Source organism: Gordonia sihwensis (assembly GCF_029632925.1).
GTDB classification, from domain to species: domain Bacteria; phylum Actinomycetota; class Actinomycetes; order Mycobacteriales; family Mycobacteriaceae; genus Gordonia; species Gordonia sihwensis.
The window spans coordinates 2,397,584-2,508,193 of the sequence record NZ_CP121248.1 but is presented as its reverse complement, the minus strand read 5'-3'; the positions used below and the strand labels follow the sequence as shown (position 1 = coordinate 2,508,193).

General features: G+C 67.3%; 124 protein-coding genes, 1 tRNA gene, 1 other RNA gene and 1 pseudogene (2 of these 127 only partly in view). 86 read left to right on the top strand and 41 right to left on the bottom strand.

Going from position 1 to position 110,610, the window contains the following annotated elements; translation table 11 throughout:
• The 4 genes in view from P5P27_RS12100 to P5P27_RS12085 are tightly spaced (at most 1 nt apart) and all read left to right on the top strand, a layout consistent with a single transcriptional unit that may run on beyond the window.
• Positions 1–64, top strand: the final stretch of a protein-coding gene (locus P5P27_RS12100) for a hypothetical protein (protein WP_278124110.1). The gene continues 140 nt to the left of window position 1, outside the view; the window shows 64 of its 204 coding nt (coding positions 141–204); its start codon lies beyond the left edge, outside the window; the stop codon is at positions 62–64.
• Positions 61–1,098, top strand: coding sequence for a glycine-rich domain-containing protein (locus P5P27_RS12095; protein ID WP_278124108.1), 1,038 nt, complete (start codon positions 61–63; stop codon positions 1,096–1,098). Before P5P27_RS12100 ends, P5P27_RS12095 begins: the two co-directional genes overlap by 4 nt.
• Positions 1,098–1,367: a DUF7233 domain-containing protein gene (locus P5P27_RS12090; RefSeq protein WP_278124107.1), complete on the top strand. Its 270-nt coding sequence runs from the start codon at positions 1,098–1,100 to the stop codon at positions 1,365–1,367. Before P5P27_RS12095 ends, P5P27_RS12090 begins: the two co-directional genes overlap by 1 nt.
• Position 1,368: 1 nt before the next feature.
• Positions 1,369–1,716 (top strand): hypothetical protein, encoded by a 348-nt coding sequence (locus P5P27_RS12085; protein WP_278124105.1) that lies wholly within the window; start codon positions 1,369–1,371, stop codon positions 1,714–1,716.
• A gap of 242 nt (positions 1,717–1,958) precedes the next feature.
• On the opposite strand, the gene P5P27_RS12080 is transcribed toward P5P27_RS12085, so the two are convergent.
• Both P5P27_RS12080 and P5P27_RS12075 read right to left on the bottom strand, forming a co-directional pair.
• Positions 1,959–2,600, bottom strand: coding sequence for a helix-turn-helix domain-containing protein (locus P5P27_RS12080; RefSeq protein WP_278124103.1), 642 nt, complete (start codon positions 2,598–2,600; stop codon positions 1,959–1,961).
• Positions 2,601–2,630: 30 nt separating this feature from the next.
• Positions 2,631–3,005 carry a hypothetical protein gene (locus P5P27_RS12075; protein ID WP_278124102.1) on the bottom strand — a complete coding sequence of 125 codons (375 nt, stop codon included), beginning with the start codon at positions 3,003–3,005 and terminating at the stop codon, positions 2,631–2,633.
• A gap of 131 nt (positions 3,006–3,136) precedes the next feature.
• On the opposite strand from P5P27_RS12075, the gene P5P27_RS12070 reads away from it, so the two are divergent.
• Positions 3,137–3,328: a hypothetical protein gene (locus P5P27_RS12070; protein ID WP_278124101.1), complete on the top strand. Its 192-nt coding sequence runs from the start codon at positions 3,137–3,139 to the stop codon at positions 3,326–3,328.
• Positions 3,329–3,522: 194 nt separating this feature from the next.
• Here P5P27_RS12070 and P5P27_RS12065 read toward each other — a convergent pair whose 3' ends face one another.
• The 5 genes from P5P27_RS12065 to P5P27_RS12045 all read right to left on the bottom strand — a co-directional run bounded on the left by P5P27_RS12065 (position 3,523) and on the right by P5P27_RS12045 (position 6,983).
• Entirely contained in the window at positions 3,523–4,794 is a 1,272-nt protein-coding gene (locus tag P5P27_RS12065) for a tyrosine-type recombinase/integrase (protein WP_278124181.1), read from the bottom strand.
• A gap of 5 nt (positions 4,795–4,799) precedes the next feature.
• A complete protein-coding gene (locus tag P5P27_RS12060) occupies positions 4,800–5,003 on the bottom strand; it encodes a DUF3263 domain-containing protein (protein ID WP_278124179.1) in 204 nt (67 codons plus the stop codon).
• Positions 5,000–5,398 (bottom strand): M78 family metallopeptidase domain-containing protein, encoded by a 399-nt coding sequence (locus P5P27_RS12055; protein ID WP_278124177.1) that lies wholly within the window; start codon positions 5,396–5,398, stop codon positions 5,000–5,002. Before P5P27_RS12055 ends, P5P27_RS12060 begins: the two co-directional genes overlap by 4 nt.
• 206 nt (positions 5,399–5,604) lie before the next feature.
• Positions 5,605–6,381: a DUF3800 domain-containing protein gene (locus tag P5P27_RS12050; protein ID WP_278124175.1), complete on the bottom strand. Its 777-nt coding sequence runs from the start codon at positions 6,379–6,381 to the stop codon at positions 5,605–5,607.
• The gene (locus tag P5P27_RS12045) at positions 6,378–6,983 is read right to left on the bottom strand and encodes a helix-turn-helix domain-containing protein (RefSeq protein ID WP_278124173.1); all 606 of its coding nucleotides are present in this window, start codon (positions 6,981–6,983) and stop codon (positions 6,378–6,380) included. The genes P5P27_RS12050 and P5P27_RS12045 overlap by 4 nt, the downstream gene beginning before the upstream one ends.
• Positions 6,984–7,165: 182 nt before the next feature.
• Between P5P27_RS12045 and P5P27_RS12040 the strand changes: the two genes are divergently transcribed.
• From P5P27_RS12040 to P5P27_RS20795, 21 genes are all read left to right on the top strand, one after another.
• The gene (locus P5P27_RS12040) at positions 7,166–7,462 is read left to right on the top strand and encodes a helix-turn-helix domain-containing protein (RefSeq protein WP_278124171.1); all 297 of its coding nucleotides are present in this window, start codon (positions 7,166–7,168) and stop codon (positions 7,460–7,462) included.
• Between the two features lie 56 nt (positions 7,463–7,518).
• A complete protein-coding gene (locus tag P5P27_RS12035) occupies positions 7,519–8,307 on the top strand; it encodes a phage antirepressor N-terminal domain-containing protein (protein WP_278124169.1) in 789 nt (262 codons plus the stop codon).
• Entirely contained in the window at positions 8,304–8,588 is a 285-nt protein-coding gene (locus tag P5P27_RS12030; protein ID WP_278124167.1) for a hypothetical protein, read from the top strand. The genes P5P27_RS12035 and P5P27_RS12030 overlap by 4 nt, the downstream gene beginning before the upstream one ends.
• Positions 8,585–8,884, top strand: coding sequence for a hypothetical protein (locus P5P27_RS12025; RefSeq protein ID WP_278124165.1), 300 nt, complete (start codon positions 8,585–8,587; stop codon positions 8,882–8,884). The genes P5P27_RS12030 and P5P27_RS12025 overlap by 4 nt, the downstream gene beginning before the upstream one ends.
• Positions 8,881–9,117 carry a hypothetical protein gene (locus P5P27_RS12020; RefSeq protein ID WP_278124163.1) on the top strand — a complete coding sequence of 79 codons (237 nt, stop codon included), beginning with the start codon at positions 8,881–8,883 and terminating at the stop codon, positions 9,115–9,117. Before P5P27_RS12025 ends, P5P27_RS12020 begins: the two co-directional genes overlap by 4 nt.
• Positions 9,114–9,308 carry a DNA-binding protein gene (locus tag P5P27_RS12015; RefSeq protein WP_278124162.1) on the top strand — a complete coding sequence of 65 codons (195 nt, stop codon included), beginning with the start codon at positions 9,114–9,116 and terminating at the stop codon, positions 9,306–9,308. Before P5P27_RS12020 ends, P5P27_RS12015 begins: the two co-directional genes overlap by 4 nt.
• 68 nt (positions 9,309–9,376) lie before the next feature.
• Positions 9,377–9,523 carry a hypothetical protein gene (locus P5P27_RS12010; RefSeq protein WP_157225319.1) on the top strand — a complete coding sequence of 49 codons (147 nt, stop codon included), beginning with the start codon at positions 9,377–9,379 and terminating at the stop codon, positions 9,521–9,523.
• A gap of 184 nt (positions 9,524–9,707) precedes the next feature.
• Complete coding sequence (locus P5P27_RS12005; RefSeq protein WP_278124159.1) at positions 9,708–10,505, top strand: PD-(D/E)XK nuclease-like domain-containing protein; 798 nt, start codon at positions 9,708–9,710, stop codon at positions 10,503–10,505.
• A gap of 11 nt (positions 10,506–10,516) precedes the next feature.
• The gene (locus tag P5P27_RS12000; RefSeq protein WP_278124158.1) at positions 10,517–11,329 is read left to right on the top strand and encodes a recombinase RecT; all 813 of its coding nucleotides are present in this window, start codon (positions 10,517–10,519) and stop codon (positions 11,327–11,329) included.
• Complete coding sequence (locus P5P27_RS20800; RefSeq protein ID WP_423201237.1) at positions 11,326–11,727, top strand: WhiB family transcriptional regulator; 402 nt, start codon at positions 11,326–11,328, stop codon at positions 11,725–11,727. Before P5P27_RS12000 ends, P5P27_RS20800 begins: the two co-directional genes overlap by 4 nt.
• Positions 11,724–12,218 (top strand): hypothetical protein, encoded by a 495-nt coding sequence (locus P5P27_RS11995; protein WP_278124156.1) that lies wholly within the window; start codon positions 11,724–11,726, stop codon positions 12,216–12,218. The genes P5P27_RS20800 and P5P27_RS11995 overlap by 4 nt, the downstream gene beginning before the upstream one ends.
• Positions 12,215–12,550: a hypothetical protein gene (locus P5P27_RS11990; RefSeq protein ID WP_278124155.1), complete on the top strand. Its 336-nt coding sequence runs from the start codon at positions 12,215–12,217 to the stop codon at positions 12,548–12,550. Before P5P27_RS11995 ends, P5P27_RS11990 begins: the two co-directional genes overlap by 4 nt.
• Positions 12,547–12,762, top strand: coding sequence for a hypothetical protein (locus tag P5P27_RS11985; protein WP_278124153.1), 216 nt, complete (start codon positions 12,547–12,549; stop codon positions 12,760–12,762). The genes P5P27_RS11990 and P5P27_RS11985 overlap by 4 nt, the downstream gene beginning before the upstream one ends.
• The gene (locus P5P27_RS11980) at positions 12,759–13,085 is read left to right on the top strand and encodes a hypothetical protein (RefSeq protein WP_156479485.1); all 327 of its coding nucleotides are present in this window, start codon (positions 12,759–12,761) and stop codon (positions 13,083–13,085) included. Before P5P27_RS11985 ends, P5P27_RS11980 begins: the two co-directional genes overlap by 4 nt.
• Before the next feature lie 41 nt (positions 13,086–13,126).
• Positions 13,127–13,570, top strand: a complete 444-nt coding sequence (locus P5P27_RS11975; protein ID WP_278124150.1) for a hypothetical protein — start codon at positions 13,127–13,129, stop codon at positions 13,568–13,570.
• Positions 13,567–14,913 (top strand): helicase-related protein, encoded by a 1,347-nt coding sequence (locus P5P27_RS11970; RefSeq protein WP_278124148.1) that lies wholly within the window; start codon positions 13,567–13,569, stop codon positions 14,911–14,913. The genes P5P27_RS11975 and P5P27_RS11970 overlap by 4 nt, the downstream gene beginning before the upstream one ends.
• Positions 14,910–15,881 (top strand): DNA-methyltransferase, encoded by a 972-nt coding sequence (locus P5P27_RS11965; RefSeq protein WP_278124146.1) that lies wholly within the window; start codon positions 14,910–14,912, stop codon positions 15,879–15,881. Before P5P27_RS11970 ends, P5P27_RS11965 begins: the two co-directional genes overlap by 4 nt.
• Positions 15,878–17,104 carry a DNA cytosine methyltransferase gene (locus P5P27_RS11960; protein WP_278124144.1) on the top strand — a complete coding sequence of 409 codons (1,227 nt, stop codon included), beginning with the start codon at positions 15,878–15,880 and terminating at the stop codon, positions 17,102–17,104. Before P5P27_RS11965 ends, P5P27_RS11960 begins: the two co-directional genes overlap by 4 nt.
• Entirely contained in the window at positions 17,097–18,161 is a 1,065-nt protein-coding gene (locus P5P27_RS11955) for a hypothetical protein (RefSeq protein ID WP_278124143.1), read from the top strand. The genes P5P27_RS11960 and P5P27_RS11955 overlap by 8 nt, the downstream gene beginning before the upstream one ends.
• On the top strand, positions 18,158–18,613 hold the full coding sequence (locus P5P27_RS11950) for a RusA family crossover junction endodeoxyribonuclease (RefSeq protein WP_278124141.1): 456 nt from the start codon (positions 18,158–18,160) through the stop codon (positions 18,611–18,613). Before P5P27_RS11955 ends, P5P27_RS11950 begins: the two co-directional genes overlap by 4 nt.
• Positions 18,606–19,319, top strand: a complete 714-nt coding sequence (locus tag P5P27_RS20795; protein ID WP_423201236.1) for an HNH endonuclease signature motif containing protein — start codon at positions 18,606–18,608, stop codon at positions 19,317–19,319. Before P5P27_RS11950 ends, P5P27_RS20795 begins: the two co-directional genes overlap by 8 nt.
• Positions 19,320–19,355: 36 nt before the next feature.
• Here the strand turns inward: P5P27_RS20795 and P5P27_RS11945 are convergent.
• Positions 19,356–20,578 (bottom strand): IS3 family transposase gene (locus P5P27_RS11945; RefSeq protein WP_085950748.1). Its coding sequence is split into 2 segments (ribosomal slippage): positions 19,356–20,272 and positions 20,272–20,578, totalling 1,224 coding nucleotides; the frame shifts between segments, so codons are not numbered across the junction.
• 555 nt (positions 20,579–21,133) lie between these two features.
• Here P5P27_RS11945 and P5P27_RS11940 point away from each other — a divergent pair.
• The 18 genes from P5P27_RS11940 to P5P27_RS11855 all read left to right on the top strand — a co-directional run bounded on the left by P5P27_RS11940 (position 21,134) and on the right by P5P27_RS11855 (position 32,222).
• Positions 21,134–21,316 (top strand): hypothetical protein, encoded by a 183-nt coding sequence (locus P5P27_RS11940; RefSeq protein ID WP_278124137.1) that lies wholly within the window; start codon positions 21,134–21,136, stop codon positions 21,314–21,316.
• A complete protein-coding gene (locus tag P5P27_RS11935; protein ID WP_278124136.1) occupies positions 21,313–21,939 on the top strand; it encodes a DUF7341 domain-containing protein in 627 nt (208 codons plus the stop codon). The genes P5P27_RS11940 and P5P27_RS11935 overlap by 4 nt, the downstream gene beginning before the upstream one ends.
• Before the next feature lie 377 nt (positions 21,940–22,316).
• Positions 22,317–22,460 carry a hypothetical protein gene (locus P5P27_RS11930; protein WP_278124134.1) on the top strand — a complete coding sequence of 48 codons (144 nt, stop codon included), beginning with the start codon at positions 22,317–22,319 and terminating at the stop codon, positions 22,458–22,460.
• 44 nt (positions 22,461–22,504) lie between these two features.
• Positions 22,505–22,999 carry a helix-turn-helix domain-containing protein gene (locus tag P5P27_RS11925; RefSeq protein ID WP_222111638.1) on the top strand — a complete coding sequence of 165 codons (495 nt, stop codon included), beginning with the start codon at positions 22,505–22,507 and terminating at the stop codon, positions 22,997–22,999.
• Complete coding sequence (locus tag P5P27_RS11920) at positions 22,992–24,248, top strand: PBSX family phage terminase large subunit (protein ID WP_222111639.1); 1,257 nt, start codon at positions 22,992–22,994, stop codon at positions 24,246–24,248. The genes P5P27_RS11925 and P5P27_RS11920 overlap by 8 nt, the downstream gene beginning before the upstream one ends.
• Positions 24,245–25,828: a phage portal protein gene (locus tag P5P27_RS11915; protein ID WP_278124130.1), complete on the top strand. Its 1,584-nt coding sequence runs from the start codon at positions 24,245–24,247 to the stop codon at positions 25,826–25,828. The genes P5P27_RS11920 and P5P27_RS11915 overlap by 4 nt, the downstream gene beginning before the upstream one ends.
• 9 nt (positions 25,829–25,837) lie before the next feature.
• Positions 25,838–26,929 carry a phage minor capsid protein gene (locus tag P5P27_RS11910; RefSeq protein ID WP_278124129.1) on the top strand — a complete coding sequence of 364 codons (1,092 nt, stop codon included), beginning with the start codon at positions 25,838–25,840 and terminating at the stop codon, positions 26,927–26,929.
• A gap of 304 nt (positions 26,930–27,233) precedes the next feature.
• Positions 27,234–27,737, top strand: coding sequence for a hypothetical protein (locus P5P27_RS11905; RefSeq protein WP_278124127.1), 504 nt, complete (start codon positions 27,234–27,236; stop codon positions 27,735–27,737).
• A gap of 51 nt (positions 27,738–27,788) precedes the next feature.
• Complete coding sequence (locus tag P5P27_RS11900) at positions 27,789–28,769, top strand: major capsid protein (protein WP_278124125.1); 981 nt, start codon at positions 27,789–27,791, stop codon at positions 28,767–28,769.
• On the top strand, positions 28,769–28,948 hold the full coding sequence (locus P5P27_RS11895; protein WP_222111644.1) for a hypothetical protein: 180 nt from the start codon (positions 28,769–28,771) through the stop codon (positions 28,946–28,948). Before P5P27_RS11900 ends, P5P27_RS11895 begins: the two co-directional genes overlap by 1 nt.
• An 83-nt stretch (positions 28,949–29,031) precedes the next feature.
• Complete coding sequence (locus P5P27_RS11890) at positions 29,032–29,445, top strand: head-tail connector protein (RefSeq protein ID WP_278124124.1); 414 nt, start codon at positions 29,032–29,034, stop codon at positions 29,443–29,445.
• Positions 29,442–29,765: a hypothetical protein gene (locus tag P5P27_RS11885; protein ID WP_278124123.1), complete on the top strand. Its 324-nt coding sequence runs from the start codon at positions 29,442–29,444 to the stop codon at positions 29,763–29,765. The genes P5P27_RS11890 and P5P27_RS11885 overlap by 4 nt, the downstream gene beginning before the upstream one ends.
• Positions 29,762–30,103 carry a hypothetical protein gene (locus P5P27_RS11880; protein ID WP_278124122.1) on the top strand — a complete coding sequence of 114 codons (342 nt, stop codon included), beginning with the start codon at positions 29,762–29,764 and terminating at the stop codon, positions 30,101–30,103. The genes P5P27_RS11885 and P5P27_RS11880 overlap by 4 nt, the downstream gene beginning before the upstream one ends.
• Positions 30,100–30,351 carry a hypothetical protein gene (locus P5P27_RS11875; protein WP_278124121.1) on the top strand — a complete coding sequence of 84 codons (252 nt, stop codon included), beginning with the start codon at positions 30,100–30,102 and terminating at the stop codon, positions 30,349–30,351. The genes P5P27_RS11880 and P5P27_RS11875 overlap by 4 nt, the downstream gene beginning before the upstream one ends.
• Positions 30,348–30,794 (top strand): minor capsid protein, encoded by a 447-nt coding sequence (locus P5P27_RS11870; RefSeq protein WP_278124120.1) that lies wholly within the window; start codon positions 30,348–30,350, stop codon positions 30,792–30,794. Before P5P27_RS11875 ends, P5P27_RS11870 begins: the two co-directional genes overlap by 4 nt.
• Positions 30,791–31,291, top strand: a complete 501-nt coding sequence (locus tag P5P27_RS11865) for a phage tail tube protein (RefSeq protein ID WP_278124119.1) — start codon at positions 30,791–30,793, stop codon at positions 31,289–31,291. The genes P5P27_RS11870 and P5P27_RS11865 overlap by 4 nt, the downstream gene beginning before the upstream one ends.
• Before the next feature lie 35 nt (positions 31,292–31,326).
• Positions 31,327–31,890, top strand: a complete 564-nt coding sequence (locus P5P27_RS11860; protein WP_222111651.1) for a DUF7426 family protein — start codon at positions 31,327–31,329, stop codon at positions 31,888–31,890.
• A 113-nt stretch (positions 31,891–32,003) separates the two neighbouring features.
• Positions 32,004–32,222, top strand: a complete 219-nt coding sequence (locus P5P27_RS11855) for a hypothetical protein (RefSeq protein ID WP_222111652.1) — start codon at positions 32,004–32,006, stop codon at positions 32,220–32,222.
• Here the strand turns inward: P5P27_RS11855 and P5P27_RS11850 are convergent.
• On the bottom strand, positions 32,219–32,548 hold the full coding sequence (locus P5P27_RS11850; protein ID WP_222111653.1) for a hypothetical protein: 330 nt from the start codon (positions 32,546–32,548) through the stop codon (positions 32,219–32,221). The two genes, P5P27_RS11855 and P5P27_RS11850, sit on opposite strands and share 4 nt — an antisense overlap.
• A gap of 40 nt (positions 32,549–32,588) precedes the next feature.
• Between P5P27_RS11850 and P5P27_RS11845 the strand changes: the two genes are divergently transcribed.
• From P5P27_RS11845 to P5P27_RS11795, 12 genes are all read left to right on the top strand, one after another.
• Complete coding sequence (locus tag P5P27_RS11845) at positions 32,589–37,628, top strand: hypothetical protein (RefSeq protein ID WP_278124118.1); 5,040 nt, start codon at positions 32,589–32,591, stop codon at positions 37,626–37,628.
• A complete protein-coding gene (locus P5P27_RS11840) occupies positions 37,628–38,422 on the top strand; it encodes a hypothetical protein (RefSeq protein WP_278124117.1) in 795 nt (264 codons plus the stop codon). The genes P5P27_RS11845 and P5P27_RS11840 overlap by 1 nt, the downstream gene beginning before the upstream one ends.
• A complete protein-coding gene (locus tag P5P27_RS11835; RefSeq protein WP_278124116.1) occupies positions 38,419–39,972 on the top strand; it encodes a Gp37-like protein in 1,554 nt (517 codons plus the stop codon). The genes P5P27_RS11840 and P5P27_RS11835 overlap by 4 nt, the downstream gene beginning before the upstream one ends.
• Before the next feature lie 64 nt (positions 39,973–40,036).
• Positions 40,037–41,059: an N-acetylmuramoyl-L-alanine amidase gene (locus P5P27_RS11830; protein ID WP_278124115.1), complete on the top strand. Its 1,023-nt coding sequence runs from the start codon at positions 40,037–40,039 to the stop codon at positions 41,057–41,059.
• Positions 40,948–41,241, top strand: a complete 294-nt coding sequence (locus tag P5P27_RS20790; protein ID WP_423201235.1) for a phage holin — start codon at positions 40,948–40,950, stop codon at positions 41,239–41,241. The genes P5P27_RS11830 and P5P27_RS20790 overlap by 112 nt, the downstream gene beginning before the upstream one ends.
• Before the next feature lie 40 nt (positions 41,242–41,281).
• Positions 41,282–41,674, top strand: a complete 393-nt coding sequence (locus P5P27_RS11825; RefSeq protein ID WP_278124114.1) for a hypothetical protein — start codon at positions 41,282–41,284, stop codon at positions 41,672–41,674.
• Positions 41,671–42,090, top strand: coding sequence for a hypothetical protein (locus P5P27_RS11820; protein ID WP_278124113.1), 420 nt, complete (start codon positions 41,671–41,673; stop codon positions 42,088–42,090). Before P5P27_RS11825 ends, P5P27_RS11820 begins: the two co-directional genes overlap by 4 nt.
• The gene (locus P5P27_RS11815) at positions 42,087–44,351 is read left to right on the top strand and encodes a hypothetical protein (RefSeq protein WP_278124112.1); all 2,265 of its coding nucleotides are present in this window, start codon (positions 42,087–42,089) and stop codon (positions 44,349–44,351) included. The genes P5P27_RS11820 and P5P27_RS11815 overlap by 4 nt, the downstream gene beginning before the upstream one ends.
• The gene (locus P5P27_RS11810; protein ID WP_278124110.1) at positions 44,352–44,555 is read left to right on the top strand and encodes a hypothetical protein; all 204 of its coding nucleotides are present in this window, start codon (positions 44,352–44,354) and stop codon (positions 44,553–44,555) included.
• The gene (locus P5P27_RS11805) at positions 44,552–45,589 is read left to right on the top strand and encodes a glycine-rich domain-containing protein (RefSeq protein WP_278124108.1); all 1,038 of its coding nucleotides are present in this window, start codon (positions 44,552–44,554) and stop codon (positions 45,587–45,589) included. The genes P5P27_RS11810 and P5P27_RS11805 overlap by 4 nt, the downstream gene beginning before the upstream one ends.
• Positions 45,589–45,858 (top strand): DUF7233 domain-containing protein, encoded by a 270-nt coding sequence (locus P5P27_RS11800; RefSeq protein WP_278124107.1) that lies wholly within the window; start codon positions 45,589–45,591, stop codon positions 45,856–45,858. Before P5P27_RS11805 ends, P5P27_RS11800 begins: the two co-directional genes overlap by 1 nt.
• Position 45,859: 1 nt before the next feature.
• Positions 45,860–46,207: a hypothetical protein gene (locus P5P27_RS11795; RefSeq protein ID WP_278124105.1), complete on the top strand. Its 348-nt coding sequence runs from the start codon at positions 45,860–45,862 to the stop codon at positions 46,205–46,207.
• Between the two features lie 242 nt (positions 46,208–46,449).
• Here the strand turns inward: P5P27_RS11795 and P5P27_RS11790 are convergent, their stop codons facing one another.
• Complete coding sequence (locus P5P27_RS11790; protein ID WP_278124103.1) at positions 46,450–47,091, bottom strand: helix-turn-helix domain-containing protein; 642 nt, start codon at positions 47,089–47,091, stop codon at positions 46,450–46,452.
• Positions 47,092–47,121: 30 nt separating this feature from the next.
• The gene (locus tag P5P27_RS11785) at positions 47,122–47,496 is read right to left on the bottom strand and encodes a hypothetical protein (protein WP_278124102.1); all 375 of its coding nucleotides are present in this window, start codon (positions 47,494–47,496) and stop codon (positions 47,122–47,124) included.
• Between the two features lie 131 nt (positions 47,497–47,627).
• Between P5P27_RS11785 and P5P27_RS11780 the strand changes: the two genes are divergently transcribed.
• Both P5P27_RS11780 and P5P27_RS11775 read left to right on the top strand, forming a co-directional pair.
• Entirely contained in the window at positions 47,628–47,819 is a 192-nt protein-coding gene (locus tag P5P27_RS11780) for a hypothetical protein (protein ID WP_278124101.1), read from the top strand.
• Positions 47,820–47,862: 43 nt separating this feature from the next.
• Positions 47,863–48,021 carry a hypothetical protein gene (locus P5P27_RS11775; protein ID WP_222111668.1) on the top strand — a complete coding sequence of 53 codons (159 nt, stop codon included), beginning with the start codon at positions 47,863–47,865 and terminating at the stop codon, positions 48,019–48,021.
• A gap of 23 nt (positions 48,022–48,044) precedes the next feature.
• Here the strand turns inward: P5P27_RS11775 and P5P27_RS11770 are convergent, their stop codons facing one another.
• Complete coding sequence (locus tag P5P27_RS11770) at positions 48,045–48,851, bottom strand: GNAT family N-acetyltransferase (RefSeq protein ID WP_006895222.1); 807 nt, start codon at positions 48,849–48,851, stop codon at positions 48,045–48,047.
• 111 nt (positions 48,852–48,962) lie between these two features.
• Here P5P27_RS11770 and P5P27_RS11765 point away from each other — a divergent pair, with 111 nt between their 5' ends.
• Positions 48,963–50,084, top strand: a complete 1,122-nt coding sequence (locus tag P5P27_RS11765) for a hypothetical protein (protein ID WP_278124098.1) — start codon at positions 48,963–48,965, stop codon at positions 50,082–50,084.
• 11 nt (positions 50,085–50,095) lie between these two features.
• Here P5P27_RS11765 and P5P27_RS11760 read toward each other — a convergent pair.
• Both P5P27_RS11760 and P5P27_RS11755 read right to left on the bottom strand, forming a co-directional pair.
• Positions 50,096–50,170 (bottom strand) — tRNA-Cys (locus P5P27_RS11760).
• Between the two features lie 57 nt (positions 50,171–50,227).
• Complete coding sequence (locus P5P27_RS11755; protein WP_006895228.1) at positions 50,228–51,058, bottom strand: spermidine synthase; 831 nt, start codon at positions 51,056–51,058, stop codon at positions 50,228–50,230.
• A 35-nt stretch (positions 51,059–51,093) separates the two neighbouring features.
• Between P5P27_RS11755 and P5P27_RS11750 the strand changes: the two genes are divergently transcribed.
• Complete coding sequence (locus tag P5P27_RS11750; protein WP_278124095.1) at positions 51,094–52,011, top strand: cobalamin biosynthesis protein; 918 nt, start codon at positions 51,094–51,096, stop codon at positions 52,009–52,011.
• On the opposite strand, the gene P5P27_RS11745 is transcribed toward P5P27_RS11750, so the two are convergent.
• A complete protein-coding gene (locus P5P27_RS11745) occupies positions 51,999–52,940 on the bottom strand; it encodes an SURF1 family cytochrome oxidase biogenesis protein (RefSeq protein ID WP_278124093.1) in 942 nt (313 codons plus the stop codon). The genes P5P27_RS11750 and P5P27_RS11745 overlap by 13 nt on opposite strands.
• Before the next feature lie 34 nt (positions 52,941–52,974).
• Positions 52,975–53,463 carry a low molecular weight protein-tyrosine-phosphatase gene (locus P5P27_RS11740; protein WP_006895231.1) on the bottom strand — a complete coding sequence of 163 codons (489 nt, stop codon included), beginning with the start codon at positions 53,461–53,463 and terminating at the stop codon, positions 52,975–52,977.
• A gap of 287 nt (positions 53,464–53,750) precedes the next feature.
• Here P5P27_RS11740 and cobC point away from each other — a divergent pair, with 287 nt between their 5' ends.
• The 7 genes from cobC to P5P27_RS11705 all read left to right on the top strand — a co-directional run bounded on the left by cobC (position 53,751) and on the right by P5P27_RS11705 (position 60,213).
• Entirely contained in the window at positions 53,751–54,893 is a 1,143-nt protein-coding gene (cobC, locus tag P5P27_RS11735) for an Rv2231c family histidinol phosphate aminotransferase CobC (RefSeq protein WP_278124091.1), read from the top strand.
• Entirely contained in the window at positions 54,890–56,035 is a 1,146-nt protein-coding gene (locus P5P27_RS11730; protein ID WP_278124089.1) for a Nif3-like dinuclear metal center hexameric protein, read from the top strand. Before cobC ends, P5P27_RS11730 begins: the two co-directional genes overlap by 4 nt.
• Positions 56,032–56,790, top strand: coding sequence for a zinc ribbon domain-containing protein (locus tag P5P27_RS11725; RefSeq protein ID WP_222111669.1), 759 nt, complete (start codon positions 56,032–56,034; stop codon positions 56,788–56,790). Before P5P27_RS11730 ends, P5P27_RS11725 begins: the two co-directional genes overlap by 4 nt.
• A gap of 50 nt (positions 56,791–56,840) precedes the next feature.
• Complete coding sequence (locus P5P27_RS11720) at positions 56,841–57,464, top strand: histidine phosphatase family protein (protein WP_045538702.1); 624 nt, start codon at positions 56,841–56,843, stop codon at positions 57,462–57,464.
• A 52-nt stretch (positions 57,465–57,516) separates the two neighbouring features.
• Positions 57,517–57,933, top strand: an RNA gene (gene rnpB, locus P5P27_RS11715) — RNase P RNA component class A.
• Positions 57,934–58,147: 214 nt separating this feature from the next.
• Positions 58,148–58,738, top strand: a complete 591-nt coding sequence (locus P5P27_RS11710) for an LGFP repeat-containing protein (RefSeq protein ID WP_006895238.1) — start codon at positions 58,148–58,150, stop codon at positions 58,736–58,738.
• A gap of 50 nt (positions 58,739–58,788) precedes the next feature.
• Entirely contained in the window at positions 58,789–60,213 is a 1,425-nt protein-coding gene (locus tag P5P27_RS11705; RefSeq protein ID WP_039866933.1) for an RNB domain-containing ribonuclease, read from the top strand.
• Between the two features lie 10 nt (positions 60,214–60,223).
• Here the strand turns inward: P5P27_RS11705 and P5P27_RS11700 are convergent, their stop codons facing one another.
• The 3 genes from P5P27_RS11700 to panB all read right to left on the bottom strand — a co-directional run bounded on the left by P5P27_RS11700 (position 60,224) and on the right by panB (position 63,600).
• Positions 60,224–61,705 carry a CYTH and CHAD domain-containing protein gene (locus P5P27_RS11700; protein ID WP_222111670.1) on the bottom strand — a complete coding sequence of 494 codons (1,482 nt, stop codon included), beginning with the start codon at positions 61,703–61,705 and terminating at the stop codon, positions 60,224–60,226.
• Between the two features lies 1 nt (position 61,706).
• On the bottom strand, positions 61,707–62,666 hold the full coding sequence (pip, locus tag P5P27_RS11695) for a prolyl aminopeptidase (RefSeq protein WP_006895241.1): 960 nt from the start codon (positions 62,664–62,666) through the stop codon (positions 61,707–61,709).
• Positions 62,667–62,751: 85 nt separating this feature from the next.
• On the bottom strand, positions 62,752–63,600 hold the full coding sequence (gene panB, locus P5P27_RS11690) for a 3-methyl-2-oxobutanoate hydroxymethyltransferase (RefSeq protein WP_006895242.1): 849 nt from the start codon (positions 63,598–63,600) through the stop codon (positions 62,752–62,754).
• Between the two features lie 210 nt (positions 63,601–63,810).
• On the opposite strand from panB, the gene glnA (P5P27_RS11685) reads away from it, so the two are divergent.
• The 5 genes from glnA (P5P27_RS11685) (at position 63,811) to P5P27_RS11665 (ending at position 72,075) form a co-directional block, all read left to right on the top strand.
• Positions 63,811–65,148, top strand: a complete 1,338-nt coding sequence (glnA, locus tag P5P27_RS11685) for a type I glutamate--ammonia ligase (protein WP_006895243.1) — start codon at positions 63,811–63,813, stop codon at positions 65,146–65,148.
• Between the two features lie 11 nt (positions 65,149–65,159).
• Complete coding sequence (locus P5P27_RS11680; protein WP_006895244.1) at positions 65,160–68,168, top strand: bifunctional [glutamine synthetase] adenylyltransferase/[glutamine synthetase]-adenylyl-L-tyrosine phosphorylase; 3,009 nt, start codon at positions 65,160–65,162, stop codon at positions 68,166–68,168.
• A 49-nt stretch (positions 68,169–68,217) separates the two neighbouring features.
• On the top strand, positions 68,218–69,324 hold the full coding sequence (locus P5P27_RS11675; protein ID WP_231650251.1) for an esterase/lipase family protein: 1,107 nt from the start codon (positions 68,218–68,220) through the stop codon (positions 69,322–69,324).
• A gap of 124 nt (positions 69,325–69,448) precedes the next feature.
• Positions 69,449–70,405, top strand: coding sequence for a cyclase family protein (locus P5P27_RS11670; protein ID WP_006895246.1), 957 nt, complete (start codon positions 69,449–69,451; stop codon positions 70,403–70,405).
• Complete coding sequence (locus P5P27_RS11665; RefSeq protein WP_006895247.1) at positions 70,402–72,075, top strand: AMP-binding protein; 1,674 nt, start codon at positions 70,402–70,404, stop codon at positions 72,073–72,075. Before P5P27_RS11670 ends, P5P27_RS11665 begins: the two co-directional genes overlap by 4 nt.
• Positions 72,076–72,118: 43 nt before the next feature.
• Here the strand turns inward: P5P27_RS11665 and P5P27_RS11660 are convergent, their stop codons facing one another.
• Entirely contained in the window at positions 72,119–72,937 is an 819-nt protein-coding gene (locus P5P27_RS11660; RefSeq protein ID WP_062366646.1) for a TetR family transcriptional regulator, read from the bottom strand.
• Positions 72,938–73,063: 126 nt separating this feature from the next.
• Here P5P27_RS11660 and P5P27_RS11655 point away from each other — a divergent pair, with 126 nt between their 5' ends.
• Complete coding sequence (locus tag P5P27_RS11655; protein ID WP_062366648.1) at positions 73,064–74,626, top strand: AMP-binding protein; 1,563 nt, start codon at positions 73,064–73,066, stop codon at positions 74,624–74,626.
• A gap of 16 nt (positions 74,627–74,642) precedes the next feature.
• Here P5P27_RS11655 and P5P27_RS11650 read toward each other — a convergent pair whose 3' ends face one another.
• The 4 genes from P5P27_RS11650 to P5P27_RS11635 form a co-directional block, all read right to left on the bottom strand.
• Complete coding sequence (locus P5P27_RS11650; RefSeq protein ID WP_062366650.1) at positions 74,643–75,209, bottom strand: FKBP-type peptidyl-prolyl cis-trans isomerase; 567 nt, start codon at positions 75,207–75,209, stop codon at positions 74,643–74,645.
• An 11-nt stretch (positions 75,210–75,220) separates the two neighbouring features.
• Positions 75,221–75,835, bottom strand: a complete 615-nt coding sequence (locus tag P5P27_RS11645) for an FKBP-type peptidyl-prolyl cis-trans isomerase (protein WP_039866935.1) — start codon at positions 75,833–75,835, stop codon at positions 75,221–75,223.
• 149 nt (positions 75,836–75,984) lie between these two features.
• Positions 75,985–76,995, bottom strand: coding sequence for an alpha/beta hydrolase (locus P5P27_RS11640; RefSeq protein WP_006895252.1), 1,011 nt, complete (start codon positions 76,993–76,995; stop codon positions 75,985–75,987).
• A 264-nt stretch (positions 76,996–77,259) separates the two neighbouring features.
• A complete protein-coding gene (locus P5P27_RS11635; protein ID WP_006895253.1) occupies positions 77,260–77,748 on the bottom strand; it encodes an SRPBCC family protein in 489 nt (162 codons plus the stop codon).
• 96 nt (positions 77,749–77,844) lie between these two features.
• Here P5P27_RS11635 and P5P27_RS11630 point away from each other — a divergent pair, with 96 nt between their 5' ends.
• Entirely contained in the window at positions 77,845–78,432 is a 588-nt protein-coding gene (locus P5P27_RS11630) for a TetR/AcrR family transcriptional regulator (protein ID WP_039866984.1), read from the top strand.
• Between the two features lie 255 nt (positions 78,433–78,687).
• Here P5P27_RS11630 and glnA (P5P27_RS11625) read toward each other — a convergent pair whose 3' ends face one another.
• Positions 78,688–80,121 carry a type I glutamate--ammonia ligase gene (gene glnA / locus P5P27_RS11625; RefSeq protein ID WP_278124078.1) on the bottom strand — a complete coding sequence of 478 codons (1,434 nt, stop codon included), beginning with the start codon at positions 80,119–80,121 and terminating at the stop codon, positions 78,688–78,690.
• 292 nt (positions 80,122–80,413) lie between these two features.
• Between glnA (P5P27_RS11625) and P5P27_RS11620 the strand changes: the two genes are divergently transcribed.
• The gene (locus tag P5P27_RS11620) at positions 80,414–80,947 is read left to right on the top strand and encodes an RDD family protein (protein WP_006895256.1); all 534 of its coding nucleotides are present in this window, start codon (positions 80,414–80,416) and stop codon (positions 80,945–80,947) included.
• Positions 80,948–80,953: 6 nt separating this feature from the next.
• Here the strand turns inward: P5P27_RS11620 and P5P27_RS11615 are convergent, their stop codons facing one another.
• On the bottom strand, positions 80,954–81,571 hold the full coding sequence (locus P5P27_RS11615) for a TetR/AcrR family transcriptional regulator (RefSeq protein WP_006895258.1): 618 nt from the start codon (positions 81,569–81,571) through the stop codon (positions 80,954–80,956).
• A gap of 119 nt (positions 81,572–81,690) precedes the next feature.
• On the opposite strand from P5P27_RS11615, the gene P5P27_RS11610 reads away from it, so the two are divergent.
• Genes P5P27_RS11610 through P5P27_RS11600 form a run of 3 tightly spaced genes read left to right on the top strand, consistent with a single transcriptional unit; the run spans position 81,691 to position 85,072 of the window.
• A complete protein-coding gene (locus P5P27_RS11610; RefSeq protein ID WP_081598073.1) occupies positions 81,691–82,650 on the top strand; it encodes an SDR family oxidoreductase in 960 nt (319 codons plus the stop codon).
• Entirely contained in the window at positions 82,647–83,579 is a 933-nt protein-coding gene (locus P5P27_RS11605; RefSeq protein WP_006895260.1) for a patatin-like phospholipase family protein, read from the top strand. The genes P5P27_RS11610 and P5P27_RS11605 overlap by 4 nt, the downstream gene beginning before the upstream one ends.
• Positions 83,576–85,072 carry a flavin-containing monooxygenase gene (locus tag P5P27_RS11600; RefSeq protein ID WP_278124074.1) on the top strand — a complete coding sequence of 499 codons (1,497 nt, stop codon included), beginning with the start codon at positions 83,576–83,578 and terminating at the stop codon, positions 85,070–85,072. Before P5P27_RS11605 ends, P5P27_RS11600 begins: the two co-directional genes overlap by 4 nt.
• Here the strand turns inward: P5P27_RS11600 and P5P27_RS11595 are convergent.
• From P5P27_RS11595 to P5P27_RS11555, 9 genes are all read right to left on the bottom strand, one after another.
• Positions 85,058–85,561, bottom strand: a complete 504-nt coding sequence (locus tag P5P27_RS11595; protein ID WP_278124073.1) for a nuclear transport factor 2 family protein — start codon at positions 85,559–85,561, stop codon at positions 85,058–85,060. The genes P5P27_RS11600 and P5P27_RS11595 overlap by 15 nt on opposite strands.
• A complete protein-coding gene (locus P5P27_RS11590) occupies positions 85,558–86,445 on the bottom strand; it encodes an LLM class F420-dependent oxidoreductase (protein WP_278127442.1) in 888 nt (295 codons plus the stop codon). The genes P5P27_RS11595 and P5P27_RS11590 overlap by 4 nt, the downstream gene beginning before the upstream one ends.
• A complete protein-coding gene (locus P5P27_RS11585) occupies positions 86,445–87,236 on the bottom strand; it encodes an SDR family NAD(P)-dependent oxidoreductase (protein ID WP_278124072.1) in 792 nt (263 codons plus the stop codon). Before P5P27_RS11585 ends, P5P27_RS11590 begins: the two co-directional genes overlap by 1 nt.
• Before the next feature lie 88 nt (positions 87,237–87,324).
• Positions 87,325–88,080, bottom strand: a complete 756-nt coding sequence (locus P5P27_RS11580) for a DUF4191 domain-containing protein (RefSeq protein ID WP_278124069.1) — start codon at positions 88,078–88,080, stop codon at positions 87,325–87,327.
• A 131-nt stretch (positions 88,081–88,211) separates the two neighbouring features.
• Positions 88,212–89,258: a lipoyl synthase gene (gene lipA, locus P5P27_RS11575; RefSeq protein ID WP_006895269.1), complete on the bottom strand. Its 1,047-nt coding sequence runs from the start codon at positions 89,256–89,258 to the stop codon at positions 88,212–88,214.
• On the bottom strand, positions 89,255–89,992 hold the full coding sequence (gene lipB, locus P5P27_RS11570; RefSeq protein WP_006895270.1) for a lipoyl(octanoyl) transferase LipB: 738 nt from the start codon (positions 89,990–89,992) through the stop codon (positions 89,255–89,257). Before lipB ends, lipA begins: the two co-directional genes overlap by 4 nt.
• The gene (locus P5P27_RS11565; protein ID WP_045540057.1) at positions 89,985–90,869 is read right to left on the bottom strand and encodes a TIGR01777 family oxidoreductase; all 885 of its coding nucleotides are present in this window, start codon (positions 90,867–90,869) and stop codon (positions 89,985–89,987) included. Before P5P27_RS11565 ends, lipB begins: the two co-directional genes overlap by 8 nt.
• 10 nt (positions 90,870–90,879) lie before the next feature.
• The gene (sucB, locus tag P5P27_RS11560; RefSeq protein WP_278124067.1) at positions 90,880–92,634 is read right to left on the bottom strand and encodes a 2-oxoglutarate dehydrogenase, E2 component, dihydrolipoamide succinyltransferase; all 1,755 of its coding nucleotides are present in this window, start codon (positions 92,632–92,634) and stop codon (positions 90,880–90,882) included.
• Positions 92,635–92,824: 190 nt separating this feature from the next.
• The gene (locus P5P27_RS11555; protein WP_278124066.1) at positions 92,825–94,348 is read right to left on the bottom strand and encodes a leucyl aminopeptidase; all 1,524 of its coding nucleotides are present in this window, start codon (positions 94,346–94,348) and stop codon (positions 92,825–92,827) included.
• Positions 94,349–94,433: 85 nt separating this feature from the next.
• Between P5P27_RS11555 and gcvT the strand changes: the two genes are divergently transcribed.
• A complete protein-coding gene (gcvT, locus tag P5P27_RS11550; RefSeq protein WP_278124065.1) occupies positions 94,434–95,543 on the top strand; it encodes a glycine cleavage system aminomethyltransferase GcvT in 1,110 nt (369 codons plus the stop codon).
• A gap of 58 nt (positions 95,544–95,601) precedes the next feature.
• Positions 95,602–96,708: a branched-chain amino acid aminotransferase gene (locus P5P27_RS11545; protein ID WP_062366662.1), complete on the top strand. Its 1,107-nt coding sequence runs from the start codon at positions 95,602–95,604 to the stop codon at positions 96,706–96,708.
• A gap of 87 nt (positions 96,709–96,795) precedes the next feature.
• Here the strand turns inward: P5P27_RS11545 and P5P27_RS11540 are convergent, their stop codons facing one another.
• The 3 genes from P5P27_RS11540 to P5P27_RS11530 are packed head-to-tail and all read right to left on the bottom strand — an operon-like array spanning position 96,796 to position 99,968.
• Positions 96,796–97,578, bottom strand: coding sequence for an adenosylcobinamide-GDP ribazoletransferase (locus P5P27_RS11540; RefSeq protein ID WP_278124064.1), 783 nt, complete (start codon positions 97,576–97,578; stop codon positions 96,796–96,798).
• Positions 97,579–97,588: 10 nt separating this feature from the next.
• Complete coding sequence (gene cobT / locus P5P27_RS11535; RefSeq protein WP_006895277.1) at positions 97,589–99,298, bottom strand: nicotinate-nucleotide--dimethylbenzimidazole phosphoribosyltransferase; 1,710 nt, start codon at positions 99,296–99,298, stop codon at positions 97,589–97,591.
• Positions 99,299–99,302: 4 nt separating this feature from the next.
• Positions 99,303–99,968: a DUF3043 domain-containing protein gene (locus P5P27_RS11530; protein ID WP_006895278.1), complete on the bottom strand. Its 666-nt coding sequence runs from the start codon at positions 99,966–99,968 to the stop codon at positions 99,303–99,305.
• Between the two features lie 72 nt (positions 99,969–100,040).
• Here P5P27_RS11530 and P5P27_RS11525 point away from each other — a divergent pair, with 72 nt between their 5' ends.
• The 3 genes from P5P27_RS11525 (at position 100,041) to P5P27_RS11515 (ending at position 102,721) form a co-directional block, all read left to right on the top strand.
• Positions 100,041–101,132 (top strand): glycerate kinase family protein, encoded by a 1,092-nt coding sequence (locus tag P5P27_RS11525; protein ID WP_278124061.1) that lies wholly within the window; start codon positions 100,041–100,043, stop codon positions 101,130–101,132.
• 158 nt (positions 101,133–101,290) lie between these two features.
• Positions 101,291–101,638 (top strand): HesB/IscA family protein, encoded by a 348-nt coding sequence (locus P5P27_RS11520; RefSeq protein WP_006895280.1) that lies wholly within the window; start codon positions 101,291–101,293, stop codon positions 101,636–101,638.
• A gap of 111 nt (positions 101,639–101,749) precedes the next feature.
• Positions 101,750–102,721 (top strand): carbohydrate kinase family protein, encoded by a 972-nt coding sequence (locus P5P27_RS11515; protein ID WP_278124058.1) that lies wholly within the window; start codon positions 101,750–101,752, stop codon positions 102,719–102,721.
• 239 nt (positions 102,722–102,960) lie between these two features.
• Here P5P27_RS11515 and asnB read toward each other — a convergent pair whose 3' ends face one another.
• Entirely contained in the window at positions 102,961–104,886 is a 1,926-nt protein-coding gene (gene asnB / locus P5P27_RS11510; protein ID WP_278124057.1) for an asparagine synthase (glutamine-hydrolyzing), read from the bottom strand.
• Positions 104,887–105,196: 310 nt separating this feature from the next.
• Here asnB and ctaC point away from each other — a divergent pair, with 310 nt between their 5' ends.
• From ctaC to P5P27_RS11495, 3 genes are read left to right on the top strand one after another with little or no spacing between them, the layout of a single operon-like run.
• On the top strand, positions 105,197–106,339 hold the full coding sequence (gene ctaC, locus P5P27_RS11505; RefSeq protein ID WP_006895283.1) for an aa3-type cytochrome oxidase subunit II: 1,143 nt from the start codon (positions 105,197–105,199) through the stop codon (positions 106,337–106,339).
• Between the two features lie 6 nt (positions 106,340–106,345).
• The gene (locus P5P27_RS11500) at positions 106,346–106,762 is read left to right on the top strand and encodes a cytochrome c oxidase subunit 4 (protein WP_278124055.1); all 417 of its coding nucleotides are present in this window, start codon (positions 106,346–106,348) and stop codon (positions 106,760–106,762) included.
• 41 nt (positions 106,763–106,803) lie between these two features.
• The gene (locus P5P27_RS11495) at positions 106,804–107,355 is read left to right on the top strand and encodes a GNAT family N-acetyltransferase (protein ID WP_006895285.1); all 552 of its coding nucleotides are present in this window, start codon (positions 106,804–106,806) and stop codon (positions 107,353–107,355) included.
• 78 nt (positions 107,356–107,433) lie between these two features.
• Here P5P27_RS11495 and P5P27_RS11490 read toward each other — a convergent pair.
• Together P5P27_RS11490 and qcrB are read right to left on the bottom strand one after the other, a co-directional pair.
• Positions 107,434–108,645, bottom strand: a pseudogene (locus P5P27_RS11490) (IS30 family transposase); the annotation flags it as partial.
• A 457-nt stretch (positions 108,646–109,102) separates the two neighbouring features.
• A protein-coding gene (qcrB, locus tag P5P27_RS11485) for a cytochrome bc1 complex cytochrome b subunit (RefSeq protein WP_278124052.1) crosses the window boundary here: on the bottom strand, positions 109,103–110,610 show its 3' portion. 112 nt of this gene lie beyond the right edge of the window; the window shows 1,508 of its 1,620 coding nt (coding positions 113–1,620); the start codon falls outside the window, past its right edge; the stop codon is at positions 109,103–109,105.

The following is a 110,610-nucleotide window of genomic DNA, read 5'->3' as shown; positions in this document are numbered from 1 at the left end:
CGACATCCCTGACCCCGACCCGATCGACGTCGAGGTCTGCCGCATCGGATTCGCCGGACCGTGACCTGGTCACCCACACGCCCCGCACCAGCAGCCCCCGCGCAGGGCTGGATCGGCGACACCGGCCCACAAGCGGCCGATCCGGTGCAGGGTTGGACGCGCGCTCGACTCGCCGCCGCACTGGCCTCGGAGTTCTCCAGTCACGATGCGGCAGCGCTGCAGGCGCATCTGACCGGCACTGACGAGAGCCGCGCCCTCGACGCCGCTGCACTGCGCGCTCACCTGACCGGCAGCGGCGCGGCCGCGGTGGTCGACGGCGCCGCGCTCGTGGCGCATCTGACCGGCACGGGCCGCTCGCACGGTGTCGATCGCGCGGACGCAATGATCCGCTGGCACCTCACGGGCACCGGTCACGCTCGCAGCCGGGACCGTGCTGCTCTGCGCGCGCACCTGTCCGGGCCGCCGACAGTCGGCCATGCGTCGGATGGTGCGGCGGGTCGGTTCTCGGTGCACGCACCGGAGATCACCGTCTATGACCAGCCCGGCACCTTCTCCTACCCGGTACCCGGATGGTGTACGCACCTGGATTTCGTCGTGATCGGCGGCGGCGCGTCGGGACAGTCTGGGTCGGGCACGCTCTACGGCGCGGGCAAGGGCGGCATCCCCGGCACCTGGGCTGGGAAGACCGTCGTCCGGCTGAACGAGTGGATGTCCACGAGCCGAATCCCGTTCGAGACGTCGGCGCTCTCGGTCACGGTCGGAGCAGGAGGTGCGAAGGCGCCGAACTCGGACTACGGCGGGCCGAACCCCGGCACAGCAAGCGCGGTGAGCTACAGCAGCGGCACGAACGTCGTGGTATTCGCGCAAGGCGTGGGCGGGTCTGGGACCGGCGACTACCAGAACGGTCGCCCGGTCCCAGATTTCACCTACGCGGGCACCACGTACACCGGCGGCGCATCCGGCACCGGAAACGGTGGTGCCGCGAGCGCGCCCGGCGGCGCCGGCGCCGGCGGTAACGGCGGCGTATTCGGCAACCGGACCCGCGGCGGCGCCGGCGGCGCGGGCCGAGTCTGGATCATCGCCAGGCAGGAGTACTGATGCAGATCACCCTGCCCGCGCGAGTCCCGGATCGGCTGATCGTCCCGCTCGGCTCCCAGATCACCGCGACCACCGACACCGATACCGGGCTGCTCATCACCCTCGACCACATCGACTACGACTACACACCGTTCGCAGACCCGGCCGCGCCCGCGTTCGAGTTCCTCGCCGACGTCATCCGCATCGCATCCGACCGCACCATCACCATCGACCGATCCGAGACCTGCATCAGCAGCCCCGGACGGACCTCACGAGAGAAGGACACCTGACATGGCGAAAACCGCCGCGCACCGCAAGCAGATCGCCGACCTCATCGCCAGTCTCGGCGCGAAGATCACCTTCCACGAGTCCGACCCCGGCACCACCGGTGCCGGCCTCATCGCGACCACCCCGGCATCCGGTACGACGACGTGGGCCGCAGCCACCGACAACGGCACCGAATCGCAGGTGCAGGGCTCCGCGGTCCCGCTACTGGTGCCAGCGGGTAAGACCGTCTCCCACTACGGAATCTGGAACGGCAGTACGTTCCTGCGCGGTGAGCAGCTCGACTCGTCGATCATCGTCAACGGCACCGGACCGGTGTCGGTCGACGTCACCCCGAAGTTCACGTTCGACTAGACCCCGCCGCGCAGTGCGAAGGCCCCCGACCTCTCGAGGTCGGGGGCCTTTCGTCGTATCCCCACTCACGTGGGGAGCACTGCCGTGTGATCCGTAGCGCTAGTCTGCCGAACACAGCCACTCACGGATCATCCCCACCGAGGTGGGGAACACGACTATCTGATCCATATCGAGAGCTTGCCGAACGCAAGTACTCACGGATCATCCCCACTCTCGTGGGGAGACTTCACTATAGCCGGACGCTACCCAGTGGTGCCAGATTTCAGGATCCGGTGCACACGCTGGCGGGACAGTCCGCACAACTCACCGATCCGCGCCGCCGACACCCCGGCTTTCGCCGCCGCGCGGATCGCCTGATGACGCCGGGTCTCGGCGCGGCTCATACGCTGCGCGGCCTGCTCATACTCTGTGCCGGATGCGCGCAGCTCACGCTCGACGTCACCGCGGATCGCGTCGATGTCCGCGCGGGCTCCATCGACTGCGGCCGTCAGCGACTCCCACGTCAGGTCATCGCCGGCCAGATGGACCGGTGCCGTGCCGCCGGTGACATCGGCGCGGGCGAGCGGCTGCGGAAGGACTGGAGACACCGGCGACATGCCGGTGATCTGCACCGTGACGCCCTCATCGGAGGTCCACTCCGCGGTGCGCCCCATCGCGGCCTGCACCAGCGGCCACACCTGCTCCTGCACGGTGCGGGTCGGCTCGGGCGTGAGCGTGTGGGCGAGGACGACCTCCCAGAAGTCGTCGGCTTCCATCGCGGCGTCGAGTCCGTGGCGGTCGGTGAGGGTGTCGACGATCTGGTCGACGTCGTAGCTGGCGGCGTCGGCGCCGAGGGACTGCTCGACGAGGGCGACGACGTCGCGGCGGGTGATCGGGTCACGCATGAGAGGTCTCCTGTCGGGTGGTCGTGGTGGTCACATGAACTTGAGGATTTCAATCAGCTCGGCCGCCGCATCCTTCGACAGGCCCTCGACGGGGGCGGACAGAGCGGAGAGCTTGGCGTCATAAGCCTTCGCGCGCTGCTCGGCGAGCTCGGCCTCGATCTCGGCGGCGCGGGCCTTGAGGTTGGCCTTGATCTGCTTGCGCATCTCGCTGCTCACTTCGACGCCGGCGGCGACGAGGCTCGGGATGTCGCGCTTGGCGTCCTTGAGCTCTGCGACGGCGCGCTCCATGCCCCATCCGCGGACGACTGCGCGCTGGTCGGGTGCGGAGTCGTAGTCGGCGAGGTAGGCGAACTCATCCTGAAGGCTCTTGATGTAGTCGATCTGCTTGTCGCTGGCGGCGTCCATGTCCTGCTCCTTGGTGGTGGTTGTAATCCCTGTTGACAACTATGTAACCAGACGCGACACGTGCTGTCAATACGGTTTACACATACGGCAGTGAATCACCCGAACGGACTACTCGTGCGACACTTCTCCGCATGCTCGTCACCCTGTACGGCGGACCCCACGACGGCCGCACCATCGACGCCGACCCAGACGAGACGCTACGACTGCCAGTTCTCACCCCGAGCGTCGACGGCGGGCCACCAGACCTCGGTGACGACGCGACGTACGAGTGGCAGGGGAGGCGCGACGGAGCAGGACGACCGGTGATGGAGTGGCGGTCATAGGCTCGCGAACACCCACCCTTTACCCACCCGAAACTCTCGAAACATGGCGGAACAGACGGCAGAATCCGGCATTCATCCGGCTGCCAGTCGGGAATCACAGCAGGTCAACGACACCTCGCGGAACAAGCAGAAAATTCTCACCATCACCAGCGGTCAGGGGTTCGAATCCCTTTGCGCGCACCACCAATCGCAGATCAGGCCCCCTTCCGGGAATCCGGGAGGGGGCCTTTCTTCGTCTCACCCACCTGAAACCCACCCGAAACAGGTCGCACCGGAGCCAACTGATTCAGCGCATGCCGCATATCGGCAGCGACCTTCGCCCGCTGCACATAGTGCCGGCGCGTGATCTCCGGAGACGAGTGACCGAGCTGCCCAGCAGCCGCATCCATACCCTCAACGCCCTCGATGATCGTCGCGACCGTCTTCCGGAACACGTGCGGTGTCACCCAGTCGAACAGATCCTCGGGACCGTCAGGTTCCCCGTTCTCGTCGTAGACGATGGTCGACCGCGCAGCACGCAACTGCCGCCGGATGTTCGACGTACGCCGAGGCCCACCGGTGCGCGACGGGAACAGTAGGCCAAGCTCGTCAGTTGGGAGGTTCCGGGCGATCTGGCGCTTCACCGCGGCGACCATGAAGTCTGGCATCGGCAGCCACTGCATTGCTCCGTCACTCTTCGCCTGCGGCACGAAGACCCCACGCTTGTCGACCTTCCCGGTGATGCGGATCATCGCCGGGGTATCTCCGTCAGCCCACTGGATCGCCGACTTCTGAAACGCTAGGACCTCAGATATGCGGCCACCGGACCCGACGAGACAGTCGGCGAGGTCGGGGAAGTCGAGGCCACGTGGAGGGCCACCGCGAGCATTGCCGCCAGACCACGTCGCGATCCGCACTCGCAACTGCTGCAGCTCGGCGATTGTGAGGGCTCGCGGCGGCTTTGGGTCCGCGGTGCGGCGCGTCGTATCGGCCACCGGATTGTGCGTGATGGCGTCGTGCTGGGCAGCGAGCTTCATCATCCCCGACAGCACGACCCTAGCGAGGCGCGCATAGTTCGGGGATTCGACAGCCCGGATGAAAGCGTCAAGGCGTCCGACTGTGGCTTCGCCGACTCGGACGGCGCCGACCGCAGGAACTATCACGGTATCGATGATCTCGTTGTAGTTGTCGATCGTCCCTTGGGCGAGTTTGCCTTCGGCTTCGCGTTTGGTGATCCAGAGGGCAGCGAGGTCAGTGAGGGTGGTGTCGCGGGTGATGTCGCTGATGTCGTCTGTTGGTTTGGCGCGGTCGCGGAGTGCTTCCTTCAGGGCGCGTTCGGCGGCGGCACCGGTCTTCCCGAACCGTTCGACGGGTCGGGTGCGGCCGTCCCAGTCGCGGTACTTGGCGCGGGCCCGCCATCGTCCGGGTGAGACTTCGGTGCGGGTGATGGTGCCCCATGTGCCGAGGGGGAGTGGTGGGCGTGCCATGTGGGCTATCTCCTGGTGATGCGGCGGAGCCGGTTTGTGAGTGTTGGGTTGTGGGCGAGTGCTTCGGGGTTGTCGAGGAGTCTCCCGATTCGTTGCCAGTAGCGGGTGACGCTGAGGCCGAGTTCGGTGCGGACGGCGTCGGCGTGGGCGCCGCGGTCTCGGTAGGTGCGTGCCGCGAAGTCGAGCAGGCGTCGGTCGTCGTCGATCATGCGATCCTCCACTCGTCGACGTCGAGCTGGTCGCGCTCGGCGTCGGTCAGGTAGTGCATGCGCAGCGCGAGCGTGTACTCGTCGACCCACAGTGCGACGGCGGGGTCGGGTTCGCATTGGACGGCCGCGATCTCCTCGATGGGGAGCAGTCGCCGCGCGGCCTCGATGTGCACGAGGCGTTCTTGCTTCTGGAGGTGCCAGCGGGAGCATGCGATGCCGTCGTCGCCTCGCTCGCAGTGCACGATTTCGTGGGCGAGGACGACGCGGCGTTCGCGTTGGGAGAGGCCGGCGCGGATCTGGATGAGTCCGGCGGCGTAGGTGCCTCGGGGTCTGAGGCCGGGGACGAACTCGATGGTGATTCCGAGGTCTCGCGCGTGTCGCCATGGGTGGTACATACCGGGCACCCAATCACGAGCCTCTGACAGAAACTGATCCTGACCAGGAACTACACCGATGTCATTCGATGTGTGATATTGGCCAAATGTGCACAGGAATGTCAGGAGCGTGGGTTAGGGTCAGGGTGACGGATCGGCTAGAGCCTGCCAGGGTAAGCCCGCGGTGCTGCTATCGCACTCCTTAAGTGGATCGGCCCCTGGAGGCCCTAGGCGATCCGTCTCGCCTTCTTAGGGCACTCGCCGCACGGGAACCAGTCAGACTCAGTTGCCAGGCTGTAGTCCGGCATCGCGAATAGTCCCAGCGGGATGGCGCACCCGTTCGGGCCTTTCCGGATCGCTGGCCACGCCATCTTCAGGTACATCGACTCAGTCATGCCGAAGCTTCCCTGCGGCCAGATCGCCGCAGACAAGAATCCGCCATACAGATCCGCAGCTTGACTCTCGGCATACCGATCGGCAGACACCCACCTCAGCGACTCTTGCATATGGTCGGGCACCTTCGGGTCGGCCTGCGATTCTTTCTCGATGTACGCCTTTCCTGGCCCGTGATCGAAGCCCTTCACATGGCCGAAGCGGAAGTGAACGCGGGCGTCCGCGCCGTACTCATACTTCGCCGTCCAGATGGCCGCCTTGTAGGTGCGGTAGGCGACCCAGTTGTAGAACCGCTTGCCGTCGTCGCGGTAGCTGCCCTCGCGCAACTCGTCCTTGTGCGCCCAGACGTAGCAGACGTGCACTCCATTCAGCTTGCTCAACAGTTGAGCTGCATACTTCCGTCGGTCATGGTTCTTGACGTAGCGCTTCCATGACAGGACCTCGCCGTCTGGGACCTTGAACGCCACTCTGAGCTTCTGCACGACTGCCTGGAGAAGCTTCGCGCCGTCCTCGTCGACGATCACTGCGGCCATCCCGAAGATGGGACTAGCGGACCCTGATGTCCCTCGGTCGCCGGTCTCGTCGACGTAGACGTAGACGTCCCTGCTCACTCATCACCGTCCTGCGGCTCCTCGCCCTGCTGGTCCTGTAGTCGCCGTTCACGCTCGGCCTCACCTTCGTCCTCTGGCCCGCGGTCGTCGGATGCGTGCGGCAGCTCGACGATGGGGTCTGCGGTGAAGTCGCGCCCGCGTCGAGTCCTGCGGCTTGAATCATCCGGCTTCAAGTCCATGACGTTGTTCTTCTTGCCTTGGTGCGTTTCGCGCGGTGTTCCCGAGGCCGGCGGACGATCAGCGTCAGAGGCAGGTTTGGTGTCAGCGTCATGGTCGGCTCCTCGCGTTTCGACGATGCTCTTGATGAGCGCGTCGAGGGCGGTGCGCTGACTCCTGCTGAGCAAGTCGGCCTCGGCGGGCGGCTTGTAGGGCAGGCGTTCCCCGGCGGGGAGTCCGGCTGCTGTCCGGAGTTCGGATAGCGGCACGTCCAGCACATCAGCGAGTGCGGTCAGTACCGGCAGTGATGGTGTCCCGTGCTTCCCGTTGAAGTAGGGGATCACCGTGCTTTCGCCGGTTCCGTTGACCTTGTTCGCGGCCCGCCCGATCTCGCGTACGGAACGGTCTCCGCGTGCTTCGTTCAGGCGGTCGGATAGTGCACTCACCTCGGAAGACTCCCATGTCGGCCTGGTCGATTGACAGTCCAACTGTAACCGTCGCAGTTACGAACTACGAACGTGTAGTTCCAGTTCATGCAGCGTCTGGTTCGAGAAAGCGCTTGCGCCCGTCACCGTCGATGGTTACAGTGATTGGCGAACGGCCAATCAACAATCACCGAGGAGGTGAAATGAGCAAGCGATCCCGACCGCGACTCACGGTCCAGCTCATCAGCCACGAACTGTTGGACGAGTACATGCGGTACCGCAACGTGTCGAATGTGAAGCTCGCTGCGAAGGTCGGCGTCGACACTTCAACCATCGCGCACCTGCGACGCGGCGCCCGGAAGAACTGCGACATCGAAGTGGCCCCGAAGATCGCGGACGAGCTGGGCGTGCCTCAGTGCGTTCTTTTCGTGGAGAAAGTGATTGCCGACTGGACAGGCAGCAATCGAAACGGGCCTGCGATCACCCGAAAGTCGGCATAAGAAACGGCCCGCACCTGCGGACACAGGTACGGGCCAAGCACAAGAAGGAGATTCAAATGCACACTCAGGATACCGCAGTCGAGGTCCGGGTTCCCGGATCGTCACTGCCGCTCTACACCGACGGCAAGAAGTTCGTCGCAATGAAGCCCATCGTCGAACACTTCGGCCTCGACTGGTCGAGCCAGCTCGCGAAGCTCAAAGGTAAGTCGTGGACCTGCATGGCGAATTTCACCATGCAGCTTCCGGGCGACACTCAGCGCCGCGAAGTCGTCGGCATCGATCGCCGGACGTTGACGATGTGGCTCGCCACCCTCGACGAGAACCGCGTCCGCGCCGACAAGCGCGCCGAACTCCGGGCCTACCAGTCCGAAGCCGCCGACGCCCTCGACGCCTACTTCCACAAGGGCGCGACGATCAACCCGCGCGCCACCGAGCATCAGATCAACGCCGCGATATTCCAGGCCCGAGCGCAGATGGAACTGTGCCAGGCCGCGCAGGGACTCATCCACCCCGATCACCTCGAAGCGAAGGCCCGCGTCATCCTCGCGCGCGGCATGGGCGAGAACGCCGAACTGGATGAGGACAGACGACCGCTCTACTCCAAGGACTTTCTGAAGGAGAAGAACCTCGGCGAGAAGCGCATGAAGTCGATCGCCGGCGTGTTCGGGAAGCGTTGCAAGGCCGCATACATCGAACGCCACGGCGTCGAGCCGGGGAAGTACCCGCTCACCTTGTCGAACGGTCAGACGCGCGACGTCCTCGCGTACACGGAAGCCGACCGCGATCTGCTCGAGCAGGTCTGGACCGACTACTACGCCGACCCGCAGTTGGAGGTCCAGGCATGACCTTCCCGACCTTCGACACCGACCACCCGGACCGGGGCGTTGACGGCGACGCCACCCGTCACGTCCAGCACGAGATCGCTATCCCGATGCGCATCGACGAGACCGACTCGTTCGTCCGCGTTCCGCTCCGGTCCGTGTATGTCGACGACGGTCTGACCGGATGGAAGTTCGAGATCGGCCCGTACTCGGTCGAGGGCGCGGCCGCCCGAACGCTCGCCAACTCTCTCGCCCACTTCGGAGCACTCTCCGGCCACTTCCGACCCGCAGGAGGTCACGAATGAGCATCGACACCCTGGCCGCGGCGATCGTCGACGCTGCGATCGCCGCAGACGGAAAGCAGCCCATCGTCCGACTCGGACGGGTGTACGACCGGTGGATCGCCGAAGCGTCCAACCTCGCTCACGACGTCTACGCCGAGTCCGGATACGCCCTCGACCGCATCTTCTGCTCGCACGTGGAGAACTCCAATCGCGAGTGGGCGTATGTCCAGGTCCGCGGCTCCGAGGGCGAGTCTTCTGAGGCTGTCCTCGAAGCTCTGCTCGAGTTCGTGCGCACGGAAACCCCGGTGCCGGCATGAGCGCCCCGACGTACGACACGCGTTGCTTCGACGCCGCATCCGGGCGGGAACTGTACACCGAAGCCGGATTCGGTCCGCACGGCCGAGTCGTTCGCCTCATAGAGACGGCACCGGACGGGCAGACGCTCATCACCGCGCAGATGACTGCACCCGATGCGCGGAAGATCGCCGAGCAGCTCCTGCACTACGCGCACGTCATCACCGATGCCACGACACAGGGGGAGCGGCGATGACTCCGGAAGAACTAGACGAGCTGGGCGTCGCCACAGACATCGTAACCGCGGCCCGCGCATTCGGCATCAGCAAGACGCTCGCCTACGAAGCCGCAAAGAACGGAACGTTCCCGTGCCGCGTCATCCGCATCGGCGGCCGCTACAGCGTCCCGACCGCCGGACTCCGCGAAGCCCTCGGCCTGACCGCCTAAGCACTTCCGGTCCCTGCCCTGAGAGGGGATGGGGCAGGGACCGGACCTCACCGAAAGGAGTACACCTGATGCTCACTAACAGCATGATCTTGATCCTCCTCGGCCTGACTGTTTTGGTGTGCGGGGTTGTTGCGGGTCGTCTCGAAGCCGAGGATGTCGATCCGTCTCGTATGCCGCCGCAGTTGCGGTGGGTTATCCGCTGGATCAACCGATGAGCCGCCGTCTGCCGTGCCGGTGCGCTGCCGGCCCCCACAGCTTGGGGCGTCATGAGTCGTTTTGTCCGCGCGTGCAGGGCCGCTCCTGGTGCGAGGACTGCGGCCGCGAGTACTGCATCTGCCGCCCCATCACCATCCACCACCATCCCGGCCCCGATCCGTGGGCTGTCACGAAGGAATCCGCATGACCACCACATTCGAGCGTTCAGGTCTGATCCACGACCTCGACGAGAACTCCTACCACGGAGACCTGACGACCCTGTCGTCCACCGGTGCGCGCACCCTCGCGACCCGCACGCCGGCCGAGTTCCGGCACGAGCAGCTCAACGGCCGCCCCGACAAGAAGGAGTTCGACTTCGGGCACCTCGTCCACAAGATGATCCTCAGTAAGGGCGCCGATATCCGGGTGATCGAGGCTGATGATTGGCGGACGAAGGCAGCCCGCGAGAAGCGTGATGCTGCCCGCGAGGCCGGTGAGGTCCCGGTGCTGGAGAAGGAGTGGCGGCGCGCCGAAAGGGTCGTCGAGTCCTTCCGCTTGCATGAGACTGCTGCCGGACTGATCTCGGGCGGTGCGCCGGAGGTGTCCCTGTATTGGGCGGATTCGTGGTCTGGTGTCCGCTGCCGCGGCCGTGTCGACTACCTCCGCCCCGATGTGGCGGTCGATGTGAAGACGACGCAGGACGCCGATCCGCGCAAGTTCGCGAAGTCGGTCGCCGAGTACGGCTACCACGCTCAGGCGGCTTGGTACATGGATGGCCTCACTGAGTGTGGTGTCACGGTGACGGATTTCGTGTTCGTTGTGGTGTCGGTCGTCGCCCCGCACCTGGTGTCTGTGTGCCGTCTGTCGGATGCCGCCATCGATCGTGGCCGGGAGTTGAACCGGTTGGCGTTGGAGCGGTTCGCGGTGTGCGAGCTGACTGGCGAGTGGCCCGGTCACGGGAACGAGATTCACACCATCGACTTGCCCTCATGGGCCGCATGAAAGGGACTGTGATGTCCACCGAAATCGTTCAGAGCAGCGGCGGCGAAAGCCTCCACTCCAAGATGGAGTACGCGAAGGCGCTCGCGCAGGCGGGGCTGTTGCCGCAGGCGTACAAGCAGCAACCCGCCAACGTCCTCGCCGCCATCGAATACGGCGAAGCGCTCGGCATCAAACCGATCGTCGCCATCAACGAGATCAACGTGATCTCGGGTACGCCGTCACCGTCCGCGTCGCTGATGGCGTCCCTCGCCCGCGCCGCCGGCCACCGTGTCCGCGCCTGGAATGAGGACGACGGAACGGCTGTGTGCGAGATCGTCCGAGCTGACGACCCCGACTTCACGCACCGTTCACGGTGGGATGAGACGAAGGCCCGGCAGGCGAAGCTGTGGGGCCGCGGTCATTGGGAGAAGGACCCGGCGACGATGCTCCGCTGGCGTGCCATCTCGGAGTGTGTGCGGCTGGCATGCCCTGAGGTGATGGGCGGTCTGAAGTACACGCCGGAGGAAGTGTTGGAGATGCAGCAGGATCGGCCGGCGCCGACGCCGGTGGTGTCTGAGCAGGTTCCTCGGGTGCCTCCGATCCCGGCTGATCTGGCCGACAAGATCGCCGCCTCCGATGATGTGGGGTGGTTGACGAGGACTGCGGACTATCTCGCGAAGCGGTGGGGCGAGCATGACCCGGAGAAGGTTGCTGACCTGCAGGCATTGTGTGCCGCCAGGGTGGATGCTCTGGCGTCGAACGCGCCGGAACCGTCGCTGGAGGAGGCGCAGGCGACGCTCGAGGACGTCCTGGACGCCGAGACTGTCGAGGAGGCTGCATCATGATCGCCGCGTGCCGCGAACATGACCCAGAACTGTGGTTTTCGACTGACTACGCGGAGCAGCAGCAGGCACGTGACATCTGTGTGTCGTGCCCGATGGTGCAGGCGTGCGCACAGAAGGCGTTGGAGCGTCCGGACACGGTCGGCGTGTGGGCGTCGGTCCCACTGTCGGGGTACGGATCGAAACGCCGATCACAGGTGCAACGCCTATACCACATCGCGAAGGGTGGCCGACCGGAGATCCCTCCGGTGACCAGGATGCGTCTGAATGCGACCGCTGCCCGGCATTTGCGGGATCAGGGGATGAGGGTCTCGGAGATCGCTGAACGCCTCCAAATCTCACTGTCGACTGCGACCCGCTATCTCGGCATGAACACCTCTACGGAAGGACTTTCCGCATGACCACCACCGAAGACCTGTACCAGCAGGCGATTGACATTGCCCGCATTCGAATCGTGAGCATTGACAGCGTCGAATCCGCTATTCGCGCTGTCGTTGACCTCGTCCTCGCCGCACGCCCCGAACTGAACCCGACGGCGACAGACGCAGACGCGAGCAATCCCGAGCACCTGCGGTTCGTCAACCGGGTGCTGCGCCGATGCTCCCCGAATCACCTCGCAGTGGATCGCATCTACATCGACCGGATCATCGGCGCGACCGCACATGCCGCCGATCGCCTCGAAGCCGAGCACCGGGCCGCGCAGGAGAAGGCTGCTGCGGAGGCTGAGCGGGAGAAGCTGATCGAACAGGCGGCGCGGCTCACGGTGCGGGGCGTGGGCAAGCGGTGGGAGTCCATCACGGAAAGTTGGCGTCGCGACGCTCGCGGGATTGCGGTGGTGCTCGTGGACGCTGGTTGGCGACCCGCCCTGGAGTCGGACGGCGGTGCGGCATGATCACGCTCGAACAGCACCTAGCCGCGCACGCATCCGTCAATCCCGGCGAGGAGGACGCCCACCTCATCCTCTGCCATTGCGGCACCTGGTTCGACGACGAGGGTGATCATCGCGCACACGTCGCCGCGACGTGGCGTGAGGCTCAGAAGCAAGTGATCGATCGCGCCAAGTCCATGATCGGCACGATCGACTACGCGAGGTCTGTCCGCGTGTCTCCGGCGTACCCCGACGACACCTACCGGCGGATGGTCGCAGACCTTCTGGCCGCGCTGACGACACCTCACTCACCCGCGCACACTAACGCGCACCACCGACAGGAACCCCTCGCATGAGCCGTATCTCTGGGTGTGCGACCGGTCTCACGATCGCCGGCGCACCACAGATATCCCAAACCGAGCAGGACGTCGAAATCGACCGCACCGACAACTGGGTGTACATCGAAATCCCGGTACCTCACCTCGGAGTCGTCGAATCCCTGTCGGTCGCCATCCCGATCGGCCAGATCCGCGCATGGGCAGACCAGCACCTCGGCGGCACATCGTGACCAGGAAGCCATCGAAGACACGCGAACTCCGGGCATGGCTACGCGGCATCGGCGCTACGCACGTCGTCGTCGAAGGCCACACCGAACGCCGGCGCACCGTAACAGTCACCACCGCGTGCACTCTCGCCCGCGCATGCCAACCCGACGAAATCCGCATCATCCACTCGCGAAACCCCGCAATGGATACGGCCGTCGTCTGGAAGCACGACGACGGTGTCCGCCTCACCATCCACACCCCGACGATCGCCACCATCACCGACCACGACCGCGATGGGCGACCCGTCTACACCCACCAACCCGCACTGGAAGGACGACCCGCGTGACCAGACGTGAGTTCACCCCTGACGAGCACCGCACCATCACCATGCTGATCGCCGACGAATGCCCACCCGGCGAAATCGCCGCCACCATCGGCGTCCCGGCCGCCTGGATCACCCGCCACTACCCCGAAGCGAAAGGCACGAAAGCTCAACTCAAGGAGTGGCAGTCGTTGACGGCGATGGTCACCGAAACCGAACGCAAGTACTTCAACAAGCGCACCGGTCTGCCGGAGTTGCAGCGTGGCCGCGACTACGAACTCGAGCAGCAGCGGCGAGCGAAAGCCGAGAGGGATCGCCAGGCTCGACTGAACCGCATGAAGCCGCGCCACGAGTGGAGTGCCGCTGACCTTGCCACCGCCGAACGCATGCTGCGTGATGGTGCCTCCTACAACCGGGTCGCCGAGCGTATCGGTGTCGCACGCCGCACCATCCAGAAGCGGTTCCCCGGCTACGGACACCACGCCAAACGAAAGGCGGAAGCAGCATGAGACCACAAGACTTGCTGGCGGCCGGCCGCATGGGCCGCGAAACGATGGACGACTACAACGATTTCATCAACGCTAAGACGGCAGTCTCCACACGTGGCGGACCTGACGTCACACCGAATCGCGTGAACTCGAAACTGCATCCATGGCAGCGTGACCTAGTCGCATGGGCAACACGCACCCAGCGCGCCGCAATCTGGGCCGACACCGGGCTCGGAAAGACATTCATGATGATCGAATGGGCGAGACTGTCCGGCCCCACATCGCTCATCGTGGCGCCGCTCGCGGTGTGCGCCCAGACCGTACGGGAAGCCGCCAAGCTCGGCATCACCGCGGAGTACGTCCGCGACGGATCGGACATCACCAGCCCCGGAATCTGGGTCACCAACTACGAGCGAGTCGAGTCAATCAACCCAGATCTGATCGACGCCGTAGCACTCGATGAATCATCGATCCTGAAGCAGTCCACCGGCAAGACCCGCACCATGCTCATCGAGCACTTCTCCGACGTACCAGCCCGTCTCGCATGCTCGGCTACACCGGCACCGAATGACCCTGAAGAACTCACCAACCAGGCCGAGTTCCTCGGTCGCATGGCCCGCAACCACATGCTGGCCGCGTACTTCGTCCACGATCAGATCAACGCTGGCGGATACCGACTCAAGGGGCATGCACTGCGCCCGATGATCGACTGGATGTCGACCTGGGCTGTCGCGATCCGCCGACCGTCCGACATCGGCGGCAGTGATGACGGATACGACCTCCCAGGGCTCGAGATCATGCCTCACTACGTCGAGGCGGAGATCGAATCCGAAGGGCAACTGTTCGCGACAGAACTCGGGGGAGTGTCTGGGAGAGCGCAAGTGCGCCGGCAGACTCTCGCCGCCCGCGTCGCCGAGACTGCACGCCTCGTTGCCGCAGAACCCGATGAGCCATGGGTGCTGTGGGTCGGCATGAACGACGAGGCCGATGCTCTCGCCGCCGCAATCCACGGATCGGTCAATGTCCACGGATCACTCGACCCGGACGAGAAAGCCCGACTGCTACTCGGATTTGCGGACGGCGACTTCCGCGTCCTGATCACGAAACCGTCGATCGCGTCGATGGGCATGAACTGGCAACACTGCGCCCGCATGGCGTTCGTCGGCCTCGGCGACTCCTACGAGCAGTACTACCAGGCGATCCGCCGCTGCTACCGCTACGGACAGACCCGGATAGTCCACGCCCACATCGTGCTGTCGGACCTCGAATCGCAGATCGCCGACAACGTCGCACGCAAGGAACGGCAGGCGTCCGTCATCACCGCCGCACTCATCGAACACGCACGAAAGGACCACGCCGCATGACCGAGAACACCGCCCCCTACGTCACCGACGAAGCACACGGCGACAACTGGTCGATGCTGCTCGGCGACTCCTGCGAACGCCTCGCCGAACTCCCCGACGACTCGATCGACCTGTCAGTGTGCTCACCCCCGTTCGACTCGCTATACACGTACTCGCCATCGGTCCGGGACCTCGGCAACAGCAGCTCGCGCGTCGAGTTCCTCGACCACTACCGGTTCATCGTCGAGCACCAGCTGCGCGTCACCAAGCCGGGCCGCAACGCGTGCATCCACGTGCAGCAGGTCGCGACGAAGAAGGCCGTCGACGGATACATCGGGCTCACCGACTTCCGCGGCGACGTCATCCGCCTGTTCCAGTCCGTCGGCTGGGTGTTCTTCGGCGAGGTCACGATCTGGAAGGACCCGCAGGCGCAGTCGATCCGCACCAAGTCACAGCAGCTCGCATTCGCGTCGAAGAACCGCGACAGCATGCGCATCAGACCCGCACTCGCCGACTACCTGCTGATCTTCAAGAAGCCCGGCGACAACACTGTCCCCGTCCCTCACGACACCACCTCCGGTGAGGTCACCAACGATGACTGGATCGAGTGGGCGTCCCCGATCTGGTCCGATATCCACGCTGGCGGATGGCTCACCGAGGACGGCCACATCTGCCCGGTGTGGTACGGCATCCGCGAGTCCGACACCCTCAACGCACGCGCCGGCCGCGATCAGGCCGACGAACGCCACATCGCGCCACTGCAGCTCGGGTTCATCGACCGATGCGTCCGACTGTGGTCGAATCCCGGCGAGCTGGTCCTCACGCCGTTCGGAGGGATCGGGTCGGAGCTGTACCAGTCGGTGAAACGTGGCCGCCGCGCGATCGGAATCGAACTCAAACCGTCGTACTGGCGTGCCGCGGTCGATAACCTGACCGCGCTCGAAGCCGAGATGTCCACGCCAACACTGTTCGATGACGGTGCAGCATGAGCATCGACAAGACGGCGATGCGCAAGGCCGGCGACAGTCCGCGAATCGGATCACTCTTCAGCGGCTACGGCGGACTGGATCTTGCGACAGCGGAACTGTTCGGCGCCACCGTCGCATGGCACGTCGAGTACGACACGGCACCATCGAAGATCCTCGCCCACCACTGGCCCGACGTACCGAACTACGGCGATGTCACCACCGTTGACTGGTCCAGCGTGGAACCGGTCGACATCATCACCGGCGGCTCACCCTGCCAGGACTTGTCAGCGGCCGGCAAGCGCGCAGGAATGACCGAAGGTACCCGCTCGAACCTGTGGGTGAACATGCGTCACGCCATCGACCAACTCCGCCCCAGCTATGTGCTGTGGGAGAACGTTTTAGGAGCTCTCAGTGCACCAGCCGATTCAGCGAGCGACATGGTCCCCGACGCGGGACCGCTGGGAAACCCTGGAGACGGACATCTTCGGGCACTCGGTCGCGTACTCGGAGACCTTGCCGAAATCGGGTATGACGCAAGGTGGACGACTGTACGAGCTTCCGACGTTGGCGCCCCCCACCATCGGGCGCGCGTGTTCCTCCTCGCCACGCCTTCCGACACCGACGGTCGCAGACTCGGAGAAGGCGCGGAACAACCCGGCGCAAGCGCGGCGGAAATCGCCGCCGTTGTCGGCGATCACGGTCCACTTTCCAGAGGTGGACGAACCGACGATGTTCTAGACCTGCTTCCGACCCCGACTGTCGGCAACGCCAACGGAACGAACAAGCGTCGAGGTGGGGCGAGGTCCGAAGAACTACTCCTCCCCGGTGTCGCCGTCGCCGCAGCTGAGGGTGAATACCTGCCGACACCCAGGGCGCGACAGCGCGGAGACTGCCCCTCCGAACGTGCCCGAAAGTCACCTGACCTTGGTTCGGTGCAATATCACTTCACTCCTGAACGCTGGGGAAAGTACGCACCAGCCATTCATCGATGGGAGCAGATAACCCGACCGGCGCCACCGCCGACCGGGCTGAACACCAACGGAACTCCAGAACTGTCAGCACGCTTTGCCGAGTGGATGATGGGCCCGCCGGGCGGGTGGATCACAGACCCGGCGATCTGGACCGGATACACGGCACCGGCGGCTCGCGAGGCGCAACTAAGAGCCATCGGGAACGGCGTCTGCCCCCAGCAGGCGTACGCCGCCGGCGTTCAGCTACTCGCAATGGAGGTCGCCGATGCCTAGAGAGTTTGCGAAGGCGTGGTTCTCGATGTTCACCGACGACGACTTCGCCTGTCAGGACTCGGGGGACAAGTGGCTGTACATGGTGCTGCTCGGGCAGCCGGCGTTGAACTACGCCGGTGTTCAGCCGATGAATATGCGTCGCTGGCAGAGGGCTATGCGTGATGTGAGCGGGACTGTGCCGTCTGAGGCTGAGATGCATGTGCGCCTGAACCGTATGGAGCGTCGTCGGTACGTGTTCGTCGACCCGGATACGGGGGAGACGTTGGTTCGGACGTTCATGCGGTCGGATGGTGTGGCGCGGCAGCCGAATGTGCTGAAGTCTGCTCTGCGGGCGTTGGCTCACGTGGAGTCTCCGAAGCTGGCTTCGGTGCTTGCGTCTGAGCTTGATCAGTTGGTGATGCCGGAAGTGAAGTCGGACAAGGTCGCGGACGATATTGCTGCGTTGAATGGTGCGGCTCGAACCCATCTCGAAGGGTTAGCGGAAGGGTTTGCCGAACCCTTCCCGGAACCCTTCCCGGAAGGGTTACCCGAACCCTTAGCGGAAGGGTTCCAGCGACCTGGGGAAACGGAACCCTTCCCGGAACCCTTCCCGGAAGGGTTAGAGGAAGGGTCGGTTGTGGTTCAGGTTGGGGTTGTAAGTACTGACCCAGCGTTGAAAGTTGGGGAGTACGCGTGCGCGCGCGACGACGATCCCACGAAGACACCCAGCATCCCCGGATCGGCAACGAACCCTGACCATGAGCCGCCATCCCGGTGCACCGAGCATCGCGACCTGCCGGCGGACGTGCGAGTGCCACCATGCGGACCGTGCGCGAACTTCCGGAAGGCGCACGAGCGGTGGACTGAACGGCAGTCGAGAAGAGCGGCAGAACTCCGGAGAGCGGAACTCGATGCCGTCGCAGCTGCCCGCAAAGCCGAGATCGACGCGTGCGACCTGTGCGACGACACCGGGTACCGAAATCGCCGGGTGTGCGATCACGACCCGGATTCCGATGAGCGCAACGCTCGCGGTGCCGCCGAAGTCAGATCCGTCCTCGCCGAGAAAGGCATCGCATGACTGACCGTCACGTCTTCGTCGAAGGACGACCGGCACCCCAGGGATCGAAGCGGCACATCGGGAACGGCCGAATGCTCGAGTCCTCGAAAGCGGTCGGACCATGGCGAACCGAAATCGCCTCAGAAGCCCGCAGGAGAGGCGGAATGCTCCCTCCGGGACCAGTAGGCGCAAACCTCGATTTCGTCATGCCACGGCCTAAACAGACGGCAAAGCGACGCCCCACACCGCCAGCCGTGAAGCGTCCAGACCTCGACAAGCTCACCAGAGCCGTATTCGACGCCATCACTGGCATCTGGATCACCGACGACTCCCACATCGTCACCCTCCACGCCACCAAACGCATCGCCGAACCAGACGAACCGTCCGGCGTCTCGATCACCCTCACCGCCCTCACCCGACCACGCATCGAGGTTGCCCCAACCGCCGACTGTTGGAGCAAAAACAATGCTTGAACTGCTAGAATGCAAGAACGGCCCCAACCGAAGTGCGCCAACACTTCAGCCGGGACCTAACCTCACCTGCTATCTCAGGAGGGCTGCCATGAAGGCTACCCGTGTCTGCTCCGTCGCCAACTGCTCAACCCCCGTCAGTCGATCCAGGAAGTGCGACAAGCACTACCGCAAGGAATTGGCCGCACGATCGCCAGAGTGCTCCATCAAGGGATGTACACGAAATTCCGAGCGCCGAGGCATGTGCGATCCGCACTACCGAAAAGCGTTGCGCGGCTCCCTCGAACGTCCGTCGGATTTGCCGATTCCTACCGACTCCGGCGAGGTCTGGAAGAAGCTGCCATCCGATGATGCATATTCGGTTTCATCGCACGGTCGAGTGTGGGGGCATCCGCGTCTGATTCGGGGAGAGCATCCAGTTGATGAATCCTGGACTTACCCCAAGATGCTGAAACTCGGAGTCGATCCGCTCGGCTACCGGAGGGCAGGCATCCGCGGAACAGTAGTGAGGGTGCATGTGCTGGTGGCGGAAACGTTCCTTGGGCCTCGTGGAGAGGGGGAAGTTGTCTGCCATGAGGATGGCGACCCTGCGAACAACAGTATCGGGAATCTCTACTACGGCACTCAGTCTGAGAACAATTACGACTCAATCCGGCACGGAACCAACGTCAATTCTCGCAAGACCCATTGCCCGGCAGGTCACGAGTAGGGCCTTGACCCCGGAAACTGGACACGGGGTTTGTGATTACGCGGCTTTCTGCAGGCTATCGGATGTGTGAGCGTTTTCGTAGTCGGCAGGGCTGAGATAGTTGCAGTACGAGTGCCGGCGTCGGGTGTTGTAGCGGGTGATCCACCGGAACACCGCGAGCCTTGCCGCCCGGGGCGATTCCCAGCGGGCTGCGCCTTGCAGCGTTTCGCGTTTGAGTGTCGCATTGAACGACTCGGCCAGGGCATTGTCCGCGCTCGTGCCCACCGCTCCCATCGATTGCGCAACACCCAACTTCGCGCAGATCATCGCGAAACCCTTTGAGGTGTATTGACTTCCGCGATCGGCGTGGAACACTGCACCGGCAAGACCGCCGCGGGTCAGTGCTGCGGCACCTAAGGCATCTTCGACGAGTTCGGTACGCATGTGCTCGGCGATCGACCAGCCCACCAGGCGGCGGGAGAAGCAGTCGATCACCGTGGCCAAATACAAGAACTCATTGTCCCCGCATGGCAGATACGTGATGTCACCGACGTATCGGGTATTCGGTGCGATCGCGGTGAAATCACGGTTGAGCAGGTCCGGCGACGGAGTGTCGGCTGGTTCGGCGATGGTGGTGCGGTGTTTTCGGCGCAGTCGCAGGCCCTCGATGTTGTTGGCGCGCATGATCCGTGCGATCCGTTTGTGATTGATCCGCTGGTCGGCGGGTTGTCCGTGATTGATCTCGGCGGTGATCCGGGGCCGCCCGTAGGTGTTGTCCACCGTGTGGACGGCGCGGATCTTGTCGGCGAGTTCAGCGTCGGCTGCGGCCCGGGCGGCTCGTTTCTCGGCGGCGTTGATCCATGCGTAGTACGACGAGCGGGCGATATCGATGACCTGGCACAACCGCTTCACCGGGTAGGTGTCGGAGTGGTCTGCGACGAACTGGAAGCGGTTCACCAGTTCGTCTCTCCGGCGAAATATTTTGCCGCCGACCGCAGGATGTCTCGTTCGGTTTCGAGCTTGGTTTTCTCCGCGCGTAGGTGTGCGACCTCGGCGCGGAGCCTGGCGGCTTCCTGCTCGGGTGTCTCGCCGGTGCCGGGCCCCGGAGCGGTGGCGGCGGGTCTGCGGATCGGGATACCCGCATTTCTCAGCCATGTGGTCAGGGAGCCGTGGGATACGCCGAGATCGGCGGCGATCCCGGCTACGGTCGCGCCGCCGGTGTCGCGGTACAGCTCGACTGCGTCGCGGCGGAACTCTTCGGAGTAATTTTTCTTTGCCATCGGGTTAGATCTTCTCGCTTTCCCTGGTCCGAGACCAGGATCAAGCGTGTCCAACCCGCGGGGTCAAGGCCCGTACTCCCCGGGGAACACGGCGTACGGCAAACGTGGCGACGGGCGGAAGTTTCGAATCTGCATTGAGTGCAGGCGACGTCGGGGGAGGACCCGTGGATAACTTCTGGTGTTTTGTTTGCCATCGAGACGACCCGCCGCCACGACCGCACGGCTGTGGACCCGAATGCCACACCACCGACGCCGACCACGAGTTGGCCGACACCATCGCACGCGAAGGAGACCACGCATGACCGGAACCGACTCAGGGCGGTGGTCACATTTCGCCGACACCCTCGCGCCAGGCCCGATCGGAATCGGCGGGTTCTGGCTCGGATACGCAGTCGCATCCGATTGGCCCGCCACAACGACCGCTGTCGTAGCAGCTGTAGCCTTCACGTTCTGCCAGTTCGGCTACTGGCTCAACCAGCGGCGCATCGATACCGCCCGCAGTGTCGCAATCCACCACTTCTACGTGCACCCGAGAACAGAACGGGAGGACCACGCATGACCGCCAAGCTCACGGCACGTTCGTCTCGGGTTCGCGCGCGTGTGGCATCCCGCATCCACTACCACTGGACCTGCCTGTGCGGCACCACCCTCACCGGCCACGGCGATCACACCGAGTTCGTACAGCGAGTACTGGACCACACCGACCACTGCATCGAGAGCGACCAGGAGGACGCATGACCGACACCACCGAGCACGACCTGCCCGGCACCCGCCAAGCCTTCCGAGACGCCATCCACGCGTTGATCGGACGCACCCGCACGTTGATAGAACGCGACAACGGAGCCACCGAACCCGCATGGGGTGATCCGCTGTACACGCAGTTACGCGAGTACATCGCCGGAGCCCAAGGCACAGGCAACGGCTCACACGCCCGCTCCATGCCACCAGTCGTCCTCGACGCCGTCGACCTCTGCGACCAGATCGACCGCACCGTCCGAGACTGGGTATCACCCATCAACGTCACAGGGACCGTAGGAAGACTGGCATGGCTCGAAGAAACGCAGTTCAGACCGCAGGACGTACCGGCACTGAAAGCACGCACCGCGGACCTCACCTGGTGGGCCGCACGGGCCCGCGAACTCCTCGACCCACCACGACGCTGGACACTCCCGAACCCCTGCCCAGCATGCGGAACCGCCAAGGTGTACAGGCCAGACAGTGCAGGGGAGACCGTCAGACAACCCGCTCTGCAGATCGGCCGGCACGGATGCGAATGCCAGCACTGCCGCACCTTCTGGCCGCCGGAGCGGTTCGGCATCCTCGCCGGAGCCATCGGCGCGACACCAATCTCCAACGGGTGAATGACATCGATGTGATTCATCCGGTAGAGTGAGCGGCACGGCACAGTTGTCTCCACAGGACGACGGTGCCGTTTCGCGTTCCCGGACCCGGTCGCCCCGCCGATCCTCTGCTTTGGTGGGCCGCGGACCGAAACTACCGGGAACCTAGCCGCCACACGGCGGCCACCCCGACGCGCGACGGGCTGCTCGGCGTCGGGGGTCAAACGTCCCCGCCCGTGTTAGTCCCGCCACGTCATGCGAGTGACCGGGACGCAAGCCACGCCCACGACCCGACCTTTCACGGCGAGGCGCGAGCTGCACAACAGGGGAACAGCCCGCGACTCGACACCACACAAGGTGACGTTCGCGGGCACCCAACTTCCAAACGGGAGGCAGCAATGACCGGCCTCCACGCCTGGCTCACCCAGCAGATCACCGACGCCATCCGACCCATCACCGACGCCATCACCCGCGACACACTCGCCAGGCTGCGCATCGACATCACCATCCGACTCAGCATCGACGAGGACACACAGACCTGACGCCGCACGGCAGACGGTCGCCACCCGCACGGGAGGAAACCGCCATGCCACCAACCCAACCCTGGACAGACACCGAAGACGACCAACTCCGCAACCTGCACGCAGACGGCCTCAGCCTCACCGAAACCGCCAAACGCATGCACCGGTCCAAGTCCACCGTTAACCGAGCCGCCCGACGCCTCGGCCTCCACTGGGACCGCACCAAAACCGCCGCCGCGACCGCCGCCGTCATCGCCGACGGACGCACCCGCCGCGCCGCCCTCGAACAACGCTTCCTCGACGAAGCCGAAAAGTCCCTCGACCGCATGTGGACCGGCCACGAAATCGGGGCATTCGGCGGCATGGACGGCGAATACAAGCACGCCTACGTAGACGAACCCTCACCCGCCGACCGCAAAGCGATCATGCAAACCGCAGCATCCGCCAGCATGGCCGCCGCGAAACTCGCCGAACAGAACGCCGGCACCGAAGTCGACGCAGCCAAGGGCGCCCTGACCCGACTCAAGGTCGCATTGGAAACCGCGATCAACGATGACTGACTGGGGCTTCACCCCCAAGCAGCGCAACTCCATCGCCACCGCCACAGCAGACGCCAGCCTCCAGCAGATCAACCTGTGGCACGGCGCCATCCGCTCCGGGAAAACCATCGGCAGCTTGGTCCGGTTCCTGATGCAGATCGCCGAAGCCCCCACCTCGGGCGAGATCGTCCTCATCGGCCGCACCCGCGACACCCTGCACCGCAACGTCATCGCACCCATGCAAGACCCCGCCCTGTTCGGGGAATGGGCGCAGCACGTCCACTACAACCGCGGCGCACCCACAGCGACGATCCTCGGCCGCATGGTGCACGTCATCGGCTCATCGGATGCGCGCGCCGAGAACGTCATCCGCGGCTTAACGGTGTGCATCGCGTACGTCGACGAGGTGTCGCTCGCGTCAGAGGAGTTCTTCAACCAGCTGATGGGCCGCTGCTCGATCCCCGGGGCCTGGATCGGTGCCACCACCAACCCCGACGGGCCCGCGCACTGGCTGAAAACGCAGTGGATCGACCGAGCCGATGAGCGTGGGCACCGCGTGTTCCACTTCAGCCTCCGTGACAACGAGGCATATCTGCCCGACGGCCTCATCGCCGCCTACGAAGCCCAGTACACGGGCCTGTGGCGCAAACGCATGATCGACGGCGAATGGTCCCTGGCAGAGGGAGCGATCTACGGCATGTTCGACGACGACCTCCACATCGTCACCGACCTGCCCGACATGCAACGCATCCTCGCCCTCGGCGTCGACCACGGCGTCACAAACCCGACCGCCGGCATCCTCATCGGAGTCGGCGTCGACAACCGCCTGTACGCGATCGCCGAGTGGGCGCCAGGACCCGGCACCGATGCTGAACGATCCGCGTCCATGACACGATTCATGGCCGACCACGGCGCGCCGGACATGATTTTCGTCGATCCTGCCGCCGCAGGATTCCGAGGGCAGTTGATCGCTGACAAGGTGCCGTCAATCTACAAGGCCAGCAATTCCGTGCTGGACGGGATCGGCACCGTGTCATCGCTCCTTTCCTCGGGGCGACTGCTGATCCACGAGTCGTGCACCAACCTTCTGCGCGAACTCCCCGGCTACGTGTGGGACCCGAAAGCATCCGAGAAGGGCGAAGACGCCCCGATCAAACTCAACGACCACTGGTGCGATGCCCTGCGGTACGCGCTCCACTCGTCACGGATGGCGTGGCGACCATACCTGCCTGACCTACACACCACGATCCCGGAGGAGGTGGCCGCGTGAGCCTACCCGCCAACGACGCCCCATGGCCGCCGAAGCCCCACGATCTCGTTCTCGCCGCCTGCGCGGAACGACAGGTGTGGTGGGAAGGTGACCCTGAGAAGCTCGCCGGATTCTACGGCGGGAAGATGGGCGACGCGGCGGCGTTGGGCCGCGTACGGCGCACCTACCGGGCAGCGAAGGCCGCATGGTGGGGGAAGCAGCCGTCCGGGCAGGCGCAGCCGAAGAAGCTGCACGTGCCGGTCGCCGCCGACGTATGCCGAGTCGCCGCCAGTACGCTGTTCTCGTCACCGGTCATGTTCTCCGATCCGGGGGAGAACAAGAAGCTGACGGACCGCATCGACACCATCCTCAACACCCCCGAAACCTATTCGCGGATGCTCGTCGCTGCCGAGTCCGCCGCGGCCCTGTCCGGCGTGTACGGCAGGGTCGTGTGGGACGACCAAGTCGACGAACATACCTGGATCGACTGGGTCGACGCGGACCGGGCGATACCCGAGTTCCGGTGGGGGAAGCTCGCCGCCGTCACCTTCTGGACCGAACTGCAGTCCGACGACGACCGCACCGTGTGGCGGCACCTCGAACGCTACGACAAGGGCGTCATCGAGCACGGCCTGTACGTCGGGACTAAGGATCAGCTGGGGCGTCGTGTGGACCTCGCCTCCCACACTGCAACCCAGCACCTCACCGACACGGTCGCGCTCGGTATTCACGAGCTAGCTGCCCGATACATGCCGCACCACCGCCCCAACCCGCAATGGCGCAGCGAACCAGCGTTGAAGGACCTCGGGCGACCCGACCTGTCCACTGACGTCATCCACCTCATGGATGCCATCGACGAAACCTGGTCGTCGTGGATGAACGACCTCGCGATCGGGCGGGGCCGCATGTTCGTGTCCGAGAACATGCTCAACCAGCTCGGACCCGGGCGCGGCACTCAGTTCGAGATGGACCGCTCGGTGTTCTCACCGGTCGGGAACCCAGTCAACAACGACGGCGGCATGGGGTCCCTGTTGCAGGCGCAGCAGTTCGAGATCCGCATCGAGCAGCACGAAGCCACCTTCGACAGCCTGTTCCGCCGCATCATCTCTCGCACCGGATACTCGCCGTTGACGTTCGGGCTGCAGGACGAGGTCGCCGTCACCGCGACCGAGGTCGACGCTAAGGAGCGGGACACGAACGCTACCCGGTCCGCGCGCATCCGATTGTGGTCCGGACTCGCTGAGCTTGCCACCATTCAGCTCGCCTTGGATGCGGTCATCTTTCACACTGGTGCGATGCCGACTGAGACGATCACTGTCGAGTGGCCGGCGATGCATCAGCAGTCGGAGCGGCAGTTGGCGGAGACGGTGCAGTTGTGGGAGGGGGCGCGTGCGGCGTCGACGCAGACGAAGGTCGCGATGCTGCACCCGGAGTGGGATGAGCAGCGCGTCGACGACGAGGTCGCGGCGATCCTGGGGGAGCAGAACGCGCAGTTGCCGATCTCGATCACCGGACCAGACGAAACCACTCAGCCTGACGACGGACCTCTGGCGGACGATCCTGAGCCCGAGCCGGACAAGACCGACGAGCAGAAGAAGTAGGATGCTCGCATGACGCTGGCGTTCCTGCCGGACGACCATACCGTCCTCGCCCGCAAACTCGTCGAACTCTACGACGTCGCCGAAGCAGCACTACTCGAGTTGCTCGCCCATCGCGTACAGCAAGGTATCGAATCCCCGCAGTGGGCCGAACGCCAACTGCTTGAGGTGCAGCGGACCCGGCGTGAAGCGCAGAAACTCCTCGCGCAGCTCGAACGGAAGACAGAACCAGCCGTACAGACCGCGGTCGAGGGTGCCGCGAACCGTGGCCGCGCCACCGCGATCGCCCAAGTCGGCAAAGCAGCGACGCCGATCCCGTCAGCGCAGATCGGGAACCTCATCGACCCGTACAAGCTGACCGCACTCGCCGCCGACCTCACCGGCGTCACGACCCGCACGAACATGCAAATCCTCCGGTCGGTGGATGACATTCACCGCCGGATCATCGCCGACGTCACCGCCAAGGAGTTGGCCGGCGTCGGCACTCGGCAGCAGCTCGCGGACGAAGCGCTCCGCGAGTACGCGCGCCGCGGAATCACCGGCTTCATCGACCGCGCGGGCCGCCGGTGGGAGATGAGTAGCTACGTCGAGATGGCGTCACGGGCTGCGGCGATGAACGCCAGCATCGAAGGCCACGTGCAACAACTAGCATCCCAAGGGCACGATCTCGTAATCGTGTCGGACGTGCCGCAAGAGTGCGCCCAGTGTCGCCGATACGAGGGCCGCGTCCTGTCAATATGGGGGTCAGTCGCCGGATCGGTCACCGAGGACGGGAAGACGATCGCGGGGAGCCTGCAGCAGGCACGCGACAACGGCCTGTTCCATCCTGGCTGCCGCCACAGCATCGCCCTGTACGTGCCTGGTGTGACGCGATCGTTCGGTGAGACCGCGGACCCGCAAGGGGATCGCGATCGTCAGAAGCTGCGGGCGTTGGAGCGGCGGGTGCGGGCGGCGAAGCGTGAGGAGTTGGCGGCGATCACGCCGGAGGGGAAGCGGGTCGCACGCGCGAAGGTGAAGGCCGCGCAGAAGGACATCGCCAAGCATGTTGCGACCAGCACCGCGAAACGTCAGCGCAACCGAGAATCCATCACCGCCGCACGCTAGTGGTTCCGGCGGTACTCCTGATGCGCCTCACATGAAGCATTGAAGCAGGTAGGCCCCTCAGTGCGGTCGATGTACACCTCGCCTCCGAACGCTCGCTCGATCATCCGCTTCTCTCGAAGCGGTCGGCCGCAGGTCATGCAGTTACCGCCAGTGCGTCGCTCGTAGTTCTCTGCCATGGCGACACCGTAGAACTTCCCGCCCCACTAGGGCGAGGATCGGGCATCAAGCCCACACCATTTTTCATCCATCCGACCCGCACACCGCACGGTGGCGGGTCCAGTCCCGCATGGGCAGGAGAAACAACATGGCTGACGAAGCCACCGCAGACACCGCCGACGAGCTGCAGACCGGCGTCGATCCTGCACAGGATCAGACGACCGCCCAGCAGCCGGAGCAGGTCGATTGGGAAGCGAAGTACAAGGAGACCCTGGCGCACTCGCGTAAGCACGAGCAGCGCGCCAAAGAGAACGCCGCCGCAGCCAAGGAACTCGCCGACCGCAAGGCTGCCGAGATGACCGAGGTTGAGAAGGCGCAGGCCGCGCAGAAGGAGATCGCCGACCGCGCCGAGGCCGCCGAACGTCGCGCGGCACTCCTTCAGGCCGCCGTCGACCACGGACTCTCGAAGGATGACCTCGACCTCCTCGACGGCATCCCCGCCGACCAGATCGACGAACGCGCCAAGAAGCTCGCAGCCCGCATCACTGCCGCTGCACCCGCTGGTGCGTCCGGCACCGAGCATGGCGGCGGCAAGGGACCGACCAAGCCAAACACCCTCACCGGTGCGCTGTCCGCGCACCTGTCCAAGTAATCCCAGAACGTCCTCGCGTCCGCGAGGCGCACCCAACCCTAGGAGACCCCTATGGCACCCGTGACTCTCGCGGAAGCGAAGCGCAACACCCAGGAAGACTACGATCCGTTCGTCATCGACGAGTTCCGCAAGGTCTCGGCGCTGCTCGACGGCATGATCTTCGACGACGCCGTCAACCCCGCCGGCGGCGGAGCCACCCTCACCTACGGGTACCGGCGACTCGTCGACCAGGCATCGAGCGCGTTCCGCGAACTCAACAAGGAGTACACGGACCAGGCGGTCACCACCGTTCAGAAGTCGGTCAACCTGGCCGTCCTCGGTGGATCGTTCTCGATCGACCGCGTCATCGCCAAGCTCGGACCGGCCGCATCCGGCCAGATCGCACTGCACATCCAGCAGCTCGCCAAGGCTACCTCGGCGAAGTTCCAGGACGCCCTCATCAACGGCGACACCGCCACCGACGCCAACGGCTTCGACGGCCTCGACAAGGCGCTGACCGGCTCGGCGACCGAGATCACCTCGACCGCCGACTGGACCGACTTCGACACCGACCCGCGAGCCGAGCACAAGGCTCTCGACGTCATCGACGAGTTCCTGATGGCGCTCGACGGTGCGCCGACATTCCTCGTCGCCAACAAGCGTGCCCTCGCCCGCGTCCGCGCCGCAGTCCGCCGAAGCGGCCAGTACGTCAAGGACCCCGTCGAGGGCCTGATCGGCTCCGGCGGTCGCCCGATCGAGCGTGAAACCTACGGAGGCATCACCCTCATCGACGCCGGCGAGAAGGCCGGCACCTCCGATCCGGTGATCCCGATCGATTCGACGACCGGCACCACCGACATCTACGCGATCCGCGTCGGCCTCGACGGGTTCCACGCCGTCACGACCATGGGGTCGCAGGTCATTCAGACGTGGCTGCCGGACTTCTCGAACGCGGGCGCTGTGAAGCGTGGCGAGGTCGAGATGGGCCCCGTCGGCTGCGCACTGAAGGCGACCAAGGCCGCCGCAGTGCTGCGAGGAGTCAAGGTCTCCTGATGTTCACTGTCACCGCTCCCGTGAAGGGGTACAGCGGGGAATCGGTGTGCGGTGTCGTCTTCACCGACGGAACCGCCATCACCGACAACCCCGCAGCCCTGGCGTACTTTCGTCGCCGCGGCTACGACATCAGCGACGGAAAGCCAGCCCGCAAGCCGCGGGCGAAGTCGGATTCGTAGTCCCCTCCGATCGTCAGCCGGGCTGTGTGGCCCTCCCGCAGCCCGGCTGACACCCCACAACCGCATAGGAGCCTCCGCTGATGGTGCTGATCTACGCGACCGCCGCCGACATCGAAACATGGCTCGGCGAAACCCCGGACGCCGACAAGCCGATCGCACGGATGCTCCGGCAGGCATCAATCATGGTTGGCCGGGCCTGCCGCAACGACCTCTATGACGTCGACAGTGCAGGAAAACCCACCGACCCTGATCTCCTCGAGGCGATGCGCGACGCGACGTGCGCGCAAGTGGAGGTGTGGCTGTCGCTCGGGATTGACCCGGCGGGCGGCCTGGCTGCGATGGAACCACAGATCACCTCGACCAGTGTTGATGGCGGGTCGGTGTCGTACGACGCTGGCACATCGGTGCGCGCGAAGATCCGCGCCGCCGAAGCACTCTCACCCACCTCGTACTCGCTGCTGACCGCGGTCGGCCTTGCCGGACCCGAAGTCCAATGACCGACCCTCTCGCAATCTGGTGGACCATCCCAGTCACGGTGCGGCGCCTGCTCGGTTCCGGCCCATACGGCGACAGGTATGCCGACCCCACCGTCGAGTTGGGGCGGCTGTCCCGAAAGACCCGACTCGTCCGCAACGCGGCGGGGGAGGAGACTGTCGCCTCTGCACGCTGGTCCGGGCCCCTCGACACTCCGCCAATCCCGTCCGGTTCCCGCGTCACCCTCCCAGGCGAATCGCATGAGCGGACCGTGATCGCATCGGGCCGCAACGAAGCGATCCCGGGCGTCACCCCGAACCACTACCGAATCGAGATCGAATGACACTCGAATGGGATGGCGACAAGATCACCGCAGCCATCGAAGGGGGCGCCGAATCGGCACTCACGGTCGCCGGCGAAGTCCTCCTCGACGAGTCGAACCGCAGGGCACCTATCGAGACCGGGGCACTCATCCGGTCCGGTGTCGTCATCGCAGAGGGCACCGAAGCCGCCGTCGGATACACATCGGTGTACGCCGCCCGCCAGCACGAAGAGATTGGATGGTCCCACGACGCCGGACGGCAGGCCAAGTACCTCGAAACCGCACTCACAGGCAACGCTGACCGGCTCGAACATACCATCGCCACCCAACTTTCGAAGCACCTCGGAGGCAACTCGTGATCATCCGCCACAAAACCCCCGGATACACCGGACGCATCGTCATCGCCTGCCAGGAACTCAACTTCAAGAACGGTGTCGCCGAAGCCGAGGTGGACGCCGCGCAGGCCGCACGAATCCGCGTCCACGGCCACACCATGGAAACCGGTAAGAAGAAGCGGACTCCACGCCCTCCGACAACCCAGCAGGCGCCCGACATCAGCGACCCGACTGTTGAGATCACCGAGGAAGCGCCACCGGAGATCGGATGAGCACACCCACAGTCACTCGACTCCTCGACAGTCTCGCCCAGTATATGAACGATGCCGGTGTGGCGACCTTCGCCGCCGACGGCATATACCAGCCGACCGTCACAGCACCCGCCATCTACTTCGGGATGCTGCACGACAAACCTGATACCGCGGTCGCAATCAACCACTACGACACCGACCCAGATGTGTTCACGCACCAGCACAATCCGCTGATGCGAGTGCAGTTGCGGTGGCGCGGAGACCGAGACCCCCGCACCGTCCACCGGATCGCCGACAAAGGCTTCACAGCCTTGCACACCCTGACTCCCGGCCCCTGGCCGGGCGGGCTGCACCCCGCATGGGTGCAGCGCACCATCGTCGCCCCCATCGAAACCGACCAGAACGGCCGGTGGATGCGGTGCGACTCCTACGAAATCCGCCTCAACCCAGGAGTAACTCCATGACCACGCCCCTCCTTCCGCCCGACGGCAGCGCCCTCGACACCATCCCCGCCGGCCGCTACGCCTTCCAGGTCAACACCGGCACCACCGAGACGCCGACCTGGGTGTTCGTCAACGGACTCACCAACTTCGAACCGACCTACAAGCCGAAGCTCGAAGACGACACCGACATCACGAGCGACGGTTGGGAGTCGCAGGCCGTCACCGGAAACGCCCACTCCATCACCATCGAAGGCCTCGTCAAGGGCGAATCGGACCCGGACTTCGTGCCCGACCCCGGCATGCAGGTTCTCGTCGAAGCATCGAAGCAGACCGGCAAGGGTGCCCACATCCACGGACGCTACTGGCGGACCGACGAGATGTCGGAAGCTGTCGAGGCGCACTACGCCGTCGACTGCTCCCTCAAGGGGGGCAAGCCGACCGAGCTGCAGAAGTTCGGCGGCACCCTGACCGGTCGCGGCAAGCCGAAGGACATCACCAAGCCGACGACCACGCCGTAACCCACCACCGAGACTGAAATAGGAGGGCATTTCAGTTGTCTCACAATGCGTTCGCCGACCTGGCGGACTTCCACGACCCGGACCTGTATCTGACGATCCGCGGTAAGGAATACAGGATTCCGCAGCCGAACGCTTCAGTTGGGTTGAAGATCAGGCAGGCCTTCATGTCTAAGGTCATCTCGGATGCGACCGAACTCGAGTTCATTGCCGATATTCTCGGTGCCCATTGGGAGCCTGATGTGCAGACTGTCACTGTGCTCGACCCGATGACTGGTGAACCGGTCCTCGACGCTGACGGTAACCCGGTCGTCGAGGAGCAGGATCACGGAACCTGGGTTGGTGGCGTGTGGTCGCAGATGGATGCTGACGGTGTCGGCTGGGAAGAGTTGATGCACGCCGGCCGCACTGCGCTGATCGATGTCGGTATGGGTCGGTTGACGGCAGAGACGCACTGGCGGACGGGTTTGGTCGCGTCGCTGGATGGTGCGGGGTCGGAGGGAAACCCGTTGCCCGCCAAGCCGGAACCGAATCGGGCGGCTCGGCGGGCGAAGGCACCGGCCAAGAAGGCGGCGAAGCGGACCCAGAAGAAGACCACCTAGTCGAGGGTAGGTACGGCCTGTACGATCCGCGTCCTGGGGCGTACGGGTCTGATGATCCTGGGGGGACGGACTACAACCCTGTGACGGGTATTCGGGATCGGTACAACGCGGTGGTGCCTGTCGCGGAGCCGGTGATCCCGATGCGCGAGGTCACAGTCCGTGACGTTCTGTTGAATTGGCGGGCCGCCGAATGCGACCTGCACGAGGTGTTCGGGGTGGACGTCGAGGATCGGGTGTTGCTGCAGGAACGGTCGTGGCGATGGTTGGAGGTCCGGTTGAAGGATCTGATCAACCGGGGCCCTCGCCTCGGCCTCGCACTCAGGGCCGGTTAGCTGTAGGTCTCTTCGACTTTGCCGATGATGGCGCGTGCGGCGACCTGCGATCCGTCCATCCACGCGTCACACGTGAACGCGCGCTTCGTCACCGTGAACTCGGAACTGATGAAGGAGCCGGTCACCTTGAAGCGGTCGTCGCCATCGGGTTCGACCTTGACGTTCTTGAATGACGGACTGTTGTCGATGATCTTCGACGCCACCGACTTTTGGCACGCATCCTTGGCAGCGTCCTGCCAATAGTCATCGCTGCTCGGACCACCACATCCGGCGAGGCCGACAACGAGCACAGCCGCCGCGATCGCGGCAAACCCCATCTTCTTCATGCGCGGATCTTAGCCGTGCCATCTGACAGGAGGCCACGCCTTGGCACTGATCGTAGGACGCCTCGTCGCCCAACTCGGCTTGGACGACTCCGGTTTCACCGCCGGAATGGGTCGCGCCAAGACTGACATCGAGAAGACCAGTCAGGCGGCTGACAAGCTCGCCGACTCGTCGAAGTCTGCCGCGAAGGCTGTCGAGCAGATCGGTGACGGTGCCGCGAAGTCGCAGGGCCGAGCGCGGACCGAGACTGAACGCACCACCAAGGCGACCAACGACCTCGCCGAGTCAGCGAAACGCGCCGAGAAGGCGACCGAGCAAGCCGCAACCGGTGCCGCGACCGCACAAGGTCGGACCCGCACCGCAACCGACCAGACGACACAGTCCACGAACCGACTATCGGAGTCGGCACGGCGTGCACAGACCAGCGTCACCCAGGTAGGACAAGGCGCAGCCAGCGTCCGCACAGTCAAGGGTGCCGCAGACCAGGCGACCACCGCGACCAACGGACTCGCAGAAGCAGCGGGCCGCGCCAAGGCCGCCCTCGCCACCGTCGGCATCGGCGTCGGCATCGGCGCAACAATCAAGGCGATGACCGACTCCATCGGAGCCGCCCGCGCCCTCGGCGCACAGACGAACCAGATGAACGTCATCTTCGGCGACGGCAAAGCCAAGATCGAGGAATGGGGTCAGTCCGCCTCGACGACAATGCGCATGTCCCAGCGAGAAGCACAGGGGGCAGCCATCCAGTTCGCCACCTTCGGCCGCGCGATGGGCCTGTCAGGCGATCAGCTCGTGTCATTTTCGAAGGAGCAGTCCAAGCTGGCCGCAGACCTCGCAAGCTTCCAGGGCATCCCCGTCGCCGAGGCGATCCAGGCGATGGGATCAGCGTACGCGGGCGAGACCGAGACGATGCGACAGTACGGCGTCCTCATCGACGACAACACCCTCAAGCAGACCGCACTCGCGCACGGCATGGAGATCACCGGAGGCAACCTCACCCAGGTCCAGAAGAGCCAGGCGATCTACCTCGCGATGCAAGAGCAGCTCGCCTACGTCAACGGCGACGTCGAACGCTCCAACGGCAAGTTCGGTGCATCACTGAAGACTCTGACCGCCAACCTCGAAGAAACCCAGGCCGCCGTCGGCGAGAAGCTCATTCCCGTCGTGCAGCCGTTCATTGACCTCCTTTCGGGCCCAGGACTGGGGGCAGTGGAGGGCATAGCTTCGGCTGTCGGCGCAGCAGGATCAGCATTCAACAGCCTCCCCGGACCAATCCAGGCAGCACTGGGCAGTGTTGTTGCATTTCGTGTCGCGGCCCATTTCATGGGGGAACGCGTCCCGGTGGCGGGCAACCGCGTCGCGAACGCCCTCCGAGGAGTGACAGCCCAAACAACCGTCATGTCGGCGCAGGGACCAGTCCAAATGGGACGATTCGGGAGCTCGGTAGCAAATCTCGGTTCCCATGTCCCGATCCTGGCACGGATGCAGTCAGCGTTCGTCAACGCCGCGATCGGCGCTGAGCGGTTTCCCCGTGCAGCCGGTCTCGCCGCTGGTGCGATGACCGGAATGAAGGGCGCAGCATCAGGGCTCATCGGCGCGCTCGGAGGACCGTGGGGGCTCGCGATCGCAGGTGCCACCGCGGCTCTCGGATTGTGGATGCAGAAGAAGCAGGCGGACGCGCAGGCGTCGGAGGCAGCCAAAGCGCGCACGATGGAGTACGCCGACGCGCTGCGAGAATCCGGCGGCGCGATCGACTCGAACATCCGCAATATGGTTGCTAAGCAGATGGTCGAAAACGGCATGATTGACACTGCCGAGAAACTCGGTTTGTCGGAGCAGAAGTTGCTCGATGTCGTCACCCAAGGAAACGGTGCGGTCCGCGCTTTCATCCCAGAACTGAACTCTATGGCCGATGCTCATGGGGAAGGCCGCGACCAGTCAGCGAAGCTCGCCCTGCAGATGCTGAAGATGAGCAAGGAGATCGACGTCGCTCAGTCCAAAGCGATGCAGATGGCGAAGGCTACCGGCGATGTAAAGGTCAGCTTCGACGGGTCTTCGAGGTCCGCCGGAGCTATGTCGAAGGCGATGGTGGAGTTCTCGGAGTCCACCGACGGCGCGGCGTCGAAGGTCGACAAGCTGTCGAAGGCGCTCAACACTCTGCGCGATGACCGCCTCACTGAGGAAGAGGCTCTGCAGGCGTCCTCGTCAGCTATCAAGGACCTCGCCGAGGCGTGGGGCCAGGTCGATGCTGCTGCGGTCAAGGCCGACGGCTCGATCAATTTCGACACCCCAGATGCCATCGCGAAGTATGGCGCCCTTCAGGACAAGGTCGTCGATCTCGGCAAGACCTACGACCAGACCGCGGCTGCTGCGATGGAGCACGCCAGGGCCGAGAACATGGGGCCGGCCGAGGCGCTCGACTATGTGAGGTCGAAGGTAGATCCGCTCCGTCAGAGTCTGATCGATCAGGCGACCGCTGCCGGTGTCAGCGCTGAGGCCGCGGAGCGCATGGCCGATCGGTACCTCGGTGTGCCGAGCGAGATCCTGACGAAGCTCGACCTGCAGGGCACCGAGGCAGCCATCGCGAAGCTGAACCAGGTGCAGGTCAAGGGCGCACAGCCCGTCGAGGGCAAGTACACGCTGGTCGACAATACGCCCGCGGTGCGCGCGAAGCTCGACGAGATGAAGATCAAGTACTCGGTGATCGATGGCAAGCTCGTCATCTCCGACGAGGACGCCAAGAAGGCACAGGCCGCCCTCGAAACCCTCGGTGTGACCACCGAGACGCTCCCCGACGGCTTCGTGAAGATCACCGACACGAGTGACGCGAACATCGCCCGGCTGAAGGCGCTGGGCATCGAGGTCCAGCGGCTCCCAGACGGAACGATCGTCATCAACCCCGACGACGCCGAGTTCTGGCGGCGCGTGACCAAGGCGCAGGAAGACGGCCGGAAGAAGATCTACGTCGACATGATCCAGCGTGGAGCGTCCGACTGGGAGGCGGAGTTCCACGCGAACCTGGTCCAGAAGTCGCAGGAGCAGGGCCTTTCCAACGCGAACGGTTCGATCACGGAGTACGCGAGCGGTGGTGTGCGCCCCGCTGGCGTGCAGTCGATGCCCGACCAGGCCGTCATCGAGAAAGGCCGAGGCTCCGGGCTGGTGCGGTGGGCTGAGGGTGAAACCTGGTGGGAGTCCTACATCCCCGGGGCGCCGTCGAAGCGTCGCCGGTCCACGGCAATCCTGGACGAGACGGCTCGACGGTTTGGGTACGCACTGATGCCGGTCGATGCGATGCGCGGCGTCGTGGGGCTACTGCGGCGGGGTGGCTTCGCTAATCAGATTTCGGCGATTCTCAGCAAGCCAACTCCGTGGATATCCCAGTTCACCGGGCCTCGTGGACCGTCCACTGTGACCGCCTTCGCGAACGGCGGCGTCGCCGGCCGGGAGCCGTACGGTCTGCCTGCAGGTACCGATACCGGCGGGTACGGATCGTCCGGGAGCATCTTCCCGCAGTGGGTCCATGATCTCGAAGCGGCCTTCAATGTGAAGGCCTCGACGTATGCCGGCCACCAGGAGTCGTCGGGCCTCAACAAGGGAATCGACTGGTCCGGCAGCGTCGCCGACATGCAGCGGCTCGCCGAGTACTTCGTGTCACGCAAGTCCGACATGGAGCAGGTGATCTTCCAGAACCCGGAAACGGGGCAGCAGATCGGCGTTGCCGACGGTGAACTCGTCGGGCCGGGCACGTCGCAGCCTGGCTACTACCGCGACGACTGGGCGGAACACCAGAATCACGTCCACTCGCGGCAGAGCTACTCGATCCCCGCACCTGGGGCGGAAGGATCGACCGGTCAACAGATCCAGGACGTAACCCTGACGTCGTCGTCATCGCGTGACGATGTCGCCCGCAAGATCATCGCCGAGGGCCGCAAGCGCGGCTACACCGACGACCAGATCAAGGCTGTACTGGCGACCGCGATCCAGGAATCGAACCTCGATCCGAACGCGAATGGCGGGGGAGGCGCGTGGCACGGGATCTTCCAGCAGGACGAGTCCTACGAAGGTCGTGACGATCCGAACACGAACATCACGGGCTTCTACGACCGGCTGGATGAGAAGCGGGCAGCTGACCCTGACGCGGAAATCTACGACCAGATCTTCTGGCTGCAGCAGCGGCCGGGCGAGTCGTCGGCGGCGGAGGCTGTCGCTAACGGCCGCCAGGGTTACCTCACGGAGATCAAGAGCCAGGATGACGCAGCATCGAAGATGCTCGCCGAATTGGGGCCGAGTGTCGGAACCGGAACCGACAGCGGGTCCACCTCGGGGTCGAGTGTCGGGTCGCAGGTGTATGTCACCGGAGGCCATCTCGACAGTGTCGGCACCGGCTACACGCCGCCTGCAAGCACTCCGGATACCTCGGCATCGACGACGAGCACGGCCACAGATACCGGCCGCAAGAGACTGTTCACGCTTGGTGGCGGACGTATCTACAACGGGAATCCGGAGCAGCCTGACGTCGTCAAGCGTCTCCACGGCGGCACGATCCCGGGCACTGGGCGCGGCGACATCATCCCGATGATGGGCGAGCCCGGCGAAGAGGTCATCCGTCGAGATGTCGCGACACAGCCCGGAGTGCGGGCGGGACTGCAGCATCTCAACCGCACCGGCCGGTGGCCGGAGTTCCACGCGGACGGCGGCACGGTCGGCGGATTCACCTCCGGCTTCGGTGGCTACACCGATCCGGCGGTCGCCAAGGTCGGCATCCTCGACCACGCTCTCGGCTACTACCTCGAGCAGCTGTATCGACTCGGGGTCGCCGGGTACGGCGGGGCAGCGATGGCGGCGTCGGCGATCGGCACCGACGGCACCTTCCAAGGACTGTCCACGGGGAGCACATCGTTCCCGATCCTGGACGACATCGCGCAGAAACTCGACGAGGTCATCAAGGAAGGTCGCGTGGGGTCGATCGGAATCTACGTAGGAGAAGGAGGGCAGATCGTCGTGGAGGACATGGGGAAGCTCCGGCAAACCCAGGACAAGGCAGTCCAGGACGCCATGATGCGGTCGGCGGTGATGCGCTAATGGTCGACTACTACCTCATCGGCGTAGACGGAGACACCCGCATCGACCTATCCGACCCCGAATCACCGATCCGCCTCACGGTCGACCCGGAAGGACTCGACGGCCCCCCACACGATCCCGCCATGCAGGAGAACGTGAACCAGGGCGGTGCCTTCTACAAGGGGCAGCAGGACAAGCCGAACCAGATCAAGCTCCTGTACCGCTTCGGAGGCGGCATAGGCTTCGACTCCGACGAGCTGATGGAGGCGGCGATCACGTGGCGCCGATCCCTCGGAACCGGACGTGAACTCGCCGAATTCCATGTCGTCGACGATCAAGGCACCGACCGTTGGCAGTGGGTCCGAAACTCCGGATCATACGGTGGTCCAGCACCATCGAAGCTCCGGTCAGCCCAGTACGTCGGCAACGGCGGGGTGACACTTACCTCGGACTCGTCGTACTGGGAGTCCGAAGCCATCGACGTCCTCGATCCGACGACTGTCTCCAACGGTGGCGACTTCGCAGCATGGCCGCAGTGGGAAATCACCGGGCCTACTACCGGTTTGAAGATCGGCGTCGACGGGGAACAGATCGCTCTCGCCAACATCCCAGCAGGGAAGGTGTACACGATCGACACTGACCCGACTCTGCCGCGGATCATGCTCGACGGTGTAGACAACTGGGCGTCGGCAGCAGGCCGGCAATCGTTCCGTAAATCGGTCCCACCAGGGGAGACGGTGTCGGTCACGACCATCGGTTCGGCTGACAGTGTGCGCCTGGTTCTGCCGCAGCAGCATTGGGCGGCGATCGGATGACCATCATCCTCGGACCGCGCAGGCCGACCGAACCCGACACGAAACTGTTCGACATCGAGATCAACACCTCGAACACTGTCGACGTCAATGCGTGGCGACCATTCGGCGAGTACCAGCGCGCGAAGTTCCAGTGGGCGTGGGGTATCCCCGCCGTCGCCGAGGTTCAGATCGCCAAGACGCACCCGATGGCGGAACTCGTAATGCAGTGCCGACGCCGCATCGTGTCTGTCGTCGTCCACCACAACGGTCTCCGTTGGGACGGTCGCGTAATGGCCGCCCGCTACAAGGGGAGGCCAGGCCAGGAGATCGTCACAGTCTCCATGGTCAACAACCTGATCTGGCAGTCGTCGGCGCTCGCGTGGCCGCAACCACTGTTCCCGAGACCCGAGTTCCAGTTCCCGAAGCACGACATCGGATTCGGGCCATTGGATGGCGTCTACAAGTACTTTTCGGCGAAGAACTACACACGGATGTTGTCTCCGGTGTATGCGAAACTGCCGATCAAGTACGACGTGCCGAGCCTCCCTAACTTGAACAACGTCAGTTCGGTTGACAACCTCCTGGACTACATCGCGGACAGCACTGATGATTTGGTGGCGGTGTGGGCGCGGATGACTCCGCTCGATGAGCTACACAAGCATCACTTCTCAATCTCGGACCGCGCCCCAATCATCAACGCATACCGGCCCGGAATCGACCCCGACCCAGGCCAGGTGTTCAACGCCGACAGCCTCGGACACCTCGAGAACATCATCTCGTGGGAGGGGCTCGAACACTTCTTCTACTTCCTCAACCCCGGCAACATCCTCGGGTTGGCGAACCCGAACAACTGGCTGAAGGCAACGAAGCCCTGCTACGTGCTGGATACGGTCGAGAAGCGGGACCGCCGGCACATGGAGTGGCGCACCGACGGCGGCAACATTATCGACGTCGAACGGTACGTCACCCACCCCGAGGGATATCAGGCCATCGTCGGCGGCAAAGCGCCAGAGATCGCCAACAACCTCATCCAGATGGCAATCAACCTCCTCATCCAAGGAGCAATGTCCGCGCTGCAGATCGGCGGGGCCGCCCCCGTCGTAGGGGACTTGTTCAACGACATCTTCTTCGCCTACAACATGTTCTCCGATGAGGACCTGAAGGCCGAACTTGGGCGGCACGCGCTGCCGGAGCGGTTTGCTGATTCGACGTCGGCATTCTCGCTCGATGCGCTTGCTGCGGGCTCGTCGAAGTTGAAGGAGATCGGCGGCCAAGACACGTTGAAGCTGACTGTTCTGGCCGGCAATGCCGGGTACGAGCTGGGTGAGGATGACGGGTCAGGACGGCGGTTCAAGGTTGGCGACATCATGACGTTCACGGACACGGACTTCGGGACGAGTGTGGAGCAGTATGTGTCGGCGGCTGAGGTGGAGCATACGCCTGGTCAACAGAAGGTGACGACGGTGACGCTTGGCGACGATCTGAATCTACGGTCCGGTTGGGATCGGGTGGTCGAGAAGATCGGCATGGTCGCCGGCGGCATCAACGCCATCGCCAACAGCACGAGCTGAGTCTCAGCTCGGTTCATCATCAACCCCGCCATCAGCGGGGTTTTCGCATATCAGGAGGCAATCCATGGGCAAACCCACATTCCGGTACCTCGAGCTACTGGGACCGAACAGGCAGTCGCGGAACGGTGCCCGCGTGCCGTACTTCTTCCTCCACACCGAGGAAGGCTCGTCGACGGCCGAGAACCTCGTCCGAAGCGGCAACGCAAGCGGCGCATTCTCGTACCACTACATCGCCGACGACTCGACGCTCGTCGCGATGGTCGACACCGACTACGGCTCGTGGTCGGTCCTCGATGCGAACAACCGATCGATCAATTTCTGCTTCGCAGGGTCCCGCGCAAGCCAGTCGCGCGAGGTGTGGCTGTCGAAGTTCCGCAACGCGATCCGCATCGCCGCGTGGACGTTCGCCGAGGACGCGAAGAAGTACCCGTACCTTCGCGCTGTTGTCCAGGGCCGCCCATACCCGAAGGGCGACGTCGCGTGCATCAGCGACCACAACTTCGTCACACGCGTTCTCGGTATCGGCACCCACACCGATGTCGGTCCGAACTTCCCGTGGGACGTCTTCGAGGCAGACCTCCGCGCGGTCCTCGCGCCCGCCCCGACCGCGCCCGTGGTGAACCGGATCGACGAGTGCGCTGGCAAGAACCAGTGGCTCGGAAAGCGAATCACCGTCGGCGAGAAGGTCTGCCCCGACAGGCGCGGCCGGTTCGCCAAGTTCGAAAACGGCTACGTGTACTGGACGGCGACGACCGGTGCGTACGCGATCCCCAACCGCATCTTCGAGACCTGGGCTGAGCACGGCTTCGAGAAGGGCTACGGCTACCCCGTCAACGTCGCCACCACCATCAACGGCGGCGATATCCAGGCGTTCGAGCGTGCCGTCATCTACCGGCAGGACGGCCAGGTTGGTCACCCGGTGTACGGCGAGATCTTCAAGCGGTACGCCCGCGACGGCTACGAGCCGGTCCTCGGGTGGCCGATCGGAGACGAGCACGACAACGGTACCGGAGGTCGAATCCAGTCATTCGAGCATGCCGACCTGATCTGGGATCCGTCCGGCGTTTCGAAGGTGGTGAAGAAGTGACCTGGTTGACGCCTGCTGTGCGGCAATGGATCTACCTCGTACTGACCGCACTGTTGCCGATTCTTGTCGGGTATGGGGTAGTGGCTGAGACTGACGTTTCACTGTGGCTAGCGCTCGCGGCGGCGATCCTTGGAGCGGGTGGTACGGCGCTCGCAGCATCCCATACGCCGAAAGACGACTGACCTTATGCGGTGGCCGCGTCGTGGTGATTGGGTGCCGCTGATGCCGGAGCGGTCCCGGATGCTCGTCATCCTCGCCGTCCCGATCGAGGCGATCCTCCGGGCCTGGGACTACCTCACACCAGACATCCAGCCGCCGACTCTGTCGCTGAGCGTGGTGGAGCAGATGATGCCGCTCGAGGTGTGGGGTGCGATCTGCGCGGTGGTCGGTGTGGTGACGGTGTGGGGGTTCGCGATGCGGTGGCCGCGGACTGCGATCGCCGGGCTCCGTCTCGGTGGCGCCACCTACGGACTGTTGGCGTTGGGGCAGTGGCTTGCGGTGGTCGACAATCCGTGGCTTGACGGCGTCCGCTCCCCGGCGATCACCACGATTTTCGCGGTCGCCTACTGGGGTCTAGCGAGGGGATACACACAGCAGATGCGGAGCCGTGCATGACCGTAGGTGACCTACCCATCGGCACCCCGTGGTGGGTCGCCCTCATCATCATCGTTGCTTTCGGTCGGCCGGCGTTGGGGTCGGCGATCATGTCGCGGGTGCCGGGATGGTTGGGTGCGTATGCCCGGCATCGGCAGTCGCGGACCCCGGAGGGCCGCGCAGATCTGTCGTTGTCGGCGGCATGGGAGCGGCAGGACCGCGAGATCAAGCGCCTCGCGGCCGCGTACGACTCCCTCTCGGAGGATCACAGTGAGCTGACAACGCGCGTCGACAGCCTCGACCGCAAGCTCGCGATCATGACGAAGAGGTTCTTCGCCGCGCTCGCACATATCCGAATCCTCCGTGCCGTCGTACTGCGCATCGACCCGACCTATCAGCTTCCTTCTGTACCGGACGATCTGGAGGAGTACCTGTGAGCACACCGCCTCTCTCGGAGAATGGCACGCCCTGGAATCAACTTCCCGGCGCAACGGGTGGTATCCGTCGCAATCTCACCCGCCCGCCGGCGAATCCGATGCAGCAGCTCGAGAAGGTCTTCCTCAGCCCGTTCGCGCGGATTGCTGCCGAGCTGACCGGTGGCGACCCCGAAGACTGGGACACCATCGAGGAGATCATCGACAACATCGTCGGCGCGATCCCCGCGGCGGCTGACTTCATCGGGAACCTGCTCTCGGGCGTGATCCCGATCGGGTTGCTCGCTCCGACTGTCCCGAATCTCCTGGCGAACGGGGCGTTCGACGGCGCGGTGTCGATCGTCGAGGGCGACGGCTGGGTGTACGACCCGGACGTCGGCCGGACGTCGCCGGGCGCGGCGCGCTACGACTGCACCGGTGTCGCAGGGATGCAGCTCTCGACGCCGGTGCAGGTTGCTGAGGGTCAGAAGGTCGCGGCGTCGGTGTATGCGAAGTGGGCGGGTGTGGCCGCGGGTAGTGGTGCGGGTATTCGTCTGGTGGCGCGCTGGTACAACGGCGAGTCTCTTGTGTCGACGTCTGAGGTTGGGGCGGTTGTGGCGCCTGCTGCGGCTGGTGGCTGGTCGAAGCTCTCGGGCGAGATGTCGACGCCGTCGGGTGTCGAGACGGTGTGCCTCGCCCTCGTCGTCGACGCTGGTGTCTCGGCGGGGCAGGTGTGGTGGGATGACGCATCGCTGACGAAGCCGACCGCGTCGCTGCCTCAGCAGTGGATCGCAGGTCTCGTCGATGACCTCGGCGAGTTCTTGACGATGCTCGACCAGATCGCATCGATCGTCGCTGGTGGCGCGGTCACTGCGATCAACGGTGTCGTGCAGGAGTTCAAGGATGGGTGGGCCGCGGCTCAGTCGATCACGACGAACATCGCCGGCAACATCACCTCGGCGGTATCGGGTGGAATCGCGGTCGGCGAGGGCATCGTCAAGGACGTTTTCGACACGATCGCCAACATCTTCGGTCTAGCGGGTACGGCTCGCGAGATCGCGATGAGTGCGCAGACGCAGCTCCAGGAGATCACCAACAACGGCCAGACGCCGGAGGGCTTCGACGGGTACACGTGGTCGACGATCTTCTCTGGCGCGGATGGTGCCTCGCTGCCGTCTGGTGACTGGCCGCTCAGTGCCGGGCTCGCGATCCGTGGCGATCAGGGGCATGTCGGGATCGCGGAGTCGCAGGGGCTCGGGCACTGGTGGGCTCGAGCAGCGGGCGCATTCGCGTCTGACACGCAGTCGACGTCGGTGGTCTTGGGTCCGCGCGGCCGGTACGGACAGGACTGGGATACGGGCCTGTACCTGAGGGTCGACGATGCGATGGCGGTCGGCGCGTTCGCGCGGGTCCGATCCAATCGGATCGACATCGGACGGTTCACCAGGTCGGGCACGACGTGGAATCACTTCCAGTTCACGCAGATCGCGACCCAGGTCCGGGAGGGCGATCTGGTGCGGTTTCGAGCGACAGGAGACACCTATTATGTGCTGGTCAACGGCATCGTCCGGGCGTCCTACACGGACGGGTCGGCGTCGGTCGCGAAGGGGGCGGCGTACCGGCGGGCCGGATTCTCGCAGCAGCGGAATGAGTACTACTCGTTCCCGTTCACGTACCGCGACGACTCGTACCGTGTCGCCGCGTTCGCTATGGCGGACTGGGCGCCGCCGGGGGCGACAGTGACGACGCCGGGTTGGCGGCTGCGCCGCGGATCGGGCAACGAGGTCGCGCTCGCGGTCAATCACGGCGAGCAGGCTCCGATGCCGTCCGGTTTCTACAACGTCAACGACCTCGGTGTCGGCGTCACCGTATCGGACCTCGGCACAGGCCAGGTCACGATCACCTCAGACGGCTGGTATGAGATCGCGTCGACAGGCATCCACCGCGACAGCGAAGCGAACACATCGAACCAGACCACGACACAGATGATGGGTGTCGCTCACGTCGCGAACGCATGGCACGCCTCACCGTGGGTGCTCTATGTCGACGGCGCCGCGGTCGCTGGACCGATGATGGCCGGCGTCTCGACCACGATCTATCTCGCCGCAGGGCAAGTCGTTCGGCCCGGCGTCTCGGCGTCGTCGCCGATCATGCCCGGCGCAGCAGTCGTCGACGTCGACGGCACCCGCTCCACGACCAACAACCGCGCGATGCAGGGCCGGTCTCGGATCACCGGAGTCTCCGGTGCACCCTCAGCCTCCTTCACTGGCAGAAAGGTCGGATAGATGTCCGCAACCACCTTCACCCTCGACGACCTCCCCGGCGTTGAGTTCACCGTCGAGCGCGGCAGCGGCGGGGAAGCCGGCCTGCCGTCGACATGGATCACCCTCGTCGGCACCAGGCAAGAGACTCCCGCGCCGACCGACGACATCCCTGACCCCGACCCGATCGACGTCGAGGTCTGCCGCATCGGATTCGCCGGACCGTGACCTGGTCACCCACACGCCCCGCACCAGCAGCCCCCGCGCAGGGCTGGATCGGCGACACCGGCCCACAAGCGGCCGATCCGGTGCAGGGTTGGACGCGCGCTCGACTCGCCGCCGCACTGGCCTCGGAGTTCTCCAGTCACGATGCGGCAGCGCTGCAGGCGCATCTGACCGGCACTGACGAGAGCCGCGCCCTCGACGCCGCTGCACTGCGCGCTCACCTGACCGGCAGCGGCGCGGCCGCGGTGGTCGACGGCGCCGCGCTCGTGGCGCATCTGACCGGCACGGGCCGCTCGCACGGTGTCGATCGCGCGGACGCAATGATCCGCTGGCACCTCACGGGCACCGGTCACGCTCGCAGCCGGGACCGTGCTGCTCTGCGCGCGCACCTGTCCGGGCCGCCGACAGTCGGCCATGCGTCGGATGGTGCGGCGGGTCGGTTCTCGGTGCACGCACCGGAGATCACCGTCTATGACCAGCCCGGCACCTTCTCCTACCCGGTACCCGGATGGTGTACGCACCTGGATTTCGTCGTGATCGGCGGCGGCGCGTCGGGACAGTCTGGGTCGGGCACGCTCTACGGCGCGGGCAAGGGCGGCATCCCCGGCACCTGGGCTGGGAAGACCGTCGTCCGGCTGAACGAGTGGATGTCCACGAGCCGAATCCCGTTCGAGACGTCGGCGCTCTCGGTCACGGTCGGAGCAGGAGGTGCGAAGGCGCCGAACTCGGACTACGGCGGGCCGAACCCCGGCACAGCAAGCGCGGTGAGCTACAGCAGCGGCACGAACGTCGTGGTATTCGCGCAAGGCGTGGGCGGGTCTGGGACCGGCGACTACCAGAACGGTCGCCCGGTCCCAGATTTCACCTACGCGGGCACCACGTACACCGGCGGCGCATCCGGCACCGGAAACGGTGGTGCCGCGAGCGCGCCCGGCGGCGCCGGCGCCGGCGGTAACGGCGGCGTATTCGGCAACCGGACCCGCGGCGGCGCCGGCGGCGCGGGCCGAGTCTGGATCATCGCCAGGCAGGAGTACTGATGCAGATCACCCTGCCCGCGCGAGTCCCGGATCGGCTGATCGTCCCGCTCGGCTCCCAGATCACCGCGACCACCGACACCGATACCGGGCTGCTCATCACCCTCGACCACATCGACTACGACTACACACCGTTCGCAGACCCGGCCGCGCCCGCGTTCGAGTTCCTCGCCGACGTCATCCGCATCGCATCCGACCGCACCATCACCATCGACCGATCCGAGACCTGCATCAGCAGCCCCGGACGGACCTCACGAGAGAAGGACACCTGACATGGCGAAAACCGCCGCGCACCGCAAGCAGATCGCCGACCTCATCGCCAGTCTCGGCGCGAAGATCACCTTCCACGAGTCCGACCCCGGCACCACCGGTGCCGGCCTCATCGCGACCACCCCGGCATCCGGTACGACGACGTGGGCCGCAGCCACCGACAACGGCACCGAATCGCAGGTGCAGGGCTCCGCGGTCCCGCTACTGGTGCCAGCGGGTAAGACCGTCTCCCACTACGGAATCTGGAACGGCAGTACGTTCCTGCGCGGTGAGCAGCTCGACTCGTCGATCATCGTCAACGGCACCGGACCGGTGTCGGTCGACGTCACCCCGAAGTTCACGTTCGACTAGACCCCGCCGCGCAGTGCGAAGGCCCCCGACCTCTCGAGGTCGGGGGCCTTTCGTCGTATCCCCACTCACGTGGGGAGCACTGCCGTGTGATCCGTAGCGCTAGTCTGCCGAACACAGCCACTCACGGATCATCCCCACCGAGGTGGGGAACACGACTATCTGATCCATATCGAGAGCTTGCCGAACGCAAGTACTCACGGATCATCCCCACTCTCGTGGGGAGACTTCACTATAGCCGGACGCTACCCAGTGGTGCCAGATTTCAGGATCCGGTGCACACGCTGGCGGGACAGTCCGCACAACTCACCGATCCGCGCCGCCGACACCCCGGCTTTCGCCGCCGCGCGGATCGCCTGATGACGCCGGGTCTCGGCGCGGCTCATACGCTGCGCGGCCTGCTCATACTCTGTGCCGGATGCGCGCAGCTCACGCTCGACGTCACCGCGGATCGCGTCGATGTCCGCGCGGGCTCCATCGACTGCGGCCGTCAGCGACTCCCACGTCAGGTCATCGCCGGCCAGATGGACCGGTGCCGTGCCGCCGGTGACATCGGCGCGGGCGAGCGGCTGCGGAAGGACTGGAGACACCGGCGACATGCCGGTGATCTGCACCGTGACGCCCTCATCGGAGGTCCACTCCGCGGTGCGCCCCATCGCGGCCTGCACCAGCGGCCACACCTGCTCCTGCACGGTGCGGGTCGGCTCGGGCGTGAGCGTGTGGGCGAGGACGACCTCCCAGAAGTCGTCGGCTTCCATCGCGGCGTCGAGTCCGTGGCGGTCGGTGAGGGTGTCGACGATCTGGTCGACGTCGTAGCTGGCGGCGTCGGCGCCGAGGGACTGCTCGACGAGGGCGACGACGTCGCGGCGGGTGATCGGGTCACGCATGAGAGGTCTCCTGTCGGGTGGTCGTGGTGGTCACATGAACTTGAGGATTTCAATCAGCTCGGCCGCCGCATCCTTCGACAGGCCCTCGACGGGGGCGGACAGAGCGGAGAGCTTGGCGTCATAAGCCTTCGCGCGCTGCTCGGCGAGCTCGGCCTCGATCTCGGCGGCGCGGGCCTTGAGGTTGGCCTTGATCTGCTTGCGCATCTCGCTGCTCACTTCGACGCCGGCGGCGACGAGGCTCGGGATGTCGCGCTTGGCGTCCTTGAGCTCTGCGACGGCGCGCTCCATGCCCCATCCGCGGACGACTGCGCGCTGGTCGGGTGCGGAGTCGTAGTCGGCGAGGTAGGCGAACTCATCCTGAAGGCTCTTGATGTAGTCGATCTGCTTGTCGCTGGCGGCGTCCATGTCCTGCTCCTTGGTGGTGGTTGTAATCCCTGTTGACAACTATGTAACCAGACGCGACACGTGCTGTCAATACGGTTTACACATACGGCAGTGAATCACCCGAACGGACTACTCGTGCGACACTTCTCCGCATGCTCGTCACCCTGTACGGCGGACCCCACGACGGCCGCACCATCGACGCCGACCCAGACGAGACGCTACGACTGCCAGTTCTCACCCCGAGCGTCGACGGCGGGCCACCAGACCTCGGTGACGACGCGACGTACGAGTGGCAGGGGAGGCGCGACGGAGCAGGACGACCGGTGATGGAGTGGCGGTCATAGGCTCGCGAACACCCACCCTTTACCCACCCGAAACTCTCGAAACATGGCGGAACAGACGGCAGAATCCGGCATTCATCCGGCTGCCAGTCGGGAATCACAGCAGGTCAACGACACCTCGCGGAACAAGCAGAAAATTCTCACCATCACCAGCGGTCAGGGGTTCGAATCCCTTTGCGCGCACAGCCCACCTGATGCTCGGTGAAGGCTCGGCATCGCACCCCGGCATCACGCCACCGAACGCCGACCGTAGCTCTGCACGCGGCAGACCTCCGAGAATCCCAGCCGTCGGTACAGGCCTTCTCCTTCGGGCGAGGCGGTGAGCACGCACGTCTTCGCGCCGCCGAGTACGGCGCGGTCGAGCGCGGCTTCGGTGAGACGCGTTCCGATCCGACGGGAGCGCCACTCCGCAGCGACGATCACGTGTTCCACAGCCGCGGACACTCCGGCGACCACCGCCGCTGAACACCCGACGACTCTTCCACTGTGGAGCGCCAGAAAATGCGTCACGATCGGTGCAGCCGAACCGCTTTCGGGCAGGCCGAATCCGGTGAACGGTGCCAGCGCCGCAGTAATACCGGGAAGGTGCTCGGAAGCGGCATCCTCGGCAGCCCAGAAGCGCGCCCAGCGATCGAGATCCCTGAGCGACCTGCAGGCTTGGATCGTCACATCGGAAGCGTCGCGGTCGGTCGGCACGTCGTCCGTCTGCAACGCCCACCGCGCGAGTGGCAGCGTCATGAGCGGCTCTTCCTCCACCGCAGCGAGGCCTGATTCGCGCATCGCTGCCTCCACGTCGGCGAAACCCTCGGTGCCCGGCCACAGCGACCAAAGCGCTGGCACGTCGCCCATCAGTTCGAGGCAGGCGGGAACATCGTCCGCGGTGAACCACAGCACCCGATTGAGCTCGGCGTGCCGGGCGCCTGTCCGTGCCCAGACGAGCGAGGGCGTCTCGCCCCACCGCTCCGCGCGGGCCAGATGTGTCCGCAGGTAGTGACCTCGTGCCGCCGCTGCCGTGGCTTCGGTTTCGTTGCACACAGTCTGTGACGCTAGCCCACCGCCGGTCCGGAATCATGACGAGGAACCGGGTCGCGGATCGGGGACGTCCGCTCGCGTTTGGCGACGATCGAGGCGGGTACCCGCGTCGGCGTGGGTGAATATGTCTCGAACGCAGCAGATGCACATGGAACCCGCGCCGACGCGGCCGAGCCGGACGATCTCCGGCTCTGGCCGCCGCCGACGGTCGGTCTGTTGGCGGACCCCGGCGCATCCCGGCAACTCGCGGAGGCGATCGGCGGCGACCTCGCTGAAGATCTCGGTGACGACCTCGGCGGGCAGTGGTCGGTGGAAGTCAGCGAGGAGTCGTTGCCGATCGCTCCGAGCGGCGCGATTCCCCTCGCCGAACGCACGCCGGACCTCTTGCGGCGCCACCGATGGCGATACGTCGTCTATCTCACGGACCTGACTCACTATCGAGGGCGGTCGGCCCTCCGCTATCTGCTCGCCGCTGGTGAACCGGCGGTCGTCGTGTTCGTCCCGACTCTCGGCTGTTCGCGACGGCGCACCAAGGTGCGCACACTCGTTCGCGAGATACTCCGAGCGGACGCAGAGACCGACACCGGCGTGGACTACCGCCCGGGCGGCCACAGCCACGTCTGGCCACCCGCATCTCAGCTACCCGACGATGGTGTACGAGGTCCGCTCGGACATGCGCGAATGCTGACCGGGATGGTGCACAGCAATCGGCCGGCCGCCATGGGGCGGGCGCTGCGCGGCTGTACGGCCGTCGGTATGGCCTCGGGGGCCTTCGGCATCTTCTTCGGGAGCGTGTGGCCGATCGCCGACTCGATGTCGTTCGCACGTCTGGCGGCGGTCAGCGTCTGCGTGATCTCTGCGCTCAGCTCGTGGCTGATCCTGCGCAACGGGCTCTGGACCCGTCGATGTCGGAACCTGGCACCGCAGAGCGGCGCGCTGGACAATGCCTCCACCGTCGTGACCGTCTCGTCGGCGGTGACACTCATGCACGTGATTCTCTTCGTCGGGCTGACCGTACTGGCGACGGCGGTCGTGGAGCCGGCGTACCTGGCGAGCCGACTGGGCCACGCCGTCTCGGTTGTCGACTACCTCGTCATCGGCTGGTTCGCGGCGTCGATGGGGACCATGGCCGGTGCACTCGGCTCCAACTTCGACAACGAAGAGGTGGTCCGAGAGGCCACCTACAGCCAGCGATGGCACCAGCGCCGTCTCATGTTCGAGGACTACAGCGGCTGAACGCGGATGAATGGAGCGGATGGCAGGATTCGAACCCGCGTGTCACGGTTTTGCAGACCGCTGCCTCGCCACTCAGCCACACCCGCAGGTCTTCGACGATGCCGGGCGAGGACGCCGTCGTCGACCGTTGTGCCCGCAGTGAATCAAACAGTGCCGGGCCGGGTAGCGGGGCCGTCGCGCAGGACGGCGCCGGAACCGAACGCCCGCGCGGCGTCGCCGGTCATCAACCGGGCCGGTTCGGGATCGGAGCGCAGCCGCCGTTCCAGTTCGGGAGAGTCGGGGACCGGGCCGTCGGACGCCACGACGACCACGTTGCCGCTGCGCCGCCCTTTGAACATCGACGGGTCGGCGATCAGGGTGATGTTCGCGAACACCTCGGCGACGGTGGCGACCTCGCTCCGGACGGACTTGAGGTCGCGACGGTCGCCGCAGTTGGCGATGTAGAGGCCTCCGGGGGCGAGCACGCGACGCACCGCCTGGGTGAACTCAGCCGTCTTCAGATGGTCGGGTGTGAGGCTCTCGGCGAAGGCGTCGCGGATCACCACGTCGCGCGTGTGTTCGCGCAGACCGGTCACCACCTCCCGCGCATCGCCCACCCGGATCCGCAGACGGGGTGCGCGTGGGAGGTCGAACCATTCGCGGGCGAGCCGGGCTAGTTCGGCGTCGATCTCGACGGCGACATGGCGTGAGGCGGGATAGGTGTGCGTCAGAGCGCGGGGCAGCGCGCATGCCGCGGCGCCGAGGTGTAAGAATCGCAGTCCCGCGGACCGGTCGGGGTAGCGGTCCTCGACGGCGGCGACCGCCTGCCGCATGTACTCGAACTCGAGCAGGTCCGGACGAGCGGGCGCGATGTGACTGCTCTGCACACCGTTGACGGTCAGCAGCCAGCCGCCCTCGCGGTCGAAGGCGAGTTCGGCGACGCCGGTGGAGATCTCGAATGAGCCCGGCTCGGGCTCGGAACGTGCGGTGGCCATCGGGGACCGATTCTAGTCGCCGATACGATCACCGGATGCGCAGGAACCGGGCGGAGGCGGCGGGACTGGCGATCGGAGCGGTCGCGGATGCGGCCTTCGGCGACCCGCGGCGAGGACACCCGGTGGCGCTGTTCGGCAGCGCCGTGGCCCGGCTGGAGCGACGGGCGTACGCCGACGCCAGACCGGCCGGCGCGGTCTTCGCCGGAGGATGGATCGCAGTCGCGGTCGCGGTCGGCGCCCTGGCGCGGCGGACGGGCCCGGCGGGCACCGCGGCGGCGACCTTCACCGCGCTCGGCGGCACGTCGTTGTGCCGGATCGGCGACGATATCGCCGGAGCCCTCGAATCCGGTGACGTCGACCGGGCGCGCCGGCTGGTATCGGGACTGGTGGGACGGGACCCCGATCTGCTCGACGAGTCCGGGATCTGCCGCGCCGCCGTCGAATCCATCGCGGAGAACACCTCCGACGCCGCGATCGCACCGCTGCTGTGGGGCGCGGTCGCCGGCGCGCCCGGGCTGCTCGGCTATCGGGCGGTCAACACCCTGGACGCGATGATCGGCTACCGCTCGGACCGGTACCGGAACTTCGGGTGGGCGGCGGCGCGGATCGACGACGCCGCGAATCTCGCGCCGGCTCGGATGACGGCGGTGGCCGCGGCGCTGGTGAGCGGCCGGCCCGTGACCGTGTGGCGTGCGGTGCGCAGAGACGCCGGAGCACACCCCAGCCCGAACGCCGGGGTGGTGGAAACCGCGTTCGCGGCGGCCCTCGGCATTGAACTCGGCGGTCGCACGGTGTACCCGCACGGGGTGGAGGACCGACCGCGGCTGGGCGACGGCCGGGCGCCGCTCGCATCCGATCTGCGCGCGGCGGTCGTGCTGTCGCGCCGGATTCAACGGCTCTCGGCCGTCGTCGCCGTGGCGGTGCGTCTGGCTGTCGGACGTCAGCTGCGGTAGCGCTGCGCGAGCTTGGCCTTCACCTCGTCGTCGGTGTCGGCGGGCGCCGCGCCGCCACCGATCTCGGCGGTTTTCTTGGCCGTCATGTCGTTGCCGGTGAAGGTTCCCGCTTCGCGCAGCTGGCTGCGGATGCGCTCGCGGTCTTTGCGCGGCGGGGGCGGCGGAGCGGCGGTGTCGTCGCCGGTCTTCTTCGCGGCGCGACGCGCCTTCACCTCGGAGTAGATGAAGTACGCGGCGCCCAACGGGGCCATGACGCCGAAGGCCAGCCACTGCAGTCCGTACGAGAGGTACGGGCCCGACTCGAGTTGCGGCAGAGCGATCTCGCCGAGCGAGCCGGGCTGGTTCGGAGACAGCTGAAGATAGAGATTCTCGCTGGTCAGGCCGGTGGACTGCCCCAACAGGCGGGTGTCGATGGTGTAGGCGGTGCGCTGCCCGTTCTCGACGCGGGGTTCTTTGCCCGGGCTCGTCGACTCGGTCTTGCGCAGGCGCGCGGTGACGGTCACCTCGCCGGTCGGTGCGGGCTCGACGTCGACGCGGTTGTTGTCGCCGGGCCGCACGTAGCCGCGGTCGATGAACAGAACGCGATCACTTCCGGCCACCTGGAAGGGGGTCACGACCTCCACGGAGGGACGCTCGTCGGCACTGCGGAGGCGGATGAGGGTCTGTTCGTCGTCCAGGTACCGGCCGGTGACCTCGACCTCGCGCCACTCGGAATCCGGATTCAGCGGCCGGCCGGCCGGGGCGAGTTCGTCGATCGGGACCGGAGCGGTGGACTCGGCCGTACGGATCAGGTCGTTGCGGTGCTCGGTGTCGGAGTTCTTGCCCAGCTGCCACGGCGCGAGAACCGTGAAACAGGCGGCCGCGAATGTGACCACGAAGACGGCCAGGAGCAGCCAGCCCGGTCGCAGGAAGGTCTTGAGCACACGCACGACTCCAGGTTACTGGCTGCTGGAATCGGCTCGGTCAGTCGTCGTCGGCCAGGGTCGCGTGCACCCACGCCAGCAGCCCGGGAACGGCGGCCTCGACCTGCTCGCGAACCAAGGTGAAATCTGCCGGACTGCCATAGAACGGATCGGGGACATCAGCGCCGTCGGCGTCGGGATCGAAACTGCGCAGGAGCCGGACCCGATCCCCGAGTCGCTTGCGTTCCAACTCGGCGACGTGACCGCTGTCGGCGGCGACCAGCAGGTCGGCCGACAGGTGATCGGGCGTCAGCTGGGCGGCGACGTGCTGATCGGAGTAGCCGTGGGCGAGCAGTTCGGTCCGCGCGCGGTTGTCGGCGGGCTCGCCGATGTGCCAGCCGCCGGTTCCGGCGCTGCTCACCCGGACGCGGTCGGCCAGGCCGGCCTCCTCGATCGCCGAGGTGAAGATCGACTCCGCCATGGGCGAGCGGCAGATGTTGCCGGAACAGACGAAGCACACGTGCAGTGTGCGGGGCGAGTTGTCAGACACCGAGTTCCTCACACGATTTGGTGAACCGAGTCGCGGTCCAGTCGTTTGTTGTTCTTCCCATCACGGCTGCGTGCCCGGCGGCAGCCATCGCGGCCGTGACCTGTCCGGGGAACCGATCCTCACGCCGACCGTCCCGACTCGGGGCGTTGTCACATTCGACTGTAGTACGTCGCGCACGTGACCGACGCCCTCGGACGAGGCCGGGCGTGTGGCCGCGGCAGTCCTTCGACGTGCCGGGCGCGGGGCCCGGGCCCGTGCCGTCGACCGTGCACGTAGTGTCAGAGGTCATGAAACCGGGCACCTCGCAGACGACGTCCGTCGTTGAGCAGACGCCGTCCGGATCGGCCGAGTTCTTCGATCCCGATCGGCACGGCGACGAGGACACCGCTCCGGGTGTGATCGACTTCGCCGTGAACGTGCGGCCGGGCCCGCCGGAATTCCTCGTCTCGGCGTTGCGCGATCGGATCGCCGATCTGGGCCGATATCCGAGTGCGGCGGACCTGACCGCGGCCACCAGCGCGGTGGCGCGCCTGCACGGCCGCGATCGGTCGGAGGTGCTGTTGCTGGGTGGTGCGGCCGAAGGGTTCGAGCTGCTCGCCAAGCTCGCACCGAAACACGTCGCGCTGGTCCAGCCGTCGTTCACCGAGCCCGAGCGCGTGCTGCGTGCCGCCGGTGCGCGCATCAGTCAGGTGATCCTGACCGACCCCTGGTCGCTGGCGGACGTCCACGTTCCCGACGACGCAGACATGGTGGTGCTCGGCAACCCGACCAATCCGACGTCCGTGCTGCACACGCGTGCGCACATCGACTCGCTCCGGCGGCCGGGCCGGACCGTGGTGATCGACGAGGCCTTCGCCGATCTCACCCTCGACCCGGTCACCGGCGCCCACGAACCGCAGTCGCTGGCAGGAGAGCGCTCCGACGATCTGATCGTCGTCCGGTCGATCACGAAGACGTTCGCGCTCGCGGGGCTGCGCGCCGGCTACCTGCTGGCCTCGCCCGCGATCATCGCGCGGCTCTCGACGGGCCGCAGGCACTGGCCGCTGGGCACGCTCGCGCTCGTCGCGCTCGCGGTGTGCGCCGGCGACGAAGGGCAGGCGTACGCGCGGGCCCAGAGCGAGGCGGTGGCAGCGCATCGCAAGTATCTGAGCACCCGGCTCGCCGAGTGCGGGTGGCCGCCGGCGGCGGACGCGGCGGCATCCTATGTGCTGATCCGGGTGCCGAACGCGCTGCAGGTGAAGGAACGCCTGCGTCACCGCGGGATCGGCGTCCGCAGCTGCGCCAACTTCGTCGGGCTCGGACCGGACCACCTGCGCATCGCGGTCCGGAGCCCGGAACTCACCGACGTGCTCGTCGGCGCGTTGCAAGATGTGATGGCGGAGAACGCACCGCCCTTCACCCGACAGAGCCGAGAGAGTGAGGCCACATGAGTCCCCGTCTGCCGAGCCCGCGACTGGACGAGGTGATCGCGGAGCTGGAGCGCGTGTACCCGCCCCGGCTCGCCGAGAGCTGGGACGCCGTCGGCTTGGTCTGCGGCGACCCGGCCGAACCCGCGGACAGCGTGCTGGTCTGCGTCGACGTCACCGACGCCGTGGTCGACGCCGCGCTCGAAGCCGGTGCGACGCTCATCGTGGCCCACCACCCACTGCTGATGCGGGGCGTCACGTCTGTGGCCGCCGACACTCCCACGGGCCGCATCGTGCATCGCCTCATCCGGGGCGGATGCGCGCTGTACGCCGCGCACACCAACGCGGACAAGGCACGCCGGGGCGTGTCGGATGCGCTCGCGGAGACGCTCGGTCTCCTCGACACCGTGCCGCTGGCTCCCGAGCCCGCGCCGGCATTGGACAAATGGGTGGTGATGGTCCCCGAGGGCAGCGCGGATCAGGTGAGTGAGGCGATGTTCAACGCCGGGGCGGGCGCTCTGGGCGAGTACCGCAATTGCCAATGGAGTGTGGTCGGTACCGGACAATTCCTGCCGGTGGACGGTGCCTCGCCCGCTGTGGGGGCCGTCGGAGCCCTGACCCGGGTGGATGAGGAACGGCTCGAGATGGTCGCGCCGCGGCATCTGCGCCGGTTGGTCCTCGGTGCGCTGCGCGAGGCGCACCCGTACGAGGAACCGGCCTTCGACGTGTTCGAGCAGGCCGTCACGGACGGTGACGTGGGTCTGGGCCGGGTGGGACGACTGCCCGAGCCGATGACCTTCGGCCAGTTCGTCGCCCACGCCGGACGCGTCCTGCCCGCCGCGGCGTGGCCGGTCCGCGGGGCGGGTGATCCGGCTGCGACGGTGGAGACCGTCGCGGTGTGCGGTGGTGCCGGTGACTCGCTCATCGGTGCGGCGAGCGCGGCCGGCGCCGACGTCTACCTGACCGGCGATCTGCGCCACCACGTGGTCGACGAATCGCTACGCGACCGATCGCCGGCCCTGGTCGACGCCGGCCATTGGGCCACCGAGTTCCCGTGGTGCGAGAGCGTCGCCGATATCCTGACCGAGATCGGTTGCCGGACGACCGTATTCCAAGACCCGACCGATCCCTTCACGGTGATCGCCGGCCCCAAGGAGCAGCAGTGAAGGTCCCGAACGCTCAGCAGCGCCGACTGCTCGACCTGGCCGAGATCGATGCCGATCTCGCGAAGGCTCGCCACGAACGCCGCAGCCTCCCGGAGGACGCGGAGCTGGCCCGACTCACCGAGGAGATGGAGAAGATCCGTGAGGACCGCGCCCGTGCTCAGGTGGCGGTCGACGATCTGCAGAGCGAGTACGAGCGCATCGACGCGGAACTGTCGGGCACGACGGAGCACCTGCGGCGCGACCAGGCGCAGATCGAGTCGGGTGCGCTCAACCACAAGGCACTTGCCGAACTCCAGCACGAGGTGACCGGTCTGCAGCGCAGGTCGGAGAACCTGGAGACCGAACTCCTCGAGATCATGGAGCAGCAGGAGGCGACGACGGCGGAAGCCGAGCGCACCGAGGCCGCGCTGTTGCACGCCACCGAACGCGAACTCGACCTGATCGCACGGCGCGACGCCGCGGGCGTCGCGGTCGACGAACGCATCGACGACCTCGCCGTCAAACGGACGGCCGTGGTGGAGGGCGTCGACGAGTCGCTGCTGGCGGTCTATGAGAGGCTGCGGTCGCAGGGCAAGGTCGGCGCCGGACTGCTGCGCCAGCGTCGATGCGGCGCGTGCCGGATGGAACTCGATCCGCGGACGCTGTCGAGAATCGCCGCCGCCGACGAGGACGAGGTGGTGCGCTGCGAGGAGTGCGGGGCGATCATGGTGCGGACCGAGCAGTCGGGTCTGCCGCGACCCGGATCGGCTCAGTGACCGCCGACCGCCGGACCGGACCGCGGAAGTCGCCGAACTGGCAGGGACAGATGGAGGAGCCGACCCGGATCGTCCTGCTCCGGCACGGCCAGACGGCGCTCTCGGTGGACCGTCGGTACTCCGGCCGCGGCAATCCCGAACTGACCGCCCTCGGCCGCGCACAGGCCTCCGCGGCAGGCGAGCGGATCGGCGGGGGAGGCCTCGGTCGAATCGACGCGGTGCTGTCCTCTCCGCTGGTGCGGGCGATGGATACCGCGACCGCCGCCGCGGAACGGCTGGGCGCCGAGGTGGAAGTGTGCGACGGGCTGATCGAGACGGATTTCGGTGCGTGGGAGGGACTCACCTTCGGCGAAGCCGCCCGCCGCGACCCCGAGGTGCACGGCCGGTGGCTCGCCGACGCCGACGTCGCCCCGCCCGGCGGAGAGAGCTTCGCCCAGGTGCAGGAGCGGATCGCCGCGACCCGCGAGGACATCGTCGCCCGATTCCCCGGCCGGACCGTGCTCGCCGTCTCACACGTGACGCCGATCAAATCGATGCTGCGACAGGCGCTGACGGTGGGACCGGAACTGCTCTTCCGGCTGCATCTGGACCTCGCGTCGATCTCCGTGGTCGAGTTCTTCCCCGATGGCGGATCGGTGGTCCGGCTCGTGAACGACACCGCACACCTGCAGTAGCCCGCGGCATTCGGTGTCCGACCGCCCGCCGGGCTATCCTGAATCTCGCGAACGAGTCGGCCGGGCGGCCGCGGCGAGGGAACCGCACGAGCGATCGTGCAGGCCCGAGTCGAGGAAAGTCCGGACTCCACAGAAGCAGGGTGGTTGCTAACGGCAACCCGGGGTGACCCGCGGGACAGTGCCACAGAGAACAGACCGCCCGCACGCATGGCGTGCGGGTAAGGGTGAAACGGTGCGGTAAGAGCGCACCAGCGATGCGGGTGACCGTGTCGGCTCGGTAAACCCCACCCGGAGCAAGGCCGAAGCTCGCACCGCCGGCCGGCGTGTGCGAGTGCGCGAGTGACCGAGGACTGCTCGTCCGAGCTCGCGGGTTGGCCGCTCGAGGCACCCGGCGACGGTGTGTCCAGATGGATGGTCGCCACCGGCTCTCGGGCCGGTACAGGATCCGGCTTACACGCCGGCTCGTTCGCTCTCTCCTTCGCCCGCCTGCGCGGTGCGGGCACCGCACTTTTCTCACGGTTCGGTCGAGCGCACATCACGATTCCGGCTCGCGTATCACTCATACGCGGTGATCCGGCCATCGAACACCGCGCAAGCGGACGGCGCGACATAGCATCTCGCCCACGCACCGCCGCGGAGGACGGCGGGCGGCAACACGCACCGAACGAGGCAGGGGACTGTTCATGAATGTCGATTCCAGGAAAGTGGCCGCCGTCGTCGTGGCCGTCGGGGCCATCGGGCTGCTGGGTACCGCGTGCTCGTCCGACGACGACTCGGCGTCGAACACGTCGGCGGCGATGTCGAGCCCGATGTCGAACGCGAGCGGTGCGACCGCGTCGTCCGATGCGATGGAGCCGAACGGGATGGATTCGGGGGCGTCCAAACCCACGACGATCACCACCGACACCGAGCTGACCACCGTCGGCGGCCAGCAGATCACCATCGGCGACGAGGCGATCGCGAAGTCGTACGGCGAACGCGGCGGACCCGACGGCTACCTGGGCAAGCCGCTCGGTCCCGTCGTGAAGCTCAAGTCCGGCGGTTCGTTCATCACCTTCGAACACGGCTCGCTGTACCAGAATCCGGCCACCGGCGCGGTCTACGCCGTGCACGGCGAGATCGGCGACGAGTGGGGCCGGCTGAACCACGAGAACGGCCGCTTGGGCTACCCGACCAGCGATGAGACGAAGATCGAGGGCGGTCTCGAACAGACTTACGACAACGGCACGATCAAGTTCGTCGGCGGCAAGGTGACCGTGACACCGGCCGGCTGACCCGAGGCGGGCCCGGCGTCCGCCCGCCACGGCTCCTATGCTGTTCAGATATGCAGCGGAGAATGCGGGCGCCGGCAATCGATTTCGCTCAGTTGCGCCGTGACATGGGGATCGCAGGCGAGTTCTCCGCGGAGGCTCAGCAGCAGGCGGCCGCGGCCGTGGACCGCTTCGCGGACGCGCGCGTCGATCGCACCGACCTCGAGCTGGTGACGATCGACCCACCGGGATCGATGGACCTCGATCAGGCGCTGCGGGTGATCCGGGCCGACGACGGAGGCTTCCTGGTCCACTATGCGATCGCCGACGTCGCGGCACTGGTGGAGCCCGGCAGCGCCCTCGATCTGGAGACCCGGCGGCGGGGACAGACCGTCTACTTCCCCGACGGGAGCGTTCCGCTGCATCCGCGGGCGCTCTCGGAGGGGGCCGGCTCGCTCTTGCCGGATCAACGACGACCGGCCGTTCTGTGGACGGCCGATGTGGCGGTCGACGGCCAGTGCCGGGGCGTCGAGGTCTCGCGGGCACTCGTCCGGTCCCGGGCTCGCCTCGATTACGCCGGGGTGATGGCCGACCTGTCCGCAGACCGGCTCCATCCGGCGATCGCGGCGCTGCCGGACTTCGGCCGCACGCGCCTGGCATGGTCGCTCGCCCGCGGTGCGGTGCAACTCGACCTCCCCGACCAGGAGATCGTGCCCCACACCGAACCCGGACGAGCATGGACGCTGCGGATGGCGCCGCGCACGCCGGCCGACCAATGGAATGCGCAGGTGTCGCTGTTGATCGGGATGTGTGCGGGCCGGATCCAGAATGACGCGGGGATCGGTCTGCTCAGAACCCTGCCGCCGGCCTCGACGGAGGCGGTGGAGGATCTGCGCCGGGCTGCCGCACACCTCGGGATCGAGTGGCGCGACGGACTCTCTCCGGGAGAGTTCCTCGCGACGCTCGAACCCGATGCGCCGACCACCCTCGCGCTGATGACGGTCGGGGCGCGACTGATGCGCGGCGCCGGCTACCTGTCCCTCGCCGGTGAGTCCTCGGCACTGCCCGCGGAGCGCCGCGAGCACGCCGGGGTCGGCGGACTCTACGCACACGTGACCGCACCCCTGCGTCGTCTGGGCGACCGATACGCCACCGAGGTCGCGCTGGCCGTCACGGCGGGGGCGGAGGTGCCGACGTGGGTGCGCGAAGTGCTGCCGGAACTGCCGAAGACCATGAGCGGCTCGGACTCGGTGGCCGCGACCGCCGAGCGCAAGAGTATCGACCTCACCGAGGCAGTCGTGCTGTCCGACCAGGTCGGCCGTCGGTTCGACGCCGTCGTGATGCGCGGAGCCGACGGCCGGCGGCCGCCGGAGATCTTCATCGAATCCCCGGCGATCGTCGCCCGCTGCGAGAACGCACCCGCGGCGGGGACTCCCTGCACGGTGGAGGTGGTCACGGCCGATCCGGCGGTGCCGGAGGTGTCCTTCCGCGCGGTGTGAGTCCGCGCGATCACCTCGTGCGGCGGTACTTCTTCACCGCGCGACGTCCCCGGGCTTCCTCGTGCGCGTCGAGCCGGCCCAGGACGAACAGGGCTTCGCGGCTCAGATCCGGATTCGCCGCGACCCCGGCCAGGTGCCGCCGATTGACCACCGTGTCGTGAAAGACGCCGAGGTGGTTCTGCACGCGCTTGGCCTCCTTGCCGGCCCGGTGGAAGGCGCGCTTGCCGAGCGGATCGGCCGACTCGGCGGTGTACCGGACCGCCTTGGCGCGCTTGCGGATCGTGTGCAACTGCTCCACCCACTCCGCGGACCAGGGGCTGTACTTCTTGAGCCGCTTCTCGGCCGAGACCATCCGTGAGTAGGCGCGGCCGATGGCGTCGGCGGCCACGTCGCGGGCGTCCCGGGCGGCCGCGGGGCCCGGGATGGGCGCCTCGATCAACGCGTCGAGATCGTCGAGCAGTCGGAGATAGCGGGGCGTCGTGAGTGCGAAACGCATCGACTTGAGTGCGCGCTCGTGGTGGAGCCGCTCGTCGTCGATCAGTGCCCGGACCAGATCGTCGGGCGCCTGCTCGCGGTGCAGCAACTGGGCGTTGGCGGCGAGACGGACCTCGCGATCGCGTGCGTCGCCGAGAACTTCGCCGAGCAGGCGCAATTCCTCGGCCACCGGTGCCGCGGCCTCGGGTGCGATGACGCCCGGGTACGACGCGAGAATCGACCGGATCTTTCGTGCCGCCACTCGCATCTGATGGACCGCGTCTTCGCCGTTCTCCCGCGCGATCGGGTCCCAGGCGACGAGGGCGTCGCGGTGTGCCGCGAGGTCGTACTGCACCAGGCCGAGCGCAGTCGCTTTCTTCGGGAGTGCCCGGACGAGGTCGTCGTGCGGCCGGCTGCCGATGGCCCGCGCCAGTTTGGAGACGCTCGACGCCTCACGCGCGCCCGCTGAGCGGAGGACGCCCTTGGCCCGCTTGAGCAGTTTCGCATCGCCGCCGGTGAGCTCGAACTCCCACTCGGCCCAGCGGTGTACGGAGCCGCCGGGCAGCAGGGACTCGGCCGAGACCAGATCCTCGCAGAACTCGGCGAGCGAGCGGCCGTCGGCGTCGAGGACGCGTGTGACGGTCCGGTCGGTGGTGATCGTCGCGACCGGCACCAGCGGCGCCGACCGGACGATGGTCAGCACCTGCTCGCGCAGGTGCGCTGGCACCTGGGCGTCGCCGGCCTCGTCGAAGCCGACCGCGGTCTCCTTGCGTCCGCCGGGCACGGACGACGGTCGCTTCAGATGCCAGCCCGCATCGGTGCCGCCGGTCCGGCGACGCAGGGTGATCCGGTTCCTGGCGAGCGCGGTGTCGGCGGTGTCGAAGTAGGTCGCCTCGAGCAGGTAGGTGGTGGGCTCGCCGACGGTGCCGCCGTCGACGAGACCGGTGAGGTCGGGGGCGGGGAGTCCGGCGTCGACGTCGAACTTCAGCTCGATCTCGATCGAATCGGAGGGGCTCATGTCATACGCTCCTGCTGCGGGAGAAACTGTCGGTTGCCTCGACGAGATGGTGGACGATGCCCGGCTCGAACGATGCGTGACCGGCGTCGTCGACGATCTCCAACTGCGCGGCGGGCCAGGCGCGGTGCAGATCCCAGGCGCTGCGCATCGGGCAGACCACATCGTAACGGCCCTGGACGATGACCGCCGGGATGTGCGCGATGCGGTCGATGTTCGCCAGCAGTTGTCCATCCGCGAGGAATCCGCGGTTCATGAAGTAGTGGTTCTCGATGGTGGCGAAGGCCAGGTCGAATCGATCAGTCTGATCCGAGTTATCTTGTGGCAGAAGATAACTCGTCTTGTTCTCCCACGTGCTCCATGCAGTCGCGGCCCGCTGTGCCCGTTCGCGGTCGGCGCCGGTGAGAATCCGGTGGTACGCCTCCACCAGATCGCCGCCGCGCTGATCCTCCGGGATCGGATCGAGGTAGGTCTCCCAGAGATCGGGGAAGATGTTCGCCGCGCCGCCGTTGTAGTACCAGTCGATCTCGCTGCGGCGCAGCAGGAAGATCCCGCGCAGCACCAGTTCGGTGACGCGCTCGGGATGGGCCTGGGCGTAGGCCAGGCCGAGGGTCGATCCCCACGAGCCTCCGAAGACCTGCCAGGCGTCGATACCCAGATGGACGCGCAGCGCCTCCATGTCGGCGATCAGATGGTCGGTGGTGTTGACCGAGAGGTCGCCGCCGTCGGCGATGTGCGGCCGCGACTGTCCGCAGCCGCGCTGATCGAACAGGACGATCCGGTAGCGGGCCGGATCGAAGAACCGGCGCTGTCTGGGCGCCGTTCCTCCGCCCGGCCCGCCGTGGACGAAGACGACGGGCTTGCCTTCGGGGTCACCCGAAGTCTCCCAATAGATCTCCTGTCCGTCACCGACGTTCAGATGTCCGGATTCGTAGGCCTCGATCGGTGGGTACAGGGTGCGCATACCCTCAGCCTAAGTCACGCGCCGACGGCGCTCATGCCCGTGCGAGACCGGTGATCGGCGCCGGCTGATGTGACCGCGGCTCGGATCAGTACGAGTGCTCCGGGCCGGGGAAGGCGGCGGTGGCGACCTCGGCGGCGTAGGTGCGGGCGGCCTCGCGGAGCTGGTCGCCGACCGCGGCGTAGCGCTTCACGAACTTGGCGGTCTTGCCGTGCGTGTATCCGGCCATGTCCTGCCAGACCAGCACCTGGGCGTCGGTCTCATTGCCCGCGCCGATACCGACGGTCGGGATGGTCAGCTTGCGGGTGATCTGCCCGGCGACATCGGCCGGGACCATCTCCATGACGACCGAGAACGCGCCCGCCTCCTGCACCGCGATGGCGTCGGCGACCAACTGATCGGCGGCGTCGCCGCGCCCCTGAACGCGGAATCCGCCGAGTCCGTTGACGCTCTGCGGCGTGAACCCGACATGGCCCATGACCGGGATGCCCGCAGCCGTGAGCGCCGCGATCTGCGGTGCGACGCGCTCGCCTCCCTCGAGCTTGACCGCGTGCGCGCCGCCCTCCTTGAAGAAGCGCACGGCGGTCTCGAGCGCCTGCTGGGGACCGGCCTCGTAGGTGCCGAACGGCAGGTCTGCGACGACGAGGGCGTGCGGTGCTCCGCGGACGACCGCGCGGACCAGCGGAATCAACTCGTCGATCGAGATCGGGATGGTGGTGTCGTAGCCGTAGACGACGTTGGCGGCCGAGTCGCCGACGAGCAGGACCGGAATCTCGGCCTCGTCGAAGATGCGGGCGGTGGAGTAGTCGTACACGGTCAGCATGGGCCACTTGTGCCCCTCGGCCTTCCACTGCGCGAGATGGTGGACGCGGGTCGCGCGGCGAGGTGCCTGCGTGCCGGTGTCCGGAGTGGAGCCGTAGACGGGTGCATCCGACATGATCTGCCTCATTTCTGCCTCGAGTCCCGCTCGTGCGGGTACCCGGGTTGGTGTGGACGCCCTCGATTGTTCCACCGGGCCGAGGAGGGGAGAACCCGCGGTTCGGTGGGATTGGTCACACGGCGGGCCCGTCGTGACAAGCCCTGGCGCGCGGGCGCGGGTCCGCGCGTGTGTAACACGCGCGTAACCGCGGCCCTCTAAGGTTCGGGTATGGACCGCCAACAGGAATTCGTGCTGCGCACCCTCGAAGAGCGGGACATCCGCTTCGTCCGACTGTGGTTCACCGACATCCTCGGCTATCTGAAATCGGTGGCGATCGCGCCGGCCGAACTGGAAGGCGCGTTCGCCGAGGGCATCGGTTTCGACGGGTCGGCGATCGAAGGCTTCTCTCGCGTGTCCGAAGCCGACATGGTGGCCAAGCCCGACCCGTCGACCTTCCAGATCCTGCCGTGGCGCGACGAGGGCGACCTGTACTCGGCGCGCATCTTCTGCGACATCACGATGCCCGACGGTTCGCCGTCCTGGGCCGACCCTCGCAACGTGCTGCGCAGGCAGCTCAACCGTGCGGCCGATCAGGGGTTCACCTGCTACGTCCATCCGGAGATCGAGTTCTTCCTGTTGAAGGACAAGCCGATCGACGGCACGCCGCCGATTCCGGCCGACCGCGGCGGCTACTTCGATCAGGCGTTCCATGCCCTGGCGCCGAACTTCCGCCGCCACGCGATCGACGCGCTGGAGGCGATGGGCATCTCGGTGGAGTTCTCGCATCACGAGGGCGCGCCGGGGCAGCAGGAGATCGACCTGCGTTACGCCGATGCGCTGTCGATGGCCGACAACGTCATGACCTTCCGCTACCTGGTGAAGCAGGTGGCCTTCAGCGACGGGGTCCGCGCCACCTTCATGCCCAAGCCCTTCAGCGAGTACCCGGGCTCGGCGATGCACACGCATATGAGTCTGTTCGAGGGCGACACCAACGCCTTCCACAATCCCGACGACCCGATGCAGCTGTCGACGGTCGGCAAGCAGTTCATCGCGGGGATTCTGAAGCATTCCGGTGAGATCAGCGCCGTCACCAACCAGTGGGTGAACAGCTACAAGCGCCTCATCTACGGCGACGAGGCCCCCACCGCCGCCACATGGGGCGGCGCCAACCGCTCGGCGATGATCCGGCTGCCGCTCTACACGCCGAACAAGGCGTCGTCGCGCCGCGTGGAGATCCGGACACCCGACTCCGCGTGCAATCCGTACCTGACGTTCGCGGTGCTCCTGGCCGCGGGCATGAAGGGGATCGAGAACGAGTACGAGCTGCCGGACGAGGCCGAGGACAACGTCTGGGCGCTCACCGAGGCCGAACGTCGCGCGATGGGCTACCGCGAGCTCCCTGGCTCACTCGCCGATGCGCTCGTCGAGATGGAGAAGTCGGAACTGGTGGCCGAGACGCTGGGTGAGCATGTCTTCGACTACTTTCTGCGCAACAAGCGCGCGGAGTGGAACGCGTACCGCGGCCGGGTGACGCCGTACGAGCTCGAGAACTACCTGCCGCTGTAAGGGAGGCACGTGTGACTGTTTCCCGTGGCCGTTCCACCGTCCCCAGCCCCGGCCGCCTCGGTCTGCTGCAGCCCGAGGCGCGCGCGCGTCTGGCCTCACTCGGCTGGACCGAACCGGAGCACATCGACCTGTTGTGGTCGCTCTCGCGGGCGGCCGACGCCGATCTGGCCCTCGCCGCGCTGATCCGGCTCCGCGACGCCGACCCCGACGCCTGGCCGGAGATCAGCCGGCTGATGGCCCGTAACAAGCATTTCCGGGGGCGTCTGCTCTCCGTGCTCGGCGGGTCGGACGCGCTGGGCGACCACGTGGTCGCCGAGCCCGGCACGTGGCGGCTGCTTCTCGACGACGAGCTGCCGGACGAGATCGCGGTCCGCGAGTCGCTGCTGAGCGCGGTGGCCGCGACCCCCGAGCCGGGCGCGGACGAACGCGGAGATCTCCTGTACCGCGCCGGGGTCACCGGTCCGGACGCGGTAGCCGCGCTGCGCTGCGCCTACCGGGACCAGTTACTCGTCCTGGCGGCACACGATCTGGCGGCGACGGTCGAAGACGAGCCCGTCCTGTATCTGCCCGAGGTGGGGGCACGCCTGTCCGATCTCGCCGACGCCGCACTGACCGCGGCCCTGGCGGTGGCGATCGCGACGGTGCTCGACGAGGATCCCCTCGAGATCGATCTCGCGGTGATCGCGATGGGCAAATGCGGGGCGCGCGAACTGAACTACGTCAGCGATGTAGACGTGGTCTTCGTCGCCGAGCCGGCGGACTCGGTGTCGGCGCGCATCGCGGGGGAGATGATGCGCATCGGCTCGTCGGCGTTCTTCGACGTCGATGCGGGACTGCGGCCGGAGGGAAAGCGCGGCGCCCTCACGCGGACGCTGGAATCGCATGTGGCGTACTACCGTCGGTGGGCCAAGACCTGGGAGTTCCAGGCGTTGCTGAAGGCCCGCCCGATGACGGGATCGATGAAGCTCGGCGCCGCCTACATCGAGGCCACTTCGCCGATGGTCTGGGACGCGTCCGAACGAGACGACTTCGTACCGGAGGTGCAGGCGATGCGCCGCCGGGTCGAGGCACTGGTGCCGCCGGAGGAGAAGGCTCGCAATCTCAAGCTCGGGCGCGGCGGACTGCGCGATGTGGAGTTCGCGGTGCAGCTGCTCCAGATGGTTCACGGCCGCGTGGATCCGGAATTGCACGTCCAGTCGACCGTCGACGCTCTCGCCGCGCTCACCGACGGCGGGTACATCGGGCGTGACGACGGCGCGAACTTCTCGGCGTCGTACCAGTTCCTGCGGATGCTGGAGCATCGCCTGCAACTGCAGCGGCTGCAGCGCACTCATCTGCTGCCCGATCCCGACGACACCGCGGCCATGCGGTGGTTGGCGCGGGCGGCGCACGTGCGGCCCGAGGGCGACAAGGACGCGACCCAGGTCCTCGGCCGCGAGCTGCGCAAACAGCGGACCCGGGTCCGGCAGCTGCATGAGAAGCTCTTCTACCGTCCGCTGCTGGAGTCGGTCGCCCGACTCGACAAGGGGGCGCTGCGGCTGTCGGACGAGTCGGCCAAGCGTCAGCTCGCCGTGCTGGGCTGGGCGTTCCCCGATCGCGCGCTCGCGCACATCCGGGTGCTCGGATCGGAGCCGGGGCGCAGCGGCCAGATCCAGATGCTGATCCTGCCGAGTCTGCTCGAGCACATCAGCGACACCCCCGATCCCGATGCCGGCCTGCTGAACTACCGCAGGCTGTGCGACGAGGTGGTGGGCGTCGACTGGTTCCTGCGCCTGCTGCGCGACGACGCGGTGGTCGCCGAACGGCTGATGCACGTTCTCGGCACCAGCGAGTACATCGCCGACCTCCTGATGCGCTCGCCCGACGTGATCCAGCTGTATTCGACGGGGGCGACCGGACCCAAGCTCACCGAGGTCGATTCGGCCGACGTGGTGAAAGGTCTGGTCGCCTCCACCATGCGGGCCACCGACCTCGACCGGGCGATCGCCGTGGCGCGGTCGCATCGACGCGCCGAACTCGCGCGGATCGCCTCGGCCGATCTGCTCGGGCTGATGTCGGTGCAGGAGGTGTGCCGGGCGCTGTCGACCGTCTGGGCGGCGGTGCTCGGCGCGGCGCTCGACAAGGTGATCGCGTCGACGCTGGACCGCGGGGCGCGGGCGCCGGCCCGGATCGCCGTCATCGGGATGGGCAGGCTCGGCGGTGGCGAACTCGGCTACGGGTCGGACGCCGACGTGCTGTTCGTGTGCGAGCCGGCCGACGGCGTCGACGAATCGGAGGCGCTGCGCTGGGCGCAGACGGTGGCCGACCAGGTCCGCAGTCTGCTGGGGACGCCGAGCGCCGATCCGCCGCTCGAGGTGGACGTCGGTCTGCGGCCCGAGGGGAAGAACGGGCCCATCGTCCGGACCCTCGGATCGTACGAGGCCTACTACCGCCAATGGGCCCAGCCGTGGGAGGTGCAGGCGCTGTTGCGCGCCCACTCGGTGGCCGGCGATTCCGACCTGGGGTTGCGCTTCCTCCACATGATCGACGTGACGCGGTACCCCGAGGGCGGGGTGTCCGCGGAGGCTGTTCGGGAGATCCGGCGCATCAAGGCCCGCGTCGACTCCGAACGACTGCCGCGCGGCGCCGATCCGGCCACTCACACCAAACTCGGCCGCGGCGGGCTCGCCGACGTCGAGTGGACGGTGCAGTTGATGCAGTTGCGCTACGCGCACAAGTACCCGCAACTGCACAACACGTCCACGCTCGAGACACTCGAGGCGATCCGGGAGCTGGAGCTGCTCACCGAGGACCAGGTGGACATGCTGGCGGACGCCTGGCTGACCGCGACCAAGGCGCGCAACGCGCTCGTGCTGGTGCGCGGCAAGCCGGTCGATCAACTGCCGGGGCCGGGGCGCGCTCTGCGATCGGTCGCGTACGCTGCGGGATGGCCGCAGGACGAGGCGCAGGAGTTCCTGGAGCACTACATGCGGGTGACGCGACGAGCGAAGGCCGTCGTGGTGGAGGTATTCGAGAGCTGATCGACCCGGCCCACGGAGTCGCGGCCGGACGAGAGGCGTGCTGCGAGACGTGAGCATTCTGCACCGAGCGTGGGGCCGACCGGTCGCCGATGCGATCACCGCGGGTATCCGCGCCGGCCAGAAGGCGGCCGCGCCGGCGTTGCGTGCGGCGCAGACGCTCGCGCAAGCTCTGCCTCTCGACCTGCTCGTGGAGGTCGGCAGCGAACGGCAGCGCGCGTCCAACCGGGTGGTCTACGACTTCTTCTCCGGAATCGGTCCCGAACTGGCGCATCCCGGCGGATCGCTGCCGGGCGCGAATCGGTGGGACGTTCCGTGTGATCCGGAGCATCCGGTTCCGGTGATCCTCGTGCACGGCACGGCGGGCGGTGCGCAGACCAACTGGGGCACATACGTTCCGCTCCTTGTGGGTGCGGGATTCTCGGTGTTCACGCTCACCTACGGAGCCACGGAGGGCGCCAGGTGGCCCATCTCCGCGCTCGGCGGCATGAGCCGGATCGAGGACAGCGCCGCCGAGTTCGGCCGATTCGCCGAGAAGGTGATGGCATCGACGGGAACCGACCGCATCGACGTGGTGGGGCATTCGCAGGGCACGCTCGTCCCGGCGTACTGGGCCAAGTTCCTGGGCGGGGAGGACCGGATCCGAAGATACGTCTCCCTCGCCCCCTTGTGGCAGGGGACCTCGACTTTCGCCCGCGCACGCCCCGTGGCCGCGCAACTCGAGCGCCGGCTGGGGATCGATCCGAGCGCGGTGATCCCATGTCATGCCTTGCCGCAGATGATGCAGGGGTCGACGTTCCTGCGCCGCCTGAACTCCGGCGGCAGTCCGTACGTGCGCGGGACCGCGTACACCAACATCTCCACGGTTCACGACGAACTGGTGCGCCCGTACACCTCGGGGCAGGCGGAGGGCGGACCCGGTCACGACGTCACCAACATCGTCCTGCAGGACGGGTGCGGCAAGGACTTCTCCGACCACCTGGGCATCTGCGGCTCGCCGCGCGCCGCGGCGATGGTCGTCAACGCTCTCGAGGGCCGCGACGTGCGCGTGGTGCCCTGCCGGCTGGTGGCGCCGTTCTTCGGCTCGCCGCTGCTGCGCCGAACCGGTGGGGCCCCGGAGTTCATCACACCGTTCGCTCCGTCGCGACGGGATCGCTGACGTCGGCTTTCACGCGATTCCGCGGCGAAGCCTTGACATCCGGACGGAGAGGGGTGAGTGTAGTCACACCTGAACAAACCGAACGCTCGGTAGTGAGTGTTCAATTCTGGAAGGTGTGACTCCCATGACCGATGCTCCCGACCTTACCGATCTGCTGGCCGACGCACCGTCCAACTGGGGCAAGTGGGGCCCCGACGACGAGGTCGGATCGTTGAACTACCTGACCCCGGACCAGGTTCTCGCGGGGGCGTCGGAGATCCGGAAGGGCGAACTGTTCACGCTGCAGCGGCTCATCGGAGACCCCGCCGGCGATCCGGTGTGGCCGGGCCGCAGTCCGGCCACCCGCGAGATGATCTTGGACGAGTCGCACTGGGACGAGGGCGGCGACGGGCCGGCGTTCCCGGGCGGATTGCACTACGCCGACGACAAGCTGAACGCATTCCTGCAGGGGTCCACGCAATACGACGCGCTCGGCCACGTCTGGTACGACGGCAAGATCTGGAACGGCTTCGACGCCCGCACCACCATCGGTGGCCTCGACAAGGCGAGCGTGGAGCCGATCGCCCAGCGCGGTGTCGCGGGGCGGGCGAATCTGCTAGACATGGCCCGATTCCGCGGGAAGGACTATCTCGACCCGGGGGAGACGTTCACGCACGAGGATCTGATCGCCTGCGCCGAAGCGCAGGGCACGCCGATCGCCGAGCGCGACATCCTCATGATCCGGACCAACCACCTGCAGTTGTTCTTCGAGAAGGGAGACGCCTTCTACGAGGACTTCTGCGAGTCGGGACTGGTGTACTCGCCGGAGCTCGTCGAGTGGTTCCAGGAGATGGAGATCCCGAACCTGGTCACCGACACCATCGCCAACGAGGTGACCTTCGACCCCGACAGCGGAGTCGCGCTGGTGCTGCACAACGCGCTGATGCGCAATCTCGGTATCGCGTTCACCGAGATCTGCGACTTGGAGCGACTCGCCGAGGACTCCGCGGCGGACGGTCGTTACACGTCGTTCTACGTCGCGGCCCCGCTCAAGATCCACCGCGCCACCGGTGCCCCGGTGAACCCGGTGGCGATCAAGTGAGCGCGTACACCGACCGTCCCTGGCTCGCGCGGTATCGGGCCGGTACGCCGACGGACATCACCGCGGAGAACGCGTCCGCACTCCAGATCTTCATGAGCGCCGCCGCCCACGCTCCTGACGCTCCGGCGATCAAGTACTTCGACGGAGTGCTGACCTACGGCGAACTCGACGCGGCCGCGGACGCGCTCGCCGGTGCACTGCGCGCCGACGGCTTCACGGCCGGGGATCGCTTGGCGGTCTACGTGCAGAACAACCCGGCGTTCGTGATCGGACTCCTCGCGGCGTGGAAGGCCGGCGGATCCGCCGTGGCCGTCAACCCGATGAATCGACAGCGAGAACTCGCCTACCTCCTCGAGGATTCGGGGGCGACGGCGCTGCTGACGCTGAACACTCTGTACGACGAGGTGGCCGCGGAGGTCATCGCGGGCGGCACGACCGCCGTCCGCACGGTGATCTCGGTGTCGGCGCTCGACGGTCAGTCGCGCGACGACGACCGGGTGCTCGGCGACCAGAGCGCCGACGTGCCGGTCGGCACCCGTGCCCTGTCGGCGATCATCGCCGAGCACGACGGCACTCCCGTGACGCCGACGGCGCCGTCTGCGGACGATCTGGCGGTCTTGACCTACACGTCCGGTACCACTGGAAAACCCAAGGGTGCGTTGAATACTCACGGCAACCTGGCGTTCAATGCGCAGACCTACCGGGACTGGATCGGGCTCACCGGTGAGGACGTGGTGCTCGGCGTCGCGCCGCTGTTCCACATCACCGGTCTCGTGGGCCACGTGATGCTCGCTCCGCTGCTCCGGATTCCGCTGGTCCTCACGCACCGGTTCGCGCCCGCGGTGATGGTGGACGCCGTGCGCGAACACCGTCCGACGTTCACGGTCGGTGCGATCACCGCCTACATCGCCCTCGCCGACTCCGGCGGCGCGCGACCGGGTGACTTCGACTCGCTGCGGGCCCTGTACTCGGGCGGCGCGCCGATCGCGCCCGCGGTGGCCGATCGTCTCGAATCGGTGTTCGGTGCGTACATCCACAACATCTACGGCCTCACGGAGACCAACTCACCGTCGCATGCGGTGCCCTTCGGAGTGCGGGCGCCGGTGGACGGCGAGTCCGGGGCCCTGTCGGTCGGGGTGCCGGTGTTCAACACCGTGGTCCGGGTCGTCGACGACGACGGTGAAGACCTGCCGGTGGGTGCGATCGGCGAGTTCGCGACCTCGGGGCCCCAGGTGGTGCCGGGATACTGGAACCGTCCGGACGCCACCGCCGAGTCGATTCCCGGCGGTGAACTGCGCACCGGCGACGTCGGCTTCATGGACTCCGACGGCTGGTTCTACCTGGTCGATCGCAAGAAGGACATGATCAACGCATCCGGTTACAAGGTGTGGCCCCGTGAAGTGGAAGACGTCTTGTACGGTCATCCGGCCGTCGCCGAGGCAGCGGTGGTCGGCGTGCCCGACGAGTACCGGGGGGAGACGGTGAAGGCCTTCGTCTCCCTTCAACCGGGCAAGGCCGCCACCGGCGAGGAGATCGTCGAGTTCTGCAAGTCGCAGATGGCGGCCTACAAGTACCCGAGATCGGTGGAGATCCTCGACGAACTGCCGAAGACCGCGACCGGCAAGGTGTTGCGCCGCACGCTGCGCGACCAGGCGGCCGCGCGCGCCTGAACGGCGTCGCCCCGCGCCTGTCGGCGGTCGGGTCCCGACCGGCTCAGCCCGGCCGGGACCCGACGCCGTCTAGTCCCGCGAGACGGAGACCGAAACGGCGGTAGCGGACCGCGATGTCGGCGGGATCGTCGATGCGCTCCAGCCGGCAGACGCCGGTGCAGAGGTCGAGGACGGCGCGCGCGGTCGCCGTGGAGTCCTCGTCGTCGCCGTCGGGCAACTGCGCGCGGACCACCTCGAGCAGCCGCCCCGACACCGCCTCTATTCGCGGCCGGTCCGCGGGGTCGAGGTTGGCACGGTCGGTCACGACGATCCGCATCACGTCGCGCCGAACCGCGGCGAACAGCGCGACCGCCTCGCAGACGTTGCCGAGTGCGAGCACCCGGTCGTCGACGTCCGCGGCGGCCTCGACGTGTGCCGCGAGCTCGGTGTACGCGAGGTCGAAGACGGCGGTGAGCAATGACTGCTTGCTCGGATAGTGGTGATACACGCCGGCTGCGCTGAGTCCGGCCGCGGCCGCGACGGTCCTCATGGTCGCGCCGTGATACCCGGTCTCCACGAAGCAACCGATGGCCGCGGCGAGGGCGGGGTCGATCTCGCGGTCGGGATAGTCGCGCCAGTCGAACTCCTTGGCCGCGTCGGCCGGCTGTGGAGACTGGAGCTCGGTGAGCGCGGTGATCGTCGTGTCGAGTTCGGCGGCGATGGCCGCGAGCCGTTCCGGTGAGGCCGCGGTCTTGCCGGTCTCGATCCCGCTCATCGTCCCGACGCTGACTCCCACGCGACGGGCGAGCTCTCGCATCGAGATCCCGGCGAGCTCGCGAGCCGGCCGGATCATCAGCTGCGCGCGGGCGCATGGATCGGGCATGGGGTCAACGGTAATAGGCCGCAACGGTTCCGGGGCGCGACCGGGCCGCGAAAGCGACCTTGTCCCGGTTGCCGCCGCTTACAATCGCGGGTGCGGGCAACCAGCGACGAATGAGGGCGCGAACTGATGATCGACGACGGATCCGACCTGCCGAGGCCGACATCCGGGCTCACGATGTTCCACGAGGCGGTCGCCGCCGGCTCCGGCCGTCCGCTGATCCGCTACTTCGACGGCGTGCTCACGATGCGCGACGTCGACAGGCATTCGGATGCGCTCGCGCACCACTTGATCGGACAGGGATTCTCCTCGGGCGACCGGCTGGCGATCCTCACGCAGAACAGCCCCGCATTCGTCATCGCCCTCGTCGCCGCGTGGAAGGCCGGCGGGATCGCGGTACCGCTCAACCCGATGAACACCCGGCGGGAGACGGCGTTCGCGTTGGTCGACACCGGTGCGCGGGCGCTCGTGTGCCTCGACGAGTTGTACGCCGCGGGTGCGCAAGCGGTGATCGCCGACGGCGACACCGATGTGCGGACGGTGGTGCTGACCTCGATCGGCGACTGGGCGGCGAAGACCGACCCGGCGCCGGGATCGCTGCCCGCGCTGCCGTGGTCCGGCCCGGTGCGCGGCGCCGATCCGGGCCGCGACGACCCCGCTCTGCTGCTGTACACGTCGGGCACCACCGGAGTGCCGAAGGCCGCCGTGGTGACCCACGGCAACCTCACCGCGGGCGCAGAGCTGTTCCGCCGGTGGACGACGATCGGCTCCGATGACGAGATCCTCGGGATCACTCCGCTGTTCCACGTCACCGGAATCGTCGGCCACGTGGCGCTCGCGCTGCGTGTGGGGGCGCCGCTGATCCTCGCGCACCGGTTCGATCCGCCGGTGCTGGTGCGCGCGCTGCGCGAGCATCGGCCGGCATTCGTGATCGGCGTCATCAGTGCGATCGTCGCGCTCGCCGAGGAAGCCGACGGTCCCGACGACTTCCGGTCCGTGAAATGGCTCGCGACCGGCGGTGCGCCGGTGTCGGCGGACACCGCCGCACGGGTGGCCGAACGCACGGGCACCGAGCTCAGCATCGTCTACGGGCTCACCGAGACCACCTCGCCCGCGATAGCGACGCCCGTGGGGCGGCTCGGGCCGATCGACCGCGAGTCCGGCGCACTGTCGATCGGGATGCCGGTCGCGGCCACGCGCTGCCGAATCCTCGATGACTCCGGCGAGCCGGTCGCCCCAGGTGTCATCGGCGAGGTGGAGATCGCCGGACCGCAGGTGAGCCCCGGGTACTGGCAGGACGGTTCGATCGTCGGCGGCCCGGGCGACGGCGCGCTGCGGACCGGCGACATCGGCTTCCGCGATACGGACGGGTGGGTGTTCCTGATCGACCGGCGTAAGGACATGATCACCACCGCCGGCTACAAGGTCTGGCCGCGCGAGGTGGAGGAGGTGCTCTACCGCCATCCGGCGATCGCCGAGGCCGCCGTCGTCGGAGTGCCCGACGACACACGAGGCGAAGTGGTCAGCGCCTTCATCGCCTTCGAATCCGGGGCCACCGCCACCGTCACCGACATCGAGGAGTTCGCGGCGGCTCAGCTCGCGGCGTACAAACGTCCCCGCAGCATCACCGTGCTCCCTGCCCTGCCGAAGACGGCCACCGGCAAGGTGCTGCGCAGACGCCTGCGCGGATGAGCCGACCGAGGCCGGTTCAGCCCTGTGCCTCCAGGATCTTGAGCCCGAAGACGATGGTGTCGCCCTTGTTGATGGAAGCGCCCGGATTGCCGTCGGGATAGCCGTCGGCGGAGGGGATCACCACGACGACGGTGGAGCCGACCTTCTGGCCGACGAGGGCCTGACGGAAGCCGGGAACCACGCCGGAGGCCGGGAACTGGGCCGGCTCGCCTCGCTGGTAAGCGCTGTCGAAGACCTGACCCGTGGTGCCGTTGACCCCCTCGTAGCAGACGGAGACGGTGGTCGCGTCGGTCACCTCGGAGCCATTTCCCGCGATGAGCGTCTTCACCTGAGTCTTGTCGACCTTGAACGGTGTGGTCAGGGTGATCGCCGGCGCAGCGTTCTTCGCGTCGTCGGTGACGGTGAAAGCGGCCTTGCCCTGCACGCCGTCGACGGTCCACGAGGGCGCTCCGGAGACGTTCTGCGGCGTCGGCGCGCAGCTCGTGGTGTCGGCGGCCGAGCTGTCGCCGTCGTCGGACGAGCACGCGGTCAGGGCGAGCGCGGAGGCGGCGAGGGGAAGGAGGACCAGTGCCTTGAGCTTCATGGTCGATCAGCCTATCCGTCGGTCGCCGAGGCCGGTTCCGCAGCCATGATCTTGAGGACGAACACGATGCTGTCTCCGGGCTTGATGGTTCCGTCGGGACTGCCGTCGGGGTATCCGTCGGCGGAGGTCATCACCACTGCCACCGAGGCGCCGACGCGCTGTCCGACGAGCGCTTTGCGGAAACCCGGAACCACGCCGTCGGCGTGCAGGCGGGTGGGCGTGCCCTTCTGGTAGGAGCTGTCGAAGGTCTGGCCGTCGCGGCCGTCGACGCCCTCGTAGCAGACGTTGACGATGGAGGCGTCCGTGATCTCGTCGCCGGTTCCCGGTGCCAGTGTCTTGACCTGGGTCTCATCGACGCTGAACGGCGGGGTGATCTTGATGAGCGGCCCGGCGGTATCGGTGGAGGCGGCGATCTCCGCGCTGCCCGTCGCACCCATCACCTGCCACTGCGGTCTGGTGTCGGCCGGCGGATCGGCCTCCGGGCACATCCCGCCGTCCATCGTCGGACTGGGCGTGGTCACGTCGAGGCTGGTCTGCGCGCTGCCCGCGGTGTCGTCGGAGGAGCATCCGGCCACGGCCAGCAGGGCCGCCGCCGCGGGGACCAGGAGGAGAGACTTGCGCTTCATGGGCGACGACACTAGCAGCCCGGACTGATAGGTTCCTGGGCCCGGACGTGGCACGAAAACGTCGGTGGCACACCTCACGCAGAGCGGCGGCTCGGAGTCCCCCGACAGGACTCCGAGCCGCCGCTCGCACGTGTGGTGCCCGGTTCCGGTCAGGCTCCGATGGCCTTGGCGATCATCGGCCAGGACGAGTGCAGTTCGCGCTCCCAGTAGCCCCACGAGTGGGTGCCCTGCGGATGCAGTTCCACGCGGGCGGGGATCTTCAGCTGCGCCAGGCGTTGCGCCATCTGTTGGGTGCAGACGTTGGTGGCGGCTTCGATGGCGCCGCCGAGAACCACCCGGTCGGCCAGCGAGACGCCCTGCGCCGCGGTGCTTCCGGGCTCGATCGACTCGTCCTGCCCGGGGAGCCCGGAGTTGGAGGAGAGATAGATCTGGGTGCCGCGGAGCTTCTCGGCGTTGAGGTACGGATCGTTCTTGCGCCAGCCGGGGCCGTCGTACGGTCCCCACATATTGCGGGTGTCGGCCTTGCCTCGGCTCTCCACCACCGTGCGGATGTACTGCTGGCCGACCTTGTCGCTGGTGCGAGCGCAGCCGCTGTACGAGGCAGTGATCTTGTACAGCGCCGGCGCGGCGATGGCGAGGTTCAGTACCGATGTGCCCGCCATCGAGATGCCCGCGATGCCGTTCTTTCCGCTGGTCTTGAACCTCTTGTCGAGCAGGGGAGGAAGCTCCTTCGTCAGGAAGGTCTGCCACTTCTGCTTGCCGAGGACCTCGTCGTCGCGCTCCCAGTCGGTGTAGTAGGAGAACATGCCCTTGAGCGGGGTCACCACGTTGACGTGCTTGGTGCGGAAGAACTCGACGTAGTTGGTGCGCAGGGCCCAGCTCGCGGAGTCCTCGCCGCCGCCGGCGCCGTTGAGCAGGTACAGCACCGGAGCCGGCTTGCGGGTGTCGGCGGGCCGCAGGACGTCGAGCGGGATGTCGCGCTGCATCGACTGCGAGTAGACGGTGACCACTTTGTGCTGCGGGGTGGCACCGTCGGCCACCGACACGATGTGGGAGGGAGCCGTGGCGGACGCGGACGCGGCCATGACCGTCGTACCGGTCGCAGCGGCCGTCAGGGTGAGCAGGCCGGCGAACAGACCTGCCAGGGAACGGATCTTCATACGAGTTCTTTTCACTTCCGTGAGCGACGCGAGCCGCTGCGGTGTCGGGGGGCCGGGAGGGCGCCGGAAGGAGACGCCGATCGGGACCGGCGGACTCGCAGTAAGTTGTAGCACCGCGGACGGCGGTGGTTGCGCGCAGAGCGCGCCGGAAGGCACAGAAACAGCGCTGGTGTCGCGGGACCGGTCACGACCCGTTCAGTCGGGCACACGCGCGAACAATCGGACGCGACAAGGCTGGGGAACCGACTTGCCGGTGGCCTCGGATCAGGTGGTGCGGTCGGACTGTTCGGCGGCGGCCTTGATCGCCTCGAGCGTCTGACGCATTCCGGCGCGCAAGACCTGAGTGAAGGCTTGCTGTCCGCCGAGGTACTTCTCGGTGAGTTCCCGTGAGTAGTCGGAGATGCCGGCCGGTGTCTCGCGCCGCTGGCTCAGGCGCGTCTGGCCCTTGGGCAGGGGAGTGGTCTGGAACGACCAGACGACCCAGTTCTCCTCGATCCGGAAGGCGATCTCCTGCTCAGGCTCGAACCGCACGATCGTGCTGTGGGTTGTCCACTTGAGGTCGCCTTCATGGTTGAGATGTGTGAACTCGGCACCGAGCTCGATCCGGTCGAAGCCTTCGCGCAGCCGCACGGAGTCGACCTGGGGACTCCACTGCGGCATGCGGCGCAGGTCGCTGATCAGTTCCCAGACCTGTTCCGGGGTGGCGTCGATGTCGATGGTGTCGTGCAGGAGCTCTGCGGAGGGGACGGGCACGGAGGGTTTCCAAACTATACGTTCGATCGGACGTGTTGTTGTGGAGCGTAGGTAGCGCCGATGGTTCGCGTCAAGTCGGTCGCATATTCTCGGACCATGACGTCGGACTCGAAGGTCGACGGGCGCCGTGCGCGTGGAGATCTCACGCGTCGCACCGTCGCGCGGAAGGCGGCGGAGATCGCCACCACCCATGGGCTCGACTCGATCAGCGTCGGGTCGCTCGCGGCGGCGACCGGGTTGAGTAAGAGCGGGATCCTGACGGTGTTCGGTACCAGGGAGGCGATCCAGGTGGCTGCTGTCGCCGAGGCGCGCGCGATCTATCTGGAGGCGGTTGTGGCTCCGGCATGGGGACATGAGCCGGGCAGGCCGCGGTTGCGGGCATTGTTGGACTGCTGGGTCGCCTACCTGCGGGCAGCGGTCTTCCCCGGCGGCTGCTTCATCGTCGCGAGTACGGCCGAGTACGGGCGCCGTGAGGGTGACGTAGCGGACGCGGTGCGTGCGTTGAAGCGTGAGTGGCTCGATCTGCTGGAGTCCGAGTTGCGAGAGGCGGGGGTCGCTGACCCGGCCGGGGACGCGTTCCGCATCGACGCCTACCTGTGTGCGGCGAACGTCCACCGCGAACTCTTCGGGAGCGAGGAGCAACTCGACCGAGCGCGAGACCTGGCGCTCGATCTCATCGGGTAGGCCGGCGCGGGCACCTACGCACGTCTGTCTCGGCACTGTTCATGCGCGGCGACATCGAGCCCGGTCGACGGTTCGTCGAGCAGAGGGAACGGGGCTCGTCACGGATGGACGTGAGCCCGAGCGGGTGGATCGGCTCTGTCATCGCCGGACTCAGACGAGCCGACCCGCTCGGCGATCGGGAAGGTGATCGCGGAGCGGGTCGAGGGGACTGCGGGCTCTACTGCGTACCGAAAAGGCGTAGCAGCAGGTCGGACGTCAGCAGTCGTAGTACAGGTTGAACTCGTACGGGTGCGGGCGGATCTGGATCGGCTCGATCTCGTTCTCGCGCTTGAGTGCGATCCAGGTCTCGATGAGGTCCTCGGTGAAGACGCCGCCGCTGGTCAGGTAGTCGTGGTCCTGCTCGAGGCGATCGATCACGGCAGACAGCGAGGTCGGTGCCTGCGGGATGCCCTTGGCCTCCTCCGGCGGGAGCTCGTAGAGGTCCTTGTCGACCGGCTCGTGCGGCTCGATGCGGTTCTTGATGCCGTCCAGGCCGGCCATCATCATCGCCGCGAATGCCAGGTACGGGTTGCCCGAGCTGTCGGGGCAGCGGAACTCGATGCGCTTGGCCTTCGGGTTGTTGCCCGTGATCGGGATGCGCACACAGGCGCTGCGGTTGCGCTGGCTGTAGACGAGGTTGATCGGAGCCTCGTAGCCCGGAACCAGGCGCTTGTAGGAGTTGATGGTCGGGTTGGTGAAGGCCAGCAGCGACGGAGCGTGGTGCAGGATGCCGCCGATGTAGTAGCGCGCGATGTCCGACAGTCCGGCGTAGCCCGACTCGTCGTGGAACAGCGGCTTGCCGTCCTTCCAGAGCGACTGGTGAGCGTGCATGCCCGAACCGTTGTCGCCGAAGAGCGGCTTCGGCATGAAGGTGACCGACTTGTTGTTCTGCCACGCGGTGTTCTTGATGATGTACTTGAACAGCTGAACGTCGTCCGCGGCGTGCAGCAGCGTGTTGAAGCGGTAGTTGATCTCCGCCTGGCCGCCGGTGCCGACCTCGTGGTGGCCGCGCTCGAGGGTGAAGCCCGAGTTGGTCAGGTTGGTCGACATCTCGTCGCGCAGGTCGACGTAGTGGTCGTACGGGGCGACGGGGAAGTAGCCGCCCTTCTGGCGGACCTTGTAGCCCTTGTTCGGGGTGCCGTCGGGGTTGGTCGGCGACGCGGCGTTCCACCAACCTGACTCCGACTCGACCTCGTAGTGGGTCGAGTTCATCTCGGAGCTGAACGAGACCGAGTCGAAGATGTAGAACTCGGCCTCCGCGCCGAAGAAGCAGGCGTCGGCGATGCCGGTGGAGGCGAGGTACTCCTCGGCCTTGCGCGCGACGTTGCGGGGATCGCGGCTGTAGGCCTCGCGGGTGAACGGGTCGTGAACGAAGAAGCTGATGTTCATCGTCTTCGCCTTGCGGAACGGGTCGATCCGCGCGGTGGCCGGGTCGGGGAGGAGCATCATGTCCGACTCGTCGATCGACTGGAAGCCGCGAACCGACGAACCGTCGAATGCCAGGCCCTCTTCGAAGACGTCCTCGGTGAATGCTGCTGCGGGGATGGAGAAGTGCTGCATCGTTCCCGGCAGGTCACAGAAGCGGATGTCGACGTACTCGACACCTTCGGCCTTGATCCCCTCGAGCAGTTCCTCGTTCGTGTTGTACACGGTTCGCCTGACTCCTTCTTGGTGAAGATCCGGTCAGAAACTCTCTGACACAGAACCCGTGCCACCCTCGCGAGGGCAGCACGAATCTCGGCAACCAGAGTACGGAGATGACGTTGCTCGTGCGCTAAACCAATGTTTCCCCCGTGTTACACCGATGGCCGGCGCGTTACGAAAGACCGCGTCGCGCGCACGGCGGTGTGGTCGGAGTCACGTTATTGGGGTGCACGGGGAAGCTGGCTACCATGGCATTCATGACCGTGGTATTCATGACCGTTTCCCGAGGGGCCCAGTAGTGGCGCGCGCGACGAGTACGTGGCTGTCGGGGCCGCAGTTCCCGGGTGCCACGGAGAACGAGTACCGCGGGCAGGATCTCGGGTTGCCGCAGGACGGACCGGGCGCTCTCGCCGGCGGGTGGCTGCGCGTGGTGGGGTTGCTGTTCGACTGGCTGATCGCCGGCGGCCTCGCGATCGTGATCGTCGGCGTGCGGCCGGCTCAGGAGATGGCGTCGAGTCTGGAGATGACCATGCGTGCGGCGGCGACGCCGCAGTTGATCATCTGGTTCGTGATCGGTGTGCTGGCGGTGGCCTTCTTCGGCTTCACCCCGGGGCAGTTCATCGCGGGCACGCGGGTGGTACGGGTGGATCTGGGCAGTGATCGCGGCGCCGCGGAGGCTCGCGGGGAGACGCCGAGGGCCGCGGTCGGGCCGATTCGGGCCCTCGGCCGCCAAGCGATTCTGATCTTCGTGGTGCCGGCACTCATCAACGACTACAACGGTCGCGCGATGCACGACCGCGCGACCGGAACGGCCATCGTCCGCACGCGCTGAGTCGACTCACCGGCCGAACGCCGACCGGATCAACGCGATGCCGGGTTCGACGGACACGGCCGGGTCGATGGCTCGTTGGATCCCGAGCCCGATTCCGGTGCTGAGAATCAGGTCGGCGATCTCGTCCCGCGTGGGCACCGGATTCGAGGTGTCCGCCGCCGCCTGGTCGATGAGCGGCGAGAAGTCTCCGAGAACGGTTTCGAGAAGCCCGGCCAGGGCGTCGCGCGCATCCTCACGCAGGGAGACGATCATCGCCTTCTGTTCCGGATGATGCCGTGAGAGCACCGCGAACTCCATTTCGAGCATCGTCCACTCCACGTCGCCGATGGTGCGGCGCACCCACGCTGCGAAAGCGTCGAGCATCCCGTGCAGGTCGGTGCTCTGTTCGACGATGCCGCGCAGCTCGTTCAGCTTCTCCCCGTGGATGTCCTCGAGCACGGCCCGGCAGAGCGTCGGCTTGTCCTTGAAGTTGGAGTACACCGCGCCCTTCGAGAAGCCCGCCGCCTCGGCGATCGCATCGAGGCTGGTCGCCGCGTAGCCGGCGTCGAGGAACTGGGTGCGTGCGGTGGCGAGAAGAGCCGCTCGGTTCCGCTCCTTCTGGTCGGCGCGGCTGATCCTGGCCATATCGGACCTCCTCATTTCAGATACCGAAGGTATTGACATACCGATGGTATCTGAACGATCATCGGTGCCATCATCCAATGGCAAGATCCGAGAGAAGGTGGGCCGTGAGGCTGTCCGAGATGCTGAGCGAGTTGGTTCCGGGGTCGTACGCGCGGTCGAATCCGCGGATCGAGCCGCCCGGCGCCGTCGTCGTAGTCACCGGTGGGGCGCGGGGGATCGGCGCCGAGATCGCCCGACAGTTCGCGGAGGCGGAGGCGACGGTCTGGATCGGGGACGTGGACGCCGACGTCGCCGCTGACACGGCTGGCGTCATCGACGGTGCGCGGTCGGCGGTGCTGGACGTGACCGACGCCGTCTCCTGGCGTGAGTTCGTCTCGAAGGTCCTCGACGAGTGCGGGCGCATCGACATCCTGGTCAACAACGCGGGTGTGATGCCGGTGGGCGCGTTCCTCGAGGAGTCGGAGGCCACCGCCGATCTGATCCTCGACGTCAACGTCCGGGGCATGCTGAACGGGATGCGCGCCGTCCTGCCTTCGATGCTCGGCGAGGGGAGAGGCCACATCGTCAACATTGCGTCGATGGCCGGAATGCTGCCACTGCCGGGAATGGTCTCGTACAACGCCAGCAAGTTCGCCGCCTACGGCGCCTCGCTGGCCGCCCGCCGCGAATACGACGGCACGGGCGTCACCGTGTCCGCGATTCTGCCCGCAGCGGTCCGCACCGAGCTGGCTTCCGGAGCGGACCTCGGAGGCGTGCTTCCCACCGTCGACCCGCAGGATGTCGCCCGTGCCGTGGTCCGCACGGTTCGCACGCGAGCGGCCCGCACGTCGGTCCCCGGATGGGTGCTGCCCGGATGGTCGATCGCCGACCTGTTCGTCCCGGAGTCGGTGGAACGCGTCGCGCGCACTCTGGCCGGACACGGTCAGGCGCTGGCCCTGGACGCCGCGGAGCGATCGGCGTACCTCGCACGGATCGCGAGGCAGGCGAGCGATCACGCGGCGGGCGGCCACTCCGGCGGCACGGTGGTCGACGGCGCGGTAGTGGACTCTGCGGGCACGAGCGAGGTGCGGGCGCGATGACGAAGACGGCCCTGGTGATCGGATGCGGCGGGACCATCGGCGGAGCGTGGGCGATCGCCGCCCTCGACGAGCTGACTCGGCAGACCGGTTGGGACCCGGCGGAGGCGACGGTGCTGCAGGGCACCTCCGCCGGTGCGGAGATGGTGACGATGCTCGCCGGCGGATTCACTGCCGCCGACCTCGCAGACATGCAGGCCGGTCGGGCCACCAGCCCGATTCTCCGGGCGCACTCGGCTGCCACGCCCCCGAGCCTGCCTCCGCTGCCGCGTCCGGCGCGACCTCGACCCTCGACGCTGTGGACCAGGCGCGGCGGTCACGCCGCGCTGACCGGCATCGCTCCCCGCGGGCGCGGTGATGCCTCCTGGCTTCAGCGACTCGCGGACGCGGTGACCGCGGACTACGGCCGACTGCCGCATCCCGGCGCGCGCATGGTCGCGTACCGCGTGGACGACGGCGCGCGCGTCGCGTTCGGTGCTCCGGGTGCACCGAAGGCCGGCGCAGGCGAGGCGCTGCGCGCCTCGTGGGCGATTCCCGGATGGATGCCCCCGGTGGCGATCGAGGGCCGCGAGTACGTCGACGGCGGGGCCGCGTCCACCGCCTCGGTGGATCTGGTCGCGCGAGACGAAGCGGATCTGATCTACCTGATCACCCCGATGGCGTCGGCGCCGTCCGTGCGGGCCCCCGGAATCGGCGGACTCGCCGAACGAGCTCTTCTCCGGCGGCCGATGTCGGCCGTGCTCGACGCCGAGATCGCAACCGTCCGTCGACGCGGGACCGAGGTGGTCCACATCGCCCCCGGTGCGGCAGACATGGCCGGTCTCGGATGGAACTTCATGAACCGGGATCACCGGGAGCGCGCATTCGACGCCGCGCGATCGACCGTGGCCGAGGCCGTCGCCCGGGCTCTTGAGACTCGGGCCGCGCTGTGACGGCCCGCCGATCGCCGCGGATCGTCGTCATCGGTGCGGGGATAGCCGGCATCACCACGGCACATGTCCTGCAGGAGGCCGGGTTCACCGACTTCACCGTCTACGAGAAGGGCGACGACGTCGGCGGGGTATGGCATTGGAACCACTACCCGGGTCTCACGTGCGACGTGCCCTCGCAGCTCTACCAGTTCGGATTCGCACCCAAACCCGATTGGCCCAAGATCTGGGCCAGTGGTCCGGAGATCCAGCGGTATCACCGGGACGTCGTCGAACGCCTGGGCTTGAGCGACCGGATCCGGCTGAACGCCGAGGTCGTCAGCAGCGTCTTCGACGACGCCACCGGTCGGTGGACGGTCACTCTCGCTGACGGGGTGACGGTGGACGCCGACTTCGTCGTCTGCGCCACCGGGGTGCTGCACAACCCGTCGATCCCCGACATCCCCGGGCTCGACAGCTTCGCGGGACCGGTGGTGCACACCGCGCGTTGGGACGACGACGTGCGCACCTCAGGACAGCGGATCGCGGTGATCGGCACCGGCTCCACCGGCGTGCAGGTGGTCTCCGCGCTACAGCCGGAAGCCCGGGAACTGCTCCACTTCACCCGGACCCCGCAGTGGATCCTCTGGGCGCCGATGTGGTTGCCGCAGTTGCCCTTCGCGGACACCGTCCTGGCCGCGTCGCCGCGCCTGCATCACGCGCTGTACCGAGGCTTGCTGTGGGGGTCGGGAATTCTGGCCGACATCGTCCGCAAAGACACCTGGCGCCGCCGAGCCGTTCAGGCCTACGCGCGACTGTCGCTGCGCGCTCAAGTCCGCGACAGCGACTTGCGGGCCGACCTGACGCCCGACTACCAGCCGCTGTGCAAGCGGCAGGTGGTGTCGGGCACCTACTACCGTGCGATCACCGCCGGCAACGCCGACCTCGTGACCGAGTCCATCACCGAGGTCCGGCCGGAGGGGATCGTGACCGCCGACGGGCGGCTCCACGAGGTGGACGTGATCATTCTGGCGACCGGCTTCCGCGCGCACGACTACATGCGCCCGATGACGGTGGTCGGCCGCGGCGGACTCACGATCGACGAGGCGTGGCGGGACGGTCCGCGGGCGTACCGGATGACGGCGATCCCGGGCTTCCCCAACCTGTTCACCGTCCTTGGACCCAACTCACCGACCGGCTCGATCTCCCTGCAGTACACGGCCGAGAAGACCGCACGGTACCTGGCGCAGTGGTTCGACCTGTTCCGGAACGGAGAGGTGGACCGGATAGAGGTCACCGAGGAGGCGACGGCCGAGTTCAACGCCCAGGTGGCGGCGGCGTCGGAGACGACGGTGTGGAAGACAGGCGGATGCGATTCCTGGTACCTCACCGAGTCCGGTGCGGTGGACCTGTGGCCGTTCGACCGCGCGACGCTGTCGAGGATGCTCGCCCGGCCCGACCGGTCGCACTTCCGGCTCGGTGCGGATGAGCCGCTCGGCGACTCAGCTGCTCTCTGACGTCCGGTCGAGGCCGTGGGAGGCCAGTAGCGCGCGCACCTCGTCGGATCCGTCGACCTTGCGTGCGGTGCGCTGGGCCACCCGCCACCCGTCGGGGGTGCGGGTGAGCGCCCAGTGATTGACCGTCGCACGCAGCACGGTGAAGGTGTCCCTGGCGGGGTCGCGCAGGAGCAGCTGCGAGTAGCTGACGACGCTCGCACGGTCGCCGTCGATCCGGATCTGCGGCGCGCTCATCACGTGACTGCAGCCGCGGTGGATGAGCCCCTGGTGCGGATCGCCGGTCACCATGTCCGCGATCTCCTGCGCACCGGAGAGCCTGCCGGCGTCGACGTCGTACACGCCGTCCTCGGTGAAGAGAGCGAGCACGTCGTCGACCGACCCGGTGTCGATCGCGGGACCGTAGCGGTAGACGAGATCGGTGATCGCGAGCCTGTCCTCCACGAGGCGCAGCCGGGTCTCGAGAGCCTCGAGCCGCTCGTCGACATTCATCGGGGGCCCTCCGCCGCGGGGCTGAACACGGCGCCCTGCGCACGGGCGAGGGAGTGGAGTGCGTCGAGCTGGTCGGTGTAGTGATCCAGACCGGTGGCGGCGATGGATGCTGTCACGATCGTCGCGCCGGCCGCCTGCAGCGAGTCGAGACGGCTCCGGACTCCGTCCGGATCGCCGAGCGGGTCCACCGGACCGCTGGGCAGCACCACGTCGAATCCCTCCGGGGTCTCGACGCGCGACAGCATGGCGGCGACCTCGTCGGGCGACAGGGCGAACGGGCTGAACCCGTCGCCGAGTTCCACGGCGCGGCGCAGGGCGCGACCGCTCCGGCCGCCGACCCACACGGGCACCCGGTCCTGCACTGCGTGCGGCTCCACCGTCACGCCGCCGTAGGAGTAGTACGGGCCGGTGTGCGACGGCGTGCCGGTCGGGAACGCCGACCGGATCGCGGCCAGCGCGTCGTCGGCGCGGGCGCCGCGGCCGTCGAACTCGGCGCCCAGCAGCTCGAACTCCTCCTGCAGACTCCCGACGCCGACGCCGAGGACGAGCCGTCCGCCGGAGACCTGGTCGAGGGTGCCGTAGCGCTTGGCGACTTCGAGCGGATGGTGATAGCCGAGAACCAGCACGCTGGTCGCGAAGCGGATCTGGCGGGTGATGGCCGCGAGGTACCCGAAGGTCGCGAGCGGATCCCAGTACACGCCGCCCCGGACCGCGGCCACCTCGTCCGGCACCGCGACGTGTTCGCTGCAGGTGAGGTGGTGGAAGCCGAGGGCGTCGGCCACACGGGCGGCCGTCGCGATCTCAGCGATGCCCGCACCCTTCTCCCAGTCCTGAGTGGTCGGCGGGTAGGCGGTGACGACGGGCAGACCGAGTCCGATGCGCATCACCGCCGACCGACCACCTTCGCGATCACGTCGGCGGACGCCTGAACGATCGCGGCGCGATCGGGCCCCGACTGCCGCTGAACCGACCTCACATTGTTTTCGGTGATCCAGACCGGGCCGTCGGCCAGATGGGCCAGACCCTCGGCGGCGACATCGTCGGGCTCGGACACCGGGATGCCGGGGTTGTCGAAGTTCAGGCCGCGGCGCTCCATCGCGGGGGTCCGGGTGAGTCCGAGCACCAGGTGCACCACGTCCACGTTCTTCGGCTTGCACTCCACCCAGAGACCTTCGGTGAAGACCCGGAGGAAGGCCTTCGACGCGGCGTAGGCGCCTTCGCGCGGTGAGCCCGTGTAGCCGGCGACCGATCCGGTGGTGATGACTCCGCCCCGGCCGCGCTCCACCATCGCCCGCGTGTAGTGGTGCAGGAGCGGCAGCTGGCGCAGGACGTTGAGCGTGACCACCTCGTTGTGGCGCGCGAGGTCGCCGTCGACGAACGAGTGCCCGTACGTGTTGGCGCCGGCGTTCATCACCAGGAGCCCGATCTCGAGGTCGGCGGTCGCGTCGATCAGCCGTTCGGCGGCGTCCTCGTCGAGGATGTCCAGAGCGACCGTGCGCGAAGGTGCGCCGAGCGCCTGCACCTCGCCGGCCACCGCCTCCAGACGCTCGGCGTTGCGGGCGGCGAGCACGACTCCGAACCCGTCGGCGGCCAGGCGCCGGGCGAACGCGGAACCGACTCCCTCGGAGGCTCCGACTATCAATGCCCAGGGGCCGTAACGGTTCAGATCGGTCATGTCAAAGCTCCTCGTTCGAGTCGGAATCGCCCGACATTCGCACGAGCGCGATGCGGGCGGTGGGGCGGTGTTCCACCGGCCGGGAGGTTCAGGCCCCGCGGCGACGGGTGGTGCGGCTGACGCTGCGCATCTTGGCGCCCTGCGGCATCGGGCCCTTGGGCATGGCGGCGCCGGCGCCGCTCTTCGCCTTGAGCGCGGACAGTCGGCCCTCGAGCGCGTCCATCCGCTTGCGGTCGATGTTGCTCGGGAGTTTGCGGATGTGGCGTTCCAGCTTCGACAGCGGCACCTGGCCGTCGCCGTCGCCGACGAGGATCTCGTAGATCGGGGTGTCGCCGACCACGCGGGCGGCCTTCTTCTTCTCCTGCGCCAGCAGCGGCTTGACGCGAGTGGGGGAGCCCTCACCGACCAGGATGACGCCGGGCTTGCCGATGACGCGGTGCACCGCGTCGAGATGCGAGGTGCCGGTGACGGCCTGCTGTACCCGCCACTGCCCACGGATGTTGCTCAGAGCCCAGCCCGCGGCGCCCGGCTGGCCCTCGGCCTTCTTGTAGACGCTCCGCTGAACGCGCCGGCCGAACAGAACGAAGGCGAGCAGCGCGCCGAGGATGACGCCGAGCGGCAGGGTGATCCAGAGATTGTGGAAGACGAACTGGCCGAGCAGGCCGAAGACCAGCGTGGTGCCCAGGACGGTGGCGACCATCAGCGGGATGAGGGCCTTGTCCTCTTTCCGCTGCATCTGGAACGCCTGCCAGATCTGCTGCCGCCGTTCCCTGCTCGCCGCTTTGCGAGCTGCCTTAGCAGCCTGCTTCGCCTCTTTGCTCGACTTGTCTTGCGCCTTAGCCATGAGTGCCAGTCTACGGTGCACACCGAGCGCGCCGACGCAGTGTCGACGGCGCTCGGGTAGCGCGGCCCGCACAACGGAATCGACCGGCCGGAACACATGTTCCGGCCGGTCGATTCGGCAGTGGGCGGGCCTCAGCGCACGGTGCGGGCGAGGACCGAAGAGGCCTCCTGAGCGGCGCTGCCCTCCTTGGCCAGATGGGCCAGTTCCGGCGGCAGCTCACGGCCGTGACGGGCCATCGCCTGGGCGTACAGCCGGCCTGCGCGATACGACGACCGCACCAGCGGACCGGCCATCACCCCGGCGAATCCGATCTCCTCGGCGTACTGCGAGTGCTCCACGAACTCCTCGGGCTTGACCCACCGTTCGACGGGATGATGCCGCACCGACGGTCGCAGGTACTGGGTGATGGTGACGATGTCGCAGCCGGCGTCGTGGAGGTCGCGCAGAGCCTCTCGCACCTCGTCCGGTGTCTCTCCCATGCCGAGGATGAGGTTCGACTTGGTCACGAGGCCGTAGTCGCGGGCACGGGTCAGCACCTCCAGGGAGCGTTCGTACCGGAAGGCGGGCCTGATGCTCTTGAAGATGCGGGGAACGGTCTCGAGATTGTGAGCCAGCACCTCGGGACGGGAGGCGAAGACCTCGTCGAGCAGGTCGGGCTTCGCGTGGAAGTCGGGGATCAGATTCTCGACGCCGGTGCCGGGATTGAGTTCGTGGATCTTGCGAACGGTCTCGGCGTACAGCCACGCTCCCTCGTCGGGGAGATCGTCGCGGGCGACGCCGGTGATGGTGGAGTAGCGCAGCCCCATCGACCGGACGGACTCGGCCACGCGGCGCGGTTCGTCGCGGTCGAGTGCGGCGGGCTTGCCGGTGTCGATCTGGCAGAAGTCGCAGCGACGGGTGCACTGCTCTCCGCCGATCAGGAAGGTGGCCTCGCGGTCCTCCCAGCACTCGTAGATGTTCGGGCAGCCGGCCTCCTCACACACCGTGTGGAGCCCCTCGCTGCGCACCAGTCCCTTGAGCTCGGTGTACTCCGGTCCCATCGTGGCACGCGTCTTGATCCACTTCGGCTTGCGCTCGATGGGAGTCTGCGCGTTGCGCACCTCCAGACGCAGGAGCTTGCGCCCGGCGGGAGCGTCGGCGGGACTCGGTGAGGCGGGTTGGGCGGGGGTGGTGGTCACTGTGCCGATCCTACGCTCGTGGGTGCGGTGGGCCGACCGGCCTCAGCCGGGGCGCCTGCCGTATCCGAGCCGGGTCCGGCCGGGTCGTCCAGGCACTTCTGGACCAGTTCGACGACGTCGTCGAGCACGTCGTCGACGGTCACGGCGGTGCCGGTCTCCTGGCTCAGCGAGGTCACCCCCGCGTCCGCGATGCCGCACGGGACGATCGCGTCGAACACTGACATGTCCGGGTTCACGTTGAGGGCGAACCCGTGAAGGGTGACGCCCTTGGCGACGCGGATGCCGATCTGGGCGAGCTTGCGCTCCCCGGCGGCGTCGCGCAGCCACACGCCGGAGCGCCCGTCCACGCGGCCGGTGGCCAGACCCTGCCGTGCCGCCACGCCGATCAGCGCCTCTTCGAGACGGCGGACGTAGTCGACCACATCGAGGGGTTCGGCGAGCTTGACGATGGGATACCCGACGAGCTGGCCGGGACCGTGCCAGGTGATGCGGCCGCCGCGGTCGACGTCGATCACCCGGGCGCCGTTGACCGGACGGTCGGAGTCCTCGGTCCGTTTGCCCGCCGTGTAGACCGACGGATGTTCGAGCAACAGCAGCAGGTCGTGGTCGAGCTCGCCGGTGGCGCGTTGCTCGGCCAGGCGGTGTTGCAGCTCGTAGGCCTCGGTGTAGTCGACGACGCCGAGGCGGCGGACTTCGATCGGTGCTCCGTCGGCTCGCGACGATGCGTTACGCACAGCAGTACTCCAGTGCAGATGTCAGATGAGGGTGGGTGAAGGTGAAGCCGCGGTCGGTGAGCAGCACGGGAACCACGCGCGAGGACGTCAGGACCATCTCCTCGACCATCTCTCCGCCCGCCTTGCGCGCGAGCGCGGCGGGCACGCGCAGCACCGCGGGGCGGTGGACGGCTCGTGCGAGCTCGGCGGAGAAATCGGCGAAGCGTACCGGTCCGGGCGCGGTCAGATTGACCGGACCGACGATCGAATCGTCGCCGAGCACGTGCGTGATCGCGGCGATCTCGTCGGGCAGGCTGATCCACGAGAACCACTGCCTGCCGTCGCCGATACGGGCGCCGAGGCCGAAACGGTAGAGCGGTCGGAGCCGCGCGAGGATGCCGCCGCGCCGGGAGAGCACGGGCGCCGTGCGGAGCGTGACCACGCGCGCCGAGGCCTGTGCGGGCTCGGTGGCCTTCTCCCAGTCGACCACCAGGTCGGCCAGGAAGCCGGAGCCGTGCGGCGACGTCTCGTCCGCCGCGGTCTCACCGGTGTCTCCGTAGAAACCGGAGGCACTGGCGTTGAGGAACACTCCGACGCCGGACTCGGCGACGGCGTCGGCCAGGACGGTGGTCGGGATGATCCGCGAATTGCGGAGCCGCTGCTTCACCTGGCCGCTCCATCGGTGGGCTCCGATGTTCTCGCCGCCGAGGGCGATGACCGCGTCGAAGCCGCGCAGGGCGTCGGCCGGCAGTTCGGACCGCTCGGGTTCCCAACCGATCTCCCGCGGACCGGTCGGGGCACGACGCACCAGAGTGTGGACGTCGTGCCCCGCCTGCGTCAGCGCGGGAACGAGGGCCGAACCGATCAGCCCGTGACTTCCCGCGACCGCGATTCGCATATCCGGGTGCTTACAGCCCCAGGTCGGCGGCGAACTCCGCGGCCTCGAGACGGTGACGGACCGTGGTGAGGAACCGGCCGGCGTCCGCACCGTCGATGAGCCGGTGGTCGTAGGTCAGCGGTAGGTAGGCCATCGACCGTGCGGCGATCGACTCGGTGCCGTCGTCGCCGGTGAGAACCACGGGGCGCTTGACGATCGCGCCGGTGCCGAGCATGGCCGCCTGCGGCGGGACCAGGATCGGGGTGTCGAACAGAGCGCCCTGGCTGCCGATGTTCGTGATCGTGAACGTGCCGCCGGCCAGCTCGTCGGGCTTGAGCCCGCCGGAACGGGCCCGTGCGGCGATGTCGGCGATCGCGCGAGCGAGGCCGGCCAGCGAGAGGTCGTCGGCGTTGTGGATCACCGGCGACAGGAGGCCCTGCTCGGTGTCGACGGCGATGCCCAGATGCACGTCGGCGTGGTACGTGATCTCCTTGGCCTCTTCGTTGATCGAGGCGTTGACGTTCGGATGCACCTTCAGTGCCTCGACGACGGCCTTGGCGAAGAACGGCAGGAAGGTCAGGTTGACGCCCTCGGCTGCCTTGAACGAGGACTTCGCCGCGGTGCGCAGTGCCGCGATGCGGGTCATGTCGACCTCGTGGACCTGCGTGAGCTGCGCGCTGGTCTGCAGCGACTCGCGCGTCTTGGCCGCGGTGATCTGCCGGATGCGGTTGATCTTCTGCGTCGTTCCGCGCAGTGCAGCCAATTCGGGGCTCGCCGCGGCGGGTGCGGCGGCCGGTGTCGGCGCCGACGGTGTTGCGGCCGGAGCCGCGGCGGGGGCGGCAGGCGCCTTCTTGGCCTCGGCCGCGGCCAGCACGTCCTGCTTGCGGATGCGTCCGCCGACGCCGGTGCCCTTGACGGTCGCCAGGTCGATTCCGTTCTCCGCGGCCAGCTTCCGCACGAGCGGCGTCACGTACGGAGTGGACTGCAGATCTCCGTCGGCGGCAGCGGGAGTCGGAGCGGCCGGAGCCGGAGCGGGTGCGGCGGCCGCGGGTGCGGGTTCAGGTGCCGGAGCGGCGGGCTCGGGCGTCGGGGGAGCGGCCGGCGCGGGAGCCGGAGCCGCCGGAGCCGGAGCCGCGGGGGCCGCCGATGCGGCACTCGGGTCGCCGATGACGGCCAGCTTGCCGCCGACCTCGACGATCTCGTCGGTGTCGGCGACGATCTCGAGAAGCACACCAGCCGTCGGCGACGGGATCTCGGTGTCGACCTTGTCGGTGGACACCTCGACCAGCGGTTCGTCGACCGCGACCGTGTCGCCGACCTGCTTGAGCCAGTTGGTCACCGTGCCCTCGGTGACGCTCTCGCCCAGTTCGGGCATGAGGACGTCGACGCCGGATGCCGAGGCCGCGGGAGTCGACGCGGCCGGCGCCTCGGTCGCGGGGCTCTCGGCGGCCGGAGCGGAGGCAGCGGGTGCGGCGGGCTCGGGTTCGGGTTCCGGCTCGGGAGCGGCGGCGGGTTCGGGCGCGGCCGCGTCATCGGACGCCGACTCGCCGGCCTCTCCGATCAGCGCCAGCTGTCCGCCCACCTCGACGACGTCGTCCTCAGCGGCGACGATCTTGACCAGCACACCCGCGACGGGCGACGGGATCTCGGTGTCGACCTTGTCGGTGGAGACTTCGAGCAGGGGCTCGTCGACCGCTACGGTGTCGCCTTCCTGCTTCAGCCATTGGGTGACGGTTCCCTCGGTGACGCTCTCGCCCAGTGCGGGCATCTCGACAGAGAAGGCCATTTGCGTGTGACTCCCTAACAATTTCGTGAACTGTGCTGTTCGGTCGATCGGTCGATGCGGGTCGGCGCGCTCCAGCGGCGTGTGCAGGTTCGCGTGATGTCGGCCGGATGGGTCGACGCCCGTGACTCAGCCTACTCCCAAACGATCTCGGCTCCGCGTGAGTCCGCTGAACGCCGGAGTGCGGTGCGCGTCACTGTCCGCCGGCGATGTCCTCGATGACCGCGATGATGGTCCGGACGGGTACGCCGGTGCCGCCCTTACCGGTGTAGCCCCACGGGCCACCGGTGTTGAACGCCGGGCCGGCGACGTCGATATGCGCCCAGTCGAGCCCCTCGGCGACGAACTCCCGCAGGAACATCGCGGCCGACAGCATGCCTCCCCAGCGGTGGTTGGTGACGTTGGCGAGATCGGCGATCCGTGAATTCAGGTCGCTGCGGAGTTCCGCAGGCATCGGCATCGGCCAGCCGTGCTCGCCGACCGACTGGGAGATGGCGGCGACGCGGTCCCGGAAGTCGTCCGTGCCGAGCACACCGGGAGTCCGGGTGCCCAGCGCCACCATCTGTGCGCCGGTCAGGGTGGCCGTGTCGATGAGGAAGTCCGGCTCGTCCTCGCAGGCGCGGACGATGGCGTCCGCCAGGATCAGCCGGCCCTCCGCGTCGGTGTTGAGGACCTCGACCGTGGTGCCGCCGTACTGGGTGAGGACGTCGCCGGGACGCTGCGCGGTCGACGAGGGCATGTTCTCGGCCATCGGCACCGTCGCGATGACCGTGACCGGCACGTCCAGGCGTGCGGCGGCGATCGTGGAGGCGATGACCGCCGCCGCACCGCCCATGTCCGAGGTCATGTGGTCCATCCCGGCGGCGGGTTTGATGGAGATGCCGCCGGTGTCGAAGGTGATGCCCTTGCCGACGAGCGCGACGGTGCGCTCGGCGCCCTTGGCCTCGTGGGTCAGGCGCACCAGGCGGGGCTTGCGCGAGGATCCCTGTCCCACGCCGACGATGCCGCCGTAGCCTGCCTTCGCCAGTTCCACGTCGTCGAGGATCTCCACCCGGAGGCCGGCCTTGCTGCCGAGGATGCGTGCGCGCTCGGCGAACTCGGCGGGGTAGAGGACGTTCGGCGGGGTGTTGACGAAGTCGCGGGCGATCGCGACGGAGTCGGCGACGATCAGCGCGTGGTCGAGTTCGACCTTGGCCTGCTTGCTCTTCGCGGGTACCGCGAGTGACACGGCGGAGGGCGGCTGCTCGGAGGGGCGTGACTTCTCGCTGCGCAGTTCGTCGAAGCGATACGCGCCCAGGTACGAACCCTCCGCCGCCGCACCGAGGTCGGCGGCCGAGAGGGTGCTCACGACGCGGTCGGATCCGTCCAGTGCGCGTAGGGCGCTCCCTGCGGCCTGTCGGATGGTCTCCGGATCGTCCACTTCTGTTCCCAGCCCGACCGCGACCACCACGCCGACCGGCAGCGATTGCGGTGCCGGGATCCGCGTGATCTCGCCGACCGATCCCTTGGCGCCCAGAGCCGACAGCGCCGCGCTGATCTGGTCGGCGGGCTCGTCGTCGAGGAAGTCCTCGACGAGCAGCAGTGTCGGCTCCTCGGTGCCGCCGTCGCCGGAACCGGCGACGAGGCCGACGACGAGCACGTCGTCGTCGGAGGAAAGGGCAGTGGTCAGGTCGATGCGGGGACCGCGGACACGGTCGGAGAAGTGGTTGGCGCTCACGCCTTTCAACTCTGCCACACCGGCACCGCCGAGCGGCCGAACCTCGGGTGGGAACCGCCCGGGTCGGGGCGATACCGTTAGCGCCATGACTGAACTGCTCGCAGGCCCGATCGCCGATCGTCACACCGCCCTGGGCGCCTCCTTCGCCGAGTTCGGCGGATGGAACATGCCCGTCTCGTATGCAGGCACCGTCGCCGAGCACAACGCCGTCCGCAGCACCGTCGGCATCTTCGACGTCAGTCACCTCGGCAAGGCGCTCGTGGCGGGCCCGGGAGCCGCCGGATTCGTGAACGCGACCCTGACCAACGATCTCGGCAAGATCGAGCCCGGGAAGGCCCAGTACACGCTGTGCTGCAACGAGCGCGGCGGCGTGATCGACGATCTGATCGCCTACCTGGCCGGCGACGACGAGGTGTTCCTGGTGCCGAATGCAGCCAATACGGCAGCCGTCGTGGCGGCACTGCGAGCGGTCGCCCCCGAAGGGATCGAGATCACCGATCAGCACCGCGATTACGCGGTCTTCGCAGTCCAGGGCCCGCAGTCGGCCGACGTGCTCGCCGCGCTCGACCTGCCGACCGACATGGAGTACATGGCCTACCGAGACGCTCGGATCGTGCTGAGCGGAGCCGAACTGGAGATCCGGGTGTGCCGGTCGGGCTACACCGGCGAGCACGGGTACGAGGTGCTGCCCCGGTGGGACGACGCGGGTGCGGTCTTCGACGCTCTGCTCGCCGAGGTGACTGCGCGCGGCGGTCAGCCCGCGGGGCTCGGTGCGCGTGACACGCTCCGCACCGAGATGGGGTACGCGCTGCACGGACACGAACTGAGCGTCGACATCACCCCGGTGCAGGCGCGGTCGTCGTGGGCCGTCGGCTGGGACAAGCCGTCGTTCTTCGGACGCGAGGCGCTGGTGGCCGAACGCGCCGCGGGCCCGGCCCGGCGCCTGTACGGGCTGAAGGCCACCGGCCGCGGGGTGCCGCGCGCGGACTGCACGGTGCATGTCGAGGCCGGCGGTGAGCAGATCGGTGTGTGCACGTCGGGCACGTTCTCTCCGACCCTCAAGCAGGGCATCGCCCTGGCGTTCATCGACACCGCCTCCGGCGTCAAGAAGGGCGACGAAGTGGTGGTCGATGTCCGCGGGCGGGCCCTGACCTGCGAGGTCGTTCTGCCGCCGTTCGTGGAGAGTCACGTCTGACCGGCGCATCCCGCCGGTGCCGGGAAACTCCCTTGCGGGTCGGCGGTACCATGACCGCATGACCTTGGAGTTCACCCGTACCGAGCATCCGCATCCGGTGTCGGAGAATCGACGCGCCGAGATCCTCGCCGCGCCGGGCTTCGGCAACTACTTCACCGACAACATGGTGACCGTAGACTTCGACCGCGATCGTGGATGGCACGGCGCACGAGTGACCCCGTACGGGCCGCTCGCTCTGGACCCGGCTGCGATGGTCCTGCACTACGCGCAGGAGATCTTCGAGGGGCTGAAGGCGTACCGCCAGCCCGACGGCTCCATCGCCGCCTTCCGGCCGGAGGCCAATGCCGAACGGTTCAACCGGTCGGCACGGCGCCTCGCGATGCCGGAGCTGCCGGTGGAGGACTTCGTCGGATCGCTGCGGGCGTTGCTGGCCGCCGACCACGCGTGGGTTCCCGACGCGGGCGGCGAGGAGTCTCTCTATCTGCGCCCGTTCATGATCGCGACCGAGGCGAGCCTCGGCGTCCGGCCGGCCGACAAGTACAGCTACGCGCTGATCGCATCGCCCGCCGGCGCTTACTTCAAGGGCGGCGTGAAGCCGGTCAGCGTCTATCTGTGCACCGAGTACGTGCGGGCCTCCCCGGGAGGTACCGGCGATGCGAAGTTCGGCGGCAACTACGCCGCGTCGCTGCTGGCGCAGGCGCAGGCCGCCGACAAGGGCTGCGACCAGGTGGTGTGGCTCGACGCCATCGAGCACCGCTTCATCGAGGAGATGGGCGGCATGAACCTGTTCTTCGTCTTCGGCTCGGGGTCGGACGCACAGCTGGTGACGCCGGAGCTCAGCGGCTCGCTGCTTCCGGGCATCACCCGCGACTCACTGCTCACCCTCGCCGCCGACGCGGGTTACAAGGTGGACGAGCGCCGCATCTCGACCGAGGAACTGCGCGAGGGGGTCAAGAACGGCGACATCACCGAGGTCTTCGCCTGCGGTACCGCTGCCGTGATCACTCCCGTCGGTCGGGTTCAGAGCGACACCGACGACTACCTGATCGGCGACGGCACCACGGGAGAGGTGACGCAGGCTCTCCGTGACACCCTCACCGGTCTGCAGCGCGGCACCTTCGCCGACACACACGGCTGGATGACCACGCTCTACCCGGCTCCGTGAACCGGCCGCTCCGGCCCTGAATGAGCGCTCATGCCGCAGCCGCACCCGTCCGGGGTCCGGCTGCGGCATGATCCGTTTCGGCGACCTCTACAGGAGCAGGCCGACGGCTGTCAGCACGGTCGCCACTTCGATCGTCGCGCCGATGACATCGCCAGTCAGCCCGCCGGCGCGACGGGCGCAATGCCCGGTGAAGGCCCAGGCGAACGCCCAGACGACGGCCACGGTCGCCGCCGCACGGACCGCATCCGCCGCGTGGAAGGTGCCCCCGTTCCAGCCTCCCGCGGCCACCGCGACCGCGAGCAGGAGCACCGCCCACACCGCGATGGACGCGCGTTGAGTTCCGGCGACCAGCGCCCCGAACCCGTCGGTGTTCGCGGCGCTCAGACCGGCCCGGCACGCGACGGTCGCGGTGGTCCTTCCGGCGACCACCGCCAGCGCCAACGACCACCATCGTGAGTCGGCGGTCAGGGCGCCGAACGCCAGGGACTGGCCCAACAGCACCAGAACGAGCGTGGCCGCACCGAACGGCCCCACGTCGCCGCTGCGCATCACCGCCCGCACGCGATCCGGATCTCCGTAGCAGCCGAGACCGTCGGCCGTGTCGGCGAGACCGTCCAAGTGCATGCCGCGGGTAGTCGCCGCCAGCACCGCCACCACGGTGACGCCGGCCAGCGCGCTGGGGAGATCGGTGTGCGACAGCCCGAAGGCGACGGCGGCGGCGAGCAGTCCGACCACCGCTCCGACGACGGGTACCGCGGCGATCACGGTCGCGCCCCGGGCGCGGTCGAATTCGCCGCGGGGCTGCGGGAGCGGGAGTACCGTCAGCCAGCTGAAGGCGTCGTGCACGCCGCGGAGGCCACGGGCGATCATCCCGGTGTGCCTATTCTCCGCCGCTGACGCCGGCCTCGTCGAAGGTCGCCATGTCGGTCAGAATGTCGATCGACGACGCGACCAGCGGCAGCGCCGACACGGCACCGGTGCCCTCGCCCAACCGCATCGACAGGTCGAGGATCGCGGTCAGGCCGAGTGAATCGAGTGCGAACGCGTGCGCCGGTTCGGTGGACCGGTGACCGGCCTGCCACCAGGAGGCGGCACCCGGCGCCAACTGCTGCGCGACCAGGGCGGCCGAGGTCGTGATCAGCCCGTCCAGGAGTGCCGGAGTCTTCCGGACGGCCGCCTGGGCGAGGAATCCCGCCATCGCCGCGATGTCGGCGCCCGCCACCGCGGCGAGCAGCGCGAGCGGCTCGTTGCGGTGCCGCCGTGCATGACGCATGCCGTCGCGGATGGCCGCTGTCTTGCGGATCCAGGTGGCGTCGTCGATCCCGGTGCCCCGTCCCACCACGACCACCGGCTCGCGATCGGTGAGAGTCCCGACCAGCACGGCCGCCGGGGTGGTGTTGCCGATGCCCATGTCGCCGGCGATGAGCAGGTCGGCGCCGGCGTCGACGAGCTGGTCGGCCACGGCCCGTCCGGCGGCGACCGCCCGTCGGGCTTCGGCGATGGTCAGCGAACTGCCGGTTCGCAGATCGCCGCTTCCCGCGCGCACCTTGTACCGGGAGACGTGCGGGTCGGTATCGGCTCGCACCGCCATATCGAGGACCTGCACCGTGGCTCCGGCGCGGCGCGCCAGCACGTTGATCGCGGCGCCGCCGGTCGCGATGTTCGCGACCATCTGCGCTGTCACCTCGGGCGGATAGGCGGAGACGCCGTCGGCGGCCACGGCGTGATCGCCCGCGAACACCACCACTGCGGGCGACTGCAGGGTCCGCGGCGGGCAGACGCCCTGGCACGACGACATCCAGACGCCGAGCTCTTCGAGTCTGCCGAGGGATCGCGCCGGTTTGGTCAGCCGCAACTGTCGTGCCCGGGCCTGCTCGGCGACGTCGTGATCGGGGAGTTCGACGATCGGGAAGATCTCGGCGTCGGTGCCGTCGATCTGGGCCGGTTCGGAGACGGTCGCCCGCCGGGGCGCCGGCGCGTCGGCGGGCCGGGCGGGCTCTTCCGCGGGGACGGGTGAGGACGGTGCCGTGGACGCGGAAACCGGTACCGGGGCCGCGGGCACGGCGCCGGTACCGGCGGGCAGGTCCAGTGCACGTCCGGCGACGACGAGAGTGACCGTCTCGCAGACAGCCGCCACCGCCGCATTCAGGCGGCCCAGTTCGTCCGCGAAGCGCCGTCCAGACGGTGTCGGCGAGACGAGCGAGAGCCCCACTTCGGGGCTCACCAGCACTAGATCGCCGGAGTAGCCGGCGATGGCGGCGCACAGGTCCTCGATCTGCGCGGATACGTCGGCGGCCTCGTCCTCCCAGGCTCCGGCCTCGTCGAGCAGTGCGGTGAGCCAGTTGCCGAGGTCGTCGACGAGTGTCGGCTCATCGGGAAAGTCGCGCAGGAGCGACGCGAGATCGCACGATTCGACGGTGCGATAGCGGTCGCCGCGACGTTCGCGGTGGGCATCGATCCGCGCGCGCCAGGCCCGGTCGCCGTCGGCGGAACCGGTCGCGACGTAGCGGACCGCGGGTGCGTCGGCGAGGAGATGCTCGGCGTGCGCCGATTTGCCCGAGCGGATGCCGCCGAGGATCAGCGTGCGCACGCGATCAGACCTTGTCGCCCGGCTTGACCTGCGGGCGCGGCGCGCGCATCATCCGCAGCTGCATGGCACGGGTGAAGCAGTACCACCCGAGCCGGAATCCGGTGTCGGTGGTGTCCGGGTAGCGCTCACGCACCCGCTTGTTGACCATCCGGCCCAGGTACAGCGAATCGATGATCACCAGCAGGACGAAGGCCAGCAGCACCAGGTTCCCGATGACCGCGAGGTTCGGCAGCATCAGAACCACCAGCAGGAAGATCGCGAAGGGCAGGAACAGTCCGGCGAAGTTGCGTCGCGAGTCGACGATGTCACGCGCCATCTTCCGGACCGGCCCCTGATCGCGGGCCATCATGAACTTCTCGTCGCCGGACATCATCTTCTCGCGCTGCTCGAGGCGGACGCGGCGGCGTTCGGCGGCCACCTCCTTGCGCTCCACCTTGGTCATCGACGCCCGCAGTGCCTTCTTCCGGGCCCGCGCTTCAGCGCGGGTGGTCGGGGGCGGCGCGACGGGACCGCGGCGGCGTTCGGCTTCGCGGCGCTTCGGCGTGGGGCGGCCCTTGCCGGGCGTCGTCGAACCAGAGGTCGGCCTCGCGTCGTCGGCCGGCACGTCGGTGGTCTCCTCCGACTCGGCGGCTGAGCTCTTGGCGGCGTCGGATTTCCAGGGCAACTTCACGACTACGAGACTATTCGATGCGGCGGCGACGGCGGGCATCGGGCAAGCGCCTCCCGGCTACTCTGACCGGTGATGGACACGACGGCGATGCGGGTGGTGATCGCCCCCGACGAGTTCGGCGGGACGCTGACGGCGGCGCAGGCCGCGTCCGCGATCGCCGAGGGCTGGGCCCGCGCGCGGCCGGGTGATGTGCTCGAGCAGCTGCCGCAGTCCGACGGCGGTCCCGGATTCGTCGACGTGCTCGCGGCTGCCGGCGTCGGGCGGCGTCTCGGCGTCTCGGCGTCCGGACCGCTCGGAGGTGCGGTGGCCGCCGAGGTGCTGCTCGACGGCCGCACGGCGTTCGTGGAGTCGGCTCAGGCATGCGGACTGCATCTGATCGGCTCGCCCGGTCCGGAGACGGCCTGGTGTGCGGGGACGGCCGGGGTCGGTGACCTGCTGCGGGCTGCGGTGGAGGCCGGTGCGACCCGGATCGTGGTCGGACTCGGCGGAAGTGGAACCACCGACGGAGGCCGCGGCGCCTGTACGGCACTCGGCGGACTGACCGCCGCGCACCACCTCCTGCGGGGGACCGAACTCGTGGCGGCCACCGACGTGACCAACCCGCTGCTCGGTCCGTCCGGGGCGGCCGCTGTCTTCGCTCCGCAGAAGGGCGCCGACCCCGAGACGGTCGCGCGGTTGGAGTCGCGACTGCAGCGGTGGGCGGACGAGTTGGAGGACCACCGCGTCGGCACCGACGACGGTCAGCGGCTCCGTGACGCCGCCGGTGCGGGTGCTGCGGGCGGGCTCGGTGCCTTTCTCCTGGCACTCGGTGCGACCCGAGAGGCGGGCGCCGAGGTGGTGGCGGGTGTCACCGGTCGTGCGCGGCGCATCGCCGGCGCCGATCTCGTGCTGACCGGGGAGGGCCGCTTCGACGAGCAGACTCCCTTCGGCAAGGTGGTGGCCTCCGTCGCAGCCGACGCACGGCATGCCGGAGTGCCTGCGGTGGTTCTGGCCGGGCAGGTGCGCGGCAGGCCGCGCGTCGACGGCGTCACCGTCGCGTATTCGATGGCCGACTGGGCCGGCTCGTCCGCGCGCGCCCTCGCCGACCCGGCGCCGATCCTGGCCGGACTCGCGCAGACGGTCGCGGCCGGATTCGCCGGGACGGTCGAGCGGACCGGAATCTGACTCGGCCGAAACCCGGGCGCGGGATGCGGGAATAGCGGGTCGGCGAGTACCGTTGATGCTGTTGGCCGTGTCTGCCGGGCCGCTGTACCGGTAACTGAGCCACCGACAACGTATCCGGCCGTCGAGATTCTTCGCGGTCGGCGACATGAGGAGCGCCCATGACCGTTCAGAACGAAACCGCAACCGGTGTCCTGCTGACCGACGCCGCCGCCTCCAAGGCGAAGGCACTGCTGGACCAGGAAGGACGCGACGACCTGGCCCTGCGCATCGCGGTGCAGCCCGGTGGCTGCGCCGGTCTGCGCTACCAGCTGTTCTTCGACGACCGCAGCCTGGACGGCGACGTGGTCTCGGACTTCGGCGGCGTGAAGCTGGCCGTCGACCGGATGAGCGCACCCTACGTGCAGGGTGCCACCATCGACTTCGTCGACAGCATCGAGAAGCAGGGCTTCACCATCGACAACCCGAATGCGACCGGCAGCTGCGCCTGCGGCGATTCGTTCAACTGAGTCCATACGGCAGCTGACACGGAGCTGTCGACGGCCGTGACCTCAACTGACGTTCGCGTCGGGGGTGGGGTCACGGCCGTCGTCGTTTCCGGACGAAGTACCGTTGGACAGATGTTCATTGCCGTCTGCGGGTCGCTTGCGACCGACCATCTGATGAAGTTCCCCGGAAAGTTCTCCGATCAGCTCGTCGCCGATCAGCTCGAGCACATCTCGCTCAGCTTTCTCGTCGAAGACCTCGTCGTCCATCGGGGCGGTGTCGGCGGCAACATCGCGTACGCGATCGGTTCGCTAGGGGAGGAGCCCCTGCTCGTCGCGGCGGCCGGTCCCGACTTCGACGACTACGAGAACTGGCTGTCCGGACACGGCGTCGACTGCCGCGGCGTCACGAGGTCCCAGTCCCAGCACACCGCGCGATTCATGTGCACCACCGACGAGACCATGGCTCAGCTCGCCACGTTCTACGCCGGAGCCATGAGCGAGGCCCGCGACATCGACCTCACCGCGCTGTTCGCCACCACCGGCCGCCCCGACCTCGTGCTCGTCGGAGCCGATGACCCCGACGCGATGGTCAGCCACACGCGGACGTGCCGTGAGCAGGGGATCCCGTTCGCCGCGGACCCCTCGCAGCAGTTGGCGCGGCTCGACGGCACCGCCGCCCGCGACCTGATCGACGGCGCGGCGTACCTGTTCACCAACGAGTACGAGTGGGGCCTCCTGCAGCAGAAGACCGGACTCGACGCCGCGCAGGTGGCAGATCTCGTCGGGACCCGCATCACCACGCTCGGTGCCGGCGGTGTCGACATCGTGGAGCGAGACGGCACCACGACCCACGTCGGCGTGGTGCCGGTCCGCGAGCAGGTGGACCCGACCGGTGTCGGCGACGGCTTCCGCGCAGGGTTCCTGACCGGCATCGCCCGCGGCCTCGGCTACGAACGGGCCGCACAGCTCGGTGCGATGGTCGCCACTCTGGTGCTCGAATCGGAATCGACCCAGGGCTGGACCTGGAACGTCGACGTGGCCGTCGAGCGACTCACCGAGGCCTACGGCGCCGACGCCGCTGCGGAGATCAAGACCGTTCTGTAGGCGGCCGGCGCGCCACTCAGGCTGGTTGAGCGAGCGAAGCGAGTCGAAACCAACGCGACATCCGACGGCAGCAGATGGTTCTGCTACCGGCCGATTGTCACCGGGGTTTCGACTCGCTTCGCTCGCTCAACCAGCGGGAACAGGGACGGGCCGCTCGCTCAACCAGCGGAGGCGGGACGGGCCGCTCGCTCAACCAGCGGAGGCGGGACGGGCCGCCTGCTCGACCACCGGGCGGTCAGCTACAGGCGGACCGGGTAATCGTGATCTTCGATCGCCGGGACGATGGTTCCGTCGACGAAGATGCCGTACCAGAGCATGAAGCAGAGGACGGTCCAGATCCGCCGGCTGTTGTCGACCTCGCCGCGCCGGTGCTCTTCGAGCATCTGCATCACGAAACGCTTGTCGAAGACGTGGTCGGTGTCGGACGTGGAGATGAGCTCGCGCGCCCAGTCGTACATCTCGGTGCCGGCGAGCCAGTGGCGCAGCGGGACCGGGAAACCGAGCTTACGACGATGCAGCACGTGCGGCGGAACGATCTGTTCGAGCGCCTTGCGCAGCGCGTACTTGGTGGTGCCATGGCTGATCTTCTCCTCGAACGGGAGGCGTTCGGCGACGGCGAACACCTCCTTGTCGAGGAACGGAACGCGCAGTTCCAGCGAGTGCGCCATGTTGATCTTGTCGGCCTTGACGAGGATGTCGCCGCGCAGCCAGGTGAACAGGTCGAGGTGCTGCATGCGCGTCACCGGGTCCATTCCCTCGCTCATCCGGTAAATGGGTGCGGTGACGTCCTGATGTGTCCACTCGGGCCGGAAGTTCCGCAGCACCGCACGCAGCCGGGCGTCGTCGAAGCTGCGTGCATTGCCGTAGTACCGCTCCTCGAGGGTCAGCGAGCCGCGGTGCAGGAGGCTCTTGCCGCGGGTGCCCTCGGGGATTCTGTCCGACACCTTGCCCGCCAGCCGCCGCAGTCCGCCGGGCAGCTTGTCGAACGACTTGAGCGACAGCGGCTCTTTGTAGATGGTGTAGCCGCCGAACAACTCGTCGGCGCCCTCACCGGAGAGCACCACCTTCACGTGCTTACGGGCCTCGGCCGCGACGAAGTACAGCGGTACCAGCGCGGGGTCGGCGACCGGGTCGTCGAGGTACCAGATGATCTGGGGGAGCGCCTCGATGAACTCCCGCGGCGAGACCACCTTCACGATGTGGCGGGCGCCGATCGCCTCCGCCGACTCCGCGGCGACGTCGACCTCGGAGTAACCCTCCCGTTCGAATCCGGTGGTGAAGGTGATGAGGTCGGGATTGTGCTGGATCGCCAGCGCCGCGATCGCCGTCGAGTCGATGCCGCCGGACAGGAACGACCCGACGGTGACATCCGCGCGCATGTGCTTGGCCACCGAGTCGCGCAGCACGTCGGCGATCTCGTCGTAGCGCTTCTGCTCGCCACCCGGAGCGAAGGGGCGCACCGGGAATCGAGGTGCGAAATAGCGAGTCGTCTGCGGGGCGGCACCCGGCTTGAGCGTCGCGTAACAGCCGGACTCCAGCCGGGTGATGTCGCGGTGCAGAGTCTCCGGCTCGGGGACGTACTGGAGAACGGTGTAGTGCTCGATCGCGCGATCGTCGAGTTCGCGGTCGAGGTCGAGCCGGTCGAGCAGTTCCAGGAGGCTCTTCTTCTCCGATCCGAAGGCGGTACCCCGCGGGCTGGTCGCCAGGAACAGCGGCTTGATGCCGAACGAGTCACGGGCGATGAACAACTCGCGGTTCTGGGTGTCCCAGATCGCGAAGGCGAACATGCCGCGCAGTTTGCGGACCACCTCCGGTCCCCAGTAATGGAAGCCCGCGACGATCGACTCGCCGTCCCCTTCGGTGCGGAACGGCGCGTCGTGGTCGCGCGCCAGCTCGTCACGGATCTCCAGGTAGTTGTAGATCTCTCCGTTGAACACCAGTGCATAGCGTTCGGGGTTCTCCGCCGGCCCCCATCGCAGCGGCTGGTGCGAGTGTTCGATGTCGATGATCGAGAGCCTGTTGAAACCGAAGACGAGGTCGCCGTCGTTCCACGTGCCCATGTCGTCGGGCCCGCGATGCCGCATGCACCTCGCTGCCGAGGCGACGAGGTCGATGGTGGACGACGCCGAACCGTCGCTGGTGAGCATTCCGAGCAAGCCACACACGGTGTCAGGGCCTCTTTCGCAGATACTGTCAGGTCAGACGGGCGGCGATCCGCGCCCGTGAGCGCGTTCCACTATGCCGCAGATGCGCTGGCCGTCGCGACTCCGGCGCACCGTGGCGAGGGCGGAATCACCCCCGGTCGAAGCCGTATCCGCAGGTCGCGAAAAATGATCGGCGAAACAGCGAACCCCAATCACGACGACTTCGTCGGGTTGGTCTACGCTGCGTAGTACTAGGTGCAAGAATTGCGTCGAGGAGTGTCTGCTCGTCGCCGCAGGCCTTGGAAGAACAGCTCCCTGCCAGCAGGAAGGCGTGAAATTGACGAACGGTGTACGGCCGTCGACGCGACGGAAGGGATCTCCGTCGCGCACGATCAAGAGACTGAGTGGCCTCGCAGTACTCGGCGTCGGTGTGCTGATGACATCGGGCTGCAGTGCTGAAGAGGCCCTGCGTTTCGGTTGGCCGGAGGGAGTCACTCCCGAGGCACATGATATGCGCACCTTCTGGACCTGGTCGGTCATCGCCGCCCTGGCCATGGGTGTGCTGGTGTGGGGTCTGATCTTCTGGACCATCACCTTCCACCGCCGCAAGAAGAACGGCACCGCCGAGGACGAGATTCCGCGTCAGACCGGATACAACGTTCCGCTGGAACTCGCGTACACCGCGATCCCGTTCGTGCTGATCGCCGTGATGTTCTACTTCACCGTCGTCGTTCAGAACTCGGTGGAGAAGAAGGAAGAGAACCCGGCTGTCGCCGTGGACGTCACCGCCTTCCAGTGGAACTGGAAGTTCGGCTACAAGTCGGTCACCATCGACGGCAAGCAGCTGGTGAACCCGAAGACGGACTCCAAGCAGGGCGTTCCCTTCCAGGACCAGATCGCCAAGTACCGCGAAGAGGACGGCAAGCAGGAGGAGATCCTCGGTGCCGCCGGCGGCCGTTCGGCCGAGATCCGGGACTACCTGAGCTACGACAAGATCGAGACCCTCGGTAGCTCGTCGGAGATTCCGATCCTGGTGCTGCCGACCAATACGCGCATTCAGTTCGATCTCGCAGCAGCGGATGTCGTGCACTCCTTCTGGGTTCCCGAGTTCCTCTTCAAGCGCGACGTGATGCCCTTCCCGAAGCAGAACCACCAGGACTCGAGCTTCCAGATCTCCGAGATCGACCGCGAGGGCGCCTTCGTCGGACGCTGTGCGGAGATGTGCGGAACGTTCCACGCGATGATGAACTTCGAGGTCCGCGCCGTGAGCCCGACGACCTTCGCGAACTACATCAAGTACCGCCAGGCCCACCCGGAGGCGACCAACGCTCAGGCGCTCAAGGCCGTGTGCCAGGTTCCCGAGTCGGTCACCACGGTTCCGTTCGACACCCGCCGTGTCTCCAACGGAACCACTCCGAAGAACCTCGGCGATGCCAACAACACCACGATCGCCCAGTGCACCCCGGAGGTTTAAGGAACTATGAAGGTCGAAGCACGGGTCTTTGAGGCCCTCGCCCTCTTCTTCATCCTGACGGGCGTGATCTACGCCGTCGCGACGTTCTACTACCGGACCGGTGTGGAATGGGCGGGTGCGACCGCCATGTTCTTCTCCGGCGGTCTGGCGCTCATCGCGGGCACCTACTTCCGGTTCGTGGCCCGTCGCGTGGAGATCCGTCCGGAGGATTACGAAGAGGCGGAGATCGAGGACGGCGCCGGTGAGCTCGGCTTCTTCTCGCCGCACAGCTACTGGCCGATCATGATCGCCGGCGGCGCAGCGCTCTTCGCCATCGGTTTCGCGAGTTCCAACTGGTGGTTCGCCATCGGTCTGGTGCCGATCATCGTCGGCACGGTCGCCGGACTGGTCTTCGAGTACCACGTCGGACCCGAGAAGCACTGATCGTCTCCACTCAGACGCACGAAGCCGCACCCGAGAACCGGGTGCGGCTTCGTCATTCTCACGAGCTGTCCGCGGCGTTCCGCGGGCAGTTGTTCGCATTCCTGGCCGATGCCTTCGACGGGGACTTCGGCGCCGACGACTTCGACCATGCGCTCGGTGGCGTCCACGTGATCGCGTTCGGTACCGACGACGCGGTGGTGGGACACGCGTCCGTCGTTCAACGGCAGCTGATCGTCCAAGGGGAGAACGTGCCCGGCGGCAGGGTTCTGCGGACCGGCTATGTGGAGGCGGTGGCGGTCGATGCCGCACACCGCCGCCGCGGCATCGGCGATGCGCTGATGCACCAGGTGGACGGAATCGTCGCCCGTGCGTACGACCTCGGCGGACTCGGTGCCTCCGACGACGGTCGCCGGCTGTATCTTCGACACGGCTGGGAACCGTGGTCCGGCCCGCTCGGCGTCCTCACACAGTCGGGGGTACAGTTCACCCCGGACGATGAGGGCGCAGTCCTGGTCCTCCGGACACCTGAGACCGCGGAGATCGACACGGACGGTCGGCTGATCTGCGAATACCGCCGCGGGGACGTGTGGTGAACTCGACGTCCACGGCCTCGTAGGCCCGTTCCGGGTCGCCCGGGGCTGACGATCGATGAGGTTCTTCCGGAGCAGTCCCTCTGCCGGGGTTCTCCAGCCCAGGCTCTTGCGGGCCGGTTATTGAGCGTGAGAGCGACGGCTTCGAGGTCGTCCGCGGACCAGCGTGAAAGATCGGTACCCTTCGGGAAGTATTGACGCAGCGATCCGTTCGCGTTCTCGTTTGTCGGCCGTTGCCAAGGCGAGTGGGGATCGGCGAAAAACACCTTGGTGCCCGTCTCGAAAGCGAACTCGGCGTGCGCAGAGAGTTCCTTGCCACGGTCCCACGTGAGCGTCTTGCGGAGTTGTTCGGCAGCTTCATTATCGACGCTGTGAGTACGACGTTCATCGCGACGGCGCCATAGCCGGCGAGCGCGGGGCCGTTCTTCACCGGCGGACTCTGGCCATAGCCTTCCAGCCGCGGTAGATGCACCAGCAGGGTCGAGTGGCTCGCGCGTTCGACGGTCGTGCCGATCAGCGGCCCGTACCGATGATCAGATCGCCCTCCCAGTGCCCAGGAACCGCGCGGTCGGCGGTCTCCGCGGGGCTTGGAGAACACGACGTCGGCGGTGACATGCCCGTGTGGTCGGTTCTGTGCTCGAGCCCGTGGCCGACGGAGTAGACCGCCTCGTGGCTGATGCGCGTGGACTCATCACCGGGGAAGTCGACCTTCAGGCGGTGCGAGAACCACGCGGTTGCCCATCGCCGGTCCTGCCGGTGTGGCTTGTTAAGTCCCTTCCATGCCGGCGGCTCAGGTCCGACGACGATGGTGCCGTCCGGTCTGCGAGCGTTGCCGGCCAGTCGTTCCTGAACGTACCCACGCAACCGGTCGTTGGTCACCAGCTTCGCCGTCGTCGGCCGCTTCGCCGCCTGCGGCGTTTTCCACTGCGCCACCAACGCCCGATACTCCTGTTTCCCTGCGCGTGTGGCCGCGTTGCGGCGTAACTCACGCGAGATCGTCCCCGGAGTCCCGGCCAATCCTGCGTACGATCTCACGAACCCCGACCTGTCTAGCGCGCAAGAGCGCGATCTCCTGACGTCCGGCGAAAGACAGGTAGCGGCCGGTAGGTGCGGCCAATGAGATCGGTGGCATACCGCCAGCGTGACGGAACCAACGAGCGCCAACCGGCACGGACACGCCAACCGTCAACGACGCCTCGGCCTAGTTGATGCCCTTCGCGATCAGAGGCAGAACTGCCGCTGCACCGCCCGAGAGGGCTCGGGCCGCCCGGGCGAGCGTATCGGCGGGCGCAACGCACGATCTGGACGCCACTGCCGCCGAGCCCTTTCAGGAACGTCGCTTGTCTTCGCAGACCAGTCCTTCGTCGCCACTGCTGAAACACCTCCACAGTCAAGGTGTTGCGACGACCAGTTGAATCCGCCCTGCGATCCGCGGTCGCTGTGAACCACGCAGCCGGCCACCAGATCTCCGGGCGCGGCCCGGCGGGCGACGGTAGAGCCGAGGGCGTCGACACCGAGTCGTGCCTTCATTCTCGGCCGGCGTCGGCGACCTCGTCGAGTTCGGCGGCGGTCACCGGGACCGCGAGCGACGCTTGCGCAGTTCCCGTTCGGCCGCCGACAGCTCGGCCGTGGTCCGTCGCTCGGCGACCGATCGAGGGCGCGCACCGTCGCCGGTGGGGGAGGGGAGCGCAGATACGACGAAGGCCGTCTCGCTGGTGCGAGACGGCCTTCGTCGTGGTGACTGTGCGGATCAGTCGAGGGCCTTGCCGCCCTTCTCCTGCAGGGCGATGAGCGCCTGCTTCTCCGCTTCGTGCTGCTCGTGAGCGATGCGCTCGTTGAGCGCCTGATCCTCGGCGCTGTCCGGAACCAGCACGGTGCCCGAACCCGGCGATCCCGCTGCGCCGAGCTTGTTCATCCGCTTCGGCAGCGGCGCGCCCTCGTAGGGGAGCGGGATCGGGTGACCGTGGTCGTCGACCGGTCCGAGCGGCTGGTGGATCTCGATGTACTCGCCCTTGGGCTCGCGGCGGATGATGCCCGTCTCGATGCCGTGTGCGAGGACGTCGCGGTCGCTGCGCTGCAACGACAATGCCCAGCGGTACGCGATGAAGTACACCAGCGGCGGGATCACCAGCAGACCGATGCGGCCCATCCAGGTGGTCGCGTTGAGCGAGATGTGGAACTTCAGCGCGATGATGTCGTTCATACAGCTCACCGTGAGGATGATGTAGAACGCCAGGGCCATCGCTCCGACCGCCGTGCGCACCGGGGTGTCACGCGGACGCTGCAGCAGGTTGTGGTGCGCGGTGTCGCCGGTCAGCTTCTTCTCGATCCAGGGGTACGTGAAGAGCAGGCCGAAGATCACGCCGATGACCACAACGACCCAGAAGATCGCGGGGATCGTGTAGTTGCCGAGGTAGAGCTCCCACGGCGGCATCAGTCGGGCGAAGCCGTCGGTCCACATCATGTAGATGTCGGGCTGCGAGCCCGCCGAGACCTGCGCCGGGTTGTACGGGCCGATGTTCCACACCGCATTGATCTGGAAGACGCCGGCCATCAGGGCGAGAACGCCGGTGATGATGGCGAAGAAGGCACCGCCCTTGGCGGCGAACACCGGAAGGATGCGAACGCCGACGACGTTCTTCTCGGTGCGGCCGGGGCCGGGGAACTGCGTGTGCTTCTGGTACCAGACCAGAGCCAGGTGAGCACCGATCAGACCCAGGATGATGGCCGGGAAGATCAGGATGTGCAGGACGTACAGGCGCGGGATGATGATGTCGCCCGGGAAGTCGCCGCTGAACAGGGCCCACTGGACCCAGGTACCGATCAGCGGAATGCCCAGGACGATGCCCGACATCGCGGCGCGAACACCGGTGCCCGAGAGCAGGTCGTCCGGCAGCGAGTACCCGAAGAATCCCTCGAACATCGCCAGCAGCAGCAGGAAGCAGCCGATGACCCAGTTCGCCTCACGCGGGCGGCGGAACGCGCCGGTGAAGAAGATTCGCATCATGTGGATGATGATCGACGCGGCGAACAGCAGGGCCGCCCAGTGGTGGATCTGGCGAACGAAGAGTCCGCCGCGGACCTCGAAGGAGAGGTTCAGCGTGGTCTCGTACGCGCGACTCATGGTGACGCCGTTGAGCGGCTGGTAGGCGCCGTCGTAGATGACGTGAGCCATCGACGGGTCGAAGAACAGAGTCAGGTACGTACCGGACAGCAACAGGATGATGAAGCTGTACAGCGCGATCTCGCCCAGCAGGA

Coding starts and splice junctions, on each gene's coding strand:
- P5P27_RS12090 (WP_278124107.1), top strand. CDS start 1,098: ATGCAGATCACCCTGCCCGCGCGAGTCCCGGATCGGCTGATCGTCCCG.
- P5P27_RS12085 (WP_278124105.1), top strand. CDS start 1,369: ATGGCGAAAACCGCCGCGCACCGCAAGCAGATCGCCGACCTCATCGCC.
- P5P27_RS12080 (WP_278124103.1), bottom strand. CDS start 2,600: ATGCGTGACCCGATCACCCGCCGCGACGTCGTCGCCCTCGTCGAGCAG.
- P5P27_RS12075 (WP_278124102.1), bottom strand. CDS start 3,005: ATGGACGCCGCCAGCGACAAGCAGATCGACTACATCAAGAGCCTTCAG.
- P5P27_RS12070 (WP_278124101.1), top strand. CDS start 3,137: ATGCTCGTCACCCTGTACGGCGGACCCCACGACGGCCGCACCATCGAC.
- P5P27_RS12065 (WP_278124181.1), bottom strand. CDS start 4,794: ATGGCACGCCCACCACTCCCCCTCGGCACATGGGGCACCATCACCCGC.
- P5P27_RS12060 (WP_278124179.1), bottom strand. CDS start 5,003: ATGATCGACGACGACCGACGCCTGCTCGACTTCGCGGCACGCACCTAC.
- P5P27_RS12055 (WP_278124177.1), bottom strand. CDS start 5,398: ATGTACCACCCATGGCGACACGCGCGAGACCTCGGAATCACCATCGAG.
- P5P27_RS12040 (WP_278124171.1), top strand. CDS start 7,166: ATGAGCAAGCGATCCCGACCGCGACTCACGGTCCAGCTCATCAGCCAC.
- P5P27_RS12035 (WP_278124169.1), top strand. CDS start 7,519: ATGCACACTCAGGATACCGCAGTCGAGGTCCGGGTTCCCGGATCGTCA.
- P5P27_RS12030 (WP_278124167.1), top strand. CDS start 8,304: ATGACCTTCCCGACCTTCGACACCGACCACCCGGACCGGGGCGTTGAC.
- P5P27_RS12025 (WP_278124165.1), top strand. CDS start 8,585: ATGAGCATCGACACCCTGGCCGCGGCGATCGTCGACGCTGCGATCGCC.
- P5P27_RS12020 (WP_278124163.1), top strand. CDS start 8,881: ATGAGCGCCCCGACGTACGACACGCGTTGCTTCGACGCCGCATCCGGG.
- P5P27_RS12015 (WP_278124162.1), top strand. CDS start 9,114: ATGACTCCGGAAGAACTAGACGAGCTGGGCGTCGCCACAGACATCGTA.
- P5P27_RS12010 (WP_157225319.1), top strand. CDS start 9,377: ATGCTCACTAACAGCATGATCTTGATCCTCCTCGGCCTGACTGTTTTG.
- P5P27_RS12005 (WP_278124159.1), top strand. CDS start 9,708: ATGACCACCACATTCGAGCGTTCAGGTCTGATCCACGACCTCGACGAG.
- P5P27_RS12000 (WP_278124158.1), top strand. CDS start 10,517: ATGTCCACCGAAATCGTTCAGAGCAGCGGCGGCGAAAGCCTCCACTCC.
- P5P27_RS20800 (WP_423201237.1), top strand. CDS start 11,326: ATGATCGCCGCGTGCCGCGAACATGACCCAGAACTGTGGTTTTCGACT.
- P5P27_RS11995 (WP_278124156.1), top strand. CDS start 11,724: ATGACCACCACCGAAGACCTGTACCAGCAGGCGATTGACATTGCCCGC.
- P5P27_RS11990 (WP_278124155.1), top strand. CDS start 12,215: ATGATCACGCTCGAACAGCACCTAGCCGCGCACGCATCCGTCAATCCC.
- P5P27_RS11985 (WP_278124153.1), top strand. CDS start 12,547: ATGAGCCGTATCTCTGGGTGTGCGACCGGTCTCACGATCGCCGGCGCA.
- P5P27_RS11975 (WP_278124150.1), top strand. CDS start 13,127: ATGCTGATCGCCGACGAATGCCCACCCGGCGAAATCGCCGCCACCATC.
- P5P27_RS11970 (WP_278124148.1), top strand. CDS start 13,567: ATGAGACCACAAGACTTGCTGGCGGCCGGCCGCATGGGCCGCGAAACG.
- P5P27_RS11965 (WP_278124146.1), top strand. CDS start 14,910: ATGACCGAGAACACCGCCCCCTACGTCACCGACGAAGCACACGGCGAC.
- P5P27_RS11960 (WP_278124144.1), top strand. CDS start 15,878: ATGAGCATCGACAAGACGGCGATGCGCAAGGCCGGCGACAGTCCGCGA.
- P5P27_RS11955 (WP_278124143.1), top strand. CDS start 17,097: ATGCCTAGAGAGTTTGCGAAGGCGTGGTTCTCGATGTTCACCGACGAC.
- P5P27_RS11950 (WP_278124141.1), top strand. CDS start 18,158: ATGACTGACCGTCACGTCTTCGTCGAAGGACGACCGGCACCCCAGGGA.
- P5P27_RS20795 (WP_423201236.1), top strand. CDS start 18,606: ATGCTTGAACTGCTAGAATGCAAGAACGGCCCCAACCGAAGTGCGCCA.
- P5P27_RS11940 (WP_278124137.1), top strand. CDS start 21,134: ATGACCGCCAAGCTCACGGCACGTTCGTCTCGGGTTCGCGCGCGTGTG.
- P5P27_RS11935 (WP_278124136.1), top strand. CDS start 21,313: ATGACCGACACCACCGAGCACGACCTGCCCGGCACCCGCCAAGCCTTC.
- P5P27_RS11930 (WP_278124134.1), top strand. CDS start 22,317: ATGACCGGCCTCCACGCCTGGCTCACCCAGCAGATCACCGACGCCATC.
- P5P27_RS11925 (WP_222111638.1), top strand. CDS start 22,505: ATGCCACCAACCCAACCCTGGACAGACACCGAAGACGACCAACTCCGC.
- P5P27_RS11920 (WP_222111639.1), top strand. CDS start 22,992: ATGACTGACTGGGGCTTCACCCCCAAGCAGCGCAACTCCATCGCCACC.
- P5P27_RS11910 (WP_278124129.1), top strand. CDS start 25,838: ATGACGCTGGCGTTCCTGCCGGACGACCATACCGTCCTCGCCCGCAAA.
- P5P27_RS11905 (WP_278124127.1), top strand. CDS start 27,234: ATGGCTGACGAAGCCACCGCAGACACCGCCGACGAGCTGCAGACCGGC.
- P5P27_RS11900 (WP_278124125.1), top strand. CDS start 27,789: ATGGCACCCGTGACTCTCGCGGAAGCGAAGCGCAACACCCAGGAAGAC.
- P5P27_RS11895 (WP_222111644.1), top strand. CDS start 28,769: ATGTTCACTGTCACCGCTCCCGTGAAGGGGTACAGCGGGGAATCGGTG.
- P5P27_RS11885 (WP_278124123.1), top strand. CDS start 29,442: ATGACCGACCCTCTCGCAATCTGGTGGACCATCCCAGTCACGGTGCGG.
- P5P27_RS11880 (WP_278124122.1), top strand. CDS start 29,762: ATGACACTCGAATGGGATGGCGACAAGATCACCGCAGCCATCGAAGGG.
- P5P27_RS11870 (WP_278124120.1), top strand. CDS start 30,348: ATGAGCACACCCACAGTCACTCGACTCCTCGACAGTCTCGCCCAGTAT.
- P5P27_RS11865 (WP_278124119.1), top strand. CDS start 30,791: ATGACCACGCCCCTCCTTCCGCCCGACGGCAGCGCCCTCGACACCATC.
- P5P27_RS11850 (WP_222111653.1), bottom strand. CDS start 32,548: ATGAAGAAGATGGGGTTTGCCGCGATCGCGGCGGCTGTGCTCGTTGTC.
- P5P27_RS11840 (WP_278124117.1), top strand. CDS start 37,628: ATGGTCGACTACTACCTCATCGGCGTAGACGGAGACACCCGCATCGAC.
- P5P27_RS11835 (WP_278124116.1), top strand. CDS start 38,419: ATGACCATCATCCTCGGACCGCGCAGGCCGACCGAACCCGACACGAAA.
- P5P27_RS11830 (WP_278124115.1), top strand. CDS start 40,037: ATGGGCAAACCCACATTCCGGTACCTCGAGCTACTGGGACCGAACAGG.
- P5P27_RS11825 (WP_278124114.1), top strand. CDS start 41,282: ATGCCGGAGCGGTCCCGGATGCTCGTCATCCTCGCCGTCCCGATCGAG.
- P5P27_RS11820 (WP_278124113.1), top strand. CDS start 41,671: ATGACCGTAGGTGACCTACCCATCGGCACCCCGTGGTGGGTCGCCCTC.
- P5P27_RS11810 (WP_278124110.1), top strand. CDS start 44,352: ATGTCCGCAACCACCTTCACCCTCGACGACCTCCCCGGCGTTGAGTTC.
- P5P27_RS11800 (WP_278124107.1), top strand. CDS start 45,589: ATGCAGATCACCCTGCCCGCGCGAGTCCCGGATCGGCTGATCGTCCCG.
- P5P27_RS11795 (WP_278124105.1), top strand. CDS start 45,860: ATGGCGAAAACCGCCGCGCACCGCAAGCAGATCGCCGACCTCATCGCC.
- P5P27_RS11790 (WP_278124103.1), bottom strand. CDS start 47,091: ATGCGTGACCCGATCACCCGCCGCGACGTCGTCGCCCTCGTCGAGCAG.
- P5P27_RS11785 (WP_278124102.1), bottom strand. CDS start 47,496: ATGGACGCCGCCAGCGACAAGCAGATCGACTACATCAAGAGCCTTCAG.
- P5P27_RS11780 (WP_278124101.1), top strand. CDS start 47,628: ATGCTCGTCACCCTGTACGGCGGACCCCACGACGGCCGCACCATCGAC.
- P5P27_RS11775 (WP_222111668.1), top strand. CDS start 47,863: ATGGCGGAACAGACGGCAGAATCCGGCATTCATCCGGCTGCCAGTCGG.
- P5P27_RS11755 (WP_006895228.1), bottom strand. CDS start 51,058: ATGGCCACCGCACGTTCCGAGCCCGAGCCGGGCTCATTCGAGATCTCC.
- P5P27_RS11750 (WP_278124095.1), top strand. CDS start 51,094: ATGCGCAGGAACCGGGCGGAGGCGGCGGGACTGGCGATCGGAGCGGTC.
- cobC (WP_278124091.1), top strand. CDS start 53,751: ATGAAACCGGGCACCTCGCAGACGACGTCCGTCGTTGAGCAGACGCCG.
- P5P27_RS11730 (WP_278124089.1), top strand. CDS start 54,890: ATGAGTCCCCGTCTGCCGAGCCCGCGACTGGACGAGGTGATCGCGGAG.
- P5P27_RS11720 (WP_045538702.1), top strand. CDS start 56,841: ATGGAGGAGCCGACCCGGATCGTCCTGCTCCGGCACGGCCAGACGGCG.
- P5P27_RS11710 (WP_006895238.1), top strand. CDS start 58,148: ATGAATGTCGATTCCAGGAAAGTGGCCGCCGTCGTCGTGGCCGTCGGG.
- P5P27_RS11705 (WP_039866933.1), top strand. CDS start 58,789: ATGCAGCGGAGAATGCGGGCGCCGGCAATCGATTTCGCTCAGTTGCGC.
- P5P27_RS11700 (WP_222111670.1), bottom strand. CDS start 61,705: ATGAGCCCCTCCGATTCGATCGAGATCGAGCTGAAGTTCGACGTCGAC.
- pip (WP_006895241.1), bottom strand. CDS start 62,666: ATGCGCACCCTGTACCCACCGATCGAGGCCTACGAATCCGGACATCTG.
- panB (WP_006895242.1), bottom strand. CDS start 63,600: ATGTCGGATGCACCCGTCTACGGCTCCACTCCGGACACCGGCACGCAG.
- glnA (WP_006895243.1), top strand. CDS start 63,811: ATGGACCGCCAACAGGAATTCGTGCTGCGCACCCTCGAAGAGCGGGAC.
- P5P27_RS11670 (WP_006895246.1), top strand. CDS start 69,449: ATGACCGATGCTCCCGACCTTACCGATCTGCTGGCCGACGCACCGTCC.
- P5P27_RS11660 (WP_062366646.1), bottom strand. CDS start 72,937: ATGCCCGATCCATGCGCCCGCGCGCAGCTGATGATCCGGCCGGCTCGC.
- P5P27_RS11655 (WP_062366648.1), top strand. CDS start 73,064: ATGATCGACGACGGATCCGACCTGCCGAGGCCGACATCCGGGCTCACG.
- P5P27_RS11650 (WP_062366650.1), bottom strand. CDS start 75,209: ATGAAGCTCAAGGCACTGGTCCTCCTTCCCCTCGCCGCCTCCGCGCTC.
- P5P27_RS11645 (WP_039866935.1), bottom strand. CDS start 75,835: ATGAAGCGCAAGTCTCTCCTCCTGGTCCCCGCGGCGGCGGCCCTGCTG.
- P5P27_RS11640 (WP_006895252.1), bottom strand. CDS start 76,995: ATGAAGATCCGTTCCCTGGCAGGTCTGTTCGCCGGCCTGCTCACCCTG.
- P5P27_RS11630 (WP_039866984.1), top strand. CDS start 77,845: ATGACGTCGGACTCGAAGGTCGACGGGCGCCGTGCGCGTGGAGATCTC.
- P5P27_RS11615 (WP_006895258.1), bottom strand. CDS start 81,571: ATGGCCAGGATCAGCCGCGCCGACCAGAAGGAGCGGAACCGAGCGGCT.
- P5P27_RS11610 (WP_081598073.1), top strand. CDS start 81,691: ATGCTGAGCGAGTTGGTTCCGGGGTCGTACGCGCGGTCGAATCCGCGG.
- P5P27_RS11605 (WP_006895260.1), top strand. CDS start 82,647: ATGACGAAGACGGCCCTGGTGATCGGATGCGGCGGGACCATCGGCGGA.
- P5P27_RS11595 (WP_278124073.1), bottom strand. CDS start 85,561: ATGAATGTCGACGAGCGGCTCGAGGCTCTCGAGACCCGGCTGCGCCTC.
- P5P27_RS11590 (WP_278127442.1), bottom strand. CDS start 86,445: ATGCGCATCGGACTCGGTCTGCCCGTCGTCACCGCCTACCCGCCGACC.
- P5P27_RS11585 (WP_278124072.1), bottom strand. CDS start 87,236: ATGACCGATCTGAACCGTTACGGCCCCTGGGCATTGATAGTCGGAGCC.
- P5P27_RS11580 (WP_278124069.1), bottom strand. CDS start 88,080: ATGGCTAAGGCGCAAGACAAGTCGAGCAAAGAGGCGAAGCAGGCTGCT.
- P5P27_RS11565 (WP_045540057.1), bottom strand. CDS start 90,869: ATGCGAATCGCGGTCGCGGGAAGTCACGGGCTGATCGGTTCGGCCCTC.
- sucB (WP_278124067.1), bottom strand. CDS start 92,634: ATGGCCTTCTCTGTCGAGATGCCCGCACTGGGCGAGAGCGTCACCGAG.
- gcvT (WP_278124065.1), top strand. CDS start 94,434: ATGACTGAACTGCTCGCAGGCCCGATCGCCGATCGTCACACCGCCCTG.
- P5P27_RS11545 (WP_062366662.1), top strand. CDS start 95,602: ATGACCTTGGAGTTCACCCGTACCGAGCATCCGCATCCGGTGTCGGAG.
- P5P27_RS11540 (WP_278124064.1), bottom strand. CDS start 97,578: ATGATCGCCCGTGGCCTCCGCGGCGTGCACGACGCCTTCAGCTGGCTG.
- P5P27_RS11525 (WP_278124061.1), top strand. CDS start 100,041: ATGGACACGACGGCGATGCGGGTGGTGATCGCCCCCGACGAGTTCGGC.
- P5P27_RS11520 (WP_006895280.1), top strand. CDS start 101,291: ATGACCGTTCAGAACGAAACCGCAACCGGTGTCCTGCTGACCGACGCC.
- P5P27_RS11515 (WP_278124058.1), top strand. CDS start 101,750: ATGTTCATTGCCGTCTGCGGGTCGCTTGCGACCGACCATCTGATGAAG.
- P5P27_RS11500 (WP_278124055.1), top strand. CDS start 106,346: ATGAAGGTCGAAGCACGGGTCTTTGAGGCCCTCGCCCTCTTCTTCATC.